The 83,384-nt window shown below is 71.4% G+C and carries 65 protein-coding genes and 4 pseudogenes; 52 read left to right on the top strand and 17 right to left on the bottom strand.

Going from position 1 to position 83,384, the window contains the following annotated elements; genetic code table 11:
- Positions 1-213 precede the first annotated feature (213 nt).
- Positions 214-4,296, top strand: coding sequence for a beta-galactosidase (locus ABFJ78_RS49275; RefSeq protein ID WP_436394535.1), 4,083 nt, complete (start codon positions 214-216; stop codon positions 4,294-4,296).
- On the opposite strand, the gene ABFJ78_RS49270 is transcribed toward ABFJ78_RS49275, so the two are convergent.
- The 3 genes and pseudogenes from ABFJ78_RS49270 to ABFJ78_RS49260 form a co-directional block, all read right to left on the bottom strand.
- Positions 4,277-4,981: a DUF6008 family protein gene (locus ABFJ78_RS49270; protein WP_436394534.1), complete on the bottom strand. Its 705-nt coding sequence runs from the start codon at positions 4,979-4,981 to the stop codon at positions 4,277-4,279. The genes ABFJ78_RS49275 and ABFJ78_RS49270 overlap by 20 nt on opposite strands.
- Positions 4,982-5,092: 111 nt before the next feature.
- Entirely contained in the window at positions 5,093-5,710 is a 618-nt protein-coding gene (locus ABFJ78_RS49265) for a LysE family transporter (RefSeq protein ID WP_436394533.1), read from the bottom strand.
- 70 nt (positions 5,711-5,780) lie between these two features.
- Positions 5,781-5,903 (bottom strand): annotated as a pseudogene (locus tag ABFJ78_RS49260) (lysine transporter LysE); the annotation flags it as partial.
- A gap of 217 nt (positions 5,904-6,120) precedes the next feature.
- On the opposite strand from ABFJ78_RS49260, the gene ABFJ78_RS49255 reads away from it, so the two are divergent.
- Complete coding sequence (locus ABFJ78_RS49255; RefSeq protein WP_372664731.1) at positions 6,121-6,915, top strand: SDR family NAD(P)-dependent oxidoreductase; 795 nt, start codon at positions 6,121-6,123, stop codon at positions 6,913-6,915.
- A 302-nt stretch (positions 6,916-7,217) separates the two neighbouring features.
- The gene (locus ABFJ78_RS49250; protein WP_436394532.1) at positions 7,218-7,343 is read left to right on the top strand and encodes a hypothetical protein; all 126 of its coding nucleotides are present in this window, start codon (positions 7,218-7,220) and stop codon (positions 7,341-7,343) included.
- Position 7,344: 1 nt separating this feature from the next.
- Here the strand turns inward: ABFJ78_RS49250 and ABFJ78_RS49245 are convergent, their stop codons facing one another.
- Both ABFJ78_RS49245 and ABFJ78_RS49240 read right to left on the bottom strand, forming a co-directional pair.
- A complete protein-coding gene (locus ABFJ78_RS49245) occupies positions 7,345-8,781 on the bottom strand; it encodes a cellulose binding domain-containing protein (protein WP_436394531.1) in 1,437 nt (478 codons plus the stop codon).
- 118 nt (positions 8,782-8,899) lie between these two features.
- Entirely contained in the window at positions 8,900-10,939 is a 2,040-nt protein-coding gene (locus tag ABFJ78_RS49240; protein WP_436394530.1) for a phosphocholine-specific phospholipase C, read from the bottom strand.
- Between the two features lie 230 nt (positions 10,940-11,169).
- On the opposite strand from ABFJ78_RS49240, the gene ABFJ78_RS49235 reads away from it, so the two are divergent.
- From ABFJ78_RS49235 to ABFJ78_RS49155, 17 genes and pseudogenes are all read left to right on the top strand, one after another.
- Positions 11,170-11,424, top strand: coding sequence for a hypothetical protein (locus ABFJ78_RS49235; RefSeq protein ID WP_436394529.1), 255 nt, complete (start codon positions 11,170-11,172; stop codon positions 11,422-11,424).
- A 170-nt stretch (positions 11,425-11,594) separates the two neighbouring features.
- Positions 11,595-12,422, top strand: a pseudogene (locus tag ABFJ78_RS49230) (glycoside hydrolase family 16 protein); the annotation flags it as partial.
- Positions 12,423-12,694: 272 nt separating this feature from the next.
- Positions 12,695-13,615 (top strand): D-alanyl-D-alanine carboxypeptidase family protein, encoded by a 921-nt coding sequence (locus ABFJ78_RS49225; protein WP_436394528.1) that lies wholly within the window; start codon positions 12,695-12,697, stop codon positions 13,613-13,615.
- Positions 13,612-14,562, top strand: a complete 951-nt coding sequence (locus ABFJ78_RS49220; RefSeq protein ID WP_436394527.1) for an endonuclease/exonuclease/phosphatase family protein — start codon at positions 13,612-13,614, stop codon at positions 14,560-14,562. The genes ABFJ78_RS49225 and ABFJ78_RS49220 overlap by 4 nt, the downstream gene beginning before the upstream one ends.
- 301 nt (positions 14,563-14,863) lie before the next feature.
- Complete coding sequence (locus ABFJ78_RS49215) at positions 14,864-15,907, top strand: LacI family DNA-binding transcriptional regulator (RefSeq protein ID WP_400906192.1); 1,044 nt, start codon at positions 14,864-14,866, stop codon at positions 15,905-15,907.
- 56 nt (positions 15,908-15,963) lie between these two features.
- Positions 15,964-16,965 carry an ABC transporter substrate-binding protein gene (locus ABFJ78_RS49210; RefSeq protein WP_436394526.1) on the top strand — a complete coding sequence of 334 codons (1,002 nt, stop codon included), beginning with the start codon at positions 15,964-15,966 and terminating at the stop codon, positions 16,963-16,965.
- A 51-nt stretch (positions 16,966-17,016) separates the two neighbouring features.
- Complete coding sequence (locus ABFJ78_RS49205) at positions 17,017-18,519, top strand: sugar ABC transporter ATP-binding protein (protein ID WP_436394538.1); 1,503 nt, start codon at positions 17,017-17,019, stop codon at positions 18,517-18,519.
- Between the two features lie 5 nt (positions 18,520-18,524).
- Positions 18,525-19,559 carry an ABC transporter permease gene (locus ABFJ78_RS49200; RefSeq protein ID WP_436394525.1) on the top strand — a complete coding sequence of 345 codons (1,035 nt, stop codon included), beginning with the start codon at positions 18,525-18,527 and terminating at the stop codon, positions 19,557-19,559.
- Positions 19,556-20,488 (top strand): annotated as a pseudogene (gene yjfF, locus ABFJ78_RS49195) (galactofuranose ABC transporter, permease protein YjfF); the annotation flags it as partial. The gene ABFJ78_RS49200 and the pseudogene yjfF, both read left to right, overlap by 4 nt.
- A 266-nt stretch (positions 20,489-20,754) precedes the next feature.
- Entirely contained in the window at positions 20,755-24,564 is a 3,810-nt protein-coding gene (locus tag ABFJ78_RS49190; RefSeq protein WP_436394524.1) for a LamG-like jellyroll fold domain-containing protein, read from the top strand.
- A gap of 72 nt (positions 24,565-24,636) precedes the next feature.
- A complete protein-coding gene (araB, locus tag ABFJ78_RS49185) occupies positions 24,637-26,277 on the top strand; it encodes a ribulokinase (protein WP_436394523.1) in 1,641 nt (546 codons plus the stop codon).
- The gene (locus ABFJ78_RS49180) at positions 26,277-26,954 is read left to right on the top strand and encodes an L-ribulose-5-phosphate 4-epimerase (protein WP_436394522.1); all 678 of its coding nucleotides are present in this window, start codon (positions 26,277-26,279) and stop codon (positions 26,952-26,954) included. Before araB ends, ABFJ78_RS49180 begins: the two co-directional genes overlap by 1 nt.
- Positions 26,955-26,968: 14 nt before the next feature.
- Positions 26,969-28,468: an L-arabinose isomerase gene (gene araA / locus ABFJ78_RS49175; protein WP_436394521.1), complete on the top strand. Its 1,500-nt coding sequence runs from the start codon at positions 26,969-26,971 to the stop codon at positions 28,466-28,468.
- Between the two features lie 17 nt (positions 28,469-28,485).
- A complete protein-coding gene (gene chvE / locus ABFJ78_RS49170) occupies positions 28,486-29,589 on the top strand; it encodes a multiple monosaccharide ABC transporter substrate-binding protein (RefSeq protein WP_436394520.1) in 1,104 nt (367 codons plus the stop codon).
- Positions 29,586-31,106 carry a multiple monosaccharide ABC transporter ATP-binding protein gene (gene mmsA / locus ABFJ78_RS49165; protein ID WP_436394519.1) on the top strand — a complete coding sequence of 507 codons (1,521 nt, stop codon included), beginning with the start codon at positions 29,586-29,588 and terminating at the stop codon, positions 31,104-31,106. The genes chvE and mmsA overlap by 4 nt, the downstream gene beginning before the upstream one ends.
- Positions 31,103-32,323, top strand: a complete 1,221-nt coding sequence (gene mmsB, locus ABFJ78_RS49160) for a multiple monosaccharide ABC transporter permease (protein WP_310976236.1) — start codon at positions 31,103-31,105, stop codon at positions 32,321-32,323. Before mmsA ends, mmsB begins: the two co-directional genes overlap by 4 nt.
- Before the next feature lie 133 nt (positions 32,324-32,456).
- Positions 32,457-33,149, top strand: coding sequence for a glycoside hydrolase family 12 protein (locus ABFJ78_RS49155; protein WP_436394518.1), 693 nt, complete (start codon positions 32,457-32,459; stop codon positions 33,147-33,149).
- An 8-nt stretch (positions 33,150-33,157) separates the two neighbouring features.
- Here the strand turns inward: ABFJ78_RS49155 and ABFJ78_RS49150 are convergent, their stop codons facing one another.
- Complete coding sequence (locus tag ABFJ78_RS49150) at positions 33,158-34,597, bottom strand: DUF1996 domain-containing protein (protein ID WP_436394517.1); 1,440 nt, start codon at positions 34,595-34,597, stop codon at positions 33,158-33,160.
- Positions 34,598-34,847: 250 nt separating this feature from the next.
- Between ABFJ78_RS49150 and ABFJ78_RS49145 the strand changes: the two genes are divergently transcribed.
- The gene (locus ABFJ78_RS49145) at positions 34,848-35,669 is read left to right on the top strand and encodes a substrate-binding domain-containing protein (protein WP_436394516.1); all 822 of its coding nucleotides are present in this window, start codon (positions 34,848-34,850) and stop codon (positions 35,667-35,669) included.
- Between the two features lie 24 nt (positions 35,670-35,693).
- Here the strand turns inward: ABFJ78_RS49145 and ABFJ78_RS49140 are convergent, their stop codons facing one another.
- The 3 genes from ABFJ78_RS49140 to ABFJ78_RS49130 all read right to left on the bottom strand — a co-directional run bounded on the left by ABFJ78_RS49140 (position 35,694) and on the right by ABFJ78_RS49130 (position 39,759).
- A complete protein-coding gene (locus tag ABFJ78_RS49140) occupies positions 35,694-36,917 on the bottom strand; it encodes a cytochrome P450 (protein WP_436394515.1) in 1,224 nt (407 codons plus the stop codon).
- 114 nt (positions 36,918-37,031) lie between these two features.
- Entirely contained in the window at positions 37,032-38,981 is a 1,950-nt protein-coding gene (gene glpK, locus ABFJ78_RS49135) for a glycerol kinase GlpK (protein WP_436394514.1), read from the bottom strand.
- 10 nt (positions 38,982-38,991) lie between these two features.
- Positions 38,992-39,759: an IclR family transcriptional regulator gene (locus ABFJ78_RS49130; protein WP_364458354.1), complete on the bottom strand. Its 768-nt coding sequence runs from the start codon at positions 39,757-39,759 to the stop codon at positions 38,992-38,994.
- A 153-nt stretch (positions 39,760-39,912) separates the two neighbouring features.
- Here ABFJ78_RS49130 and ABFJ78_RS49125 point away from each other — a divergent pair, with 153 nt between their 5' ends.
- From ABFJ78_RS49125 to ABFJ78_RS49110, 4 genes are all read left to right on the top strand, one after another.
- Complete coding sequence (locus ABFJ78_RS49125) at positions 39,913-40,734, top strand: MIP/aquaporin family protein (RefSeq protein ID WP_436394513.1); 822 nt, start codon at positions 39,913-39,915, stop codon at positions 40,732-40,734.
- 15 nt (positions 40,735-40,749) lie between these two features.
- Positions 40,750-42,267 (top strand): glycerol kinase GlpK, encoded by a 1,518-nt coding sequence (glpK, locus tag ABFJ78_RS49120; protein ID WP_436394512.1) that lies wholly within the window; start codon positions 40,750-40,752, stop codon positions 42,265-42,267.
- Between the two features lie 2 nt (positions 42,268-42,269).
- A complete protein-coding gene (glpD, locus tag ABFJ78_RS49115) occupies positions 42,270-43,973 on the top strand; it encodes a glycerol-3-phosphate dehydrogenase (protein WP_436394511.1) in 1,704 nt (567 codons plus the stop codon).
- Positions 43,974-44,037: 64 nt separating this feature from the next.
- On the top strand, positions 44,038-45,117 hold the full coding sequence (locus ABFJ78_RS49110; protein WP_436394510.1) for a hypothetical protein: 1,080 nt from the start codon (positions 44,038-44,040) through the stop codon (positions 45,115-45,117).
- Here the strand turns inward: ABFJ78_RS49110 and ABFJ78_RS49105 are convergent.
- A complete protein-coding gene (locus ABFJ78_RS49105; protein WP_436394509.1) occupies positions 45,032-45,964 on the bottom strand; it encodes an aminoglycoside phosphotransferase family protein in 933 nt (310 codons plus the stop codon). The genes ABFJ78_RS49110 and ABFJ78_RS49105 overlap by 86 nt on opposite strands.
- 92 nt (positions 45,965-46,056) lie before the next feature.
- Here ABFJ78_RS49105 and argG point away from each other — a divergent pair, with 92 nt between their 5' ends.
- Complete coding sequence (gene argG / locus ABFJ78_RS49100) at positions 46,057-47,502, top strand: argininosuccinate synthase (RefSeq protein ID WP_436394508.1); 1,446 nt, start codon at positions 46,057-46,059, stop codon at positions 47,500-47,502.
- 51 nt (positions 47,503-47,553) lie between these two features.
- Here argG and ABFJ78_RS49095 read toward each other — a convergent pair whose 3' ends face one another.
- The 3 genes from ABFJ78_RS49095 to ABFJ78_RS49085 all read right to left on the bottom strand — a co-directional run bounded on the left by ABFJ78_RS49095 (position 47,554) and on the right by ABFJ78_RS49085 (position 49,977).
- Positions 47,554-48,561 carry a medium chain dehydrogenase/reductase family protein gene (locus ABFJ78_RS49095; protein WP_436394507.1) on the bottom strand — a complete coding sequence of 336 codons (1,008 nt, stop codon included), beginning with the start codon at positions 48,559-48,561 and terminating at the stop codon, positions 47,554-47,556.
- 71 nt (positions 48,562-48,632) lie between these two features.
- Positions 48,633-49,202 (bottom strand): TetR/AcrR family transcriptional regulator, encoded by a 570-nt coding sequence (locus tag ABFJ78_RS49090; RefSeq protein WP_436394506.1) that lies wholly within the window; start codon positions 49,200-49,202, stop codon positions 48,633-48,635.
- 73 nt (positions 49,203-49,275) lie between these two features.
- A complete protein-coding gene (locus ABFJ78_RS49085) occupies positions 49,276-49,977 on the bottom strand; it encodes a S1 family peptidase (RefSeq protein WP_436394505.1) in 702 nt (233 codons plus the stop codon).
- A gap of 364 nt (positions 49,978-50,341) precedes the next feature.
- Between ABFJ78_RS49085 and ABFJ78_RS49080 the strand changes: the two genes are divergently transcribed.
- Complete coding sequence (locus ABFJ78_RS49080; protein ID WP_436394504.1) at positions 50,342-53,086, top strand: BTAD domain-containing putative transcriptional regulator; 2,745 nt, start codon at positions 50,342-50,344, stop codon at positions 53,084-53,086.
- Between the two features lie 53 nt (positions 53,087-53,139).
- On the opposite strand, the gene ABFJ78_RS49075 is transcribed toward ABFJ78_RS49080, so the two are convergent.
- The gene (locus tag ABFJ78_RS49075) at positions 53,140-53,640 is read right to left on the bottom strand and encodes a hypothetical protein (RefSeq protein ID WP_436394503.1); all 501 of its coding nucleotides are present in this window, start codon (positions 53,638-53,640) and stop codon (positions 53,140-53,142) included.
- Positions 53,641-53,906: 266 nt separating this feature from the next.
- Between ABFJ78_RS49075 and ABFJ78_RS49070 the strand changes: the two genes are divergently transcribed.
- From ABFJ78_RS49070 to ABFJ78_RS49040, 7 genes and pseudogenes are all read left to right on the top strand, one after another.
- A complete protein-coding gene (locus tag ABFJ78_RS49070; protein WP_436394502.1) occupies positions 53,907-54,497 on the top strand; it encodes a DUF6801 domain-containing protein in 591 nt (196 codons plus the stop codon).
- A 203-nt stretch (positions 54,498-54,700) separates the two neighbouring features.
- On the top strand, positions 54,701-55,285 hold the full coding sequence (locus ABFJ78_RS49065; RefSeq protein WP_436394501.1) for a papain-like cysteine protease family protein: 585 nt from the start codon (positions 54,701-54,703) through the stop codon (positions 55,283-55,285).
- On the top strand, positions 55,282-56,049 hold the full coding sequence (locus ABFJ78_RS49060) for a hypothetical protein (RefSeq protein WP_436394500.1): 768 nt from the start codon (positions 55,282-55,284) through the stop codon (positions 56,047-56,049). Before ABFJ78_RS49065 ends, ABFJ78_RS49060 begins: the two co-directional genes overlap by 4 nt.
- Before the next feature lie 66 nt (positions 56,050-56,115).
- The gene (locus ABFJ78_RS49055; protein WP_436394499.1) at positions 56,116-57,147 is read left to right on the top strand and encodes an Lrp/AsnC family transcriptional regulator; all 1,032 of its coding nucleotides are present in this window, start codon (positions 56,116-56,118) and stop codon (positions 57,145-57,147) included.
- Positions 57,148-57,178: 31 nt separating this feature from the next.
- Positions 57,179-58,318, top strand: coding sequence for a serine hydrolase domain-containing protein (locus ABFJ78_RS49050; protein WP_436394498.1), 1,140 nt, complete (start codon positions 57,179-57,181; stop codon positions 58,316-58,318).
- A 37-nt stretch (positions 58,319-58,355) separates the two neighbouring features.
- Positions 58,356-59,594: an FAD-binding protein gene (locus tag ABFJ78_RS49045; protein WP_436394497.1), complete on the top strand. Its 1,239-nt coding sequence runs from the start codon at positions 58,356-58,358 to the stop codon at positions 59,592-59,594.
- A gap of 119 nt (positions 59,595-59,713) precedes the next feature.
- Positions 59,714-60,616 (top strand): annotated as a pseudogene (locus ABFJ78_RS49040) (IS481 family transposase); the annotation flags it as partial.
- Between the two features lie 9 nt (positions 60,617-60,625).
- Here ABFJ78_RS49040 and ABFJ78_RS49035 read toward each other — a convergent pair.
- Positions 60,626-61,603, bottom strand: coding sequence for a LacI family DNA-binding transcriptional regulator (locus ABFJ78_RS49035; RefSeq protein WP_436394496.1), 978 nt, complete (start codon positions 61,601-61,603; stop codon positions 60,626-60,628).
- Between the two features lie 230 nt (positions 61,604-61,833).
- On the opposite strand from ABFJ78_RS49035, the gene ABFJ78_RS49030 reads away from it, so the two are divergent.
- From ABFJ78_RS49030 to ABFJ78_RS48960, 15 genes are all read left to right on the top strand, one after another.
- Positions 61,834-62,895: a pectate lyase family protein gene (locus tag ABFJ78_RS49030; protein WP_436394495.1), complete on the top strand. Its 1,062-nt coding sequence runs from the start codon at positions 61,834-61,836 to the stop codon at positions 62,893-62,895.
- Positions 62,896-63,166: 271 nt separating this feature from the next.
- Entirely contained in the window at positions 63,167-64,348 is a 1,182-nt protein-coding gene (locus ABFJ78_RS49025) for a Gfo/Idh/MocA family protein (protein ID WP_436394494.1), read from the top strand.
- 208 nt (positions 64,349-64,556) lie between these two features.
- Positions 64,557-65,837 carry an ABC transporter substrate-binding protein gene (locus ABFJ78_RS49020; protein WP_436394493.1) on the top strand — a complete coding sequence of 427 codons (1,281 nt, stop codon included), beginning with the start codon at positions 64,557-64,559 and terminating at the stop codon, positions 65,835-65,837.
- 3 nt (positions 65,838-65,840) lie between these two features.
- Positions 65,841-66,815, top strand: coding sequence for a carbohydrate ABC transporter permease (locus tag ABFJ78_RS49015; protein ID WP_436394492.1), 975 nt, complete (start codon positions 65,841-65,843; stop codon positions 66,813-66,815).
- On the top strand, positions 66,812-67,657 hold the full coding sequence (locus tag ABFJ78_RS49010; RefSeq protein ID WP_436394491.1) for a carbohydrate ABC transporter permease: 846 nt from the start codon (positions 66,812-66,814) through the stop codon (positions 67,655-67,657). Before ABFJ78_RS49015 ends, ABFJ78_RS49010 begins: the two co-directional genes overlap by 4 nt.
- Before the next feature lie 83 nt (positions 67,658-67,740).
- Positions 67,741-68,253 carry a DUF624 domain-containing protein gene (locus tag ABFJ78_RS49005; RefSeq protein WP_436394490.1) on the top strand — a complete coding sequence of 171 codons (513 nt, stop codon included), beginning with the start codon at positions 67,741-67,743 and terminating at the stop codon, positions 68,251-68,253.
- On the top strand, positions 68,250-69,359 hold the full coding sequence (locus ABFJ78_RS49000; protein ID WP_436394489.1) for a Gfo/Idh/MocA family protein: 1,110 nt from the start codon (positions 68,250-68,252) through the stop codon (positions 69,357-69,359). Before ABFJ78_RS49005 ends, ABFJ78_RS49000 begins: the two co-directional genes overlap by 4 nt.
- Positions 69,359-70,573 carry a Gfo/Idh/MocA family protein gene (locus ABFJ78_RS48995; protein ID WP_436394488.1) on the top strand — a complete coding sequence of 405 codons (1,215 nt, stop codon included), beginning with the start codon at positions 69,359-69,361 and terminating at the stop codon, positions 70,571-70,573. Before ABFJ78_RS49000 ends, ABFJ78_RS48995 begins: the two co-directional genes overlap by 1 nt.
- A complete protein-coding gene (locus ABFJ78_RS48990; protein WP_436394487.1) occupies positions 70,570-71,490 on the top strand; it encodes a PmoA family protein in 921 nt (306 codons plus the stop codon). The genes ABFJ78_RS48995 and ABFJ78_RS48990 overlap by 4 nt, the downstream gene beginning before the upstream one ends.
- Positions 71,491-71,501: 11 nt before the next feature.
- The gene (locus ABFJ78_RS48985; RefSeq protein ID WP_436394486.1) at positions 71,502-72,776 is read left to right on the top strand and encodes a pectate lyase family protein; all 1,275 of its coding nucleotides are present in this window, start codon (positions 71,502-71,504) and stop codon (positions 72,774-72,776) included.
- Positions 72,777-72,937: 161 nt separating this feature from the next.
- Entirely contained in the window at positions 72,938-73,711 is a 774-nt protein-coding gene (locus tag ABFJ78_RS48980; RefSeq protein WP_436394537.1) for a pectate lyase, read from the top strand.
- 47 nt (positions 73,712-73,758) lie between these two features.
- A complete protein-coding gene (locus ABFJ78_RS48975) occupies positions 73,759-74,766 on the top strand; it encodes a pectinesterase family protein (RefSeq protein WP_436394485.1) in 1,008 nt (335 codons plus the stop codon).
- A 70-nt stretch (positions 74,767-74,836) separates the two neighbouring features.
- Complete coding sequence (locus ABFJ78_RS48970) at positions 74,837-75,823, top strand: arabinan endo-1,5-alpha-L-arabinosidase (protein ID WP_436394484.1); 987 nt, start codon at positions 74,837-74,839, stop codon at positions 75,821-75,823.
- 17 nt (positions 75,824-75,840) lie between these two features.
- Positions 75,841-76,641 (top strand): family 16 glycosylhydrolase, encoded by an 801-nt coding sequence (locus tag ABFJ78_RS48965; protein WP_436394483.1) that lies wholly within the window; start codon positions 75,841-75,843, stop codon positions 76,639-76,641.
- Positions 76,642-76,651: 10 nt separating this feature from the next.
- Entirely contained in the window at positions 76,652-79,534 is a 2,883-nt protein-coding gene (locus ABFJ78_RS48960; protein WP_436394482.1) for a beta-galactosidase, read from the top strand.
- A gap of 549 nt (positions 79,535-80,083) precedes the next feature.
- Here ABFJ78_RS48960 and ABFJ78_RS48955 read toward each other — a convergent pair.
- Entirely contained in the window at positions 80,084-80,950 is an 867-nt protein-coding gene (locus tag ABFJ78_RS48955) for a manganese catalase family protein (protein ID WP_436394481.1), read from the bottom strand.
- 180 nt (positions 80,951-81,130) lie between these two features.
- Between ABFJ78_RS48955 and ABFJ78_RS48950 the strand changes: the two genes are divergently transcribed.
- On the top strand, positions 81,131-81,487 hold the full coding sequence (locus ABFJ78_RS48950) for an STAS domain-containing protein (RefSeq protein ID WP_436394480.1): 357 nt from the start codon (positions 81,131-81,133) through the stop codon (positions 81,485-81,487).
- Between the two features lie 493 nt (positions 81,488-81,980).
- On the opposite strand, the gene ABFJ78_RS48945 is transcribed toward ABFJ78_RS48950, so the two are convergent.
- Positions 81,981-82,523 carry a TetR/AcrR family transcriptional regulator gene (locus ABFJ78_RS48945; RefSeq protein ID WP_436394479.1) on the bottom strand — a complete coding sequence of 181 codons (543 nt, stop codon included), beginning with the start codon at positions 82,521-82,523 and terminating at the stop codon, positions 81,981-81,983.
- Positions 82,524-82,595: 72 nt separating this feature from the next.
- Between ABFJ78_RS48945 and ABFJ78_RS48940 the strand changes: the two genes are divergently transcribed.
- Together ABFJ78_RS48940 and ABFJ78_RS48935 are read left to right on the top strand one after the other, a co-directional pair.
- Positions 82,596-83,105, top strand: coding sequence for a DUF2231 domain-containing protein (locus tag ABFJ78_RS48940; RefSeq protein ID WP_436394478.1), 510 nt, complete (start codon positions 82,596-82,598; stop codon positions 83,103-83,105).
- Between the two features lie 128 nt (positions 83,106-83,233).
- Positions 83,234-83,384: helix-turn-helix domain-containing protein (locus tag ABFJ78_RS48935; protein ID WP_436394536.1), on the top strand; the 151-nt coding region annotated here is incomplete at its 3' end.

The following is an 83,384-nucleotide window of genomic DNA, read 5'->3' as shown; positions in this document are numbered from 1 at the left end:
TCTCGACAAAGACCCGAAGTCAGTCATTCACAGGGTCAGACCCCGGCGGGAGGTGCTCACCCACATCCTCTCTGTCATTCATGTCGTCGGCCCGGCGAGCGTTAGCGCTAACACGACCTCGGCACTGATCCATCCCGGTGTTGCATCTTGACCGCTTCTGTGCGGTTGCCAAAGGATCGTGTGCGGTTCAGTGCCGTTCCTGGAGGTCCCCGCATGCGTGCCGTCGTCCGGACCCTGCTCGTCGCCGTGCTCGCCTTCATCGGGCTGACCGTCCCGCAAGCCACCGCCGCGCCGCCGCCGAAGGCCGCCCACACCGTCACCTACGACGGCTACTCCTTCCTCGTCGACGGCAACCGCACCTACCTCTGGTCCGGCGAGTTCCACTCCTACCGCCTCCCCAGCCCCGACCTCTGGCTCGACATCTTCCAGAAGATGAAGGCCGCCGGCTTCAACGCGACCTCCCTCTACTTCGACTGGGGCTACCACTCGCCGCGCCAGGGCGTCTACGACTTCACCGGCATCCGTGACCTCGACAAGCTCCTGGACATGGCCCAGCAGGCCGGGCTCTACGTCATCGCGCGACCGGGGCCCTACATCAACGCCGAGGTCGACGGCGGCGGCTTCCCGACCTGGCTGTCCACCACCCCCGGCCACACCCGCAGCGCCGACCCGGTCTACCTGAAGTACTCCGACGAATGGCAGACGCGGATCGACCGGATCATCGCGCGCCACCAGCTCACCAACGGCACCGGCAGCGTGCTCGCCTACCAGGTCGAAAACGAGTACTACAACGGCAACGCCGACGGCCGCGCGTATATGAAGCACCTCGAGGACAAAGCGCGCGCCGATGGCATCACGGTTCCCCTGGTGGGCAACAACAACGGCACCTTCAACGCCGGCGAGGCCGCGCTCGACGTCGACGCCGCCGACTCCTACCCGCAGGGCTTCGACTGCTCGAACCCGACGCGCTGGAACGGCGTCCCCGACATCAGCTACGACCACGTCCCCGGCAAGCCGCTGATCACCGCCGAGTTCCAGGGCGGCGCCTTCGACCCGTGGGGCGGCCCCGGCTACGAGAAGTGCGCGCAGCTGATCAACGACCAGTTCGCGAACGTCTTCTACAAGCAGAACATCGCCGTCGGCGCCACCGGGCAGAGCTTCTACATGCTGCACGGCGGCACGTCGTGGGGCTGGAGCGCGATCCCGCAGAACTACACGTCCTACGACTACGGCGCCGCCATCACCGAAGGCCGCCAGTTCGACCCGAAGTACGACGAAGACAAGCTGATCGGCTACTTCACCCAGTCCGTCGCTCCGCTGACCAAGACCGACGGGCTGGCCCAGGCGCCGCTGACCGACCCGGCCCTCGCCGACACCGCCCGGATCAACCCCGACACCCGCACGCAGTTCCACACCCTGCGCCACACCGACTCGACGTCCACCGCCACGAACACCACCACGATGGCGCTCGACCTCGCCGCGCACGCCGGCTACACCTACGACGACCGCGCCGCCGAGGCCGGCTACACCGGCACCTGGTCCCACGTCGGGCCCGAGGTGAACTACACCGGCGGCGACTACCAGCACACCGAGTCGTTCTCCGAGGTCGCCGGCGACAGCGTCAGCATCCCTTTCACCGGCACCGGGATCCGCTGGGTGACCTCGAAGGACGGCAACCACGGCATCGCCGACGTCTACCTCGACGAGTCCAAAGTGGCCAGTGTCGACCTCTACGCGGCGAGCAAGCAGAACCAGGTCACCGGCTACGAGGTCCGCGGCCTGCCCGCCGGCGCGCACACGCTGAAGATCGTCGTCACCGGGCAGAAGAACGCGAGCGCGACCGGGCCGTTCGTCGTCGTGGACGCGGTCGACCTGCTGACCGGCAGCGGCGACTACTACCCGGTCGTGCCGCAGCAGCCCGGCACCGGGATCACCCTGAACGGCCGCCAGTCGAAGATCGTCGTCGCCGGGTACGACCTCGGGCAGACACGCATGCAGTACTCGACGTCGGAAGTCATGACCAGCGCGACCATCGGCGGGCGCGACGTGGCGGTCCTTTATGGAGACAAGGGCGGGCCGGGCGAGACCGTCCTGCGGTTCGCGCGGCAGCCGGCCGTGCGGGTCCTCGGCGGCGCCGCGACGTCCACATGGGACGACTCCCGCGGCGACCTGCGGCTGAACTACACCCACGACGGCCTGACCCGGGTGCTCGTCACCGCTCCCGGGCAGCGGCCGCTGCTCCTGCTGCTCGCGGACAAGGCGACGGCGGCGACCTTCTGGCGGCAGGACACCGCGGCCGGTCCGGTGCTGGTCCGCGGCACGCACCTGGTGCGGACCGCGGCCGACGACCACGGCACCCTCGACCTGACCGGGGACACCGGCACCGACGGCGCGTTCGAGGTCTTCGCGGCCGAGAAGTCGGTGTCCTGGAACGGTTCCCGCGTCGCGACGCGACCGACGTCGAGCGACAGCCTGACGGCCGGCGCGCCGACCGCGAAACCGGTGACCCTGCCCGCACTGACCGGGTGGAAGCACCAGCAGGAGTCGCCGGAGAGCCAGCCGGGCTTCGACGATTCGGCGTGGCCGGTGGCCGACAAGGACACCACCAACAGCTCGACGGCGCTCGGCACGAAACCCGTGCTGTTCGCCGACGACTACGGCTTCCACACCGGCAACACCTGGTACCGCGGCCGGTTCACCGGCGACGGGAAACAGACGGGCATCACGCTGTCGAGCCAGAGCGGCGGCCCCGCCGGCGCGTTCTCGGCGTGGCTCAACGGCGTCTTCCTCGGCAGCTCGACGGACCCGCAGCACACCTTCCCCTTCCCGGCCGGGACACTGCGCCCGGGCGAGAACGAGATCTCCGTGCTGACCGTGAACATGGGGCACGAGGAGGACTACGGCGCCAGCAACGGCAACAAGGCCGCGCGCGGGCTCACTTCGGCCCGGCTGACCGGGGCGCCGCTGACGTCGGTGACCTGGCGGCTGCAGGGCGTCCGCGGCGGCGAGACCGGGCTCGACCCGGTCCGCGGGCCGCTCAACACCGGCGGCCTGTACGGCGAGCGCGCGGGCTGGTCGCTGCCCGGCTTCCCGGACGGGCGCTGGACGCCGACGTCGCTGCCGGCGAAGGACACGACGCCGGGCGTGTCCTGGTACCGCACCACCGCGGACCTCGACCTTCCACGCGGCCAGGACACCTCGCTCGGCCTGACGATCACCGACGACCCCGCGCGGCAGTACCGGGCGCTGCTCTTCGTCAACGGCTGGCAGCTCGGCCAGTACGTCAACTACCTCGGGCCGCAGTACAGCTTCCCGATCCCGAACGGAATCCTGAACCCGAACGGGCACAACACGATCGCCGTCGCGGTGTGGAACCTCGACGGCAGCACCGGCGGCCTCGGCAAGATCGCGTGGACGAACTACGGCAGCTACTCCTCGCCGCTGACCGTGCGGCAGAACGCCTCGCCGGGCTTCGACCCCGCGCGGTACGCGATGCCGGCCGCGCCCGCGACGTCCGTGTCGCTGACCGCGCCGGACACCGCGTCGGGCGGGCAGCAGTTCACCGCGTCGGCCACGGTCCGGGTCGCCGCGGGCGCGCCGCCGGCGTTCGACGTCAAGCCGGTGCTCACCGCCCCGGCCGGGTGGAGCGTCGGCCCGGCGTCCCCACCTTCGGCGAGGAAGGTCGACGGCGGTCAGGCGGCGACGTTCACGTGGCCCGTCACGGCTCCCTCCACAGTGGACACCACCGCACTGAAGGTAGCGGTGGCGTACCGGCAGGCCGGACGGCCGGGCTCGGCGTCGGACGAGCGGATCGTCGGCGCGGTGCCACCCGCCCCGCCGGCCGGGCAGGTGGCGGTGAGCTCGCTGCCCTTCCTGACGGCGACCAACGGCTGGGGCCCGGTCGAGCGCGACACGAGCAACGGTGAAGCGAACGCGGGCGACGGCAAGCCGATGACCATCGGCGGGGTGGCGTACGCGAAGGGGCTGGGCGCGCACGCGGCCAGTGACGTCCAGCTCTACTTGGCGGGCGCCTGCACCCGCTTGACGGCGTCCGTCGGCGTGGACGGCGAAACGGGCGCCGGCGGCAGCGTCAGCTTCAGCGTCTCGGTGGACGGGGCGACGAAGGTGACGACGCCGGTGGTCCGCGGTGGCCAGGCGGCCGTGCCGATCGACGTCGACGTCACCGGGGCCCAGGTCCTGGACCTGCTGGTGGGTGACGGCGGGGACGGCAACGGCAACGACCACGCGGACTGGGCGCTGCCGACGCTGACGTGCGCTACGCCGCCCGCTCGGTGACCGCGGGAACCGGCCGGAGGAAGAAGGTGGCGCGGACCTCGCGGCGTTCGCGCCACAGGTGGTGGAGCGCCAGCCCGAAGATGATCGAGCCGGCGACGTTCGCGACGAAGTGCCACCAGACGCGGTAGGTGGTCAGCCCCGGGCCCGGATCGACGAGACCGAAGAACGTCGAGAGACCGATGGCGCGCGAACCGAACGCCACGGACAGCGTGAGGACCAGGTGCTCGAGCCCGTGCAGGCCCTGCATCCACACGCCCATCTTCGCCCAGCGGCGGGCGCGGGTGCCCGGCGCCCGCCGCGTGATCACCATGACCCCGGCCAGCCCGGCCAGGAAGATGAAGTTGCCGGTCAGGTGCAGCAGTTCCATCCCGAACGTCTTGCGGTCCGGCAGCAGCATCTGCAGGCCGTCCGCGAGGCCGGTGCCCCACGGTGTCATCCACGCCGGCGCGTTCGGGTGCCCGAGCCAGTAGCCGGCCTGCGCGACGTGCTCCTGGACGTGCCCGAGCTGGCCGAGCACGCCGATGCCGATCACCGCGACCGAGCCGCGGTACACCCACGGCCGCACCGGCCCGCGGTTCGCGTACGCCAGCACCCCGACCGCGGCCCACATCGCGAGCGCCCAAAGCACGAGCAGTGTCGCGCCCGCGACGTCCCAGCCGGACATCGCCTCCATCGGCATCGTCATGGCCGCCTCCCGTCCGCGTCTCGTCCACGCTAGCCGCGGAACCGGCCGCCGAACGTCTTCGTCCGTGCGGCCGTGAACCGGGCAAACCGTTACACCGCAATGGTTTTCCGCTCAGGACAGGACAAGCCGGACGGCCAGGGCCGTGATCACGGCGCTGGAGACGAGCGCCGTCACCAGCCGGCCCCGCGGCCCGGTGAGGACGCGGCCGAGCAGCGCCCCGCCGCCGGCCAGCAGCGCTTGCCAGCTCGCCGAGGCGGCGAAGGCGGCGAGCACGAAGGCGACCTGGTCGAGCACCGACACGGCGTCGCCGGCGCGATCGCCGACGACCAGGGCGGTGAAGTAGACGACCGTCGTCGGGTTCACCAGCGTGATGCCGAGCAGGCTGACGTAGGCGCGGCCGGGCGCGAGCGGCGTCACGGGCCGGGCGGTGGGGCTGCGGTGCGAGCGCAGCGCCAGCACGGCGCCGCGGACCGCCAGCACGACCAGGACCCCGGCCGAGACCAGCCGCAACGGCCCGGCGACCGGTGCGACGACACCGGCGATCGCGGCCCCGCCGAGCACCGCGACCAGCGCGTACACGCCGTCGGCCGTCGCGACGCCGAGCGCGGCGGCCAAGCCGGTCCGCAGCGACGTGCGCGCGGTGAGGGCGACGAGGTAGGTCGCGACCGCGCCGACCGGGATCGCGATGCCGTAGCCGGCCAGCAGGCCGGCGAGCAGCGCGCCCGTCACGGCGCGGGGGTGATCGACCTCCGCGGCCGGCGCGGCTGCTGCTGGACCGGCGCGGTGGTCGCGGCGACGNGGCGGCCAAGCCGGTCCGCAGCGACGTGCGCGCGGTGAGGGCGACGAGGTAGGTCGCGACCGCGCCGACCGGGATCGCGATGCCGTAGCCGGCCAGCAGGCCGGCGAGCAGCGCGCCCGTCACGGCGCGGGGGTGATCGACCTCCGCGGCCGGCGCGGCTGCTGCTGGACCGGCGCGGTGGTCGCGGCGACGGTCGGCAGGAGCGGCGTGCGGTAAGAGGTCATGCGCAGATGGTGTAGCCGCGGGCCCGGCCGGGCAACCGGATTTCCAGCCGGTGCGCACCGGGCGCCTGTGCTTGAATCGGCCGGGGGAACGGCCGACGCGAGAAAGGGTTTTCACGATGCGGGTCGACCTCAGCGGGAAGACGGCCCTGGTCACCGGGTCCACCCAGGGCATCGGCTCGGCGATCGCCGCGGGGCTCGCGGCCGCGGGCGCGCGGGTCGCGATCAACGGCCGGAGCGAGACCGGGGTCGCGAAGGCCATCGCGCGCCTGAAGGAGGACCAGCCGGACGCGGACCTGCTCCCGGCGCCGGGCGACGTCTCGGACGAAGCCGGGGCGGCCCAGGTGGTGGAAGAGGTGCCGGACGCCGACATCCTGGTCAACAACCTCGGCATCTTCGGCGCCCAGGAGCCCCTCGACATCACCGACGCCGACTGGCGGCGCTACTTCGAGGTCAACGTACTCGCCGCGGTGCGGCTCACCCGCGCCTACCTGCCCGGGATGACCGAGCGCGGCTGGGGCCGGATCCAGTACATCGCCAGCGATTCCGCGGTCGTGATCCCGGCCGAGATGATCCACTACGGCGTGTCGAAGACGGCGCTGCTCGGGGTTTCGCGCGGGTTCGCCAAGCACGCGGCCGGCACCGGCGTCACGGTCAACGCCGTGATCGCGGGCCCGACGCACACCGGCGGCGTCGAGGACTTCGTCTACGAGCTGGTCGACAAGGACCTGCCGTGGGAAGAGGCCCAGCGCGAGTTCATGAAGAAGCACCGGCCGCAATCCCTGCTGCAGCGCCTGATCGAGCCCGAAGAGATCGCGAACCTGGTGGTGTACTTGAGTTCCCCGTTCGCCTCGGCGACCACGGGCGCGGCCGTCCGCGTCGACGGCGGGTACGTCGACTCGATCGTGCCTTGAGATCCGCTCCCGCCCGGGCGCACGGGGGAGGCCCGGGTGGGAACGGGGTTTCGGGGCCGGTACGGGGGCCGCCTCGCGGCGGAAGGCACGACACGGCTCCTGCGTTACCGGTATTCCGTGAAGGCAAGGGGTGAGGCCCGGGGGCACCGCCGTACCGACACCCGGTACAACGCTTCGGCGGGTCTGGTGTTCCGCGGCCGGGAGTGACGTGCGTCGCCGCCGTCCGGGGTACCCCGCGCAGGGGTCGCCCGGACGAGCGCGCCGGCTGTCGGGTCCGGCGCGCGTCGGTCATGATCGGCTTCATGGACCACATCGAGACGCCCGCGAAACCCGCCCGCGGCCTGCGCCGGGTGCTCCTCGTCGCGGCGGCGGGCGCACTGCTCGCCGCTACGGCGTGGGTGGCGCTCTGGCTCGCCGTGCACCTGTGACCTACGGCGTGACCGGGATGTTCGTCAGGCCCGACTTGGCGTTCGTCACCGTGTTGGACGCGTACACCACGTTCGGGTTCGCCGCGCACTTCGAAACCGAGCTGATCTTGATCGCGTAGGCGCCGACGCCGCCGAGGTCGGACTTGTTGCCCCGCCACACGTTGCCGCAGCCATTGTCGAACGACGGGGACGTGCTCGTGTTGTGGTTCTCGTACCCGTTGGCGAACGTGCCCGGCGACGCGAACGTGCCGGTGTTGTTCTCGATCGTGTAGCCGATGCCCTTGACGTCGATCCAGGAGTCCGCCGAGTTCTCGCCCGAGATGCCGCGGCCGTCGAAGGTGTTGCCGCGGATCACGCCGTTGAAGGTGCCTTCCTTGACGTCGATGGGTTCCGCGGCGACGAACGGGCCGATGTGGTTGTCCAGCACCTGGATCCGGTCGCCGCGGTCGACACCGCCGGAGTTGCCGTGGCAGGCCCAGTTCGAGTTGGCCGAGCCGAGGTAGACGCCTTCGCCGTAGCCCGGCTGCACGAGCCCGGTGTAGGTGATCGTCGAGTTCTTCAGGACGCTGTCGGCCGACGAGCGGCGGAAGTGGATCGCCTCCTCGTCGACGTGGTGGACGGTCACGCCGTCGATCGTCGTGTGCGGCGAGTTGTCGGCGACGATGCCCTTCTTCGACTCCTGCACGGTGAAGCCGGTGAGGTTCCAGTACGGCGCGCCGGAGAGCCAGAATCCGTAGCCGGAGTCCCAGCCCGCGGTCGGCGTGGGGCAGTCCGGCGCGTCGCCGCTCGGGCCGTCGTTGATCAGGATCGCGTCCGACGGGCCCGAGAGCGTGATCGGCTCGGCCGCGGTGCCCGCCTTCGTCGTGACGAACGAGCCGCGGTAGGTCCCGGCCGCGAGCTTGATCGCCTGGCCGGGTGCCGCGTTCGCCAGCGCGGCCTGCAGCTGGGCGGCGGTGGCGACGTTCACGGTGACCCCGGCGGGTGGGGGAGTCGTGGTGGTCGTGGGCGAGGACGTCGGGGTCGTGGTGACCTGGCCGTCCGCGCACGGGAGGCCGTTGACCGTGCACCCCGAAGGCAGCCCGGACCCGGCGACGTTGAAGCCGAAGCTCGCGGTGGCGCCGGCGCCGATCGTGCCGTTGAAGCCGGCGTTGGTGAACTCGTAGTGCTGTCCGGTCTGGGTCTTCACCGAGCTCCACGAGCTGCTCACCGCCGTGCCGGCGGGCAGGTCGAACTCGACGGTCCAGCCCGTGGCGGGCGCGTCGCCGCGGTTGGCGATCGTGTAGCCGGCGCCGTAGCCGCCGGTCCAGACCGACGTCCGCGCGAAGGTGGCGGAGAGGTTGGCCGCGGCGGCTTGCGCGGTGACGCCGCCGGTGAGGGCGACGGCGACCGCGGCGACGGCGGTGCCGAGGAAGATGGCATGGCGGGTTCGTGGGGACACCGATGGCCTCCGGAAAGGAAACAGCGGAGGTGTGCGGCGGACACCCGGACTTTCTCTTTATAGGTCACGGATGTGACGTGCGTCAATGAGCTGAACGCCTGTCATGAATGTGAACGCGCTAGCCGGTGACGCTCGGCGCGCCCGTCTCGACGTGCCCGCTGAAACGGCGGAGGAACTTCGGGTCGGCGTCGAGCGTCGCGGACAGGTCGTACCAGCCGTTCCCGTACGCGACCGGGTTCCAGTCATCGGTCACGGTCCGGCCCGCGGCCAGCGAGTACGTCCACGGGCCGTCGGCGCGGTAGTGGTTCGCGGTGATCGTGACGCGCACGGCCGTCGTGCCGCTGTTGCGCATGGTCAGGCGCAGCTTGTTTTCGGTCGTGTAACTCCCCAGGACGTCGACACCGGCCCCCGCGCTGTTCGCGTCCCCGGCGAGGACCCAGCGGAACCGGTTGGGCCCGTGCACCGCGACGCCGTACTTGCCGCCGCCGTAGAGCTGGACCCGCCAGGTGTCGCTCACCTGCGCGCCCGGGGCCAGGTCGTAGGGCCACGGGCCGTCGGTCTGGCCGTCGTTGCGGTAGGCCATCAGCTGCACGGCCGCGGTGCCCTGGTTGGCGAACGTCGTGGTGAGGATCGTGCGGTCGGCGCTCAGGGACGTCGTGACCAGCGGCCGGTAAGGAAGCGCGCGGGCCGGGCGGGTGCCGGGCTCCTGCACCGGGACCCGCTGCTTCCCGGTCGCGGGCGGGGCCGGCTTCGGCAGCTTCTTCTGCGTGTCGTCGGCCTGCTTGCGCAGCGCCGCGGTGTCCGGCAGCAGCGGGATCTGCAGGTTCGGCACGCCGAAGTCGAAGCACGTCATCAGGTCGCCGCAGAGAGCGCGCCGCCACGCGCTGATGTTCGGCTCGGCGACACCGGTCCAGCGTTCGAGGAACCGGATCACCGAGGTGTGGTCGGTGACCTCGGAGCTGACCCAGCCGCCGCGGCTCCACGGCGAGATCACCGTCATCGGCACGCGCGCGCCGAGCCCGATCGGCTTGCCGCCGACGTACTCGCCCGCGGTGCCGGGCGGCGCGATCGGCGGGGCGACGTGGTCGAAGAAGCCGTCGTTCTCGTCGTAGTTGACGAGGACCACTGTGGACTCCCAGAGCTTCGGGTCGGCCCACAACGCGTTCAGCACGGTCTGGGTGTACGCGGCGCCGTCGACCGGGCGGGCTTCGGGGTGCTCGCAGTAGCCGTAGGGCGCGACGACCCACGAGACGCGGGGGAGCGCGCCGCTCGCGCAGTCGGCCTTGAACTCGGCCAGGACGTGGTTGACGTCCTTGCCCTGCCCCGAATCCGGGCCCCAGGTCTTGAACACACTGGCGCGTTTGGACAGTTCCGAGGTGTAGTCCTGGTGGTAGGCCTTGAAGAGCCACAGCGGGTTGTCGCCGTAGTCGCCGACGAACGAACCGGTCGCGTCGCCGACCTCCTTGTTGGCGTAGACCTTCCACGAAACCCCGTGCTGCTGCAGGCGTTCCGGGTAGGTCGTCCAGCTGAAGACCGGCTGGTAGTCGGCGGGGTTGTAGTTCGCCGGGCCGCCCGCCTTGCCGTCCGCGTCGATCGTGCCGGTGAACAGGTAGAGCCGGTTGGGTGTGGTCGGGCCCTGCACCGAGCAGAAGTAGTGGTCGCACACGGTGAACGCGTCGGCCAGCGCCCGGTGGAACGGGAGGTCGCCGGAGTCGAAGTAGCCCATGGTCATTTCGCCCTTGGCGGGGATCCACGCGTTGTTCGCGCCGCCGGCGATCGCCTGGTGCTGGTCGGCCCAGCCGTGGCCGAGGTCGCCGAGGTCCTGACCGTCCACTTCGGTCGTGTCCACCCGGAACGGCAGGAGGTACTTGCCATCGCTGCGCCCGGGGTCGGGCTGGTAAAAGACGCTCTGGCCGTTCGGTTGCACGATCGCCGAGCGGTCGCCGTAACCGCGGACGCCCTTCATCGTGCCGTAGTAGTGGTCGAAGGAGCGGTTTTCCTGCATGAGGACCACGACGTGCTCGACGTCCGACAGGCTGCCGGAGACGCGCGGTTCGGCGAGGGCCTCGGCCATGCCGGGCGGCAGGGCGCCGAGGGCGCCGGCTGCGGCGACACCGCCGAGGAAGCTGCGTCGGGTGAGCTCGTGCGGGTCGGCCATCACGGGAGCCTCCAGGGGACCTCGGCAGGGCAGCGCCAGCGTAGGTACTCGAAGCCGCTCGGTGACACCGACGAAGGTACGTAATCACGCAGCGTGAAGTTCACGGGCTGTTCGGTTCGCGGCCCGCCGGCGTGACACTTTCCGGTGACCGGGAGGTGAACGCGGTGCGGACGGGGAATCTTGATCACCACAACCCCTGACACACACACGGATTGCGGAAGGAGAGCACGATGAAGACCCGAATCGCTTCCTGGGCGGCGGCCACGGCGCTCGCGGTTTCCGCGGTCGTCGCCGCGGCCGCTCCGGCGTCGGCCGACCCGGTCCCGGGCAGCTCCACCCAGTTCTACGCCTACTGCTCGGTCGACCTGCTCGGCGTGCCGGTCGCCTGCACGCAGACCGACGAGGCGCACGCGACGCACATCTGCCAGTACCTGGCCACGCCGCTGGGCATCGGCCTCGACTGCATCCAGCGCTCCGCCGCGTGAAGTGCCCGAAAGTACCCGGTGGTCCGGACCATCGGGTACTCGTCGGAAAATGTCCGACCGGATAGCCTTGTTCTTCGCCGCCGGCCCGCCCATACTTTGTTGCGTTCGACAACAAATAGGGCGCCGGTGAGCCGCCAGCCGTCGCCCGCGGAACGGAAGGGGCGACGACGATGTCGACCAGGAACTCCGCCCGATGGCGTCTGCTGGTGGCGCCCGCGGCCCTGCTGGTGGCCGGCGCCGTGGTGACCGCGCCGCAGAGCCAGGCCGCGCCGGCCCAGACCCTCGCGAGCTTCAGCGACGACTTCGACGGCCCGGCGGGCAGCGGGGTCGACGGCTCGAAGTGGGTCCACGAAACCGGTGACAACGTGAACAACCACGAGCGCCAGTGGTACACCGACGGCACCGCCAACGCGGCGCTCGACGGCCAAGGCCACCTCGTGATCACCGCGAAGAAGGAGAACAGCGGGAACAACTGCTGGTACGGCGCCTGCGAGTACACGTCGGCGCGGCTCAACACCTCCGGCAAGTTCACCGCGTCGTCCGGGCACGTCGAAGCCCGGATGAAGCTGCCGCGCGGGCAGGGCATGTGGCCGGCGTTCTGGATGCTCGGCTCCGACATCGGCAGCGTCGGCTGGCCGCAGTGCGGCGAGATCGACGTCATGGAGAACGTCGGGTTCGAGCCGAACACCGTGCACGGCACCATCCACGGCCCGGGCTACTCGGGCTCGGGCGGCATCGGCGCGGCCTACAACGGCCCGAACTTCTCCGACGACTTCCACAAGTACGCGGTCGACTGGTCGCAGGACAAGATCGTGTGGTCGGTGGACGGCAACGCCTACCAGACCCGCACACCGGCCGACGTCGGCGGCAACCAGTGGGTGTTCAACCACGACTTCTTCGTGATCCTCAACCTGGCGGTCGGCGGCTACTGGCCCGGCGACCCCGACGGCAGCACCCAGTTCCCGCAGCAGCTCGTGGTCGACTACGTCCACGTGAGCTGAGCGGCCGAGACAGCGGGACCGGCTTTCCTCCGTGCGCGGCGGAGGGGAGCCGGTCCCGCGCCACGTCCGGCCCGGCGCGTGTAGTGAATGACTCATTCATGTCGCCTGACGACAGGAATGAGTCATTCACGTCGTCGGGGATCTCTTTTGGTACAGAACCGGGACACTTCTGGTTCAGACCTGTCGAACAACCCCGACGGCCCGGCGATCTTCCCCGGACACAGTGACGGTGTGCGCTCACGAAGCGCCCCGGCACCCGGAGGAGAACCATGGCCCGTACCCGCATCCCACCCGTCGCCGGCGGGCTCGCCGCCGCTGTCGCGGTGGCGCTCGCCGCGGCCTGCTGGGTCCTGTTCCCGCCTTCGGTCGACGGCCGCGCGAGCGCCGCCCGGCCCGCTGTCGACCTGCCGCTGCCGTGGCCCGCCGACGGCCAAGCGAGTGCCGAGGTGCAGGGTCTCGGCTCGCTCGGCAGCCGGGGGGAGCAGCGGCCGGTGCCGATCGCCAGCGTCACCAAGGTGATGACCGCCTACGTGGTGCTGAAGGACCATCCGCTGGCCCCGGGCGAGGCGGGCCCGATGATCACCGTCGACGAACAGGCCGACGCCGAGTCGACGTCCCGCGAGGAGTCGACCGTCTCCTTGCGGGCCGGGCGGCAGGTCAGCGAGCGGGACCTGCTGGCGCTGATGCTCATCCCGTCCGGCAACAACGCCGCCCGCCTGCTCGCGCGGTGGGACGCCGGCAGTCAGGAGGACTTCGTCGGGAAGATGAACCGCGAGGCCGCCGCGCTCGGAATGACCGACACGACCTACACCGGCGCCAGCGGTGTCGAAGACTCGACGACGAGCACCGCCACCGACCAGTTGCGGCTGGCTCGCGAGGTGATGCGCAACGCCGTGATCCGCGAGATCGTCAACACGACGAGCCTGCGCGTCGACGGCGTGCCCGGCGTCGTCAACACCAACACCCTGCTCGGCCGGGACGGCGTGATCGGGCTGAAGACCGGCTCGTCGACCGCGGCCGGCGGGGCGCTGATGTGGGCGGCGAAGGGGCCGGGCGGCGCGCTCATCCTCGGCGTCGTCCTGCACCAGAGCCCGGGCGGGAGCCCGGCGCAAGGGCTGCGGGCCGCACTGGAGAACAGCCGGACGCTCATCGCGGCGATCCAGCGCGAACTCCCGGCGGCCACTCGATGACCGCGGTGCTCGAAACGGCACCGGACCGCGGAACCTGGCGCCGCGGCCGGGTGATCGCGGTGTTTTCCGCACTGACGGCGCTGCTGCTGCTCGCGCATTCGCTGGTGCCCAACTGGGTGGGCAACGCCGGCAGCCTGCTCGAGACGTTCCTGCCGTGGACCGGCCTGCTCGTGCTCCCGCTGCTCGTGGCGGCGCTGCTGCGGCGGTCGGCGCTCGCGCTCGTTTCGCTGCTGCTGCCGGCGCTGGTGTGGGGCGGGTTCTTCGGCGGACGGCTGTTCGACAAGACCGAAGCCGGCGGCGACCTCACGATCGTCTCGCACAACGTGAACGACGAGAACCCGGACCCGGCGGGCACGGCGGGAGCGCTGGCGGCCTCCGGCGCGCAGGTGATCGCGTTGGAGGAGCTGAAGAAGTCCGAGATCCCGAAGTACGAAGACGCGCTCGCCGCGGGCTATCCGCACCACTCGGTGCAGGGCACGGTCGGGATCTGGAGCACCTACCCGCTGGGCGACACGCGACCGGTCGCGATCATGCCGTGGACGCGCGCGCTCCGGACCACAGTGGACACTCCGAAGGGCCCGGTGGCGGTGTTCGTCGCGCACCTGCCGTCGGTGCGGGTCCGGCTGGAGGCGGGCTTCACGGCGAACGGCCGCGACGAAGCGATCGGCCTGCTCGCCGACGCGCTGGCGGGGGAGCCGTCCGCGCGCACGGTGCTGGTCGGCGACTTCAACGGCACGGCCGACGACCGGGCCCTGGACCCGATCACCGCGCGGATGAAGTCCGCGCAGGAGGTGGCGGGGGACGGCTTCGGGTTCAGCTGGCCGGCCGGGCTCCCGCTGGCGCGGATCGACCAGGTCTTCGTGGCGGGGTTGCGGCCGGTGGCGTCGTGGACGTTGCCCGCGACGGGCAGCGACCACCTCCCGGTGGCCGCTTCGGTGGCCTTCTGACGGCAGACGTCATGAACGACTCGTTCAGGTCGCCGGAAGCGCTGAAAGAGTCGTTCATGACGTCCGGGCGCGGGCCGAACATGGCCCTTGAACACCCGCGTCCCCGGCATCCGGTGAATAACCCACCGGCTTTCCCGCAGGTCGGGCGGTGAAGCCACCGCCCACCGCCCCTTCGGCCTACGTGACTAGACCGTTACGCGACCCAGGCTTGACCCCGCGGGTGTTATCGCTAACACTGACTCCTCGCCGCCACCCGAACGGGTGACGGGGACCACGACGAGGTGTGCGAAAGGGGATGCCGGTGGCCGAACGACCCCGCTCCGGCGGCCCCGTCCGGGTGACCGCGGCCGGTACGCGGCAGCCCAGCCTGACCGACGTCGCGGGCGTGGCCGGCGTGTCGCACATGACCGTCTCCCGGGTCATCAACGGGACCGGCCCGGTGCGGCCGGAAACCCGCGCCCGGGTGCTCGCCGCCATCGAAGAACTGGGCTACCGCCCGAACTCCGCGGCCCGGGCGCTCGTCACCGGGCGCACCGGGACGCTCGGCGTCGTCGCGCTCGAGTCCAATCTGTACGGTCCGGCCAGCACGCTCTACGGCATCGAGAACGCCGCCCGCGAAGCCGGGTACGCGATCACGATCTCCAGCGTGAGCCGTCCGGGCCGGTCGTCGATCGCCGACGCGGTGGAGAACCTCCGCCGCCAGGCCGTCGAAGGCATCATCGTCATCGCCCCGCACGTCACGGCCGGCCGGGCGCTGGAAGCCGCGCCCGCGGACTTCCCGGTCGTCGCGGTCGGCGGCGGGGAGACGGCACCGGTTCCGGTCATCTCCGTCGACCAGCGCGACGGCGCCCGCCGGGCCACCGAGCACCTGCTGGCCCTCGGGCACCGGACCGTCTGGCACGTCGCCGGGCCCGAGGACTGGCTGGAAGCCCGCGACCGCGAGGCCGGCTGGCGGGAAACCCTGGAACGCCACGGCGCGAACGTGCCGCAGGTCATCCAGGGCGACTGGAGCTCGCGCTCCGGCTACGAGGCGGGGCGATCCCTCGCCAAGGAACGCGACCTCGACGCCGTCTTCGCCGGCAACGACCAGATGGCGCTCGGCCTGCTGCGCGCCTTCGCCGAAGCCGGCATCTCGGTGCCGCGGGACGTGCGCGTCGCGGGCTTCGACGACGTGCCCGAGGCGGCGTACTTCACGCCGCCGCTGACCACGGTGCGCCAGGACTTCATCGAGGTCGGCCGGCGCACGTTCGGCCTGCTCACCCAGCGGATGGACGGGGGCGACCGGCACGCGCGCGCCCTGGTCGTGCCCGAGTTGATCGTCCGCGAAAGCACCGGGCCGCGTTAGCGCCGTACGCGCGCCCGGAACCAGAAGACCAGCTCCGAATGTTAACGCTAACAAAAATGATCACCGTCGATCGAGGAGTGAACGTGCTGAAGAAGCGATGGGCCGCCGCGGCGGCCGCGGCGGCCGGACTCGTGCTGCTCACCGCCTGTGGGAGTGGGGGCTCCTCCGGTGGCTCCGGCGGGGCGATCACGCTCGGCTTCGCCCAGGTGGGCGCCGAGAGCGGGTGGCGGACGGCGAACACCAAGTCGATCCAGGACTCGGCCAAGTCCGCCGGCATCGAGCTCAAGTTCTCCGACGCGCAGCAGAAGCAGGAGAACCAGATCTCGGCGATCCGCTCCTACATCCAGCAGAAGGTCAAGGTCATCGCCTTCTCGCCGGTCGTGGAGTCCGGCTGGGACACCGTCCTCAAGGAGGCCAAGACGGCCAACATCCCGGTCATCCTCACCGACCGGGCGATCGACTCGCCGGACAAGTCGCTCTACAAGACCTTCCTCGGCTCGGACTTCATCGCCGAGGGCAAGAAGGCGGGGGAGTGGCTGACCAAGGAGTTCGGCAGCGCCACCGGCCAGGTCAACATCGTCGAGCTGCAGGGCACCACGGGGTCGGCGCCGGCCAACGACCGCAAGAAGGGCTTCGCGGACGTCATCGCGGCGGACCCGAAGTACAAGATCGTCGCGTCGCAGACCGGTGAGTTCACCCGCGCCAAGGGCAAGGAGGTCATGGAGGCCTTCCTGAAGTCCCAGCCCAAGATCGACGTCCTCTACGCCCACAACGACGACATGGCCCTCGGTGCCATCGAGGCGATCGAAGCCGCGGGCAAGATCCCGGGCAAGGACATCAAGATCGTCTCGGTCGACGGCGTGAAGGACGCGCTGCAGGCTCTGGCCGACGGCAAGATCAACCACGTCGTCGAGTGCAACCCGCTGCTCGGCCCGCAGCTGATGGACCTGGTCAAGAAGGTCGCCGCCGGCGAGCAGGTGCCCGCCCGCATCGAAACCCAGGAGACCGAGTTCGACCAGGCGTCCGCCAAGGCCGCCCTGCCGCAGCGCCAGTACTGATCGCACCCCCGCGTCCACCCCGGAGCACACGTCATGCCTGAACCGCAGCCCATGGTGCGGATGAGCGGTATCCGCAAGGAGTTCCCCGGCGTCCTCGCCCTGGACGACGTCGGCTTCCGGATGTTCCCCGGCGAGGTCCACGCCCTGATGGGCGAGAACGGCGCCGGCAAGTCCACCCTCATCAAGGTGCTGACCGGCGTGTACGGGGTGGACGCGGGGACGATCGAGCTGAACGGCGAACAGGTCGCCTTCGGCGGGCCCGGCGAGGCCCAGCAGGGCGGCATCAGCACCGTCTACCAGGAGGTCAACCTCTGCCCGAACCTGTCCGTGGCGGAGAACGTCTGCCTCGGCCGGGAACCCCGCCGCTTCGGCCGCATCCAGTGGGGCCCGATGCGGCGGCGGGCCGAGGAGCTGCTGGCCCGGCTGGACGTCCACGTGGACGTCTCGGCCGAGCTGAGCACCTGCTCGATCGCCGTCCAGCAGCTGGTCGCGATCGCCCGCGCGCTCGACGTCGAAGCGCGGGTCCTCGTCCTCGACGAGCCGACGTCCAGTTTGGACACCGGCGAAGTCGAGCAGCTGCTGAAGGTCGTGCGCTCGCTGCGCGACGAAGGCATGGCGATCCTGTTCGTCTCCCACTTCATCGACCAGGTCTTCGCCGTCGCCGACCGGATGACCGTGCTGCGCAACGGAAAGCTGATCGGCGAGTACCGCACCGCGGACATCACGCCGGTCGACCTGGTCACCAAGATGATCGGCAAGGAACTGCAGGTCCTCGAGACGCTCGAGGAGTCCGGGCCGACCCGGGCCGAGGTCGCCGGCGCGCCGGTGCTGCTGGCCGCCGAAGACCTCGGCCGCAAGGGCGGCGTCGAGCCGTTCACGCTCGACATCCACGCCGGCGAGGTCGTCGGCCTGGCGGGCCTGCTCGGCTCCGGGCGCACCGAGCTCGCCCGGCTGCTCTTCGGCGCCGACCACGCCGACAGCGGGTCTGTCCGCGTCGACGGCGAGACCACGAACCTGCGGACCCCGCGCGCCGGCCTCGACCACCGCATCGCGTTCCTCTCGGAGAACCGCAAGTCCGAGGGCCTGGTCGAGGAACTGACCGTCCGGGAGAACATCGTCCTCGCGCTCCAGGCCTCCCGCGGCTGGGCGCGGCCGCTGTCGCGCCGCCGGCAGGACGAGATCGCCGAGAAGTACATCAAGACGCTCGACATCCGGCCCGCCGACCCGGAAGCGCTGGTGGGCAACCTGTCCGGCGGCAACCAGCAGAAGGTGCTGCTGGCCCGCTGGCTCATCACCGAGCCGCGGCTGCTCATCCTCGACGAGCCCACGCGCGGCATCGACATCGGCGCGAAGACCGAGATCCAGCGGCTGGTCACCCAGCTGTCGGCCGACGGCATGGCCGTCGTGTTCATCTCCGCCGAACTGGAGGAAGTCCTGCGGCTGAGCCACCGCGTCGTCGTGCTGCGCGACCGGAAAGTGGTGGCGCAGCGGGAAAACCAGGGACTCACCGCGGACGACATCATGGCCACGATGGCCGAAGGGGTGCAGGCGTGAAAGGGATGACCAAACACCGGCTCTTCTGGCCCGTGGTGGCGCTGCTCGTACTGCTGCTGGGCGACCTGATCGCGAGCCCGTCGTTCTTCAAGATCGAGCTGCGCGACGGCCACCTCTACGGGAACCTCGTCGACATCCTCAAGAACGGCGCCCCGCTGATCCTCATCGCGATCGGCATGACGCTGGTGATCGCGACCCGCGGTATCGACCTGTCGGTCGGCGCGGTCGTCGCGATCAGCGGGTCGCTCGCGTGCCTGTGGATCGCCGACCACCCGGACGGCGTGGGCGCCACGCTCGTCGCGGTCGGGCTGGCGCTGGGCCTGTCCCTCGTGCTCGGGGTCTGGAACGGCTGGCTCGTCGCCGCGCTGGGCATCCAGCCGATCATCGCGACACTCATCCTCATGGTCGCCGGCCGCGGGATCGCGCAGCTGATCAGCGGCGGGCAGATCATCACCATCAACTCCGCGCCCTTCGAGTGGATCGGCAGCGGGTTCGTGCTGACCCTGCCGAGCGCGATCCTCATCGCCCTGCTGGTCTTCGTGCTCGCTTCGCTGCTGGTCCGCCGCTCCGCGCTCGGCATGCTCGTCGAAGCGGTCGGCGGCAACCCGGAGGCCAGCCGGCTGGCCGGGCTCCGCTCGGCGCGGCTGACCTGGCTCGTCTACGTCTTCTGCGCGCTGTGCGCGGGCATCGCCGGGCTGATGATCAGCGCGAACGTGCACAGCGCCGACGCCAACCACGCCGGGCTGTTCATCGAGCTCGACGCGATCCTCGCCGTGGTCGTCGGCGGCACCCAGCTGACCGGCGGCCGGTTCTCCCTCGGCGGCGCGGTGATCGGCGCGCTGCTCATCCAGACGCTGACCACCACCGTCTACGCCCTCGGCATCCCGCCCGAGGCGATCATGCTGTTCAAGGCCGTGGTCGTGCTCGCGGTGTGCCTGCTGCAGTCGCCCGCCTTCCGCCGCAAGCTGCACCGCCGCAAGGCTCGCCCGGCCGCGCCCGCCCCCGCGTCCGCTCCCGAAAAGGTGGAGGTCACGGCATGACCACCCTCGCCCGCGTCAAAGGCTACCGGCCGCAGCAGCGGCACGTCCCCATCCTGGCGACGATGGCGCTGCTGATCGCCGCGTACATCTTCGGCGCCGCCCAGTACGAGGCCTTCGGGTCCGGGCAGGTCGTGCTCGACCTGTTCATCAACAACGCCTTCCTGCTCGTGGTCGCGATCGGGATGACGTTCGTGATCCTCACCGGCGGCATCGACCTGTCGGTCGGCTCGGTGGTCGCGCTGTCCACTGTGGTCTCCGGCGACCTGATGCAGAAGCACGGCTGGCCGGCCTACGCGGCGATCGCGGTGGTGCTGGTGGTCGGGGCGCTGCTCGGCGCCGGGATGGGCGCGCTCATCCACTTCTTCGAGATCCAGCCGTTCATCGCGACGCTGATCGGGATGTTCTTCGCCCGCGGGCTCTGCTACACGATCAGCACCGAGGCGTACTCGATCGACAACCCGACGATCGCCACGCTCGCCCAGACACAGATCCCGCTCGGCGGGGAGCTGCACATCTCGATCAGCGTGGTCGTCGCGCTGGTCGTCGTCGCGGTCGCGGTGTACGTCCTGGCCTTCACGCGGTTCGGGCGCACGGTCTACTCGATCGGCGGCAACGCGCAGTCGGCGATGCTGATGGGCCTCAAGACCGGCCGCACGAAGATCGCGGTGTACACGATCAGCGGCTTCTGCTCGGCGCTGGGCGGGCTGCTGCTGGTGCTCTACAAGTCTTCGGGCGACCCGCTCAACGGCGTCGGCCTGGAGCTGACCGCGATCGCCGCGGTGGTCATCGGCGGCACCATCCTCACCGGCGGCTCCGGCTACGTGCTGGGCACCGTGCTCGGGATCATGGTGCTGGGCATCATCCAGACGCTGATCACCTTCGACGGCACGCTCAACTCCTGGTGGACCTCGATCATCACCGGGGCCCTCCTNCGCCGCCGTTCAGCGTGGCGGGGTGCGCACCGGCGCTGTCGGCGGCCGTCGTCCCGCTGCGCTCGTCGAACGTCCAGTGCCCGGCGAGCGCCGAAGCGGGATCGGCCGCGGCGGCCGTCACCGGGACGGCGCAGCGCAGCGCCAGGACGGCGAGCACGGCCATGGGCCGCCGCAGTCTGCGGAGCATGACTCTCCCTAGAGTGGGTGCGGAAGCCGCACTTTCACGTGAAAGTGCGGCTTCCGCACCCACTCTAGGGAGAGTCATGCTCCGCAGACTGCGGCGGCCCATGGCCGTGCTCGCCGTCCTGGCGCTGCGCTGCGCCGTCCCGGTGACGGCCGCCGCGGCCGATCCCGCTTCGGCGCTCGCCGGGCACTGGACGTTCGACGAGCGCAGCGGGACGACGGCCGCCGACAGCGCCGGTGCGCACCCCGCCACGCTGAACGGCGGCGCGGGCTGGGGACCGGGGATCCGCGGGGGAGCCCTGACGACCGACGGCGCGGGCGGTTTCGCCGACGCCGGCGCGCCCGTGCTCGACACCACCAAGAGCTTCTCCGTGAGCAGCTGGGTCAAGCTCGACAAGACGTCCGGCTACCAGACTTTCGTGAGCGTCGACGGGAACCAGGTCAGCAACTTCTTCCTGCAGTTCCGCGACGACTCGCGCCGCTTCGCCTTCACCCGCCTCGCCGGCGACGCCCCGACCGACGGCGTCGTCGCGGGCGCGAACTTCGACCCCGTCGTCGGCCAGTGGTACCAGCTCACCGGCGTGTTCGACGCCGCCGCGTCGACGCTGGCCCTGTACGTCGACGGCACCCGCCAGACCACCGTCGCCGCGCCCGCCGGCTGGGCCGGCACCGGCCACCTCGTGATCGGCCGCGGCAAGTACGGCGGCAACCCGGTGGACTACGTCGACGGCACGATCGACGACGTCCGCGCCTACTCCGGCGCCCTGACCGCCGCCGACGCCGCCCGCCTGGCCATCGCCGGGCACTGGACCCTCGACGAAGGCACCGGCACCACCGCGGCCGACGACTCCCTCGACTCCCGCACCGCCACCCTCACCGGCGGCACCACCTGGGGCGACGGGGTCGTCGGCCCGCACGGCGCCGCGTTCAACGGCACCGACGCCGCCATCGACGCCCCGGCCCCGGTCGTCGACACCGGGCAGAGCTTCTCGGTGTCCGCGTGGCTCAAGCCGGCCGCGGCCACCGGCTTCCGCACCGCGGTGAGCGTCGACGGCTCGACGATCAGCGGCTTCTACCTCCAGCGCGCCGCCGACGGCCGGTTCGCCTTCACCCGCCGCGCGGGCGACGGCGACACGGCGTCGTCCTCGGCGGTGTCCACGCTGCCCGCGCAGGCCGACCAGTGGCAGCACGTCGTCGGCGTCTACAACCGCGCGGCCGGCACGCTTTCCCTGTACGTCAACGGAACCCTGCAGCAGAGCGTCCCGTTCACCACGCCGTGGACCGCCGCCGGGCACCTGGAGATCGGGCGCGGCAAGTGGGCGGGCAACCCGGCCGACTGGTTCGCCGGCGGCATCGACGACGTCCGCGCGTACCCGACGCCGCTGACCGCGCCCGCCGTCGCCGCGCTGGCCGCGAGCGGGTCGTGGCACTTCGACGAGGGCGCCGGCACGATCGCCCGCGACTCGAGCGCGAACGCGGCCGACGGCACGCTGAAGGGCGCCACCTGGACCGCCGGTGCGGCGGGCAAGGCCGTCCAGTTCGACGGCAAGTCCACTGTGGACATGGGCACCTCGCCCGCGTTCGACACCGGCACCGGTTCCCTCTCACTGGCCGCCTGGTTCCGCACGACCGCGGACGGCACCCTGGCCGACCACGGCGACGGCTACGCCCTCGGCGTCACCGGCGGCAAGCTCACCGCCCGCGTCGGCACCATCCAGGTGACCACCACCGGCGGCGGCCTCGCCGACGGCGACTGGCACCACGCCGCCCTCGTCCTCGACCGCGCTTCCCAGCGGCTCGCCGTCTACGCCGACGGTGACGCGGCCGCGGTCACCAGCACCTGTGGCATCGCCACCGGGACCACTTTGGACGTCTCGGCCTGCCCGGCTTCGGGCACCGCCGCGGCGCCGTTCACCGTGGGCTCCGGGCTCACCGGCGCGGTCGACGAAGTCGAGCTGCGTCGCTTCCCGCTCACCGCGGCCCAGATCGGCACCCTCGCCGGCGCCAACCACCTGGAAGTCGACGCCAACGTCGTCCGCGCCAGCACCCGGCCTACGACGTACGGCTCGATCCTCGAGGACATCAGCCACTCCGTCGAAGGCGGGCTCTACGCCGAACTCGTCCGCAACCGCACGTTCAAGGAGGCCTACCAGCGCGGCAGCGGCGCCGGCGACACCCCGGTCCCGTACTGGTCGCTGGTCACTTCGGCCGGTGCGACCGGCACTTACGCCATCGACACCGCGACCCCGCTCAACACCGCCCTCGACCGCTCGCTGAAGCTGCACGCCGACACCGTCCCCGCCGCGGGCCGGATCGCCGCCGCCAACGTCGGCTACTACGGCGTCGCCGCGAAACCGTCCACGAAGTACACCGGAAGCTTCTTCGGCAAAGGCACGTGGACCGGCGCGGTCCGGGTCAGCCTGGAGAAGCCGGACGGCACCGTGCTGGCGAGCAAGGACGTCCAGCCGGTCGGGCCTGCGTGGACGCAGCAGACGTTCAGCTTCACCACGCCGTCCACGATCACGACGTCCACCGACAACCGGATCGTCGTCTCGCTGGTGAACAAGACCAAGCAGGCCCTGTCCGGCGACGCCTGGTTCCAGCAGGTCTCGCTGTTCCCGCCGACGTTCAAGAACCACGGCGTGCGGATGGACCTCGGGCAGAAGCTCGCCGCGATGAAGCTCGGCCTGTTCCGCGTCCCGGGTGGCAACTACCTCGAAGGCAACACCCTCGACACGCGGTTCGAGTGGAAGAAGACCATCGGCAAGCCGGAGGAGCGGCCCGGCCACCAGAACACCGCGTGGGGTTACTGGTCCACGGACGGCTTCGGCATCCTCGACTACCTCAAGCTGTCCGAGGACATCGGCGCCCAGCCGCTCCTGGCGCTGTTCGCCGGTTACACGCTCAACGGCCAGCACGTCGACCAGGCCGACTACCCGCAGTACGTCCAGGAGGCCCTCGACGAGATCGAGTACGCCATCGGCGACGCCTCCACGACGTGGGGCGCGAAGCGGGTCGCCGACGGCCACCCGGCGCCGTTCGACCTGCACTACGTCGAGGTCGGCAACGAGGACTGGTTCGACGGCTCGGGCAGCTACGCCTGGCGCTTCACCGACATGTTCAACGCCATCAAGGCGAAGTACCCGCAGCTGACGGTCATCGCCACGACCGGCGGCCAGCAGGGCGGGGCCGCGTCGAGCACGCCGACGGGGGTGCGTCCGGACGCCGCGGACGACCACTACTACCAGTCGCCGCAGTGGTTCACCGACAACTCGACCCGCTACGACACCGCGGACCGCGGCGGCCCGGAAATCCTCGTCGGCGAGTACGGCGCCCAGGACGGCCGGCCCACCGGCACCCTGGCCGCCGCGATCGGCGAGGCCGCGTTCCTCACCGGGCTCGAACGCAACAGCGACATCGTCATCGGCTCGATGTACGCGCCGGTGCTGGTGCACGAAAACCAGTCCAACTGGCCGGTCAACCTGATCGGCTTCGACGCCGGGAGCAGCTACGGCTCGCCGTCGTACTGGGTGCAGCAGATGTTCTCCAGCACGCTCGGCAAGCAGATCGTGACCAGCCGCCTCAACCAGGGCAGCCCGCTGCGGCAGGTGGTCAACGTGACCACCAAGAACGGCCGCAAGACGTTCACCGTCAAGCTCGTCAACCCGACCGGCCAGGTGCAGACCGCGCGGCTGGCGCTCACCGGTGTCACCGCGGTCGACGGCACCGGGACGCTCACCACGCTCACCGGCGACCCGGCGGGGCGCAACAGCCTCGCCGCGCCGGCCGCCATCGTGCCGCAGACCAGGGAGATCACCGGGCTGGCCGCGACGTCGAAGCTGACGCTGCCCGCCAACTCCGTGACGACGCTCGTCATCACCGGCCGCTAGAACCCCGGGGCGCGGCGCGTCCACCGCCGCCCGCGCCGCGTCCCGGTCACCACACAGGAGGGAGAGGACACCGTGGCAGAACCACTCACCGTCGGCGTCGACTTCGGCACGCTGTCGGGCCGCGCGGTGGTCGTGCGGGTCCGGGACGGGGCCGAGCTCGGCTCCGCGGTTTTCGAGTACCCGCACGGGGTGCTCGACGAGACGCTGCCCGCGACCGGCCGCGCGCTGCCGCCGGACTGGGCGCTGCAGGTGCCCGCCGACTACGTCGGGGTCCTCCGCAACGCCGTACCGGCGGCGCTGCGGGACGCGGGCGTCGACGCGGCCGACGTCATCGGCGTCGCCACCGACTTCACCGCCTGCACCATGGTGCCGGCGGCCGCGGACGGCACGCCGCTGTGCGAGCTGCCCGAGTTCGAAGGCAACCCGCACGCCTACGTCAAGCTGTGGAAGCACCACTCGGCCCAGCCGCAGGCGGACCGGATCAACGAGCTGGCCCGCACCCGCGGCGAGAAGTGGCTGCCGCGCTACGGCGGGCTGATCTCCTCGGAATGGGAGTTCGCGAAAGCGCTTCAGCTGCTCGAAGAGGCACCCGAGGTCTACGCCGCGATGCGGTACTGGGTCGAGGCGGCCGACTGGATCGTCTGGCAGCTGACCGGGACGTACGTCCGCAACGCGTGCACCGCCGGGTACAAGGGCATCCTGCAGGACGGCCAGTACCCGAGCCGCGACTTCCTCCGCGAACTGGCGCCCGGCTTCGAGTCCTTCGTGGCCGACAAGCTCGAACACCCCCTGGGCCAGCTGGGCGCGCGTGCCGGTTCGCTGTCCGCCGAAGCCGCGGGCTGGACCGGGTTGCCCGAAGGCATCGCGGTCGCGGTCGGCAACGTCGACGCGCACGTCACCGCGCCCGCCGCGAACGCCGTCGAACCCGGCCAGATGGTCGCGATCATGGGCACCTCGACCTGCCACGTCATGAACGGCGCCGAACTGCGCGAAGTCCCCGGCATGTGCGGGGTCGTCGACGGCGGCATCGTCCCCGGGCTCTGGGGTTACGAGGCCGGCCAGAGCGGCGTCGGCGACATCTTCGGCTGGTTCACCGAGCACTTCGCCCACGACGGGCACGAGGAGCTCACCCGGCTCGCCGCGCGGCAGGAGATCGGCGAACACGGCCTGGTCGCCCTCGACTGGCACAGCGGCAACCGGTCGGTGCTCGTCGACCACGAGCTGTCCGGCGTCATCGTCGGCCAGACACTGGCCACCCGCGCCGAGGACGTCTACCGCGCGCTGCTGGAGGCCACGGCGTTCGGCACGCGCAAGATCATCGAGACGTTCAACGCCGCCGGGGTCCCGGTCACCGAGCTGATCATCGCCGGCGGGCTGATGAAGAATGCGCTGCTCATGCAGATCTACGCCGACGTCACCAACCTCCCGCTGTCGGTCATCGGCTCCGAACAGGGACCCGCGCTCGGCTCGGCCATCCACGCGGCCGTCGCCGCCGGGGCCTACCCGGACATCCGCGCGGCCGCCGCGGCCATGGGCTCGGTCGACCGCGCGGTCTACCGGCCGGTGCCCGCCCACGTCGCCGCCTACGACGAGCTGTACGCCGAATACACGACCCTGCACGACTACTTCGGCCGTGGCGGCAACGATGTCATGCACCGCCTGGCCGCCCGCCGCCGCGAAGCCGCGAAAGCCCTCGCGAAAGGACGGTCCTGATGTCGCTGACCGGCGAAGTCCTCGACACCGTCGCGGAACTGCGCGAGACCGTGGCGAACCTGCACGGCGAGCTGACCCGCAACGCCCTGGTCATCTGGACCGCGGGCAACGTCTCCGCGCGGGTGCCCGGCCGCGACCTGATGGTCATCAAGCCCTCGGGCGTGTCCTACGACGACCTGTCCGCCGACACGATGGTCGTCACCGACCTGCACGGCGAACTCGTCCACGGCGAGCTGGCGCCGTCGTCCGACACGGCCGCGCACGCCTACGTCTACCGGCACATGCCCGAGATCGGCGGCGTCGTCCACACGCACTCGACGTACGCCACCGCGTGGGCCGCGCGCGGCGAGCCGATCCCGTGCGTGCTCACGATGATCGCCGACGAGTTCGGCGGGGAGGTCCCGGTCGGGCCGTTCGCGCTGATCGGCGACGACTCGATCGGCAAGGGCATCGTCGAAACGCTGCGCTCGAGCCGGTCGCCGGCCGTGCTGATGCGCAACCACGGCCCGTTCACCGTCGGCCGCACCGCCCGCGACGCCGTCAAGGCCGCGGTGATGGTCGAGGACGTGGCCCGCACCGTGCACAAGGCCTTCGAGCTCGGCACGCCCGAACCCCTGCCGCCCGAGGACGTCGACCGGCTCTACGCCCGGTACCAGAACGTCTACGGCCAGCACTGATTCCAAGGAGAACGATGACCCGCGCGTCGAAACCCCAGCTCTGGTTCCTCACCGGCAGCCAGGCCCTCTACGGCGAGGAGACCCTGGAGCAGGTCGCCGGCCAGTCCCTGCGCATCCAGCAGCTCCTGGCCGCCTCCGGCGGGCTCCCGGCCGAGATCGTCGGCAAGCCGGTGCTGACCGAAGCCGCGTCGATACGCCGCGTCCTGCAGGAGGCCAACGCCGACCCCGCGTGCGTCGGCGTGATCGCGTGGATGCACACCTTCTCGCCCGCGAAGATGTGGATCACCGGGCTGGACGCGCTGCGCAAGCCGCTGCTGCACCTGCACACCCAGCTCAACGAAGCCCTGCCGTGGTCCACCATCGACATGGACTTCATGAACCTCAACCAGGCCGCCCACGGCGACCGCGAGTTCGGGTTCATCCAGACCCGCCTCGGCGTGCCCCGCAAGACCGTCGCCGGGCACGTGTCGGACCCGGCCGTCGTCGCGCGGATCGACGCGTGGGCGCGGGCCGCGATCGGCGCCGACCACCTGCGGAACCTCCGGCTGGCCCGGTTCGGCGACAACATGCGCGACGTCGCCGTCACCGAAGGCGACAAGGTCGAGGCCGAGCTGCGGTTCGGTGTCTCGGTCAACACCTACGGCGTGAACGACCTCGTCGAGCTGGTCGACCAGGTGTCCGATGTGGACGCTTTGGTGGCCCGGTACGCCGAGGAGTACGACGTGGTGTCCGAGCTCGCGGCCGGGGGAGCGCGGCACGAGTCGCTGCGGTACGCGGCGAAGATCGAAGCCGGTCTGCGGAAGTTCCTCGTCGACGGCGGCTTCGGCGCGTTCACGACCAACTTCGAAGACCTCGGCGGTCTGCGCCAGCTGCCCGGCCTGGCCGTGCAGCGGCTGATGGCCGACGGCTACGGCTTCGGCGGCGAGGGCGACTGGAAGACCTCGGCGCTGCTCGCCGCGGTCAAGGCGATGAGCGTCGGCCTCGAGCGGGGCACGTCGTTCATGGAGGACTACACCTACCACTTCGGGCCGGGCACGCCGAAGATCCTCGGCGCCCACATGCTCGAGGTCTGCCCGAGCATCGCGGCCGCGAAGCCGTCGTGCGAGATCCACGCGCTGGGCATCGGCGGTCGCGAGGACCCGGTCCGGCTGGTGTTCGACGCGGCCCCCGGCCCCGGCGTCACCCTCGGCCTGGTCGACCTCGGCGACCGGTTCCGCCTGGTGGCCAACGAGATCGAGGTCGTCGAGCCGGACGAGCCGCTGCCGAACCTGCCGGTGGCGCGCGCGGTGTGGGAGCCGGCGCCGTCGCTGTCGACGTCCGCCGAGTCGTGGATCACCGCCGGCGGCCCGCACCACACCGTGTTGACCCAGGCCGTCGGCACCGAGACCCTCCGCGACTTCGCGAACCTGCTCGGCGTCGAGCTGCTGGTGATCGACAAGGACACCACCCCGCACGACTTCGCCGACCGCATCCGCTGGAACCAGGCGTACCACCGGCTCGCTCAGGGCTTCTGAGAAAGGAAGAAGGAACAATGAAGTTCACCAGAGGAATCGCGGCGCTCGCGGCCGCGGGGCTCGTGCTCACGCTGTCGGCGTGCGGTTCGAGCCAGAAGACCGCGGACCAGACGGCCGCGCCCGGCGCGAGCGCGGAGGGCAGCCTGGTCGGCGTCACCATGCCGACGAAGTCGTCGGAACGCTGGATCCACGACGGCGACAACATCAAGGCCGCCCTGGAGAAGCTCGGCTACAAGGTCGACCTGCAGTACGCCGAGAACGACATCCCCACCCAGGTGAACCAGATCGAGAACCAGATCACCAAGGGCGCCAAGCTCCTGGTCATCGCCTCGATCGACGGCACCGCGATCACCACCCAGCTGCAGGAAGCGGCCGACAAGAAGATCCCGGTCATCGCCTACGACCGGCTGATCCGCAATTCACCGAACGTCGACTACTACGCCACCTTCGACAACTTCAAGGTCGGCGTCGAGCAGGCGAACTCGCTGGTCAAGGGCCTGGGTAACGGGCCGGGGCCGTTCAACATCGAGCTCTTCGCCGGTTCCCCGGACGACAACAACGCCACCTTCTTCTTCAACGGCGCGATGTCCGTCCTCAAGCCCCTGATCGACAGCGGCAAGCTGGTCGTCAAGAGCGGGCAGACCGACTTCGCCCGCGCGGCCATCCTGCGCTGGGACCCGGCCACCGCGCAGCGGCGCATGGAGGACCTGCTCACCAAGACCTACACCGGTGGCGCGAAGGTCGCGGGCGTGCTTTCGCCGTACGACGGCCTGTCGATCGGCATCCTGTCGGCGCTGAAGAGCAACGGCTACGGCACCGCCGGCCAGCCCTACCCGATCGTCACCGGGCAGGACGCCGAGGTCGCCTCGGTCAAGTCGATCATCGCCGGTGAGCAGTACTCGACGGTCTTCAAGGACACCCGCAAGCTCGCCGACACCACCGTCAAGATGGCCGACTCGGTCCTCAAGGGACAGAAGCCCGAGGTCAACAACACCACCGACTACGACAACGGCAAGAAGGTCGTCCCGTCCTACCTGCTGCAGCCGGTGACCGTGGACAAGGCCAACTACCAGAAGGAACTGGTCGACTCCGGCTACTACACGGCAGGTCAGCTGAAATGACCGAACTGCTCGGCATGCGCGGGATCACCAAGACCTTCCCCGGGGTCAAGGCGCTGTCGGACGTCAACCTTTCCGTGCGCCGCGGGGAGATCCACGCGATCTGCGGGGAGAACGGCGCCGGGAAGTCCACCCTGATGAAGGTGCTCTCGGGCGTCTACCCCCACGGGACGTACGACGGCGAGATCACTTTCGACGGGCAGCGGTGCGAGTTCGGGTCGGTGCGCGACAGCGAGCGGCGCGGGATCGTGATCATCCACCAGGAACTCGCGCTGTGCGGCCAGTTGTCGATCGCGGAGAACATCTTCCTCGGCAACGAACAGCAGAAGCGGGGCTGGATCGACTGGAACCGCACCAACCACGAGGCCGGCGCGCTGCTCAAGCGCGTCGGCCTCGCCGAAAACGCCACGCGGGCGGTGCAGGAACTCGGGGTCGGCAAGCAGCAGCTCGTCGAGATCGCGAAGGCACTGTCCAAAGAGGTCAAGCTGCTGATCCTCGACGAGCCCACCGCGGCGCTCAACGACGACGACTCGGCCCACCTGCTCGAGCTGCTGCGCGGGCTGCGGGACGAGGGCGTCACGTGCGTGATCATTTCGCACAAGCTCGGCGAGGTGACGGCGATCGCCGACACCGTCACGATCCTGCGTGACGGCAAGACGATCGAAACGCTCGACGCGGCGGGGCTGACGGAAGAGCGCATCATCACCGGGATGGTCGGCCGCGACCTCGAGCACCGGTTCCCGCCGCGGGAGCCGGAGATCGGCGAAGAGGTGCTGCGGATCGAGGACTGGACCGTGCACAGCCCCACCCAGGCCGGACGGGTCGTCGTCGACCACGCCTCGCTTTCGCTGCGGCGCGGGGAGATCGTCGGCCTGGCGGGCCTGATGGGCGCGGGCCGCACCGAGCTCGCGATGAGCGTGTTCGGACGGTCCTACGGCAAGGACATCTCGGGGCGGATCTTCAAGCACGGCAAGGAGATCGACGTCCGGTCGGTGCAGGACGCCGTCCGCCACGGCATCGCCTACGCCACCGAGGACCGGAAGCGCTACGGGCTCAACCTGATCGAGGACATCCAGCGCAACGTGTCCGCGGCCGGGCTGGGCAAGCTGGCCAAGCGTGGCTGGGTCAACGAGCACGCCGAGCACGACACCGCCAATCGGTACCGTCGTGATCTGCGGATCAAGGCACCGAGCGTCCAGAGCGTCACCGGGAAGCTCTCCGGCGGCAACCAGCAGAAGGTCGTGCTGGCGAAGTGGATCTTCACCGATCCGGACGTGCTGATCCTGGACGAGCCGACCCGCGGCATCGACGTGGGTGCGAAGTTCGAGATCTACACGATCATCAACTCCCTCGCCGCCCAGGGGAAGGCCGTGCTGGTCATCTCCTCCGAGCTGCCGGAGCTGCTCGGGCTCTGCGACCGGATCTACGCGCTCTCGGCGGGGCGGATCACCGGCGAGGCCCAGCGCGAAGAAGCCACCCAGGAACTGCTGATGCAGTACATGACTAAGGAACGGGAATGACCACGACCGAAGCGCGGCCCGCCGTGCCCCCGGTTGAGCGCTCCAAGCGGAGGATCTCGATCAACCCGCGCCAGAGCGGCATCTACGTCGCGTTCGCGCTGATCGTGGTGCTGTTCGAGGTGCTCACCGGTGGCGCGCTGCTGGAACCGCAGAACATCTCCAACATCATCGTGCAGAACAGCTACGTGCTGATCCTCGCGATCGGGATGATCCTGGTGATCATCTCCGGGCACATCGACCTGTCCGCCGGGTCGGTCGTCGCGATGACCGGCGCGGTGTCGGCGGTGCTGATGGTGAACTCGCACGTCCCGTGGTTCTGGGCGGTGCTGATCACCCTCGTCGTGGGCGCGGCGATCGGCGCGTGGCAGGGCTACTGGGTCGCCTACTTCGGCATCCCGGCGTTCATCGTGACGCTCGCCGGCATGCTGGCGTTCCGGGCCCTGACCCTGACGGTGCTGGGCAACCAGGGCATCGGCCCGTTCCCGGACGCGATCCGCACGCTGTCCAACGGCTTCACCGACGGCTACCTGGGCAACATCGGCCTCGGCCCGCTCGGCGGCGCCGACCTGGTGTCGCTGCTGGCCGGCGTGGCCGCGGTGGCCGGGATCGTGTTCACCCAGTGGCGCAAGCGGATGGGGCGGCTCGGCTACGGCCAGGACGTCGACCCGTTCCCGGTGTTCGTGCTCAAGCTCGCCGGGATCGCGGTGCTGGTGCTCGCGCTGGTGGTGCAGCTCGCGCGGTTCAAGAACCTGCCGTGGGTGCTCATCCTGCTGGCGGCGCTGGTGCTCGGCTACTCGCTGGTGGCCGGGAAGTCGGTGTTCGGCCGGCACATCTACGCCGTGGGCGGCAACCTGCAGGCCGCGACGCTCTCGGGCGTCAAGGTCAAGCAGGTGACGTTCTGGATCTTCGTCAACATGGGCGTGCTGGCCGCGCTGGCGGGCATCATCTTCGCCGGCCGGCTCAACCAGGCCGGCCCGACGGCGGGCGTCAACTTCGAGCTCGACGCGATCGCGGCGGCGTTCATCGGCGGCGCGGCGGTCCAGGGCGGGGTCGGCAAGGTGGTCGGCGCGATCACCGGCGGCCTGATCATGGCGGTCATCAACAACGGCATGTCGCTGATCGGCGCGCCGAGCGAACGGGTGATGCTGGTGAAGGGCGTCGTGCTGCTGGCGGCCGTGGCGTACGACATCTGGACGAAACGCCGCGCGGCTTCCTGAGTCCGCGTCGAAAGGGGCTTTCCCGTTCGACGGGAAAGCCCCTTTCTTTTTCGAAGTTCTCGAATTGCTTGACCGGGCGGTAACGGGACGGTCATAGTGCTGGTGAATCCCTCACCAGTGGAGGACCTCCCTCATGCACAAAGCCGTGCGTTCCCTTGTGGTTTCCTTGACCGTGGCCGCTTCGGTGGTCGCCTCGGCCGGTGTCGCTTCCGCGGCGACGTGGTCGTCTTCGGACAAATGGGCGACCTGGTCCAATGGTGGTTACACCGTCCGCAACGACGTCTGGGGCAGTGGTGCCGGCCCGCAGACCATCTGGGCGAATTCGTATTCCAACTGGGGTGTCTGGTCGGATCAGCCGAACACCGGCGGCGTGAAGTCGTACCCGCATTCGGCGAAGAACGTCGGCAAGAAGCTGAGCGCGCTCGGAAAGGTGTCGAGCAGCTTCACGGTCAGTCGTCCCGGCAGTGGCGCTTACGAGACGGCGTACGACATCTGGGCGGACAACAACGCCTACGAAACGATGCTGTGGATGAACAAGCAGGGCGCGGTGGGCCCGCTCGGCACCAAGCAGGCGACGGCGACGGTCGGCGGCCACACCTGGGACGTCTACAAGGGATCGAACGGCTCGAACGCGGTGTTCTCGTTCGTCCGGACGTCGAACACCAACGCGGGCACGGTCGACGTCCTGGCCGTGCTGAACTGGATCCGCGCCCGCGGGTGGTTCGGCGACGTGACGCTCGGCGAAGTCCAGTTCGGCTTCGAGATCACCTCGTCCGCCGGGGGACTGGACTTCGCCGCGAACAGCTATTCCGTCACCACGTCCTGACCGGTCGGCTACTGGTTGCAGCGCTTGCCGGTGTTGATGCAGTTGACCACCTGGTTCATCAGCCGCTGGCCCATGACGTTGGCGAAGTCGTCGTGGTCCGAGCGCGGGTTGTGGCTCTCCTGCGGGAACGCGTCCACTTTGTACTGGCCCTTGACCTGGATGTCGTGCGGGATGTCGTAGACCAGCTTGATGACCAGCTGCGGCACGTTCTTGAACCCCTGCGGGCACTTGCCCTGCCGGTCGGCGAACACGATGTGCGTGCGGTGGTTGGCGCTGTCGATGTTCTTGCCGTCCCAGCAGTTCGGGAAGGCGTGGATCCGCTCGACCCGGCTGTTCCGCGGGCAGATCGGGTAGTGGTCGGTCAGCCGGTCTTCGAAGCCCGTGCACGTCCAGCTGGGCCGGGCGTTGGCCGGGCCGTTGGTGCTCTGCTTGGCGTCGCCGTAGAGGATGCGGAGGAACTGCGGCATCGCGACGACCTTGTTCGCGCCGCCGCTGGTGAACGTGATCGTCGCCGAGCGGACGCGCTGGATCTCGCCGTCGTTGCCGGCCACTTCGTTCTGGTCGTTGACGCCGGGCAGTTCGCCCGCCTGGCCGGTGCTGTTCTGGCCGCCGTTGTCGAGGCCGCCCTGGCCGTTCTGCTTGAGCACGCAGGCCGCGAGCCCGCCCAGGTTGGTGGGCTTCGCGGCCCGGCGGCCGATCGCGATGGCGATCCGGTCGATCGTGGCCGCCCGCTTGTCCTTCAGCGGGCCGACGACGGCGTTCTGGATGTCCTGCGGCGTCTTCAGGTCGCCGTTCGCGATCCGCTTGTTCGCCTCGTCGATCTGCTTGTCGAGCAGGTCGAGGTTGCGGTTCACCTCGTCCATGGCCTGGTCCGGGACGTCGGGGAGCTTGCTCGCGACGTCGGGGCAGTCGACCTGGGTGCTCGCCTTGTCGTTCGCGCTCCCGGCGCGGTCGGGCTGCGTGGCGGGCGGGTTCTCGTCCTCTTCGCCGGTGTCGATGCGCACGACCGGCCAGAAGTAGGCGGACTTGTCGCCGTTCTTGCACGTCGTCCCGGCCTTGGCCAGGCTCTTGTTGTTCGAGTCGGCGTTCGTCGACAGGTTGCCGACGTAGTCGTGCAGGTGCTGGGCACCGTTCTTGACGCCCGGCTGGGCGATGAAGTTGTCGGGGTTGAAGTGCTGGTTCTCGTTGCGGCCGCAGTCCACTGTGAACGTGCCGCGCGCGCCCTTTTGCTGCAACGCTTTGTTCACGTTAACACCGGACGGCACCTTCGCGATGTCGAGGAAGAACGACGCGTCGGCGGGATCGGCGCTGGCCTGGCCGGTGCGCCCGGCCGTGGTCGCGACGACGATGCCGCCGACCGCGAGCGCGAGGGCGAGGCCGCCGGTCGCGATCTTGGTGCGGCGGGTGATGCGATGTCTGCCCGTGGCGGGGGAATTGTTCCGGGGCATGGTCACCTTCTTCGGTTTTCCGGGCACGACGGCGAAAGCTGCGTGCCCGAGGGGAGACGTGCGGAACCCGGGGAGTGCCACCGCGGGCGCGGGAATCGGGGAACCGCGCCCGGTGTCACTGGTTCCGGCACTGGCTGAAACGGCCGTGGCGGAGGCCCGGTTCACCGCGCCCGTTCCGGGTTATCGTTTCGTTATTTATGGAAGGTGAAGGAAGTTCACGTCCGGTGCTGTGATCGTTAACATCGGGGCCATGACCGAGGACGACGCGGGTCCCAGAGGTCCCTTCGGCACGCGTGGCCGGGGCACGCTCGGCGTGATCGCCACCGGCACCGCCGCGTCCGGGCCGGTCTTGAACGGTCTGCGTGCCGCCGCGCGCGAACACGGATACGTCCTCGTCGTCTTCGGCGTGCCGGGCCGCGGCCGGGCCGCGCTGCCCGCCGCCGCGGCCGGCCTGCTGCTGCAGGGGGTGTCGGGAATCGTGGTGCTCGACCCGCACCTGGCCGCCGAGCTGCCCCCGGTCGACGGCGTCCCGCTGGTCCCGGCCGCGTCGGCCGACCAGCGCGAAGGCGCCCGACGAGCCACCGAGCACCTGCTGGACCTCGGCCACCCGACGGTCTGGCACCTCGGCGGCCCCGAAGACGGCCCGATCGCCCGCGCCCGCGAGCGCGGCTGGCGCGAGACCCTGGAGCACCGCGGCGCGGAGGTCCCGCCGGTGGTCCGCGGCGACTGGTCCGCCCGCTCCGGCTACCGCGCCGGCCAGTCCCTGGCGGTCGAACCGGGCGTGGGCGCGGTGTTCTCGGCCAACGACCACATGGCGCTGGGCCTGCTGTCGGCGTTCACGGAGGCGGGGATGCGGGTCCCGCGCGACGCCCACGTGGTCGGTTTCGACGACGTCCCGGAGGCGGCCTACTTCGAACCCCCGCTGACGACGGTCCGCCAGGACTTCGTGGCTGCCGGGCGGCAGACGGTCGCGGAGCTGCTGGCCCGGATCGACGGCGTGCCGGCTCCTCGCCGGCCGGTGGAGGTCGAACTGGTGGTGCGGGAGAGCAGCCGCTGCCTCCGCGCGGGCTGAGCCGCACGGAAGCGCGACAGCGTGTCACCGGGTGAGCGGCAGCGCTGCCATCCCGCGCAGGGCCGGGTTCGGGCGACGCTCCACCGCGCCCCCGAGCCGCAACTCCGGGAAGCGCTTCCCGAGCTGTTCGAGCAGGACGGTCATCTCGAGCCGGGCCACGGCCGCGCCGAGGCACAGGTGCAGGCCGTGGCCGAAGAACAGCCCCCGGCCGGCGTCGCGCGTGATGTCGAACCGGTCCGGGTCCGGGAACCGCGCGGGGTCCCGGTTCGCCGCGCCGTTGAGCACCACGACCAGGTCCCCGGTCGCGACTTCCACGCCGTCGAGCGCGGCCGGGCGCGCGGCCGCGCGCTGGCTCATCTGGGCCGCGCCGTCCCACCGGAGGATCTCCTCGGCCGCCCCGGCCGCCAGCCCGGGATCGCCCGCGAGCAGGGCGAACTGATCCGGGTGGGTCAGCAGGGCGTGGATCCCGTTGCCCAGCGCGCCGGCGGTGGTCTCGTAACCGCCGCCGAACAACACGACGAGCGAGTTGAGCACGTCGTCTTCGGACATCAGCTCGGCGTCGGCGGCGGGGCGGGTCAGCAGCGCGGTGGTCAGGTCGTCACGGGGTTCCGCCCGCCGCAGCGCGATGAGCTCCGCGAAGTAGGCGCGGAACTCGACGGCGGCCGCGTCGACCTCGGCTCGCAGCTCCGCCGGCATCGCCGGGTCGACCTGCTTGCCGATGAGGTCGGTGAGGCCGCGGAGCCGGTCGTGGTCGGCTTCGGGCACGCCGACCAGGCCGCCGATCACCGCCATCCCGAGTGGGTAGAGCACGGTGCCGACGAACTCCGCGGCGCTGCCGCCGGCCGTGGCGTCCGCGAACCGGTCGAGCACCTGGTCGACGGCCCGGCGGACCGCGGGCTCCAGCCCCTGCACGCGCCGGACGGTGAAGTCCCGCATGAGCAGGCGGCGCTCGCGCGTGTGGTCCGGCGGGTTCTTCCACGGCAGGAGCGCGGCCAGCAGCGCCATGGCCGGGTTGCCGCGCCAGCCGGGCGTGTGCCGGTCGCGCCACTGCGCGTCGAGCACCAGGAAGGTCTCGCCGTCGGCGAGCACCGCCTGGCAGTCGGCGAACCGGCTGAGCACCCAGCCGCCGAAGACTTCGCTGCGGAAGATCGGCGACTCCTCGCGGAGCTTCGCGTAGACCGGGTACGGATCGGCGAGCCCGGCCGGGGCGGACAGGGACAGCAGGGCTTCGTCGGCGGCTGCGGACATGGTGCTCCCTCCAGTGGCGAACCGGTTTCCCGCAGTCTTCTCCCGGCTCCCGCGCCGGGGCAGGGATCGGGACCCCGCTTCACCCGGATGGCAGGCCTGGCGCCGGCCGCCGTGTCAGAGCGTGAGGCGGTCGCCGAGTTCGCGGATGTGGGCGGCGGTCCCGCAGTCCAGGTCCAGCTGGCGGCGGCGTTCCGCGACGAACGCCCGCCCCAGCCCCGTTCGGTCCGAAGTGGACATCGTGCGGCGCAGGTCGTTGAGCAGCCCGCGTTCCTCCCCACGCACATGCGCGTCGACCACGTTCTCCAAGCGCAGCAACGCCTTCTCGAAGTCGTCGGCTTCGAGAACGGCGAGAAGCTCGTCGGCGAAAGGGGAACCCGGCGAATCCGGGCGGACGATCCGCTCGGTCGCCGTCGCGTGGGCGACCAGCAGGGCCGCCAGCTCCGCGACCAGGGCCGGCCGGTCGGCTTCGGCGTTGCGCAGGTCGCGCAGCAGCTGCTCGAACCGGCGGTGGTCGGCCAGCAGCACCTCGACCAGGTCGGACCCGGGCGCGGCGGCGGCCGGCCCCGGGCGCATCCAGCCGAACGTCAGCTCCACCGCCTGGCGCCAGTGCCCGTACTCGGAATCGCGGCGGGCCGGGTCCATCGCCGGCAGCCACTGCCCGGCCCGGTGCCAGTTGCGCCGCAACCCTTCCAGGTCCGGCCAGTACCCGACCGACAGCCCCGCCGCGTAGGCCGCGCCGAGCGACACCGTCTCCGCCACCATCGGACGGACCACCGGCACGTCGAGGACGTCGGCGATGAACTGCATCAGCAGGTTGTCGGCGGTCATGCCGCCGTCGACCTTCAACGTCTTCAGGGCCAGGCCGGAGTCGGCGTTCATCGCGTCGACAACCTCGCGGGTCTGCCAGCCGGTCGCCTCCAGCACCGCCCGCGCCAGGTGGCCCTTCGTGATGTACGACGTCAGCCCGGCGATCACGCCGCGCGCCTCGCTGTGCCAGTGCGGCGCGAACAGCCCGGAGAACGCGGGCACGATGTAGCAGCCGCCGTTGTCGTCGACCGTCCGCGCGAGGGTCTCGATCTCGGGCGCGCTGCCGATCAGCTCCAGGCCGTCGCGGAACCACTGCACCAGCGACCCGGTGACGGCGATCGACCCTTCGAGCGCGTACACCGCGGGCTCGTCGCCGATCTTGAACCCGACCGTGGTGAGCATGCCGTGGGTGGAGAGCACCGGCGTCGGGCCGGTGTTGAGCAGCAGGAAGCTGCCGGTGCCGTACGTGCACTTCGCCTCGCCGGGCGCGAAGCACGTCTGGCCGAACAGCGCGGCCTGCTGATCACCCAAGGCGGCGGCGATCCGGATGCCCGGCACCACGCGGGACGTCGTCCCGTAGACCTCGGTCGACGAGCGGATCTCCGGCAGCATCGCGCGGGGGACGTCGAAGAAGTCCAGCAGCTCGTCGTCCCAGCTGAGCGTGCGCAGGTTCATCAGCATGGTGCGCGAGGCGTTGGTGACGTCGGTGACGTGCACGCCGCCCTCGGCGCCGCCGGTGAGGTTCCAGATCAGCCAGCTCTCGATGGTGCCGAAGAGGACGTCACCCCGCTCGGCGCGTTCGCGCAGGCCCGGGGTGCGTTCGAGCAGCCAGCGGACGCGAGGCGCGGAGAAGTACGTGGCCAGCGGCAGGCCGCACAGCTGCCGGACGCGGTCGGCGCCGGGCTCGCGCGCGAGCTGTTCGAGCATGGCGTCGGTGCGGGTGTCCTGCCAGACGATCGCGCGCCCGACCGGGTTGCCGGTGTGCCGGTCCCACAGGACGGTGGTCTCGCGCTGGTTGGCGATCCCGAGCCCGACGACCTGGTCGGCGGTCGCGCCGGCGTCGGCGAGCGCCTGGGGCACGATCCGGGAGAGGTTCCGCCAGATCTCGGTGGCGTCGTGCTCGACCCAGCCGGGCCGCGGGAAGTGCTGCTGGTGCTCGCGCTGGACGACCGAGACGAGCCGGCCGCGCGCGTCGAACAGGATGCACCGGGTGGAGGTGGTGCCCTGGTCGATGGACATCACGTAGCGCTGGACCATGCCCCTCCCTTCACCATCGGGACGCACCCAGGTCGCGCGACACCGCGCGCGCCGCGTCGCGGACGTGGCCCAGCAACCGCGGGCTCGGGCTGCCGTCCGGCTCGCAGATCCGCTCCACCGCGCCGGACACCCCGATCGCGCCGACCACGATGCCGCCGTGGCCGCGGATCGGGGCCGCGATCCCCGCTTCGCCGGCGATCATCTCGCCGTTCTCCGCCGCCCAGCCCGCCTCGCGCACCTTGCCGCAGGCGCGCTTGATCGCGGTCTGGGTGACCAGGGTCCGGCGGGTGTAGGCCTCGGGCTCGCCGGTGCGCAACGATGCCACGAGAGTCGTGTCGTAGGCCAGCAGCACTTTCCCCAGCGCGGTCGCGTGCAGCGGCAGCAGCGTGCCGACGTCGAGGGTCTGCAGGCTGTCGTCCGGCCGGAACACGTGGTGCACCACCAGCACCCGGCCTTCCAGCGGCGCGCCGATCCGGACGGCCTCGCCGCTGCGGGCGGCCAGCGCGTCCGCCCAGTTGATGGCCCGGGACCGCAGCTCGTTGACGTCCAGGTAGCTCGTGCCCAGGTGCAGCAGCGCGGCGCCGAGCTGGTACTTGCCCGTGTCGCGGTCCTGCTCGACGAACCCGACGCCCTGCAGCGTGCGCAGGATCCCGTGCGCGGTGCCCTTCGCCAGCTCCAGCGATTCGGCGATCTCGCCGACCCCCAGGCGGCCCGAGCCGCGCGCCAGCAAGCGCAGGATCGCGGCGGCGCGCTCGATGGACTGGATCGGACCGGGCACGGCGGCGACCCTAACCGACCGGCCCCGATTCGACAATGTCGAACATCCACATCGGCCGTTCGACAATGCCGACCGGCGTCCGTTGACCCCCTCGCAACCCGAACTTAACTTTCATCCACCAGGGGGAATGAACGGTCCTTTGTGGAGGAAGCAATGGTGCGAAACCTCAAGGCCCACGGGCTCGCCGGCGAGATGGCCGCCGAGTTCGTGGGGACGATGATCCTCATCCTGTTCGGGTGCGGGGTGGTGGCGCAGGTCGTCGCCGCGGGCATCGGGGACCACGACAGCATCGCCTGGGCCTGGGGACTCGGCGTCACGCTCGGTGTCTACGTCGCTTCGCGGATCAGCGGCGCGCACCTGAACCCCGCCGTGACCGTCGCCCTCGCCGTCTTCAAGGGCTTCGAATGGCGCAAGGTCGCCCCCTACGCCCTGGCCCAGACGGCCGGCGCGTTCCTCGCCGCGCTGCTGGTGCGCTGGAACTACACCGAGGTGCTCAACGCCAAGGACCCCGGCCTGACGATCAAGACGCAGGGCGTCTTCTCCACCCTTCCGGGTAACGGCACGCTCCCGGTGGGTGACTGGGGCGCCTTCCGCGACCAGATCATCGGCACCGCGATCCTCGTCCTGGTGATCTTCGCCATCACCGACCTCCGCAACACCTCGCCGGGCGCGAACCTGGCCCCGGTCGTCGTCGGCTTCCTTGTCGTCGCCATCGGCATGGCCTGGGGCACCGACGCCGGCTACGCGATCAACCCCGCCCGCGACTTCGGCCCCCGGTTCGCCTCCTGGCTCACCGGCTACGACACGGCGTGGACCGACCAGTACGGCTTCCCCTACTGGTGGATCCCGATCGTGGCCCCCGTCATCGGCGCGGTGATCGGCGGCGCGATCTACAAGTTCTTCATCGAGCGGTACCTGCCCGCCGGGGAGCCCCTCGACGCCATGCCCGCCAAGGACTTCGAGCCCGCGAACTGACCGAGGAGCACCCCCATGCCTGACTACGTCGGCGCCGTTGACCAGGGCACCACGAGCACCCGCTTCATGATCTTCGACCACGGCGGCAACGAGATCGCCCGCCACCAGCTCGAGCACGAGCAGATCCTGCCCAAGCCGGGCTGGGTCGAGCACGACGCCACCGAGATCTGGGAACGCACCCGCTCGGTCATCGCGACCGCGCTCAACAAGGCCGACCTGACGCACGCCGACCTCGCCGCGCTCGGCATCACCAACCAGCGCGAGACCACCGTCGTGTGGAACCGCCGCACCGGCCGCCCCTACTACAACGCGATCGTCTGGCAGGACACCCGCACCGACCGGATCGCCTCCGCGCTGGAGCGCGAGGGCAAGGGCGACGTCATCCGCCGCAAGGCCGGCCTCCCGCCCGCCACGTACTTCTCCGGCGGCAAGCTGCAGTGGATCCTCGAGAACGTCGACGGCGTGCGCGAGGACGCCGAGAAGGGCGACGCCCTCTTCGGCACCACGGACTCGTGGCTCATCTGGAACCTCACCGGCGGCCCGGACGGCGGCGTGCACGTCACCGACCCGACCAACGCCTCCCGCACCATGCTGATGGACCTCGAAACCCTCGACTGGGACGACGAGCTGCTGTCGTTCTTCAACGTCCCGAAGCAGATGCTGCCGGCGATCCGGCCGTCGTCGAACCCCGGTCGCTTCGGCACCACCCGGGCGGACGGCCCGCTCGGCGGCGAGGTCGCGCTCACCGGCGTCCTCGGCGACCAGCAGGCGGCCACCGTCGGGCAGGTCTGCTTCCGGCCCGGCGAAGCCAAGAACACCTACGGCACCGGCAACTTCCTGCTGCTCAACACCGGTCACGAGCTGGTCCGCTCGAAGCACGGCCTGCTCACGACGCTGTGCTACCAGTTCGGCGACGACAAGCCGGTCTACGCCCTGGAAGGCTCGATCGCCGTCACCGGGTCGGCGGTGCAGTGGCTGCGCGACCAGCTCGGCATCATCAGCGGCGCGGCCCAGAGCGAGAGCCTGGCCCGCCAGGTCGAGGACAACGGCGGCGTCTACTTCGTGCCGGCGTTCTCCGGCCTGTTCGCGCCGTACTGGCGCTCCGACGCCCGCGGCGCGATCGTCGGGCTCACCCGCGCCACGACGAACGCCCACATCGCGCGGGCCACCCTCGAAGCGATCTGCTACCAGACCCGCGACGTCGTGGAGGCGATGCAGAACGACTCCGGCGTCACGCTCGACGTGCTGCGCGTGGACGGCGGCGTCACCGCGAACGAGCTGTGCATGCAGCTGCAGGCGGACATCCTCGGCGTGCCGGTGTCGAAGCCGGTCGTCGCGGAAACCACCGCGCTCGGGGCCGCCTACGCGGCCGGGCTGGCCGTCGGGTTCTGGAAGTCGACCGACGAGCTCGAGCAGAACTGGAACGAGGACAAGCGCTGGGCGCCGTCGTGGAACGACGAACAACGCGCCGAGGGCTACGCGGGCTGGCAGAAGGCCGTCGGCCGCACGCTCGACTGGGTCGACGTGCAGTGACCATGAGGAGGAACACCGTGACACCGCTTTCCCCGTCCTACCGCGCGGACGCCCTGCGGAAGCTGGCGAACGAAGAGGTCGACGTCCTGGTCGTCGGCGGGGGAGTGACCGGGGCGGGCGTCGCGCTCGACGCCGCGTCGCGCGGGCTCTCGACCGCGCTGGTCGAGGCCCGCGACTTCGCCGCCGGCACGTCCAGCCGGTCGTCGAAGCTGATCCACGGTGGCCTGCGCTACCTGGAGCAGCTCGACTTCAAGCTGGTCCGCGAAGCCCTCAAGGAGCGCGGGCTGCTGCTGCAGAAGCTCGCGCCGCACCTGGTGCGGCCGGTGAAGTTCCTGGTGCCGCTGCAGCACCGGGTGTGGGAGCGCGGCTACATCGGCGCCGGCGTCACGCTGTACGACACCCTCGGCGGCGCCCGCGCGCTGCCCAGGCACCGGCACCTGTCCAGGCGGGGCGCCTTCAAGGCGGCCCCGGCGCTCGCCGACGACGCACTGATCGGGGCGATCCAGTACTACGACGCCCAGGTCGACGACGCCCGCCACACGATGACGATCGCGCGGACGGCGGCCGAGCAGGGCGCTTCGGTGCTGACGCGGGCTCGCGTCACTTCGCTGCTGCGCGACGGCGATCGAGTCGTCGGCGCGAAGGTCGTCGACCGCGAGAGCGGCGCCGAGATCGAGGTGCGCGCGAAGACGGTCGTCGCCGCGACGGGCGTCTGGAGCGACGACATGGCGGAGGCGGCCGGGATCCCCGCGCCGTTCACCGTCCGCGCGTCGAAGGGCATCCACCTCGTCGTGCCGCGGGAGAAGATCGACCTCGACACCGGGCTGATCCTGCGCACCGAGAAAAGCGTGCTGTTCGTGATCCCGTGGGGCCGGCACTGGATCGTCGGCACCACCGACACCGAGTGGGACCTCGACCGCGAGCACCCGGCGGCGAGCCGCGCGGACGTCGACTACGTGCTCGAACACCTCAACGCCGTCCTGCGCACCCCCGTGACGCACGACGACATCGAGGGCGTCTACGCGGGTCTGCGTCCGCTGCTCGCGGCGAAGGCGGCCGCGACGACGAAGCTGTCGCGGGAGCACGCGGTGGCGCACCCGGTGCCGGGCCTGGTGATCGTGGCCGGCGGCAAGTACACGACGTACCGGGTGATGGCCGCGGACGCGGTCGACGTCGTGGTCGAGGAGCTCGGCCGCCCGGCGCCGCCGTCGTGGACCGACCGGCTGCCGATCGTCGGTGCCGAGGGCTACCACGAGCTGTGGGAGGACCGCTACTCCGTTGCTTCGAAGACGGGCCTGCCGGTGACGACGGTCGAGCACCTGCTGGGCCGGTACGGCACGCGGATCTGGAACCTCGTCTCGCTGATGGAGGAGCAGCCGGCACTGCGGGAACCGATCGCGGAGACCTCGGAGTACCTCCGCGTGGAAGCCGTGTACGCGGTCACGCACGAAGGCGCGCTGCACCTGGAGGACGTGCTGACCCGGCGGACGCGGATCTCGATCGAGGAGCGTGACCGCGGCGTGGCGGCGGCCCCGGTCGTCGCCGGGCTGATCGCCCCGGAGCTGGGCTGGGACGCCCACCGCGTCGAGCGCGAGGTGGCCAACTACCTCGCCCGGGTCGAGGCGGAACGCTCGGCCCAGGAGGCCCCGGACGACGCGGCGGCGAACGCCACCCGCCTCGCGGCGCCGGCGCTGCTGCCGGGCTGACTCAACCGATCGCCGCCGCCGCGCGTGGACACCCCGGAACCGACCTGACAGGGGAGGAGCAGGGATGTTCAGAGGTGTTCTCGCGACGGCGGCGGCGATGACGGTGCTCGCCGCGGTCCCGGCGAGCGCGGACGAGGTGACCGGGCCGATCGACCTGGGCACATTGCCCGGCGGGCTGACCAGCTCGGGGCTGCTGGTGACGAACCACGGCACGGTGTTCGGGGAGGCGTACGACAAGGCGTTCGACGTGCACGGCGCCCGGTGGGACGCGGCCGGCCGGATCACCGACCTGCGGCCGCTCGACGGCTACAGCGCGGTGAAAGCCACCGCGCTCAGCGAGGCCGGGGTGGCGGTCGGCGACTCGACCAACCACGTCACGACCGGACGGGCCACCCGCTGGGACGCCGCCGGCGTGCCGGCGGAACTGGAACAGCCGACCGGGTTCCCGGGCTACGCGTGGTCCACGCCGGTCGCGGTCAACGAAGCCGGCGTGGTCGCCGGGACCGCCTACGGCGCGCCCGGCCCGGACGCCGCGGTCCGGTGGGACACCCTCGGCAAGGTGACCGTGCTCGGCCTCGGCCGGGTCCGGGCGATGAACGACGCAGGCGCGGTGATCAGCGAGTCCACGTACTGGGACCCGGCGGGCAACGTCGTCGAGCTGACCGACGGCGGTTCCCTGCACGACCTCGACAACGCCGGCACCGTGGTCGGCAGCGTCGGCACCCACGCGGCGAAATGGGACTCGACGGGCCGGCCCACGGTGCTCGACACCACCTGGGAATCCAGTGCGGCGCTGGCCATCACCGCCGACGGGACGATCGTCGGCGAGGTGCGCGACAAGGACTTCACCACGCGGATCGCGCGCTGGGACCCGGCGGGCACGCTCACCGTCTTCCCGGGCGGGCAGTCCCGGGTCACGGCCGTCAGCCGGTCCGGTGTCGTGCTCGGGGAGGACGGCGGGCACACCCCGCTCGTCTGGGACCGGGCCGGCCGGGTACTGCGGCTGCCGGTGCCCGAGGGCGGGATCTGCTCCGCGAAGGGGCTGAACGACTGGGAGGTCACGGGTTCGTGTTCGGTGCCCGGCCAGAACTCCCACGCGGTGCTGTGGCGCTTCGGGGAGCCGGTCGGCAGCCGAGCTCGGTGAGCACGTACCGGGCGTTGGCGGAGATGACCGGGTTGGTGTGCCGGTAGTACGGCAGCTGGATCACGGCCATCGACAATGCGCGCCCGCGGCCGCGCGCCCACGTCGCGTCGTCGGCGCCGACGGCTTCGCGGAAGGTGCGCCGGGTATCCGCGGTCAGCAGGTTCCACGCGGGGATCAGGTCGCACGCCGGATCGCCGACCCCGGCCGTGGCCCAGTCGAGGACACCGCTCAGCCGGCCGTCGCGCAGCAGCAGGTTGCTCGGCATCAGGTCCGCGTGCACCCAGCTCGGCGCTCCGGTCCATTGTGGAGCTTCGAGCGCCTCGGCCCAGGCGGCGAGGGCCGCCGCCGCGTCGAACGGCTCGTCGGTGCGGCTCAGCTCGTCGATCGCCCGGCGGGTGGCCGTGTCCACGTCCGACAGCGGCTTCCCGCGGCGGGTCGGGGGACCGTCCGCCGGGCGCACCCGCAGGGCACGCAGGAACTCCGCCAGGTCGCGGGCCGGCGCGTCGCGGCCTTCGAGCGCCGGTGCGCCTTCGAGCCAGCCGTGTACCGCCCACGCCCACGGGTAGCCCTCGGCGGGTTCGCCGAGCGCGACGACGGCCGGGACGGCCACCGGCAGCTCGCCGAGGGCCGCGAGGGCCCGGTGTTCCTTCGCGATGTCCGAGGCGCCGCCCGCGGTCAGCGGGAGCCGGACGGTCAGCGAGCCGCCCAGGCGGTACACGGCGTTGACCGTGCCGCCGGAGGCCAGGGGAGTGATCGGCAGGCCGGCCCAGTGCGGGAACTGCCCGCCCACCAGCTGGTGGACCAGGGTGGTGTCGATGGGGTGCTCGTCGGCGTGCATCCGGCCCATGTGATCACGCAACCACGCGCGTCAACCGGGTTTCCGTGACCCCGGGCACCCCCGGATTGCACGACGATGCATGGGTGTGCATAATCATTCGCATGTCCAAGGTGCTCACTTCCCTGCCCGTCGGCGAGCGTGTCGGTATCGCCTTCTCCGGTGGCCTCGACACTTCCGTAGCGGTCGCGTGGATGCGCGACAAAGGCGCGGTCCCCTGCACCTACACCGCCGACATCGGCCAGTACGACGAGCCCGACATCGAGTCGGTGCCCGGGCGGGCCGGCCAGTACGGCGCCGAGATCGCGCGGCTGGTCGACTGCAAGGAAGCCCTCGTCGAAGAGGGGCTCGCGGCGCTGACGTGCGGCGCGTTCCACATCCGCTCCGGCGGCCGCAGCTACTTCAACACCACGCCGCTCGGCCGCGCGGTCACCGGCACGCTGCTGGTGCGCGCCATGCTCGAGGACGACGTCCAGATCTGGGGCGACGGCTCCACCTACAAGGGCAACGACATCGAGCGGTTCTACCGCTACGGCCTGCTGGCGAACCCCTCCCTGCGCGTCTACAAGCCGTGGCTCGACGCGGACTTCGTCACCGAGCTCGGCGGCCGCAAGGAGATGTCCGAGTGGCTGCTCGCGCACGAGCTGCCCTACCGGGACAGCACCGAGAAGGCCTACTCGACCGACGCCAACATCTGGGGCGCCACGCACGAGGCCAAGTCGCTGGAGCACCTGGACACCGGCATCGAGATCGTCAAGCCGATCATGGGCGTCGCGTTCTGGGACCCCGAGGTCGAGATCCCCGCCGAGGACGTCACGATCGGCTTCGAGCAGGGCCGGCCGGTGACGATCAACGGCAAGGAGTTCGCCACCGCCGTCGACCTGGTCCTGGAGGCCAACGCCATCGGCGGCCGGCACGGCCTCGGCATGTCCGACCAGATCGAGAACCGGATCATCGAGGCCAAGAGCCGCGGCATCTACGAGGCCCCGGGCATGGCGCTGCTGCACGCCGCCTATGAGCGGCTCGTCAACGCCATCCACAACGAGGACACCCTGGCCAGCTACCACAACCACGGGCGGCAGCTCGGCAGGCTGATGTACGAGGGCCGCTGGCTGGACCCGCAGGCGATGATGCTGCGCGAGTCACTGCAGCGGTGGGTCGGCACCGCGATCACCGGCGAGGTGACGCTGCGGCTGCGGCGCGGCGAGGACTACTCGATCCTCGACACGACCGGGCCGGCGTTCAGCTACCACCCGGACAAGCTGTCGATGGAGCGGACCGAGGACTCGGCGTTCGGCCCGGTCGACCGGATCGGCCAGCTGACCATGCGCAACCTCGACATCGCCGACTCGCGGGCGAAGCTGGAGCAGTACGCGAGCCTCGGCATGGTCGGCGGCTCGAACCCGAAGCTGATCGGCGCCGCCCAGGCCGCGTCGACCGGCCTGATCGGCGCGATGCCCGAGGGCGGCGCCGAGGTGATCGCCTCGCGCGGCAAGACCGACGACGTCGAGCTGCTCGACAACGCCGCGATGGAGTTCGGCACGGACTGATCGCCCACGACCCGAAGGCCACCCCGCTCGCCGTGGTGGCCTTCGGGTCGTTCAGGGGACGAGCACGACCTTGCCGGTCACCGTCCCGGACTCGGCCAGTGCCAGGGCTTTCGCGGCGTCCGCGAGCGGGATCCGCGCGGCCACCTGCGCCGTGAGATCTCCCTTTGCCGCCAAGGCGAAGACGGCCGTCAGGTCCTCGGCCAGCCGCGCGCGGAAGCGGGTCAGGTTCCGCTTGCCGCCCCAGACGTTGTAGAAGTGCGCGCGACGCCGGTTCGGCAGGACGTTCCACCACAGCAGCAGGGCGAAGAGCTTGAACACCGGCAGCCGCGAGTTGCCCGGGTCGTCCTTTGTGGACGCGCTGCCGTAGGCGACCAGGCTGCCGCCGGGGGCGAGCAGGCGGAACGAGTCGACGATGCCGGGCCCGCCGACGTGGTCGAAGACGGCGTCGACCCCGCCCGGCGCCAGCGCGCGGACCTGGGCCGGGACGTCGCCGCGGTAGTCGAGGGCGGTCGCGCCGAGTGCGGTGACGGCGTCGAGGTTCCGGGCCGACGCGGTGCCGATCACGGTGATCCCGGCGGCGCGGGCGAGCTGGACGAGCGTCGTGCCGACGCCGCCGCTCGCGCCGTGGACGAGGATCGTGCCGGCGGCCTTCACCTTCGCCCACCGGTGCAGCATCTGGTACGCCGTGATGCCGTTGACCACGAACGTCTCGGCTTCGGCCGCGTCGAGTTCTTCCGGCACGGGGACGAGGTCGGCTTCCGCGAGGACGACGTGGCTGCGCCAGCCGCCGATCTTGGTCATGGCGGCCACGCGGCGGCCGGCGAGCGCGGGGTCTCCGGCTTCGAGCACCGTGCCGACGACGTCGTACCCGGGCACGAAGGGGAACGGCGGCTGGTCGAAGTACTTGCCGCGGCGCATCTGCTGCTCGGCGAACGAAACCCCGGTGGCTTCGACGCGGACGAGGGCTTCGTCGGCGCCCGGGCGCGGCATCTCGCGGTGTTCGACGCGCAGGCCGTCCGGCTCGACGAGGCCGGGGAGGACGATTTCGGTGACGGTCATGGTGGATCCTTCCGGGTGTGAGTGACTGGTCAATCACTCAATGGGCGGGAAAAGTGACAGGTCGATCGGGGTCAGTTTTTGCCGGGGTGGCGGATGCCGGCGGCGAGGACCGCGGCCCACTCGCCGGCGCGTTCGTCCAGGTCGAGGGTGGCGATGAGGTGGCAGAGCTGGCCGTAGGCGATGAACCGCTGCACCTGGTCGTCCCCGGCGCCGGAGCGGGTCTTGGCCAGCTCGGTCACCTTGGCCAGGCCGCGGCGCACGGCGTCGGCGATTTCGGGGGTGTCGGCGGCGGACTGGGCGTGGACCTGCAGCATGAGCAGGTTCCGGTCGCCGATGAGTTCGGCGTAGGCGCCGCCCATTTCGTGGAGGATCTTCTCGGAGTCGCCGCCGTCGGCGCGGGCGGCGCCGTTGGAGAGCGCGTGCGCGACGAGTTCGTAGCACCGGTCGAGCGCGGCGACGAACAGGGAGACCTTGCTGGGGAACAACTTGAAGACGTAGGCGGGGGAGATGTCGGCCCTGGCGGCGACCGCGCTGATCGGCGTGCTGTGGTACCCGCCCCGCGCGAACTCGGCGATGGCCGCGTCGACGACGACGTCCCGCCGCGCGTCGGAGGTGGAGAGGCTGGCACCGCGTTTCGTCATGTGAGTGACTGTACACTCACTCTCGTGGGCCGAGCAAGCCCCCGGGTCCCGGGGGCTTGCTCGTGGAAGGGATTCAGGCGCCCGCGGTCGACGAGATCCAGTCGCGGTACTTCGTGATGTTGATGTACGCGGTGTAGGACTGCCGGTCGCTCGTCGAGGCGACGCCCACCTGCTTGCCGTTCGCGTACATCGGGCCGCCCGAGTCGCCGCCCGCCGTGATGCCGTCGCCGCGGTTCGCACACACCGAAACACCCGCCGCCCCGTCCGGGCAGTCGATCGACGTCACGCTCACCTTCGCGACCTTCAGCAGCTGCGACTGGCACTCGATCTCGGGCTTGTCGGTGCACGTCGCGCCCCAGCCGTACACCTCGGCCTGGTCGCCCACCTTGACGTCGCCCTCGCTGCCCAGCGGCGCGTACTCCGTCTGCACCTGCTGGTCGATCTGTACCAGCGCGATGTCCGAGTCCGGCGCTTCGTGCACGGACGTGGCGTTGACCGTGGTGCCCTTCGTCTGGTCCAGGTCGCCCACGTGGAAGCTGATCGGCTTGCCGTCGGCACCCTGCGTGCAGTGGCGGGCGGTGAGGATCCAGTCGGGCGCGATGATCGTCGCCGAGCAGATTTCCTGGCCGCCGGCGAACATCCGGGCCGCGGAGTGGAGCGAGTCGGCGTTGCCGCCGTCGATGATGGCCGGCTGTGCGGCCAGGGACGGCGCCGCGGCCGCGAGGGCCGAGAACAAAACGCCGGAGACGACTACGCCGGTTCGCGCGATACGCACTTTGCCAATCCGACCGGAAGTAGGCCGGCCCTTGAGCGGTGCGTAACCGTTGCGTCGAAAGCCATCGGCCGTGGCTGTAGTCGGATTGGCAAAGAACGACACTGCAGGATCAACCTCCTGCCGCGGACCCCGAGGTCTCGCGGTGACGTGTGGTGAAGGACGCACCTACCGTCACCGCTGTGGGTGAATCTCCGGAACCCGCCGATAGTCGGTTGATCAAGAACGCGACTTTCGTCGTGGGCCGTCCGGAGCAGCGGGTGACAGGTTCTGGTCCGCTGTCTCGAATGTCCGCGAATCCCGCACGGACACCGGCGACACCCGGTTACAGTCCGGCCACTGAGTGGTGGTGGGAACGAGGTGCGCGATGGGACCTGAACTGCGGTTTCACCTGCTCGGACCGCTGACCGTGACGGCCGGCGGCCGGCCGGTGCCGCTCGGCGGGACGAAGCAGCGGGTGCTGCTGGCCCACCTGCTGCTCAACGCGAACCGGACAGTCTCACCGGGACAGCTCGTCGACACGATCTGGCCGGGCGAGCCGCCGACGTCCGCCACCGCCAACCTGCAGACCTACGTGTGGCGCCTGCGCCGGCTGCTGCCGGAGGGCGCCGTCCTGCGCACCCACGGCCCGGGGTACTCGCTGGTGGTCGACCCCGGCGACGTCGACGCGCACCGGTTCGCCCGGCTCGTCGCCGACGCCGCGCGGGCGGACGCGCCCGAGACGGCGTTGCGGCTGCTCGCCGAGGCGGAGTCGTTGTGGCGCGGCGATCCCCTCGAGGACCTGCCGACGGCACCCGCGTGGGACGCCGAGCTCGGACGGCTCGTCGAGAACCGGCTGGCCGCCGTCGAGGAACGCCTCGCGCTGCAGGTGCGGCTGGGCCGGCACGACGCGGCGATCGCCGAGCTGACCGTCCTGCTGGCCGAACACCCTTACCGGGAACGGCTTTGGCGGCAGTACCTGCTCGCGCTGACCGGCGCGGGCCGCCGGGCCGAGGCGCTCCAGGCGTACTCGACGGCTCGCGAACGCCTGGTCACCGAACTCGGCGTCGAACCCGGTCCGGAACTGCGGGCGGTCCAGACGGCGATCCTCGCGGACGATCCGGTGGCGCCGCCGGTTCCGACGCCGTTGCGCCAGCTGCCCGCCGACCTGCCCGACTTCACCGGCCGCGCGGAGTACGTCCGGGAGCTCGAAGCCGCGCTGGGGCCGGCGCCGGTCGTGCTGACCGGGGCGCCGGGCACCGGCAAGACGGCGCTGGCCATGCACGTCGCCCACCGCCTCGCGGACCGGTTCCCCGACGGGCAGCTGTACGTCGACCTCGCGGGCACGGGCGCGCCGCGCGACCCGGCCGAGGTGCTCGCCGACTTCCTGCACGCCTTGGGCGTCACCGGGAACACCGTCCCGGCCGGGCTCGGCCAGCGGGCGGCGGTCTTCCGCTCGCGGCTCGCCGGGCGGCGGGTGCTGCTGGTGCTCGACGACGGCGCGACGGCCGCGCAGGTCCGCCCGCTGCTGCCCGGGGACGCCGGGTGCGCGGTGCTGGTGACCACCCGCGGGCGGCTGCCGGAACTGGCCGGGGCGAAGCACGTCGAGCTGCCCGTGTTCGGCGAGCGAGAGGCGCTCGACCTGCTGGCCGCGGTGGCGGGCGGCGGCCGGGTCGGCGGCGAACCGGCCGAGGCGGCGGCGATCGTGCGCTGCTGCGGCTACCTGCCGCTGGCGATCCGCGTCGCGGGCGCGCGGCTGGCCGGGCGGCAGGCGTGGAGCCTGCGGACGCTGCGCGAGCGGCTGGCCGACGAGTCGAGCCGGCTGAACGAGCTGCGCGTCGGCGACCTCGGCGTCCGGCCCAGCTTCGAGCTCAGCCTGCGCCAGCTCCCGCCGGCCGCGCGGACGGCGTTCCGCCGCTCGGCCGTGCTGGGCGCCCAGGACTTCCCGAGCTGGGTGGTCGACGCGCTCCTCGACCGCGACGACGCGCACGAAGTCCTCGACGTGCTCGTCGACGCGAACCTCGTCGCGTTGGTGGGCCGGGATTCCCGCGACCGGCCGCGGTACCGGCTGCACGACCTCCTGCGCTGCCACGCGGCGGAACTCCTGGCCGCGGAGCCGATCGCGGTGCGGCGGGACGCGCTCGCCCGGGTGCTGACGGTGCTGCTGGCGCTGGCGAAGGCCGCGGCGGCGCGCCTGCCGCCGGCGTTCGGCGCGATGACCGGGCCGCCGGTCGGCCCGCCGGTGGCGACGGCCGGGCCGGCCGACCCGCTCGGCTGGTTCACCGCGGAACGCAAGCTGCTCGCGGCCGCGGTCCAGCTGGCCGCGGACACCGGCCTCGACGAGCTGGCCTGGCAGCTGACGGCGACGGCGGTCCCGTTCTACGACCTGCGCGGCGCGTACGACGACTGGCGGCGAAGCCACCTGACGGCGCTGGCGGCGGTCGAGGCGGCGGGCAATCGCCTCGGCGCGGCGGTGCTGCACCGCGGACTCGGTCAAGTGCGGCTGTACCACGACGAGTACCCGCAGGCGGTCCGCGACATGGAGCGCTCGGCGTCGCTGTTCGCCTCGCTGGGCGACGTGCGTGGAGAGGCCCTCGCGGTGGCGGGCCTGGGCACGGTGGCGCGGATCAGCGGCCGGCCGAGTGAGGCGCTGGGGTGCTACCGCCGGGCCCTCGCCGGTCTGGAGCGGGCGGGCGACCGCCGGGGCGTCGCACAGCTGCGGAACTCGCTGGGGACGACGTACGCGTTGCTGGGTTCGTTCGAGGAAGCGGATTCGTGGCTGCGGGAAGCCCGTGCTCTGGCGCGGGAAATCGAGGATCCCCATCGCGAGGCGAAGGTCCTGACGGAGCTGGGGACGCTGCACCGCGAGCGGGGCCGGCTGCCGGAGTCGTTGACGTGCCTGCGGTCGGCGCTGGGCATCCTCGAGGATCTCGACGACGAGCGGTGCAGCGCCTACGCGATGCTGGGCATCGGGCAGACGTTGCTGGCGGCCGGGGAGCGGTCCCAGGCGCGCGGGGTGTGCGATCGCGCGTTGCGGGTCTTCCGGGAGACCGGGAACCGGCAGGGGGAGACGACCGGGCTGGAGTTGCTGGAGCAGGTCCGGCGGACGAGGACTCCGGCCGCGATGCAGTGAATGACTCATTCCTGTCACCAGGCGACAGGAATGAGTCATTCACGTCGGTTCGATCAGTTGCTGTTGCCCGGTTTCCAGCCCAGGTAGTTCGCGAAGTAGCCCTGCCGCGCGTGGCCGATCGCGCCGTTGACGCTCGTCGCCCAGACGCCGCCGCTGCCGTCCGCGACGCCGACGTGGCCGTACGCCGAGATGTTCCAGAACACGAACGCGCCCCTCGGCGGGGTGCCCGTCGTGTGGCGGGCGCCGTCGGACGAGCGCCAGTGCTCGATCGCGCTCGGGTGGTGCGTCGTGCGGTTCCACGCCAGACGCGCCGCCTTCTCGCAGTAGCCCTGGTACGCCGTGCTGCCGGTGCGGCTCGAGTACCACGCGATCGCCTGCGCGGCCGTGCGGGCGGCGGCGAGCGCGGCCGGCGAGTCGGCGATCACCGCGCCCGGGTCGGCGATGTCGGCGGCGGTCACCTCCGCGTAGACGTCGGCCGGCGCGGCCGAAGCGACGGTCGCGCCGCCGACGAGCAAAGCGGCCGCGAGCGTGGCCGCCGGGTAGATCGTGCGCATCACTTCTCCCTCGGGGAACGGGGTTCCGACTCCGGTGACCCTGCGCGCGCCCCCTACACCGGCACTACACCCGCGCTCTCGCGGTGCTGACGCGGGTGAGTGCGCGGCACCGGGAAATTGTCATCCCGGAAAGGGTGCGTGACAAAAAACAAAGCCGTTCCCACCGCGGCGCGTGACAAATTACGCGGCCACCGGAAAGCGCATTGGCCGGTTGGGAAGTTTCCGCCTAGCATCCGAAATGCCGTTCGACGACGAAAGGACCAGACATGACGGAAACCCTCGTGCGGAAAAGGCGGTTCCGGGGAATCGGGTTGGCCGCGCTCCTGGCGGGCGCACTGGCGGTGGTTTCCGCCGGACCGGCCGCGGCGGCCGAGAAATCGCTCACCTACAAAGGCGGCTTCCCGCTGATCGGCGACCAGCAGGTCACCGTCGTGGTCAAGGCGGACATCCCCGCGACCGCCACGGCGGGCACGCCGGTTTCGGTGCCGTTCAGCCTCGACGTCGACGCCGGGCAGGCGGCCGGCGACGGCCTGCGGCTCGTCGGCGCCACGAAGGTCTCGGGCACCATCAAGTCCCAGGTGAACGTCGCGATCGCCGGCCAGTCGGTCGCCATCCCGATCGACCTGCCCATCCCGGAGACGCCCGTCCCCGCCGAAGGCAGCCTGAAGTTCACCGCCCAGGGGCAAGTCGACTTCACCGTTCCCGCCGGCACCCCGGCCGGGGAGGCGACCAGCAGCGTCGACGCCGCGGCGACCACCCACGTCGTCACCGACAGCGGTCTCGGCGAGTTCGACGTCGCGCTGACGCTCGACCCGCCGGACCAGGACGCCACCCTCGGCACGACGACGGTGGGCTGACCTCCCGCGGCACCGTCCGGCCCGCCGGAATCCGTCCGGCGGGCCGGAGCCGCTGCCGGAATCCGGCACCCGGGAAATGCCGGGATCCGCCGGAAACCGTTCCCTGCCAACGTGATCCTCCCTTAGTAGGTACCGGGCGCGCCGCGCTGCGCGGAGTATTCCCTGCCACCAGGTCGAATCCTCACCGGCTGGAGGACCACTTCGTGAAAACCACTTCAGGAGTCCTACGTGGACTCGCGGCGATTTCGGCCGCGGTGGCCGTCGTCGCGCTGCAGGCGCCCGCCGCCGCGGCCGCCGCGCGGACCGATCTCGGCATCACCATGCAGGCCCAGCAGAAGGACCAGTGGTGCTGGGACGCCAGCGGCAACACCATCGCCGACTACTGGGGATATTCGCTTTCCCAGACGAAGTTCTGCCAGGTCGCCCACAACGAGTCGGGCAGCGACTGCGCGAACAACCAGGGGTACCTGTCCGACCAGCAGCGGGTGTTCCGCTGGCTGGGCTTTTCGAACGTCGGGTCGTACAACTCGAACGGGCAGGTCCTTTCCTTCACCACCATCAAGAACCAGATCGACGCGGGCCAGCCGATCGGCACCCGCATCGGCTGGCGCTCCGGCGGCGGGCACATGCACGTCCTTTACGGCTACGACAACTCCAGTGGCGCGACCCGCGTCGAATACGGGGATCCGTGGCCCGGCAACAGCCGCTACAACTCGATGAACTACGACACCTACCGCTCGAACAACCAGTTCCAGTGGACGCACACGCTGTACGGGATCGAGGGATGAGCGTGCTGAAGAAAACGCTGGGCGCGGCCGTGCTGGCCGGCGCCGCGATGCTCGCCACGGCCGGTGCCGCCGGTGCGGCGACCGGGCCCGCCGGCACCCCGACGGCGGCCGACACCGCCGCGATCGGCCAGGTCACCGGCGGCAAGCAGACCCTCGACCGGCTCGCGGAGACGAAGTTCCCCGGCGCCCACGCGGCCGCCGCGGCTTCGCGGGCGAACGCGGACGCACGCACCCAGGTCGCGGTCTACGAACCGACGGCGGCGTTCGTCGCCGGGACCTCGGACGTCCCGGCCGCGCTCGCCTACGTCGCGGTGCCGGCGCGGACCGGCGACGGCACCACGGCGACCGTCTGGGCCGAGCGGCAGGGCGCGGCCTGGACCGTCGTGAACGTCGCGTCCGGTGACTACGAGCGGAAGTACGCCGAGGCCGCGGCCGGCGGGTACCTCCTGCACGAACCGCAGGTCAACGCCTGGTACGCGGTGCACGGCGACGCCGTGACGGTGCTGGACGGCTCGGTCACCGGCCTCGCCGCGGGGACGAAGCTGGCGCTCGCCGACTACCGCGCTCAGCTGCACGAGCGGTACGCGGACAAGCTGCCCGGCTCGGCCTACGACCGCGACGGCGCGGGCGGCGGCTACGGCGGCCGCGAGCGCGCGGTGCCGGCCGCGGAGCCGGGGGACGTGCCGGTGCTGCCGTTCGTGCTCGGCGGTTTCCTCGTGCTGGTGGCCGGGGCGGTCGTGGTGCCGCGGTTGCGGCGTCAGTAGGACGGCGGGGCCGCCGGCGCGCCCGGCGGCCCTTGGCAGGTGATCATGATCAGGGCACAATGCGCCATGCCCGTTCCCACGGCCGCCCAGCCGGAACCGGCGCGGCTGACCGGGTCGGACCTCGCGCTGGTCGAGGCGCTGCAGCGCGACCCGCGGGCGCCGTGGACGCGGATCGCCGCCGCCGTCGGCACCGACGCGACGACGGCCGCCCGCCGCTGGGACCGGCTGCAGGCGGCCGGGCTGGCCTGGCTCACCGCGTACGCCACCGCCCCGACGACCACGGTCGGCTACGTCGACCTGGCCTGCCGCCCGGACGCGCTGACCGAGCTGACCCGCGAGCTGTGCGGCTGGCCGTCGGTGTTCAGCGTCGAGCGCACGACCAGCCGGTTCTCGCTGTTCCTCTCGCTGGCAGCCCGCGATCTCGACGCGCTGGACGCACTGGTCACCGGCGGCGTCGGCGCCCTGCCCGGGGTGCGCGAGGTCCGGTTCGCCGTCGCGACGCGCGTGTACCGCGAGGGCAGCGGCTGGCTGGTGAACGCGCTGGCCCCGGAACAGCGGGCGGTGCTCGACGAGACGGCGGTGCAGGCCCGGCTGGTCGTCCCGCAGCAATGGGACGACCGCGACGTGCGCGCGCTGGTCGAATCCCTCGGCGAGGACGGCAGGCGCAGCTACGCGGAGCTGGCCCGCGACTGCCGGATGAGCGAATCCGCGGTGCGCCGCACGCTGGCGCGGATGCTGCGCAACCACGAGCTCGACTTCCGCTGCGACCTCGCGCACGTCCCGGCGGGCTGGCCGGTGATCGCGGGCTACCGCCTCGACATCACCGCGGGCGACCTGGACCGCGCCGGCACCGCGATCGCGCAGCTGCCGGAGACGCGTCTGTCGGCCGCGGTGGTGGGGGAGGGCAACCTGGTGGTGTCGGCGTGGCTGCGGGAACCGGCCGGCTGCACGGGCTACGAGCAGCGGCTGGCGGCCGCCGCGCCCGGCGCCCGCGTCCTCGACCGCGCGATCACCCTGCGGATGCCGAAGCGGATGGGCCGGCTGCTCAGCCCGCACGGCCTCGGCGGCACCCACCAGGCGATCATCCCCGCCCGCTGACTATCGTGCGGGCACGGACCTGGGGAGGATCATGAGCCTGCGCGAAACCCTGCAACGCCACGTCGACGCCGGCACGCTGCCCGGTGCGGTGGCCGTCGTCGACCGGGCCGGACAACGCGAAGTCGTGGCGGTCGGCTCCGTCGACGTCGAAGGCAGCCGGCCGATGACCGGCGACTCGCTGTTCCGGATCGCCTCCATCACCAAGCCGATCACCGCCGCGGCCGTGCTCACCCTGGTCGACGACGGCACGCTGGCCTTCGACGACCCGATCGGCCGGTGGCTGCCCGAGCTGGCGGACCCCAACGTGGTGCGGACGCCGTCGAGCCCCGTCGACGACGTCGTCCCGGCGAAGCGGCCGATCACCGTGTTCGACGTCCTGACCGGCCAGGCCGGCTGGGGCTTCGCGTCGGACTTCACGCTGCCCGCGGTGCAGGCGCTGTTCCCCGTGCAGGGCGACGGCCGCGAAGTGCAGAGCTTCCCCGGCCCGGACGCCTGGCTCGCGCGGCTGGCCGAGGTGCCGCTCGCCTTCCAGCCGGGCGAGGCGTGGCTGTACGACACGTGTTCGACAATCCAGGGCGTGCTCGCCGCCCGCGCGTCCGGCCGGTCGCTGCCGGAACTGCTCGAGGAGCGGATCTTCGCGCCGCTGGGCATGGCCGACACCGGGTTCGTCGTCGGCCCGGACCGGCGCGACCGGTTCACCACCTTCTACAAGAAAACCGCCGACGGGCTCGTCCTCGCCGATCCGCCGGACGGCCAGTGGAGCACGATGCCGGCGTTGCCGCTGGGCAGCGGCGGCCTGGCCGGGACGGCGGAGGACTGGGTGGCCTTCGGCCGGATGCTGCTCGCCTCCGGTGCCGCCCCGGACGGCCGGCGCGTGCTGAACGCGGAGTCGGTCCGCGCGATGACCACCGACCACACCACCGCGGCCCAGCGCGAGATCGGCGCGCTGTTCCTGGAGGGCCAGGGCTGGGGGATGGGCGGCGCGGTCGACGTCGCCGCCGTCGAGCCGTGGACCGTCCCCGGCCGCTACGGCTGGGTCGGCGGCACCGGCACGACCGCCCACGTCGTCCCCTCGACCGGCACGGTCGCGGTGCTGCTGACCCAGGTCGGCGAGGACAACCCGGTGCCGCCGGAGTGGATGCGCGACTTCTGGCGGGAGGCCGCCGCGTAGGGTCTCCAAGTGGGGGATCCGGCACTGTGGAGGGACATTGGGCGAGTCGAACTGGGCGGGCAACCACGCCTACACCGCGGACGCGGTGGTGGCCCCGCGCACGGTCGACGAGGTGCGCGCGGCCGTCGCCGGCGCGTCGCGCGTCAAGGCGCTGGGCAGCCGGCACTGCTTCAACGACATCGCGGACTCGCCCGGCGGCGTCCTGCTGGACTTGCGCGCGCTCGACGTCCCGGTGGAGTTCCACGACGGCAGCGTGACCGTCGGCGGGTCGGCGCGCTACGGCGACTTCGCCGGACAGCTGCACGCGGCCGGGTTCGCCCTGCCGAACCTCGCGTCGCTGCCGCACATCACGGTGGCCGGCAGCGTGGCGACCGGCACCCACGGTTCCGGCCGCCGTCAGCCCGGGCTCGCCGCGGCCGTTTCGGCGGTCGAACTGGTCACCGCGGACGGCGAGCTGCGGACCTTCACCCGCGCCGACCCGGAGTTCGCCGGGGTGGTCGTCGGCCTGGGCGCGTTCGGCGTCGTCACGCGGCTGACGCTCGACGTCGTGCCCGCGTTCGACGTCCGCCAAGACGTCTTCGACGCTCTGCCGTGGGACGCCGCGTACCGGCACTTCGACGAGATCGAGGACGCCGGTTACAGCGTCAGCCTGTTCACGAACTGGGCGAACGACACGATCGACCAGGTGTGGGTCAAGAGCCGCGTGGACGCGTTCACCGCGCGGCCCGGGCTGTTCGGCGCGGTGCCGGCCGACGGCCCCCGCCACCCGGCGCACGCGGCCGGCATCCCGGCGGACAACTGCACGCCGCAGCTCGGGGTCCCGGGCCCGTGGCACGAGCGGCTGCCGCACTTCCAGCTGGCGTTCACGCCGAGCGTCGGGGACGAGCTGCAGTCGGAGTACTTCGTGCCCTACGCCGACGCCGTGGCCGCCATCCGGGCGGTCCGCGAGATCGGCGAGCTCCTGGCGCCGGTGCTGCTGGTGTCGGAGATCCGCGCGATCGCGGGCGACGAGCTGTGGCTGAGCCCGTGCCACGGCGGCGACCGCGTGGCGCTGCACTTCACGTGGCAGCCGCGGCAGGCCGACGTCGAGGCGGTGCTCCCGGTGCTGGAGGAGCGCCTGGCGCCGTTCGGGGCCCGGCCGCACTGGGGAAAGCTTTTCCACGCGGCCGGCGGCGCCTACCCGCGGCTGGCGGAATTCCGCGAGCTGGCAGGGAAACTCGACCCCACGGGCAAGTTCCGGAACCCGTTCCTGGACCGGCACGTCCTCGGGGGCTAGCTGTACTGCCCGGGAGGTTGCGATCGTGGTGACACGTGATCGGATGATCTTGGTGTGAGGGAGGGCCTCCGGGTTCGGTGTGGATTGCGACATCTGCACCGACTGCCCTGGAGGCTCTCGTGACCCACGCTAACGCACCCCTGACCCCGACCGGCAGACTCCGCCTGGCTCGCTGTGTCGTCGAGGACGGCTGGCCGCTGCGGCGGGCCGCGGAGCGGTTCGAGGTGTCGGTCTCCACCGCTGCCCGATGGGCCGGCCGCTACCGCGACCTGGGCGAAGTCGGCATGGCTGATCGGTCCAGCCGCCCGCGCACCAGCCCGGCCCGGACACCGACGCGGACTGAGCGGCGCGTCATCAAAGTTCGGCTGATCCGCCGGTGGGGCCCCGCGCGGATCGCCTACCTGCTCGGCCTGAACCCCTCCACGGTGCACCGGATCCTGTCCCGCTACCGGCTGGCCCGGCTGAGGCACCTGGACCGGGCCACCGCCACTCCAGTCCGCCGCTACGAACACTCCGCACCCGGTGACCTGGTGCACGTGGACATCAAGAAGCTGGGCAACATCCCCGACGGCGGCGGCCACCGGGTCATCGGCCGGGCCGCCGGCCGCCGCAACAGCGGCAACCGTGGCCATGGCTACGCCTATCTGCACAACGCCGTGGACGATCACAGCAGGCTGGCCTACACCGAAATCCCGGCCGACGAGACCCGGGACACCGCGGTCGCGTTCTGGACCCGAGCCCAGGCGTTCTTCGCCGGTTACGGCATCACCGCCCACCGGGTGCTGACGGATAACGGCGCCTGCTACCGCTCACACCTGTGGCGCGACACGCTGCGCGACGCGGCGATCGCCCCGAAACGGAACCGGCCCTACCGGCCGCAGACCAACGGCAAGGTGGAGCGGTTCAACCGCACTCTGCTGGAGGAATGGGCCTACAGCAGGCCTTACCGCACCGACACCGAACGCCGCCGAGCCTTGCCACACTGGTTGCATACCTACAACCATCACCGCGGGCACACCGCAGCAGTACAGCTAGCCCGCAGGCGGGGCCGTGGTGGCGCGGACGATCAGGTACGTGTCGAGCACCTGGTTCGTGTGCTCGTCCGCGTCACCGTCCAGCAAGTCGAGCAGGATCGTGACCGCCGCGCGGCCCGCCGCCTCCGTCGGCATCGCGATCGTCGTCAGCGGGGGTGCCGAGATCGCCGCGAACACCAGGTCGTCGAAACCGACCAGGCTGATCTCGTCCGGGACCGGGACACCGCGGGCGTTCAGCCTCGCGAGGGCCCCGAAGGCGACCAGGTCGTTGTAGGCGACGATCGCCGTCACGTCCGCGGCCAGGGCCAGGTCCGCGCCCTGCAGGCCACCCTCGAACACCGGGGGGAACGGGCCGAACTCGACCACCTCGGTTCCGTGCCGCTCGGCCGCTTCCGCCAGACCCTGGCGGCGGGCGCGGTTCGCCCACGACGCGCGGGGCCCGCCGAGGTAGGCGCACCGGCGGTGGCCCAGCGCGGCCAGGTGCTCGATCGCCTGGCGCATCCCGTCCGCCGCGTCCATCACGATCGACGGGATCCCCGGCACCTCGCGGTTGAGCAGCACCAGCGTCGTCTGGCCGGCGAGCGCGCGCAGCTGGTCGTCGGTCATGCTCGGGCTGCCCAGCACCACGCCGTCGACCTGCCGGGCCATCCGGCGGACCAGGTTCTGCTCGGTCGCCGGGTCCTGGTCGCTGCTGGCGAACAGCACGGCGACGTCGTCCTGGCGCGCGCGGGCCTGGACGCCGTCGAGCACGCCGGTGAAGAACGGGTTGCCGAGGTCCGACACCACGATCCCGATGTGCCCGGTGCGCACGACCGGCTGGGGCGCGCCGACGGCGTGGTAACCGAGCTCGCTCGCCGCCGCCAGCACCCGGCTGCGGGTCTGGTGCCGGACCAGGTCCGGGGACGTGAACGCGCGCGACACGGTCGAGATCGACACGTTGGCCCGGCGGGCGACGTCGTGAATGGTCACGCTCACGGCTACTCCTCGGCAGGCTCCTGCCACATCATGGAAACGCGCGGCAGCGTTGTCAACAACGGATCGCCTTGCGGCAGCGGGGATCCGGCCGGCGCAGGGCCATTCGGCCGGTCTTGCGCTGAAAATCCTGCAAACCGTTGACCGGGTTTTGCTGCAAATCGTAGAACGGAGTCTCCGCCGTGTTCCCCGCTCCCGGGGCGCGGGTCCCCTCCTCCTTTTCGAGGTGCCTGATGACCAGGAAGTCCTTGCGCGTTTTCGGAACCGCCGCCGTCGCCGCCGCGATGGCCGTCGCCGTCCCCACCGGGGTCGCGCACGCCTACGAGAACTCCCCGGCCGGCTTCGGTGCCGGCACGACCGGCGGCGCGGGCGGCGAGACCGTCACCGTCACGACGGCGTCCGCGTTCACCAGCGCCGTCGCCGATGCCACGGCCCGCACGGTGCGGGTGAGCGGGAAGATCACGCTGGCGAACAAGACGCTGGTGAAGATCGGCTCCAACAAGACGATCCTCGGCGTCGGGTCCGGGTCCGGCTTCACCGGCGGCGGTCTCGCCGTGGACAAGTCGTCGAACGTGATCATCCGCAACCTGGCCATTTCGAAGGCCGTCGGCACCGACGCGATCCAGATCCAGCGCGGCGCGACCCGCGTGTGGATCGACCACAACGACCTGTCGTCGGACCTCGACCACGGCAAGGACTACTACGACGGCCTGCTCGACATCAGCCACGCCGCCGACGGGATCACGGTGTCCTGGAACAAGTTCCACGACCACTACAAGGTCTCGCTCGTCGGGCACAGCGACAACAACGCGGCCGAAGACACCGGCAAGCTGCACGTGACCTACAGCCACAACTGGTTCGAGAACGTCAACTCGCGGCTGCCCAGCCTGCGGTTCGGCACCGGGCACGCCTACGACAACTATTTCCACTCGGTCACCGATTCCGCCGTGCATTCGCGGATGAACGCGCAGTTCCTCGCGCAGAACAACGTCTTCGAATCGACGAAGGTGTGCTTGGAGACGACCGGCGACAGCGACGTCGACGGCTACCTGAACGAGTCGGGCAACTCCTTCGGCGGCTGCACGAACAAGATCACCCGCACCGGGAGCATGACGCAGGCGCCGTATTCCTTCACGCTGGAGCCGACTNACGTGCCGACCACGGCCAGCTTCGGCGGGTCCGCGACGGTGCGGCGCCTGCTCCCCGACATGGGTCTCCGATCGGCGCGGCCGGGTCCGGCCGGGCGGGAACTGACGAATGGGCAGTTCGGGAGAAACTTCCGGTGGTCACGGTAGGGCGTTCGCGACAAGTGTGTCAATATCCGGGACATGCCTTCGAATTCGTCGAAAACCGGGTACTCCGAACGGCGGTGGCCGGTTCGAGTAAGCGCTTACTCGAACCGGCCACCGCCGTTCGGAGTACCCGGTTTTCGACGAATTCGAAGGCATGTCCCGGATATTGACACACTTGTCGCGAACGCCCTACCGTGACCACCGGAAGTTTCTCCCGAACTGCCCATTCGTCAGTTCCCGCCCGGCCGGACCCGGCCGCGCCGATCGGAGACCCATGTCGGGGAGCAGGCGCCGCACCGTCGCGGACCCGCCGAAGCTGGCCGTGGTCGGCACGTCCGGCTACGCGTTCAGCTACCTGCACCGCGCGCGCATCCTGCACGACGAAGGGCTTGTGCGCTTCGCCGGCATGGCCGACATCCGGGTGCCCTCGGCCGCCGCGATCGCCCTGCTGCCCGAGGGCGGCACCGCGCACGTCGGCGTCGACGACCTGCTCCGCCGCTGCCGTCCCGACATCACCGTCGTCGCGACCCCGCCGCACGCGCACGTCCGGGTCGGCGGCGCGGTCCTGCGGGCGGGCGGCGACCTGCTGCTGGAAACCCCGCCGGTGCTCGACCTCGCCGGGTTCCGGACGCTGTCGCGGCTGGCCGCGGAGAACGGGTCGGCGTGCCAGACCGGGTTCCAGAGCTTCGGGTCCCCGGCGCTGCCGGTCCTGCGGGCGGCGATCGCGGCCGGCCGGCTCGGCGAGATCGCCGGCGTCGGCGCGGCCGGGGCGTGGATCCGCACCGACGCCTACTACCGCCGCAACCCCTGGGCGGGCCGCCGGTGGCTGGACGGCGAGGCCGTCGTCGACGGCGCCCTGACCAACCCGTTCTCCCACGCGGTCGCCACCGCGCTGCTCGTCGGCGGGGTCGGCGGGCAGGACCCGGCGGAGATCGCCTTGGAGCTCTACGGCACGCGGGACATCGAAGCCGACGACACCGCGTGCCTGCGCATCCGCTTCGACCGCGGCCCCGAGATCGTCGTCGCCGCGTCGCTGTGCGCCGAGCAGGACCACGAGCCGTACGTCGTGGTGCACGGCAAGAAGGGGCGGGCGAAGTTCTGGTACAAGAGCCACCGGCTCGAGCTGGACGACGAGCGCGTCCACCTCGGCGAACCGGTGGACCTGCTGCGCAACCTGGTCGCCCACCACCGCGATCCGGCGGGAGTGCCGCTGCTCGCCCCGCTGCCGGCCACCCGCGCGTTCGCGTCGGTGGTCGAGGCGGTGCGGGACGCGCCTTCGCCGGCGCGGATCCCGGCGGGCTGGATCCGCACGGCGGGTGAAGGAGCGAGCCGGCACCCGGTGGTCCGGGGGATCGGCGAGGAGGTCGCCGTCGCCGCGGACCGGCTGGCGCTGTTCTCCGAAATCGGCGTCCCGTGGGCGAGTGCCGTCCGCCCGGGCGCGGAACGCACCGGGTAACACCCCCGGTGCCCCCAGCGCTGGCAGCTCCCGCGTCCGCCCGGTTGCTGTAAGCGCTTTCTCACGCTGCCCTGACGATGTCGAAGAGGTTGCTGCACAAGGGTTATTGCTCCGTTTCGCCCGTTGACACGTGCCACGCGCACTGCCTACCGTGAGCCCGCTGACAGCGTTTTCAGAAAGTGCTGACCGGCTGAGAACGGAGAGCTCGATGGGTCGGACAAGACAGCGGCGGACCGTCGTCGCGCTGGCCGCGGTGGTACCGCTGCTGCTGACCGGGGTGGCCGCGTGCGGCTCGGACGCCGGCGACGGCGGGGACGTGACGATCACCTTCGTCTGGTGGGGGAGTGACGGCCGGGCGAACTTGACCAAGAAGGCCGTCGAGCTGTTCCAGCAGAGGAACCCGAAGATCAAGGTGCAGACGTCGTTCTCGGCGTACGCCGCCTACTGGGAGAAGCTGGCGACGCAGACGGCGGGCGGGAAGCCGCCGGACGTCCTCAACGTCGACACGCGCTACCTGGCCGAGTACGGCGGCCGGGGCGTCCTGGCCGACCTGAACCAGGGCGCCGGGAAGTCGGTTTCGCTCACCGACATCAACCCCGAGCTCGCGGCCACCGGCGTGTACCAGGGCAAGCGGTACGCCGTGCCGTGGGCGCAGAACACGCCGGCGATGCTCTACGACCCCGCCGCGTTCACCGCGGCCGGCGCGGACCCGGCGAAGGGCCTCACCTGGGACCAGTACGCCGACGCGACGCAGAAGGTGAGCGCCGCCGGTGGCGCCCGCGGCACGACCGACTTCGGCATCCTCGACACCACCCTGGAGATCTGGCTGCGCCAGCAGGGCAAGCAGTTCTACACCCCCGAGGGCAAGCTCGGCTTCACCGCCGACGACCTGCGCCGCTACTGGCAGCTCGCGAGCAGGTTCCGCGACAGCAAGGGCGCGTCGCCGGCCGACGTCACCGCGTCCTACAACACCTCGCCCGAGCAGTCCCCGCTCGGCAAGAAGCTGACGAGCTCCGAGTTCGCCTACGACAACCTGCTGCCCGCCTACCAGAAGGCGAACGGCAAGCCGCTGAACGTGGCGCCGTACCCGGCCGACACCGCGGGCAACACCGGGCAGTACCGGCGGCCGTCGATGTTCCTGTCGGTCTCCGCGCGCAGCCAACAGCAGGAGGCGGCCGCGAAGCTCGTCGACTTCCTGGTCAACGACGCGGAAGTCGGCAAGATCGTCGGCACCGACCGCGGGCTCGCGCCCAACCTGAAGGTCCGCGCCGAACTGGCGGCGAGCGCGAAGGGCGCGGACAAGACGCTCTACGACTACGAAGCCGCGCTCGAGCCGAAGCTCGGCGCCGCCCCGCCGGTGCCGCCCAAGGGCGCGGGCGCGATCCAGAAGCTGCTCCAGCGCACGTACGAAGAGGTCGCGTTCGGGCGGATGAGCATCGACGACGCCGTCACGCGGTTCATGTCCGAAGCCGAGAAGGGGCTGGCCTAGCCGATGACGACCGTGCGCACCCCGGACCCGCCGGTCGCCACGGAGGCGGCCGCGCGGGTCCGGAGGCGGGACCGGCCGGCCGGACGCCGCCGCCGGAGCCAGCCGGAAGCCTTCGCGTTCCTGACGCCCTGGCTGCTCGGCGCGGTGGCGCTGACCGTCGGCCCGATGGTCGTCTCGCTCTACCTGTCCTTCACCGACTACGACCTGTTCACCTCGCCGAACTGGGTCGGCTTGGGCAACTTCGCGCACATGTTCACCGACGACGACCGCTACCTGCAGTCGGTGAAGGTGACGCTGATCTACGTCCTGGTCTCGGTACCGCTGAAGCTCGCCGTGTCGCTGCTGGTGGCGATGCTGCTGAACACCCGCCGCGGGGCGAACGGCTTTTACCGCGCCGCGTTCTACGCGCCGTCGCTGCTCGGCGCGAGCGTCGCGGCGGCGCTGGTGTGGCGGGCGCTGTTCATGGGCGGCGGCCCGGTGAACGAGGTGCTGGCGTTCTTCGGCTGGCACACGCCGAGCTGGGTGGACGACCCGCAGTTCAGCCTCGCCTCGATCGTGCTGCTCGGGGTCTGGCAGTTCGGCGCGCCGATGGTGATCTTCCTGGCCGGGCTCAAGCAGATCCCGGCGGAGCTGCACGAGGCGGCCGCGATCGACGGCGCCGGCGCGTTCCGCCGGTTCCGGCACATCACGCTGCCGATGCTGTCGCCGGTGATCTTCTTCAACCTGGTGATGGAGGCCATCCACGCGTTCCAGGCGTTCACGCCGGCGTTCGTGATCGGCGGCGGCCGCGGCGGCCCGGCCGACGCGGACCTGTTCTACACGCTCTACCTGTATGAGGTCGGTTTCCAGGACTTCCGCATGGGTTACGCGTCCGCGATGGCCTGGGTGCTGCTGGCGGTGATCGCGATCGTCACGGCGATCGTGTTCCGCACGGCCAAGCTGTGGGTGTTCTACGACGACGCCGGGGAGCGCTCATGACCGCGCTGCCGCGCACGGCCCGCTCGTTCGGGTGGCACGTGCTGTGCCTGGTGATCGTCGCCGTGGTGCTCTACCCGCTGGTGTGGCTGGCGTTCGCGTCGGTCAAGCCGCCGGACGAGATCCTGTCCCGGCTTTCGCTGCTGCCCACGCGGTTCGTCTTCGACGGCTACACGAGGGGCTGGGAAGGGGCGGCGGACGTCGGGTTCGGCCGCTTCTTCCTCAACTCGTTCCTCGTTGCCGGCCTGTCGGTGGCGGCCAACGTGCTGTCCTGCTCGCTGGCCGCGTACGCCTTCGCCCGGCTGAACTTCCGGTTCCGCGGCGCGCTGTTCGCGTTCATGATCACGACGCTGATGCTGCCCTACCACGTGACGCTCATCCCGCAGTACGTGATCTTCCAGCAGGCCGGCCTGGTCAACACGTTCGTCCCGCTGATCCTGCCGAAGCTGCTGGCCACCGAGGCGTTCTTCGTGTTCCTGATCGTGCAGTTCATGCGGGGGATCCCGCGGGAGCTCGACGAAGCCGCGACCATCGACGGCTGTTCGGTCTACCGGACGTTCTGGCACGTCGTGCTGCCGCTGTCGAAACCGGCGCTGGTGACGACGTCGATCTTCACGTTCATCTGGACGTGGAACGACTTCTTCACGCAGATGGTGTACCTGAACGACACGGAGAAGTTCACCGTGCCGCTGGGCTTGCGGCTGTTCGTCGACACCAGCAGCGAGTCGAACTTCGGCGCGATGTTCGCCATGTCGGCGCTCGCGCTCGTGCCGATCGTCCTGTTCTTCCTCGCCTTCCAGCGCCTGCTGGTCGAAGGCGTCAGCACCAGCGGCCTGAAGGGGTGACGACGATGCCGAAAACCCGAAGGCGATCAACCCAGAGGCGATCAACAGAGTGGCGAACCGGGCTGGAGGACTTCTCGAACTGCTTGCTGACCGGCCTGCTCGTCGCCCTCGCTTCGGTGCCGGTGGTGACCGCGCCGCCGGCGTTCACGGCGGGCTGCCGGGCCCTCGACCGGACGCGCCGCGGCATCGGGAGTCCATTGTGGACGACGTTCTGGGCGGACTTCCGGCAGAACGCCCGGGGTGGTCTCGCCTTCGGCGGGCTCGGTCTGCTGGTGGTGCTCGTGTTCGCGGTGGACCTCGAAGTCGTGCGGTCGATGCCGGGCGCGGGCGTGCTCAGCCCGGCGTTGTGGGTGCTGGCCGCGGTGGCGGCCGTCGGCGCGGTGCGGACCTGCGCAGTCGTGGCGGCCGGGGAACCGTCCTGGCGCCGCGCGGTCGTGACGGCCGCCCGCGAGTCCGCGGCGGCACCCGGGAACGCCCTGCTCCTGGCCGGGGCGGCCGGCCTCGCGGTGGTGCTCGTCTGGATGCTGCCGATCCTGGCGCTGGTGGTGGCCGGGCCGCTGGCCCTGGCCGCGGTGGCGACCGGCGGCCGCCGATGATCCCCAGGGTCGTCGTCTTCGGCACGGCGGGCTACGCGCGCACGCACCTGCGCCGGGCCCGGGCGCTGCACGACCGGGGCGAGATCGTCCTGGCCGGCGCGTGCGACGTCCGCGAACCGGCGGACGGCGCCGCCGAGCTGGTGCCGGTGTTCACCCACGACCCGGCCGAGCTGCTGGCCCGCGTGCCGGCGGACATCGCCGTGATCGCCACCCCGCCGCACACGCACCTGCCGCTGGCCCGGCTCGCGCTCGCCGCGGGCTGCCACGTGCTCGTGGAGAAGCCGCCGGTGCTCGACCTGGCGGCGTTCGACGAGCTGACCGACCGGGCGCGCGGGCGGGCCTGCCAGGTCGGGTTCCAGAGCTTCGGCTCGCCCGCGGTCCCGGTGATCCGGGCCGCGCTGGCCCGGGGGGCGATCGGGACGGTCACCGGGATCGCCGCCGCGGGCGCGTGGATCCGGCGTGACCGCTACTTCGCGCGCACCGCGTGGGCGGGCCGGCGTCGGCTCGACGGGCGCGCGGTCGTCGACGGCGCCCTGACGAACCCGTTCGCCCACGCCGTCGCGACCGCCTTGCTGCTCAACGGCACGGCCGGGGCGCTGCCCGAGCGGAGCACCGTCGAGCTGTACCGCGCCCGTGACATCGAAGCGGACGACACGGCGTGCGCGCGCCTGTGCTTCACCGGGGCACCGGACGTCGTCGCCGCCGCGACACTCGCCGCCGAGGCCGACCACGAGCCTTACGTGCTGATCCACGGCACCGAAGGCCGGATCCGGTGGCACTACAAGACCGACGTCGTCCTCATCGGTGGTGAGCCGGTGCCGGTCGGCCCGCCGGACGACCTGCTGGCGAACCTCGCCGGCCACCTCCGCGACGGCGTGCCGCTGCTCGCCCCGCTGGCCGCCACCCGTGCGTTCACCGCGCTGGTCGAGGCCGTCCGCGACGCGCCCGAGCCGCGGCGGCTGCCCCAGGCCCGGGCGGTCGGCACCGGGCCGGAGCGCCGGTTCGTCGTGCCGGGCGTCGACCGGGCGGTCGACGCCGCCGCCGACCGGCTCGCCCTCTTCTCCGAACTCGCCCTGCCCTGGACCCCGGCCCGAGAGGAAACGTGATGCGCCGCTACGCGATCGTGGGGCTGGGCTCGCGGGCCCAGCTGTTCGCCCGGGCCCTGGCCGGCTCGCCGCGGGCCGAGCTCGCGGCCTTCTGCGACTCCAACGAGACCCGCATGCGCGTCCACAACGGCTGGCTCGGCACGGCGGTGCCCGGCTACCGGCCGGACGACTTCACCGCCATGCTGGCGAAGGAACGCATCGACGTCGTCGTGGTCTGCACGCCCGACCACACCCACGCGGACTACGTCGTCGCGGCGCTGCACGCGGGCTGCGACGTCGTCACGGAAAAGCCGATGACCACCGACGTCGACGGCGCGCGGCGCATCCTGGCGGCCCGCCGCGAGACGGGACGCTCGGTGCGCGTGGCCTTCAACTACCGGTACAACCCGGTGCACCGGCGCGTGCGCGAACTGCTCGCGGCGGGCGCGATCGGGGACGTCGGTTCGGTCGAGTTCAGCTGGCTGCTCGACACCGCGCACGGCGCCGACTACTTCCGCCGCTGGCACCGCGAGAAGGCGAACTCCGGCGGGTTGCTCGTGCACAAGTCCGGCCACCACTTCGACCTGGTCGACTGGTGGCTCGGCCGCGACCCGGAAACGGTGTTCGCGTTCGGGCGGCTGTTCTTCTACGGCGACGAAAGCGGCCGCGCCGACGACCGTTTCGCGCTGGACCTCGAAGCCTCGCCGAAGCTGCGCGCGCTCTACCGCGACGCCGAGCACGAAGACGGCTACGTCCGGAACCAGAACGTGTTCGGGCCTGGAGTCACCATCGAAGACGACCTGTCCGTGCTGGTGCGGTACCACGGCGGGGTGGTGCTGAACTACCACCTGCACGCCTACTCGCCGCGCGAGGGCTACCGCGTCGCGTTCTCCGGCAGCTCCGGGCGTCTCGAGCTGGACGTCCGGGAGAACGAGTACGCGAGCGACGCCGTCCCGGCGCCGGAGCCGGGCCGCGCCCGGCTGACCGTGCAACGGCACTGGGCGCCACCGGAAGTCGTGTTCGACGGCGTCCTCGGCGAAGGCCACGGCGGCGGGGACGAGCGGATGCTCGCCGAGCTGCTCGGCGACGCCGAACCGGACGAGCTCGGCTGCGCGGCCGACCACGACGCCGGCTTGCGGGCGCTGCTCACCGGCCTGGCCGCGAACCGGTCCCTGGTCACCGGCCGCCCGGTCCCCGTGGCGGAACTGCCGGCCGAGACCGGGGAGCGGGCGTGAGCCGCGCGGCGGTGGGGGACGGGACATTGGAGCTGGCCGAAGACGACGACGGCGCGGTGCGCGTCCGCCTCGGCGACCTCGTCCTGGCGGAGTACGTCGTGGCACCGCCGACACCGGCCGGGGACTCGCCGAAGCCGTACCTGCACCCGTTGCGGAGCACCGCGGGCGAGACCGTGACCGCGGTCCGGCCGCACGACCACACCTGGCACAACGGCCTGCAGTTCACCATGGCCCACCTGTCGGGCGAGAACTTCTGGGGCGGCCGGACCTACGTGCGTGGCCTCGGGTACACCCCGCTCGACAACAACGGCACCGTCGGCCACGTCCGCTGGGAGAGCTTCGTGTGCGCGCCCGCGCACTGCGAACTGCGGCACGAGCTCGCGTGGCGCACCGCGTCGGGCCGGCAGTGGCTGACCGAGCACCGCACGCTGCGCTTCGGCGACGTCTCGCCGGACAGCTGGACCCTCACGTGGTCGAGCCGGCTGCGCAACACCAGCGGCCGGGAGCTGCGCTGGGGGAGTCCGGTCACCGAAGGCCGGGACACCGCCGGGTACGGCGGGCTGTTCTGGCGCGGCCCGCGCTCGTTCGTCGGCGGCACGGTCCGGACGTCCGACGGCCGGGAGGCGGACGGCGCGATGGGCCATCGCGCGCCGTGGCTCGCGTTCACCGGCCGCCACGACGAGAGCCTGCGGACCTCGACGCTGCTGTTCGCCGACAGCCCGGCGAACCCCGGGTTCCCGACCGCCTGGTACGTCCGCGCCGAGCCGTTCCCGGTGGTCAGCTTCGCCGCGACCTACCACCGGCCGTGGCTGCTCGAACCGGGCGGGGAGCTGACGCTGACCCACCACGTCGTCGTCGTGGACGGCGACCCGGAGCCCGCCCGGCTGGCCGAGCTCGCGGCCCGGGCGGCCGAGTAGAAGGAGCCGACATGCGCTGGAAGGCCTTCGCGGGGTGCCTCGCCCTGCTCGGACTCACCCTCACCGCCGGGACGGCGGAAGCTCACGGCCACGACCCGGGCCGCGGGGTGCTCGGCGCGCACGACGGCTGGGGCGCGGGAACGACCGGGGGAGCGGCCGCCGCACCCGGTGACGTCCACACGGTGACCAAGCGCTCCGAACTGGTCGCCGCGCTGGCGGCGCACCCGGGCGCGCCGAAGATCGTCTACGTCCGCGGCACGATCGAGGGCAATGTGGATGATCGCGACCGGCCTCGGACGTGCGACGACTTCGCTGACCCTGCTTACAGTTTGCCGGCGTACCTGGCGGTGTACGACCCGGCGACCTGGGGCAAGGTCGAGCCGTCGGGGCCCCTGGAAGAGGCGCGGGCGCGGTCGCAGGCCAACCAGGCCGCGCAGGTCGTCGTCGACGTCGGCCCGAACACGACGGTCTACGGCCTCGGCGGCGCCACCCTGCACGGCCTGACGCTGCGCGTCACCGGCGACAACGTGATCCTGCGGAACCTGCGGTTCTCCGACGCGCACGACTGCTTCCCCCAATGGGACCCGCTCGACGGCGCGGACGGCAACTGGAACTCCGAGTACGACAACGTCGACCTCGTCGGGGCGACGCACGTGTGGGTCAGCCACAACGAGTTCAGCGACGGCGGGAACACTTCGCAGCCGACGTACTTCGGGCGCAAGTACGAAGTCCACGACGGACTGCTGGACATCGTCAACGGCTCGGACCTCGTGACGGTGTCGGACAACCGCCTGCACGACCACGACAAGACGATGCTGATCGGCAACACCGACAAGCCGACGTACGACGTGGGCAAGCTGCGCGTCACGGTGCACCACAACCTGTTCTCCGACATCGGGCAGCGCGCGCCGCGGGTGCGGTACGGGCAGGTGCACGTGTACGACAACCTGTACGTGGTGCGGGACGCGGCCGCGTACTCGTATTCGCTCGGCGTCGGCGTCGAATCGCGGATCCACGCGGAGAACAACTTCTTCCGGATCCCGGCGTCGGTGCCGCTGGGGGCGCTGGTCCACTATTGGAAGGGGACGGCGTTCCACGCGACCGGGACGCTGGTTTCTTCGGGTGCGGCCCGGCCACGCCCGGTGGACCTGCTCGCGGAGTACAACGCGGCGAACGACCCGGACCTGGGGCCGGACGTGGGCTGGACGCCGACGCTGGTGGACCGCCTCGACCCGACGTGGGCCGTCCCGGCGCGGGTGCTGGCAGGCGCGGGTCCCGTTTTCTGAAAATCGACGCCTTCGGCGACCGTCCGGGGGACAGGCGACCCCCTGCGGCGGGCGGCATTGACACGGGGAAGCGCCGAACCCGAAACTGAGAAAGCGCTTTCAGCACTCATGAGGACCATTTCCCGAACGGGAAGAACCAAGGAGTGATGAGCATGTCCCCGATATCCCGGGTGCTCCGGGTCGCGGTCGTCGCCGCCCTCGCGCTCTCGGCGGCCGTCGGTGCCGGCGCGACCGCCGCCGAAGCCGCGTCCTGGCCGAACCCGAGCACGAGCGTGCCCGTCGGCGCGACCATCAAGGTCACCAGCGGCACCTACGACGGCGGCCTCAAGCGGTTCTACGGCACCGGCGACCTCGGCACCGGCGGCCAGGACGAGGACCAGGGCCCGCTCTTCGAGCTGGCGAACGGCACCACGCTGAAGAACGTCGTCCTCGGCAACCCGGCCGCCGACGGCGTGCACTGCCTCGGCACCTGCACGCTGCTCAACGTCTGGTGGGAGGACGTCGGCGAGGACGCCGCGACCTTCAAGGGCACCTCCGCCTCGCAGACCATGACGATCGACGGCGGCGGTGCGCGCAAGGCGTCGGACAAGGTCTTCCAGCACAACGGCCCCGGCACGATGTACATCCGGAACTTCCAGGTCAACGACTTCGGCAAGCTGTACCGCTCGTGCGGCAACTGCAAGACGCAGTACAAGCGCAACGTCGTCGTGGACAACGTCACCGCGACCGTGCCCGGCAAGACGCTCGTCGGCATCAACACCAACTACGGTGACACCGCGAAGCTGACCCGGATCACCATCGTCGGGGATTCGAGCCGCAAGATCGTGCCCTGCGAGAAGTACAAGGGCGTCACCAGCGGCGAGCCGACGAAGATCGGCAGCGGGCCCGACTCGACGAACTGCCTCTACACCACCGCCGACATCACCTACCAGTAAGCGACCAGGGGGTGCCGGCCGCCGTCCGGCACCCCCGTGGAGGTGTCATGTTCAAGACCCTGCTCCTCGCCTCGGTGCTGACCGGGGCGACGCTGGCCTCACCCGCCGCAGCGAACGTCGTCGTGGCCAAGGACGGCTCCGGGAACTACACCACCGTCCAGGCCGGGATCGACGCCGTCTCCGCCGGCGGCACCGTTTCGGTCAAGCCCGGGACCTACCGCGAGGTGCTCACCGTTCCCGCGGCCAAGACCGGGATCACCCTGCGCGGCACCACCGGCAAGGCCGCCGACGTCGTCGTCGACTACGACAACGCCAGCGGCACCAAGAAACCCGACGGCTCGACGTACGGCACCTCGGGCAGCGCGACCGCGACGATCGCCGCGAACGGCTTCACCGCGACCGCGCTGACCTTCCGCAACTCGTTCGACCGCAAGGCCCACCCGGAGATCACCGCGACCCAGGCCGTCGCGGTGAAGACGACCGGCGACCGGATGGTCTTCGACAACGTCACGTTCCTCGGCCACCAGGACACGCTCTACGCCGACACCGCGGCGACCGGCACGGTCGGCCGCCAGTACTACCGCAACTGCGCGATCAGCGGCGACGTCGACTTCCTGTTCGGGCGCGCCACCGCCGTGTTCGACCGGGCGACGATCACCGCGCTCGACCGCGGCTCGAACCCGAACGGCTACCTGACCGCGGCCAGCACCCGCCGGACCAACCCGTACGGCTTCCTGATCGTCGGCAGCAAGGTGCTCAGCACGGCGGCGAACGGCAGCTTCTACCTTGGCCGGCCGTGGCACCCCGGCGGGGACGCCGACGCCATCGCCCAGGTCGTCATCCGCGAGACCGCCCTGCCGGCGGCGATCAAGACGACGCCGTGGACGGACATGTCCGGCTTCTCGTGGAAGGACGCCCGGTTCTTCGAGTACCGCAACACCGGGCCGGGCGCGGGCACCGGAACCGACCGGCCGCAGCTGAGCGCCGCGCAGGCCGCGACGTTCACCGCGCAGCGCTACCTCGCCGGCGGCGACGGGTGGAACCCCGTTCATTGATGCGACGAAAGTAGCAGCGCGTTCCTGTTAGCGTTAACACCCCGAGGATCAGCGTCGAACCGAGGACACCATGAGACTGCGCCGCCTCCCGGCCGTCATCGCCGTGGCCGCCGCCCTGCTGGGCGTGCCCGCCGCCCAGGCCGCGGACTACCCGAACCCCGGCTACGTGACCGGCGACATCACGGCGGTGCACGACCCGTCGATGATCCGCGCGGCCGACGGCAGCTACCTGCTCTACTCCACCGACCAGTACCTGCAGATCCGCCGCTCGACCGACCGGATCCACTTCACGAAGATCGGGTCCGTCTTCCCGAACGGCGCGCCGTGGACCGCGCCGTTCACCGACCCCGCCAACCCGGGGTACCTGTGGGCGCCGGACATCTCGTTCCACAACGGCAAGTACTACCTGTACTACGCGGCTTCGACGCTCGGCTCGCGCAATTCGGCGATCTTCCTGGCCACCAGCACGACCGGGCTGCCGGGCAGCTGGACGAACCAGGGCATCGTCGTGCAGACGAGCACGAGCAACGACTACAACGCCATCGACCCGAACCTGTTCGTCGACTCGTCCGGCCAGTGGTGGCTGAGCTTCGGCTCGTGGTGGACCGGGATCAAGATGGTCCGGCTCGACCCGGCCATCGGCAAGCGCAGTACGTCCGACACCGCGTTGCGGAGCATCGCGCAGCGCACCGGCAGCACGACCGCCGAAGAAGCGCCGTACATCGTCCAGCACGGCGGCTACTACTACCTGTTCGTCTCGTGGGATCTGTGCTGCCAGGGCACGAAGAGCACCTACCGCGTGCTGGTCGGGCGCTCGACGTCGATCACCGGGCCGTACACCGACCGGGGCGGCGTCCGCATGACGGCCGGCGGCGGCACGCAGATCCTCGCGAGCCACGGCGACGTCCACGGCCCCGGGCACGTCGCGGTCCTGCACGACACGGACGCCGACGTGCTGGTCTACCACTATTACTACTCCGACGCGACGCCGCTGACCGGCAAGCTCGGCATCAACCTCATCGGCTACGACAGCGCCGGCTGGCCCTACGTCTATTGAGCTTCGGGAGGTCCACCATGCCGTACACCCGCAGGAGCTTCCTCGCCGCCGGTGCCGCCGGGCTGGCCGGTGCCGCGCTCGGCGGCCGGGCGGCCGCGGCGACCTGGGAAACCGTGCTGGACGGCAGTTTCGCGAGCTACGGCGCGCTGCAGGCCGCGTGGAACTACCGCTACCCGTGGGGGTCCGACCACAACGGCACCGCCCGGATGTACGCGAGCGCGTCCGACCACAGCCAGGTGTACCTCGAGTCCGGCGGCGTTTTGGTCCTGAAGGCCACGCGCCTCGCGGCGGACGAAGGCACCAGCTCGAGCGACCCGCACCTGCCCATCCACTACCACTCCGGCGCGGTCCACGCGAAGCAGCAGATCACCGTGTCCGACCAGTTCCCGCAGTGGGAGGTCAAGGGTGAGTTCCAGGCGCCGTCGGCCCGCGGTACCTGGCCGGCCTTCTGGCTGACCGGCGCCACTTCGTGGCCGCCGGAGAGCGACATCCTCGAATTCAAGGGCGACGCGCGGAACTGGTTCAACACCTACAAGAACGCCGGCGGTGCCTGGTCGAACACGGTCGTCGGGGTGGGCAATCCCGGTTCCTGGCACGGCTACCGCGCGTGGATCGCCAAGGTCAACGCGTCCGATGTGGACATCCACTACTACCTCGACGGCACCTGGGCCGGTCAGCACCGCGGCGCGAACTTCGTGGGCAAGCCGATGTGGCTGATCTGCAACCTGCAGATGGAGGGCTCGTCCGGCTCGCCGGGGCCGACGTCTCCCACGTACTACCGCGCCCGCAACGTCTACGTCGGCCGCAGCCGGGCCTGAAAGGTTTTCCATGCGCCGCTTTTCGGCCTTCGTCCTCGCTCTGCTCGTGACGGCGGGGTTGTGCGCCGCGCCCGCGTCCGCGGTATCACCGGCGAAGCACCAGGTCACTTTCGACAAGTACTCGCTCATGCTGGACGGCCGCCGCCAGGTCGTCTGGTCCGGCGAGTTCCACCCGTTCCGGCTGCCCAGCCCGGACCTCTGGCGCGACGTGCTGCAGAAGATGAAGGCCACCGGCTACACGGCGGTCTCGATCTACTTCGACTGGAACTACCACTCGCCGGCGCCCGGGGTGTACGACTTCGGCGGCGTCCGCGACATGGACCGCGTGCTCGACCTCGCCGCCGAGGCCGGGCTGTACGTCATCGCGCGGCCCGGTCCGTACATCAACGCCGAGGTCACCGGCGGCGGGTTCCCGGCTTGGCTGAGCACCCAAGCCGGTCGGGCGCGCAGTGACGCGCCGGACTACCTCGCCGCCGCAGACGAGTGGCTGTCACAGATCGACCGGATCATCGGGCGCCACCAGTACACCGACGGCCGCGGTCCGGTCATCCTGTACCAGATCGAGAACGAGCTGGCGGCGACGGGCGCCACGCAGCGGAACTACGTCGCGCACCTCCACGACAAGGTCCGGGCCGACGGCATCACCGTCCCGATCTTCCACAACGACAAGGGCCGCAACGGGATCTGGGTCCCCGAGGACGCCGGGGTGCCCGGAACCGTGCCGGGCAAGGTCGACCTCTACGCCTTCGACGGCTACCCGGGCGGCACCTGCCGCACCGACGCGACGCCGGGCAGCCCGAACGCCGCGCCGGACTGGGGAACCTACGGGCCGGGCGGGGCCAAGGGCGGCGCGAGCGCGTCGCCGAGCACGCCCGGGTTCGTCGCGGAGTTCGGCGGCGGCTGGTTCGACTACTGGGGCAGCAACGGCACCTACCCGTGCACCGCCGTCCGGCAGGGGCCGGGCTACGAGCGCGTCTTCTACGGCACGAACCTGGCGAACGGCCTGACGCTGCAGAACTTCTACATGACGTTCGGCGGGACGTCGTGGGGCTGGCTGCCCGCCCCGGTCGTGTACTCCTCGTACGACTACGGCGCCGCGATCGACGAAGGCCGGCAGCTGCGGCCGAAGGCGCTGACGATGAAGGAGCTGGGTTACTTCCTCGCCACCGTCCCGGATGTGGCCGAAATGGACCGCGCGGATCCGGTGACGCCGTCGTCGGCCGCGGTGAAGGTCTACCACAACGTCAACCCGGACACCGGCGTGCACCTGTACGTGCCGACGCATTCGCCGTCCAGCCTGACCACGGACGACAGCTTCACGTTCCCACTGTCCACGGCGGACGGTTCCTACACCGTTCCGCTCCGGCTGAACGGCCAGGACGCCAAGCAGCTGGTGGCGAACTTCGACGTGGCGGGCCAGCACCTGGTCTATTCGACGTCGGAGCTGATGGCCCAGGCGGCCGGGACCGTGCTGCTGCACGGCCGGCCGGGCGAGGACGGCCGGACGGTGCTGCGGTACGCGTCGCGACCACGCGTGGACGTCCTCGCCGGGGACGTCACGACAACCTGGTCCGGGAACGACCTCCGGCTGGACTACCGGCACGACGGCCTCGCGCGGGTCCGGATCAGCGGCGGCGGCCGCGCGGCGGTCACGCTGCTGCTCGCCGACGACGCCACGGCCGACACGTTCTGGCTCGCTTCGGGCCTGCTCGTGCGCGGCCCGGACCTGGTGCGGACCGCGCAGGCCGGCGGCTCGCTGACCGGGGACACGAAGGGCGCCAGGGACCTCGAGGTCTGGGGCGTCCGCGGCCCGGTGGTCCGGTGGAACGGCGCGGTGGTGCCGACGCGGCGGACGGCGTCGGGCAGCCTGGTCGCGCTCCGGCCGCTGCCGGGGCCCGCCGACCCGCGGCTGCCCGAGCTGACCGGCTGGCGGTCCGCGCCCGGCTCCCCGGAGTCGGCGCCCGGCTACGACGACGCGGCGTGGACCGTCGCGGACAAGACGGCCACCAACAGCACGACACCGCCCCCGGCCGGCCAACCGGTCCTGACCGCGGACGACCACGGCTTCGGCACCGGCGACGTCTGGTACCGCGGCCGGTTCACGGGCTCGCCGGGGGAGCAGGTCAGCCTGCGCTACGGCGGGGGCGGCGCCGGGATGCTGCAGGCGTGGCTGGACGGGGAGTACCTCGGCCAGAACGTGCTGCCGTCGGCACTGGCGTCGCCGCCGACGACCGGCACCGCGACGTTCGCGGTCCCGGAAGGGCTGCGCGGCGAAGGACCGCACGTGCTGTCGGTGATGGTGCGGAACAACGGCCACAACGAGGACGGCGGCGTCAACGACGCGCACAAGGAGGGCCGCGGGCTGATCTCGTCGTCGCTGACGGGGGTGACGTGGAAGCTGCGGGGCGGGACGGCCGACCCGATGCGCGGCCCGCTGAACAACGGCGGTCTCGCGGGCGAACGCGCGGGCTGGACCCTGCCGGGCTTCCCGGACCGCGGCTGGGCCCCGGCGACCGTGCCGTCGGCCACGGCTTCGGCGGGGACGACGTGGTATCGCACGACGTTCTCGCTGAAGGTGCCGGCCGGGCAGGACACGTCGGTGGGCCTGACTCTCGGCGACCCGGCGCGGCCGCGTTCCGGCGGGCACTACCGGGTGCTGATCTTCCTCAACGGGTGGAACGTCGGGCAGTACGTCGCCGACGTGGGGCCGCAGCACACGTTCGCGCTGCCGAACGGGGTCCTCGACCCGCACGGGCGCAACACGCTGGCCTTGGCGGTGACCAGCGACGGCGGTGTGGGCAACGGCCTGGAGCGGGTGGCGCTGACCGACCTGGGCTCGGCCCGCGGGGGAGTCCCGGTCCGGCCGGTGTACTCGCCGGGGTGGCGGCCGTAGCGACGACGTGAATGACTCATTCCTGTCGCCAGGCGACAGGAATGAGTCATTCACTACATCCCGGCGGGCGACGACGTGGCCCGCCTCCAGGACCAGGTCGCGCGGCGGCCGCGTGCGGACGTGCGTCGTGCCCGCGGCGGCCATCGCTTCGAGCAGCGCGGTCACCCGGGCGGGGTCGGGGAGGCCGAGTTCGGCGCGGCGGACGCGTTCGTCGGCGATGCGGTCGGCCGGCGCGGGCCCGGCCGACCGCATCGGCCCGCCGAACAGCGTCTTGTCCAGGTGGCAATGGGCTTCGACCAGGCCCGGCAGGACCAGCCGGCCGCCGAGGTCGAGGACATCGGCGTCGCCGGGATCCAGCCCGGGGCCGATCTTGGCGACGACACCGTCGCGGACGAGCAGGTCGGCCGGACCGCCCGCGCTCCACGGGCGGCCGTCGCGCAGCAGAAGTCCGGGCATCGTCGCTCCTTCTCGTCGCCGCCCGAGCGTGGCAGCCGGAGGCGGGAGAAGGGAAGGGCCCGGCGCGCCGCGGGGGACGCGCCGGGCTCCCGGTCAGGTCAGCTTGTTCTTGACTGCCTTGGCCTTGCCCTTCGCGGTGCCCTTGGCGTCCTGCAGCGGGGCATAGGTGCCATACAGCGCCGGGTCGGGCTTCGGCGCGGTGCCGGGACCGCCGAGGGGCTCGGGGTCCATCAGGTACTCGATGCCCGCGTCGGTCGTCCAGCTGCTGCCCTTGGCGCCGTCCGGACCGTCGGACAGGTGCCAGATGGTGTGGTTGTGGGTCTGGTCCTCTTCGTCGAGGAGGGCGCCCGGTGCGATGTCCTCTTCGAGGCCGTCAGCCTTCAGCTCTTCGATGGCGGCCAGCCATTGCTTCTGGTGGACGGTGTCGCGGGCGAGGTTGAACTTCAGCATCGCCTTGACGCCCGGGTCGTCGGTCATGTTGTAGAGCCGGGCGGTCTGCAGACGGCCTTGGGCTTCCGCGGCCGCGTTGGCGCGGAAGTCGGCGAGCAGGTTGCCGGAGGCGACGATGTACCTGCCGTTCCACGGGTAGCCGTTGCTGTCGGCCGGGAGTGCGCCGCCGCCGGCGACGATGGCCTGCTGCGGGTCCATGCCGCCGATGACGGCGGCCATCACCGGGTCCTTGACGGCTTCGGCGGTGGCCGTCGCCGGAGCGCCTTCCAGCAGCCGCGCGACCATGGTGGCGAGCATCTCGACATGCCCGATCTCCTCGGTCGCGGTGTCCATGATCAGGTCCTTGTACTTGCCCTCGATGCGGCAGTTCCAGCCCTGGAACAGGTACTGCATCGTGACCGTCATTTCGCCGTAGGCGCCGCCGATGAGTTCCTGCAGCTTGTGGGCGTAGACGGCGTCGGGCTTTTCGGGCTTGGCTTCGAACTGGAGCAGCTTCGTGTGTCGGAACACGCGCGGGTGCCTTTCGTCGGCGCCGGTGGTTCCCGGGGCGGAACCGGTGGCCGGAAGCCACCGCATTCCCGGGCGCCCGGGTGATAACCACGAAAACCGCGATTTCCCGCAGGTTTGCCGCTATCGGGCGCCGGGTACGAGTTGATCAACGGTTTCGCGTCCTCGGAAGGAGAAGCCCGGATGATCGACCCGTCCGCCCTGTTGCTGACCGTGATAACCGCGGAGCCCCATCCGGGCACCACGCGCGTCACCGTGACGGGTGATCTGGACATGACGACGCGCCCCCGGCTGGACGCGGAACTCGACCGGGTGGTGGCCGCGGCACCCGAACGGCTGGTGCTGGACCTGTTCGGCGTCGGCTTCTGCGGGGTGACGGGCGTGGCGGCCCTGAGCCGGCTGCGCAACCACTGCGCGGAGGCGGACATCGAGCTGGTGGTGAAGCCGTCCCCGGTGGTGCGGCGCGCACTGGACCTCGCGGCGGTGGGCCCGTTGTTCCGGTTGGAGGGCCGGGAGACGGCGACCTTCGCGGCGCGCTGAAAGCCCTTTCACCGGTCGAAGGTTCGCGCCTCTTCGTCGGCTGCCCGCAGTTCCCGCTCCGCCGCTGCGGCGCCGGGAGAACACGACCGCCGGCCAATGGCCCAGTGCCAGGTTGGGGTGGACGGCCGCGCGCAGGTGGGCCACCGCGCGTCCCGGGTCGCCCGTCGTCAGGGCCGCCGTGCCCAGCGGGTAGTGGATCGACCCGAAGCACGCGATCGCCAGGCTCGCCATCGCCGGCAGGTGGCCGAACGGGCGCAGCAGCTCGGACAACCCGCGTCGCCGTCTCGACGTCTCCCAGCAGGTAAGCGGCTTCCGCCGCGCCGCAGGGTCCGCGCGAGTGGGGCGGGGATTTGCCACTCGCCCGCGGAGCGCCCACGGCAGTCTGCGCCGCCAGTTCGAATGTCGCTCGCGGGGCACCCCGGTACGGTTCGCGCGGTGAGTTCGAACCTCGGCCGCGGGCAGCCCGCGCCACCCCGCGAACCCCGGCCGCGGTTCACCCCAGAGCGGCCCGCACCACGAGTTCGAACGTCGGCCGCGGATCGGTCTCGTCCCGCCGGGCGATCCGGTGCAGCACCAACCCTTCGAAACACGCCGCGAGGGCCTCCGCCGCGCCCTGCGGGTCACGTGCGCCGAGGCGGGCCAGGGCCACCACGCCGACCGCCTCCAGCGCCGCCCGGCCGCGCGTCAGCACCGCTCCCAGCGCCGGCGTGTGGCCGGCCTCCAGGAACAGCACCAGCCGCGCGCTCGTGCGGGTCCGCGCCTCGCGCGTCATGTACTCGAACTGCGCGCAGAGCGCGTCGACCAGCGATTCCGCCGTCGCGGGCGCGAAAGCCGCGTCGACCTCCGGGAGCTCCAGCTCCGCCAGTCGCGTGGCGACGCCCTCCAGCAACGCCTGCCGCGTCCGGAAGTAGTTGGACGCCGAGCCCTTCGCGAGCCCCGCCCGCTCGTCGATCCGCGCGTGGGTGAGGGCGCGCAGCCCCTGGGTGCCCGCCAGCTCGATCGCCGCGTCGAGAACTCGCTGCCTGTTCGGGGTCACCCGTCAACTATAAACGTAGTGACCAGGCACTACGAACGTAGTAACGTCGTCCGGACCCCGTACAGAAGGGACGTGAGGACCGTGCCGAACCCGTACCTGCGCCTGCTCGGCCGGGCCGAGCGATCGCCCGCGCTGGACCGCCTCGCGCGCGCCGCCGACCGGCCGGCCCGGAGCCTCGTCGCCCGGGAGCCACTGCGGCGGTTGTTCGCCGGCGACGCCACCGGCATCCCGCTGCACCTGGTCGTCAAGGACGCGCCGTTCGGGGCCTGGTTCATGGCGCAGTTCCTCGACCTCTACCCGGACTCCCGCCGCGCCGCCCGGCGCCTCGTCGGGCTCGGCCTGCTCGGTGCCGCGCCGGCCGCGGTCACCGGCTGGGCCGAGTGGGCGGCCTGCCCGGACGCCACGCGCCGGGTCGGCGTGCTCCACGCGGCCGCGACCGGCGCCGCCACCGTCGTCTTCTTCGGCTCCTGGGCCGCCCGCGCGCGGGGCCGCGAGCGCACCGGCATCCGGTTGAGCCGGTGCGGCGCCGCGATCCTCGTCGCCGGCGGCTTCCTCGGCGGCCACGTCGGCCGCGGCCGCTGACGGCCTAGGTGTACTGACCACGGTGGTTGGGTACGGGGCGACACGTGATCGGATGATCTTGGCGTAAGGGAGGGCCTCCGGGTTCGGTGTGGATTGCGACATCTGCACCGACTGCCCAGGAGGCCCTGGTGTCCCACCGTAATGCTCCCTTGTCCGAAACCGGCAGGCTCCGACTGGCTCGGTGTGTCGTCGAGGAGCACTGGCCGCTGCGCCGCGCCGCAGAGCGGTTCCAGGTCGCGGTCACCACCGCGAAACGCTGGGCCGACCGCTACCGCGCCG

It is taken from the genome of Amycolatopsis sp. MEPSY49, from assembly GCF_051337345.1.
Lineage (GTDB): Bacteria > Actinomycetota > Actinomycetes > Mycobacteriales > Pseudonocardiaceae > Amycolatopsis.
The sequence above is the reverse complement of the archived record's forward strand: the minus strand, read 5'-3'. Positions and strand labels throughout refer to the sequence as shown.

What these genes read in the sequence shown, in the direction of transcription:
- ABFJ78_RS49275 (WP_436394535.1), top strand. Translation starts at nt 214, where the DNA reads ATGCGTGCCGTCGTCCGGACCCTGCTCGTCGCCGTGCTCGCCTTCATC.
- ABFJ78_RS49270 (WP_436394534.1), bottom strand. Translation starts at nt 4,981, where the DNA reads ATGACGATGCCGATGGAGGCGATGTCCGGCTGGGACGTCGCGGGCGCG.
- ABFJ78_RS49255 (WP_372664731.1), top strand. Translation starts at nt 6,121, where the DNA reads ATGCGGGTCGACCTCAGCGGGAAGACGGCCCTGGTCACCGGGTCCACC.
- ABFJ78_RS49250 (WP_436394532.1), top strand. Translation starts at nt 7,218, where the DNA reads ATGGACCACATCGAGACGCCCGCGAAACCCGCCCGCGGCCTGCGCCGG.
- ABFJ78_RS49240 (WP_436394530.1), bottom strand. Translation starts at nt 10,939, where the DNA reads ATGGCCGACCCGCACGAGCTCACCCGACGCAGCTTCCTCGGCGGTGTC.
- ABFJ78_RS49235 (WP_436394529.1), top strand. Translation starts at nt 11,170, where the DNA reads ATGAAGACCCGAATCGCTTCCTGGGCGGCGGCCACGGCGCTCGCGGTT.
- ABFJ78_RS49225 (WP_436394528.1), top strand. Translation starts at nt 12,695, where the DNA reads ATGGCCCGTACCCGCATCCCACCCGTCGCCGGCGGGCTCGCCGCCGCT.
- ABFJ78_RS49220 (WP_436394527.1), top strand. Translation starts at nt 13,612, where the DNA reads ATGACCGCGGTGCTCGAAACGGCACCGGACCGCGGAACCTGGCGCCGC.
- ABFJ78_RS49210 (WP_436394526.1), top strand. Translation starts at nt 15,964, where the DNA reads ATGATCACCGTCGATCGAGGAGTGAACGTGCTGAAGAAGCGATGGGCC.
- ABFJ78_RS49205 (WP_436394538.1), top strand. Translation starts at nt 17,017, where the DNA reads ATGGTGCGGATGAGCGGTATCCGCAAGGAGTTCCCCGGCGTCCTCGCC.
- ABFJ78_RS49200 (WP_436394525.1), top strand. Translation starts at nt 18,525, where the DNA reads ATGACCAAACACCGGCTCTTCTGGCCCGTGGTGGCGCTGCTCGTACTG.
- ABFJ78_RS49190 (WP_436394524.1), top strand. Translation starts at nt 20,755, where the DNA reads ATGCTCCGCAGACTGCGGCGGCCCATGGCCGTGCTCGCCGTCCTGGCG.
- ABFJ78_RS49180 (WP_436394522.1), top strand. Translation starts at nt 26,277, where the DNA reads ATGTCGCTGACCGGCGAAGTCCTCGACACCGTCGCGGAACTGCGCGAG.
- araA (WP_436394521.1), top strand. Translation starts at nt 26,969, where the DNA reads ATGACCCGCGCGTCGAAACCCCAGCTCTGGTTCCTCACCGGCAGCCAG.
- chvE (WP_436394520.1), top strand. Translation starts at nt 28,486, where the DNA reads ATGAAGTTCACCAGAGGAATCGCGGCGCTCGCGGCCGCGGGGCTCGTG.
- mmsA (WP_436394519.1), top strand. Translation starts at nt 29,586, where the DNA reads ATGACCGAACTGCTCGGCATGCGCGGGATCACCAAGACCTTCCCCGGG.
- mmsB (WP_310976236.1), top strand. Translation starts at nt 31,103, where the DNA reads ATGACCACGACCGAAGCGCGGCCCGCCGTGCCCCCGGTTGAGCGCTCC.
- ABFJ78_RS49155 (WP_436394518.1), top strand. Translation starts at nt 32,457, where the DNA reads ATGCACAAAGCCGTGCGTTCCCTTGTGGTTTCCTTGACCGTGGCCGCT.
- ABFJ78_RS49150 (WP_436394517.1), bottom strand. Translation starts at nt 34,597, where the DNA reads ATGCCCCGGAACAATTCCCCCGCCACGGGCAGACATCGCATCACCCGC.
- ABFJ78_RS49145 (WP_436394516.1), top strand. Translation starts at nt 34,848, where the DNA reads ATGACCGAGGACGACGCGGGTCCCAGAGGTCCCTTCGGCACGCGTGGC.
- ABFJ78_RS49140 (WP_436394515.1), bottom strand. Translation starts at nt 36,917, where the DNA reads ATGTCCGCAGCCGCCGACGAAGCCCTGCTGTCCCTGTCCGCCCCGGCC.
- glpK (WP_436394514.1), bottom strand. Translation starts at nt 38,981, where the DNA reads ATGGTCCAGCGCTACGTGATGTCCATCGACCAGGGCACCACCTCCACC.
- ABFJ78_RS49125 (WP_436394513.1), top strand. Translation starts at nt 39,913, where the DNA reads ATGGTGCGAAACCTCAAGGCCCACGGGCTCGCCGGCGAGATGGCCGCC.
- glpK (WP_436394512.1), top strand. Translation starts at nt 40,750, where the DNA reads ATGCCTGACTACGTCGGCGCCGTTGACCAGGGCACCACGAGCACCCGC.
- glpD (WP_436394511.1), top strand. Translation starts at nt 42,270, where the DNA reads ATGAGGAGGAACACCGTGACACCGCTTTCCCCGTCCTACCGCGCGGAC.
- ABFJ78_RS49110 (WP_436394510.1), top strand. Translation starts at nt 44,038, where the DNA reads ATGTTCAGAGGTGTTCTCGCGACGGCGGCGGCGATGACGGTGCTCGCC.
- ABFJ78_RS49105 (WP_436394509.1), bottom strand. Translation starts at nt 45,964, where the DNA reads ATGGGCCGGATGCACGCCGACGAGCACCCCATCGACACCACCCTGGTC.
- argG (WP_436394508.1), top strand. Translation starts at nt 46,057, where the DNA reads ATGTCCAAGGTGCTCACTTCCCTGCCCGTCGGCGAGCGTGTCGGTATC.
- ABFJ78_RS49095 (WP_436394507.1), bottom strand. Translation starts at nt 48,561, where the DNA reads ATGACCGTCACCGAAATCGTCCTCCCCGGCCTCGTCGAGCCGGACGGC.
- ABFJ78_RS49090 (WP_436394506.1), bottom strand. Translation starts at nt 49,202, where the DNA reads ATGACGAAACGCGGTGCCAGCCTCTCCACCTCCGACGCGCGGCGGGAC.
- ABFJ78_RS49080 (WP_436394504.1), top strand. Translation starts at nt 50,342, where the DNA reads ATGGGACCTGAACTGCGGTTTCACCTGCTCGGACCGCTGACCGTGACG.
- ABFJ78_RS49075 (WP_436394503.1), bottom strand. Translation starts at nt 53,640, where the DNA reads ATGCGCACGATCTACCCGGCGGCCACGCTCGCGGCCGCTTTGCTCGTC.
- ABFJ78_RS49070 (WP_436394502.1), top strand. Translation starts at nt 53,907, where the DNA reads ATGACGGAAACCCTCGTGCGGAAAAGGCGGTTCCGGGGAATCGGGTTG.
- ABFJ78_RS49060 (WP_436394500.1), top strand. Translation starts at nt 55,282, where the DNA reads ATGAGCGTGCTGAAGAAAACGCTGGGCGCGGCCGTGCTGGCCGGCGCC.
- ABFJ78_RS49055 (WP_436394499.1), top strand. Translation starts at nt 56,116, where the DNA reads ATGCCCGTTCCCACGGCCGCCCAGCCGGAACCGGCGCGGCTGACCGGG.
- ABFJ78_RS49050 (WP_436394498.1), top strand. Translation starts at nt 57,179, where the DNA reads ATGAGCCTGCGCGAAACCCTGCAACGCCACGTCGACGCCGGCACGCTG.
- ABFJ78_RS49025 (WP_436394494.1), top strand. Translation starts at nt 63,167, where the DNA reads ATGTCGGGGAGCAGGCGCCGCACCGTCGCGGACCCGCCGAAGCTGGCC.
- ABFJ78_RS49020 (WP_436394493.1), top strand. Translation starts at nt 64,557, where the DNA reads ATGGGTCGGACAAGACAGCGGCGGACCGTCGTCGCGCTGGCCGCGGTG.
- ABFJ78_RS49015 (WP_436394492.1), top strand. Translation starts at nt 65,841, where the DNA reads ATGACGACCGTGCGCACCCCGGACCCGCCGGTCGCCACGGAGGCGGCC.
- ABFJ78_RS49010 (WP_436394491.1), top strand. Translation starts at nt 66,812, where the DNA reads ATGACCGCGCTGCCGCGCACGGCCCGCTCGTTCGGGTGGCACGTGCTG.
- ABFJ78_RS49000 (WP_436394489.1), top strand. Translation starts at nt 68,250, where the DNA reads ATGATCCCCAGGGTCGTCGTCTTCGGCACGGCGGGCTACGCGCGCACG.
- ABFJ78_RS48995 (WP_436394488.1), top strand. Translation starts at nt 69,359, where the DNA reads ATGCGCCGCTACGCGATCGTGGGGCTGGGCTCGCGGGCCCAGCTGTTC.
- ABFJ78_RS48985 (WP_436394486.1), top strand. Translation starts at nt 71,502, where the DNA reads ATGCGCTGGAAGGCCTTCGCGGGGTGCCTCGCCCTGCTCGGACTCACC.
- ABFJ78_RS48975 (WP_436394485.1), top strand. Translation starts at nt 73,759, where the DNA reads ATGTTCAAGACCCTGCTCCTCGCCTCGGTGCTGACCGGGGCGACGCTG.
- ABFJ78_RS48970 (WP_436394484.1), top strand. Translation starts at nt 74,837, where the DNA reads ATGAGACTGCGCCGCCTCCCGGCCGTCATCGCCGTGGCCGCCGCCCTG.
- ABFJ78_RS48965 (WP_436394483.1), top strand. Translation starts at nt 75,841, where the DNA reads ATGCCGTACACCCGCAGGAGCTTCCTCGCCGCCGGTGCCGCCGGGCTG.
- ABFJ78_RS48960 (WP_436394482.1), top strand. Translation starts at nt 76,652, where the DNA reads ATGCGCCGCTTTTCGGCCTTCGTCCTCGCTCTGCTCGTGACGGCGGGG.
- ABFJ78_RS48950 (WP_436394480.1), top strand. Translation starts at nt 81,131, where the DNA reads ATGATCGACCCGTCCGCCCTGTTGCTGACCGTGATAACCGCGGAGCCC.